Origin of the sequence: Paenibacillus qinlingensis (assembly GCF_013204845.1) — a bacterium.
GTDB classification, from domain to species: Bacteria; Bacillota; Bacilli; order Paenibacillales; family NBRC-103111; genus Paenibacillus_E; species Paenibacillus_E qinlingensis.
Map to the genome: position 1 here is coordinate 114,679 of NZ_JABMKY010000013.1, position 106,878 is coordinate 221,556.

Annotated in this window: 82 protein-coding genes (1 of these 82 only partly in view); 64 read left to right on the forward strand and 18 right to left on the reverse strand. The window is 45.5% G+C overall.

What is annotated here, in order from left to right; translation table 11 throughout:
- Positions 1-224, reverse strand: the 5' end (the start) of a protein-coding gene (locus tag HQN88_RS22105; RefSeq protein WP_173116562.1) for a MerR family transcriptional regulator. It extends 538 nt beyond the left edge of the window; 224 of the gene's 762 nt are visible here — the first part of the coding sequence; the start codon lies at positions 222-224; its stop codon lies off the left edge, out of view.
- A gap of 212 nt (positions 225-436) precedes the next feature.
- A complete protein-coding gene (locus tag HQN88_RS22110) occupies positions 437-736 on the reverse strand; it encodes a Rieske (2Fe-2S) protein (RefSeq protein WP_173116564.1) in 300 nt (99 codons plus the stop codon).
- Between the two features lie 109 nt (positions 737-845).
- Between HQN88_RS22110 and HQN88_RS22115 the strand changes: the two genes are divergently transcribed.
- Together HQN88_RS22115 and HQN88_RS22120 are read left to right on the forward strand one after the other, a co-directional pair.
- Positions 846-1,937, forward strand: a complete 1,092-nt coding sequence (locus tag HQN88_RS22115; RefSeq protein ID WP_173116566.1) for a threonine aldolase family protein — start codon at positions 846-848, stop codon at positions 1,935-1,937.
- A gap of 352 nt (positions 1,938-2,289) precedes the next feature.
- Entirely contained in the window at positions 2,290-3,930 is a 1,641-nt protein-coding gene (locus tag HQN88_RS22120; RefSeq protein WP_173116568.1) for a 3-keto-alpha-glucoside-1,2-lyase-like domain-containing protein, read from the forward strand.
- 380 nt (positions 3,931-4,310) lie between these two features.
- Here the strand turns inward: HQN88_RS22120 and HQN88_RS22125 are convergent, their stop codons facing one another.
- A complete protein-coding gene (locus HQN88_RS22125; RefSeq protein WP_173116570.1) occupies positions 4,311-5,294 on the reverse strand; it encodes a 2-hydroxyacid dehydrogenase in 984 nt (327 codons plus the stop codon).
- 492 nt (positions 5,295-5,786) lie between these two features.
- Positions 5,787-5,972, reverse strand: a complete 186-nt coding sequence (locus tag HQN88_RS22130) for a hypothetical protein (RefSeq protein ID WP_173116572.1) — start codon at positions 5,970-5,972, stop codon at positions 5,787-5,789.
- Positions 5,973-6,231: 259 nt separating this feature from the next.
- On the opposite strand from HQN88_RS22130, the gene HQN88_RS22135 reads away from it, so the two are divergent.
- From HQN88_RS22135 to HQN88_RS22165, 7 genes are all read left to right on the forward strand, one after another.
- Positions 6,232-7,551: an ABC transporter substrate-binding protein gene (locus HQN88_RS22135; RefSeq protein ID WP_216855779.1), complete on the forward strand. Its 1,320-nt coding sequence runs from the start codon at positions 6,232-6,234 to the stop codon at positions 7,549-7,551.
- Between the two features lie 86 nt (positions 7,552-7,637).
- Positions 7,638-8,558 (forward strand): carbohydrate ABC transporter permease, encoded by a 921-nt coding sequence (locus HQN88_RS22140; RefSeq protein ID WP_173116574.1) that lies wholly within the window; start codon positions 7,638-7,640, stop codon positions 8,556-8,558.
- A gap of 12 nt (positions 8,559-8,570) precedes the next feature.
- Complete coding sequence (locus tag HQN88_RS22145; protein WP_173116576.1) at positions 8,571-9,383, forward strand: carbohydrate ABC transporter permease; 813 nt, start codon at positions 8,571-8,573, stop codon at positions 9,381-9,383.
- 52 nt (positions 9,384-9,435) lie between these two features.
- On the forward strand, positions 9,436-11,277 hold the full coding sequence (locus tag HQN88_RS22150) for a sensor histidine kinase (protein WP_173116578.1): 1,842 nt from the start codon (positions 9,436-9,438) through the stop codon (positions 11,275-11,277).
- A 9-nt stretch (positions 11,278-11,286) separates the two neighbouring features.
- Entirely contained in the window at positions 11,287-12,876 is a 1,590-nt protein-coding gene (locus tag HQN88_RS22155) for a response regulator transcription factor (RefSeq protein WP_173116580.1), read from the forward strand.
- Between the two features lie 76 nt (positions 12,877-12,952).
- Positions 12,953-14,254, forward strand: coding sequence for an ABC transporter substrate-binding protein (locus HQN88_RS22160; protein ID WP_246320391.1), 1,302 nt, complete (start codon positions 12,953-12,955; stop codon positions 14,252-14,254).
- A 122-nt stretch (positions 14,255-14,376) separates the two neighbouring features.
- Entirely contained in the window at positions 14,377-15,066 is a 690-nt protein-coding gene (locus HQN88_RS22165) for a metal-dependent hydrolase (RefSeq protein WP_173116582.1), read from the forward strand.
- A 17-nt stretch (positions 15,067-15,083) separates the two neighbouring features.
- Here HQN88_RS22165 and HQN88_RS22170 read toward each other — a convergent pair whose 3' ends face one another.
- Positions 15,084-15,485, reverse strand: coding sequence for a helix-turn-helix domain-containing protein (locus tag HQN88_RS22170; protein ID WP_173116584.1), 402 nt, complete (start codon positions 15,483-15,485; stop codon positions 15,084-15,086).
- Positions 15,486-15,959: 474 nt separating this feature from the next.
- Here HQN88_RS22170 and HQN88_RS22175 point away from each other — a divergent pair, with 474 nt between their 5' ends.
- Genes HQN88_RS22175 through HQN88_RS22190 form a run of 4 tightly spaced genes read left to right on the forward strand, consistent with a single transcriptional unit; the run spans position 15,960 to position 22,595 of the window.
- Positions 15,960-16,916 carry an ABC transporter permease gene (locus HQN88_RS22175; protein WP_216855780.1) on the forward strand — a complete coding sequence of 319 codons (957 nt, stop codon included), beginning with the start codon at positions 15,960-15,962 and terminating at the stop codon, positions 16,914-16,916.
- A 21-nt stretch (positions 16,917-16,937) separates the two neighbouring features.
- The gene (locus HQN88_RS22180; RefSeq protein WP_173116586.1) at positions 16,938-17,825 is read left to right on the forward strand and encodes a carbohydrate ABC transporter permease; all 888 of its coding nucleotides are present in this window, start codon (positions 16,938-16,940) and stop codon (positions 17,823-17,825) included.
- A 55-nt stretch (positions 17,826-17,880) separates the two neighbouring features.
- On the forward strand, positions 17,881-19,476 hold the full coding sequence (locus HQN88_RS22185; protein WP_173116588.1) for a type 2 periplasmic-binding domain-containing protein: 1,596 nt from the start codon (positions 17,881-17,883) through the stop codon (positions 19,474-19,476).
- A gap of 17 nt (positions 19,477-19,493) precedes the next feature.
- The gene (locus HQN88_RS22190) at positions 19,494-22,595 is read left to right on the forward strand and encodes an alpha-mannosidase (protein WP_173116590.1); all 3,102 of its coding nucleotides are present in this window, start codon (positions 19,494-19,496) and stop codon (positions 22,593-22,595) included.
- A 75-nt stretch (positions 22,596-22,670) separates the two neighbouring features.
- On the opposite strand, the gene HQN88_RS22195 is transcribed toward HQN88_RS22190, so the two are convergent.
- The 3 genes from HQN88_RS22195 to HQN88_RS22205 all read right to left on the reverse strand — a co-directional run bounded on the left by HQN88_RS22195 (position 22,671) and on the right by HQN88_RS22205 (position 27,302).
- The gene (locus HQN88_RS22195) at positions 22,671-24,230 is read right to left on the reverse strand and encodes a response regulator transcription factor (RefSeq protein WP_173116592.1); all 1,560 of its coding nucleotides are present in this window, start codon (positions 24,228-24,230) and stop codon (positions 22,671-22,673) included.
- On the reverse strand, positions 24,227-25,858 hold the full coding sequence (locus tag HQN88_RS22200) for a sensor histidine kinase (RefSeq protein ID WP_173116594.1): 1,632 nt from the start codon (positions 25,856-25,858) through the stop codon (positions 24,227-24,229). The genes HQN88_RS22195 and HQN88_RS22200 overlap by 4 nt, the downstream gene beginning before the upstream one ends.
- A gap of 328 nt (positions 25,859-26,186) precedes the next feature.
- The gene (locus HQN88_RS22205; protein ID WP_173116596.1) at positions 26,187-27,302 is read right to left on the reverse strand and encodes a GntR family transcriptional regulator; all 1,116 of its coding nucleotides are present in this window, start codon (positions 27,300-27,302) and stop codon (positions 26,187-26,189) included.
- Positions 27,303-27,478: 176 nt separating this feature from the next.
- Here HQN88_RS22205 and HQN88_RS22210 point away from each other — a divergent pair, with 176 nt between their 5' ends.
- From HQN88_RS22210 to HQN88_RS22220, 3 genes are all read left to right on the forward strand, one after another.
- Positions 27,479-29,752 (forward strand): heparinase II/III domain-containing protein, encoded by a 2,274-nt coding sequence (locus HQN88_RS22210; RefSeq protein ID WP_173116598.1) that lies wholly within the window; start codon positions 27,479-27,481, stop codon positions 29,750-29,752.
- A gap of 322 nt (positions 29,753-30,074) precedes the next feature.
- Positions 30,075-30,293, forward strand: a complete 219-nt coding sequence (locus HQN88_RS22215; protein ID WP_216855781.1) for a helix-turn-helix domain-containing protein — start codon at positions 30,075-30,077, stop codon at positions 30,291-30,293.
- A gap of 199 nt (positions 30,294-30,492) precedes the next feature.
- Positions 30,493-31,845, forward strand: coding sequence for a hypothetical protein (locus tag HQN88_RS22220; protein ID WP_173116601.1), 1,353 nt, complete (start codon positions 30,493-30,495; stop codon positions 31,843-31,845).
- A gap of 113 nt (positions 31,846-31,958) precedes the next feature.
- Here the strand turns inward: HQN88_RS22220 and HQN88_RS22225 are convergent, their stop codons facing one another.
- From HQN88_RS22225 to HQN88_RS22235, 3 genes are all read right to left on the reverse strand, one after another.
- Positions 31,959-33,350 (reverse strand): ABC transporter substrate-binding protein, encoded by a 1,392-nt coding sequence (locus tag HQN88_RS22225; protein ID WP_173116603.1) that lies wholly within the window; start codon positions 33,348-33,350, stop codon positions 31,959-31,961.
- Between the two features lie 88 nt (positions 33,351-33,438).
- Complete coding sequence (locus HQN88_RS22230) at positions 33,439-34,260, reverse strand: carbohydrate ABC transporter permease (protein ID WP_173116605.1); 822 nt, start codon at positions 34,258-34,260, stop codon at positions 33,439-33,441.
- The gene (locus tag HQN88_RS22235; RefSeq protein ID WP_173116607.1) at positions 34,257-35,216 is read right to left on the reverse strand and encodes a carbohydrate ABC transporter permease; all 960 of its coding nucleotides are present in this window, start codon (positions 35,214-35,216) and stop codon (positions 34,257-34,259) included. Before HQN88_RS22235 ends, HQN88_RS22230 begins: the two co-directional genes overlap by 4 nt.
- A 210-nt stretch (positions 35,217-35,426) precedes the next feature.
- Here HQN88_RS22235 and HQN88_RS22240 point away from each other — a divergent pair, with 210 nt between their 5' ends.
- The 33 genes from HQN88_RS22240 to HQN88_RS22400 all read left to right on the forward strand — a co-directional run bounded on the left by HQN88_RS22240 (position 35,427) and on the right by HQN88_RS22400 (position 83,972).
- Positions 35,427-36,155, forward strand: coding sequence for a glycerophosphodiester phosphodiesterase (locus HQN88_RS22240; RefSeq protein ID WP_173116609.1), 729 nt, complete (start codon positions 35,427-35,429; stop codon positions 36,153-36,155).
- A gap of 188 nt (positions 36,156-36,343) precedes the next feature.
- Complete coding sequence (locus HQN88_RS22245; RefSeq protein WP_173116610.1) at positions 36,344-36,826, forward strand: DUF2975 domain-containing protein; 483 nt, start codon at positions 36,344-36,346, stop codon at positions 36,824-36,826.
- A gap of 10 nt (positions 36,827-36,836) precedes the next feature.
- The gene (locus tag HQN88_RS22250; protein ID WP_173116612.1) at positions 36,837-37,055 is read left to right on the forward strand and encodes a helix-turn-helix domain-containing protein; all 219 of its coding nucleotides are present in this window, start codon (positions 36,837-36,839) and stop codon (positions 37,053-37,055) included.
- Between the two features lie 13 nt (positions 37,056-37,068).
- On the forward strand, positions 37,069-38,316 hold the full coding sequence (locus tag HQN88_RS22255) for a DUF4153 domain-containing protein (protein ID WP_173116614.1): 1,248 nt from the start codon (positions 37,069-37,071) through the stop codon (positions 38,314-38,316).
- A gap of 206 nt (positions 38,317-38,522) precedes the next feature.
- On the forward strand, positions 38,523-39,989 hold the full coding sequence (locus tag HQN88_RS22260; protein ID WP_173116616.1) for an alpha/beta hydrolase: 1,467 nt from the start codon (positions 38,523-38,525) through the stop codon (positions 39,987-39,989).
- Positions 39,990-40,163: 174 nt separating this feature from the next.
- Positions 40,164-46,280: an S-layer homology domain-containing protein gene (locus tag HQN88_RS22265; protein WP_173116618.1), complete on the forward strand. Its 6,117-nt coding sequence runs from the start codon at positions 40,164-40,166 to the stop codon at positions 46,278-46,280.
- Positions 46,281-46,629: 349 nt separating this feature from the next.
- Positions 46,630-49,737, forward strand: coding sequence for an efflux RND transporter permease subunit (locus HQN88_RS22270; RefSeq protein ID WP_173116620.1), 3,108 nt, complete (start codon positions 46,630-46,632; stop codon positions 49,735-49,737).
- A gap of 32 nt (positions 49,738-49,769) precedes the next feature.
- The gene (locus HQN88_RS22275) at positions 49,770-51,023 is read left to right on the forward strand and encodes an efflux RND transporter periplasmic adaptor subunit (RefSeq protein ID WP_246320392.1); all 1,254 of its coding nucleotides are present in this window, start codon (positions 49,770-49,772) and stop codon (positions 51,021-51,023) included.
- Positions 51,024-51,050: 27 nt separating this feature from the next.
- A complete protein-coding gene (locus HQN88_RS22280; protein ID WP_173116624.1) occupies positions 51,051-52,802 on the forward strand; it encodes a hypothetical protein in 1,752 nt (583 codons plus the stop codon).
- A gap of 149 nt (positions 52,803-52,951) precedes the next feature.
- Positions 52,952-54,748, forward strand: coding sequence for a sensor histidine kinase (locus HQN88_RS22285; RefSeq protein WP_173116626.1), 1,797 nt, complete (start codon positions 52,952-52,954; stop codon positions 54,746-54,748).
- Positions 54,745-56,292 (forward strand): response regulator transcription factor, encoded by a 1,548-nt coding sequence (locus tag HQN88_RS22290; RefSeq protein WP_173116628.1) that lies wholly within the window; start codon positions 54,745-54,747, stop codon positions 56,290-56,292. Before HQN88_RS22285 ends, HQN88_RS22290 begins: the two co-directional genes overlap by 4 nt.
- Before the next feature lie 45 nt (positions 56,293-56,337).
- Positions 56,338-57,327 (forward strand): LacI family DNA-binding transcriptional regulator, encoded by a 990-nt coding sequence (locus HQN88_RS22295; RefSeq protein WP_173116630.1) that lies wholly within the window; start codon positions 56,338-56,340, stop codon positions 57,325-57,327.
- Positions 57,328-57,502: 175 nt separating this feature from the next.
- Positions 57,503-59,368 carry a 3D-(3,5/4)-trihydroxycyclohexane-1,2-dione acylhydrolase (decyclizing) gene (gene iolD / locus HQN88_RS22300; protein WP_173116632.1) on the forward strand — a complete coding sequence of 622 codons (1,866 nt, stop codon included), beginning with the start codon at positions 57,503-57,505 and terminating at the stop codon, positions 59,366-59,368.
- A gap of 21 nt (positions 59,369-59,389) precedes the next feature.
- Positions 59,390-60,298, forward strand: a complete 909-nt coding sequence (iolE, locus tag HQN88_RS22305) for a myo-inosose-2 dehydratase (RefSeq protein WP_173116634.1) — start codon at positions 59,390-59,392, stop codon at positions 60,296-60,298.
- Between the two features lie 7 nt (positions 60,299-60,305).
- Positions 60,306-61,316, forward strand: a complete 1,011-nt coding sequence (iolC, locus tag HQN88_RS22310; protein WP_173116636.1) for a 5-dehydro-2-deoxygluconokinase — start codon at positions 60,306-60,308, stop codon at positions 61,314-61,316.
- A 31-nt stretch (positions 61,317-61,347) separates the two neighbouring features.
- Positions 61,348-62,793 carry a CoA-acylating methylmalonate-semialdehyde dehydrogenase gene (locus tag HQN88_RS22315; protein WP_173116638.1) on the forward strand — a complete coding sequence of 482 codons (1,446 nt, stop codon included), beginning with the start codon at positions 61,348-61,350 and terminating at the stop codon, positions 62,791-62,793.
- Between the two features lie 32 nt (positions 62,794-62,825).
- Positions 62,826-63,698: a class II fructose-1,6-bisphosphate aldolase gene (gene fba, locus HQN88_RS22320; protein WP_173116640.1), complete on the forward strand. Its 873-nt coding sequence runs from the start codon at positions 62,826-62,828 to the stop codon at positions 63,696-63,698.
- Between the two features lies 1 nt (position 63,699).
- On the forward strand, positions 63,700-64,740 hold the full coding sequence (gene iolG, locus HQN88_RS22325; RefSeq protein ID WP_173116641.1) for an inositol 2-dehydrogenase: 1,041 nt from the start codon (positions 63,700-63,702) through the stop codon (positions 64,738-64,740).
- Positions 64,741-64,761: 21 nt separating this feature from the next.
- Complete coding sequence (gene iolB / locus HQN88_RS22330; protein WP_173116643.1) at positions 64,762-65,580, forward strand: 5-deoxy-glucuronate isomerase; 819 nt, start codon at positions 64,762-64,764, stop codon at positions 65,578-65,580.
- A 75-nt stretch (positions 65,581-65,655) separates the two neighbouring features.
- Positions 65,656-66,669 carry a LacI family DNA-binding transcriptional regulator gene (locus HQN88_RS22335; RefSeq protein WP_173116646.1) on the forward strand — a complete coding sequence of 338 codons (1,014 nt, stop codon included), beginning with the start codon at positions 65,656-65,658 and terminating at the stop codon, positions 66,667-66,669.
- Positions 66,670-66,792: 123 nt separating this feature from the next.
- On the forward strand, positions 66,793-69,189 hold the full coding sequence (locus HQN88_RS22340) for a glycoside hydrolase family 95 protein (RefSeq protein WP_173116648.1): 2,397 nt from the start codon (positions 66,793-66,795) through the stop codon (positions 69,187-69,189).
- A gap of 241 nt (positions 69,190-69,430) precedes the next feature.
- Complete coding sequence (locus tag HQN88_RS22345) at positions 69,431-70,396, forward strand: ABC transporter permease (protein ID WP_246320393.1); 966 nt, start codon at positions 69,431-69,433, stop codon at positions 70,394-70,396.
- A 45-nt stretch (positions 70,397-70,441) separates the two neighbouring features.
- Positions 70,442-71,314 (forward strand): carbohydrate ABC transporter permease, encoded by an 873-nt coding sequence (locus tag HQN88_RS22350; RefSeq protein ID WP_173116650.1) that lies wholly within the window; start codon positions 70,442-70,444, stop codon positions 71,312-71,314.
- 59 nt (positions 71,315-71,373) lie between these two features.
- Positions 71,374-73,053, forward strand: coding sequence for a type 2 periplasmic-binding domain-containing protein (locus HQN88_RS22355; RefSeq protein WP_173116652.1), 1,680 nt, complete (start codon positions 71,374-71,376; stop codon positions 73,051-73,053).
- 165 nt (positions 73,054-73,218) lie between these two features.
- Positions 73,219-74,253 carry a Gfo/Idh/MocA family protein gene (locus tag HQN88_RS22360; RefSeq protein ID WP_216855787.1) on the forward strand — a complete coding sequence of 345 codons (1,035 nt, stop codon included), beginning with the start codon at positions 73,219-73,221 and terminating at the stop codon, positions 74,251-74,253.
- Positions 74,254-74,279: 26 nt separating this feature from the next.
- Entirely contained in the window at positions 74,280-75,299 is a 1,020-nt protein-coding gene (locus HQN88_RS22365) for a Gfo/Idh/MocA family protein (protein WP_173116654.1), read from the forward strand.
- 104 nt (positions 75,300-75,403) lie between these two features.
- A complete protein-coding gene (locus HQN88_RS22370) occupies positions 75,404-76,351 on the forward strand; it encodes a sugar phosphate isomerase/epimerase family protein (RefSeq protein ID WP_173116656.1) in 948 nt (315 codons plus the stop codon).
- A 10-nt stretch (positions 76,352-76,361) separates the two neighbouring features.
- Positions 76,362-78,101, forward strand: coding sequence for a hypothetical protein (locus HQN88_RS22375; RefSeq protein WP_173116658.1), 1,740 nt, complete (start codon positions 76,362-76,364; stop codon positions 78,099-78,101).
- Positions 78,102-78,115: 14 nt separating this feature from the next.
- Complete coding sequence (locus HQN88_RS22380; protein ID WP_173116660.1) at positions 78,116-80,356, forward strand: glycoside hydrolase family 88/105 protein; 2,241 nt, start codon at positions 78,116-78,118, stop codon at positions 80,354-80,356.
- Positions 80,353-81,114, forward strand: a complete 762-nt coding sequence (locus HQN88_RS22385) for an MgtC/SapB family protein (protein ID WP_173116662.1) — start codon at positions 80,353-80,355, stop codon at positions 81,112-81,114. Before HQN88_RS22380 ends, HQN88_RS22385 begins: the two co-directional genes overlap by 4 nt.
- A 637-nt stretch (positions 81,115-81,751) precedes the next feature.
- Complete coding sequence (locus HQN88_RS22390) at positions 81,752-82,399, forward strand: chromate transporter (RefSeq protein ID WP_173116664.1); 648 nt, start codon at positions 81,752-81,754, stop codon at positions 82,397-82,399.
- A 17-nt stretch (positions 82,400-82,416) separates the two neighbouring features.
- Positions 82,417-82,956 carry a chromate transporter gene (locus HQN88_RS22395; RefSeq protein WP_216855782.1) on the forward strand — a complete coding sequence of 180 codons (540 nt, stop codon included), beginning with the start codon at positions 82,417-82,419 and terminating at the stop codon, positions 82,954-82,956.
- 41 nt (positions 82,957-82,997) lie between these two features.
- Positions 82,998-83,972 carry a formylglycine-generating enzyme family protein gene (locus HQN88_RS22400; RefSeq protein WP_173116666.1) on the forward strand — a complete coding sequence of 325 codons (975 nt, stop codon included), beginning with the start codon at positions 82,998-83,000 and terminating at the stop codon, positions 83,970-83,972.
- A 542-nt stretch (positions 83,973-84,514) separates the two neighbouring features.
- On the opposite strand, the gene modB is transcribed toward HQN88_RS22400, so the two are convergent.
- Both modB and modA read right to left on the reverse strand, forming a co-directional pair.
- Positions 84,515-85,192, reverse strand: coding sequence for a molybdate ABC transporter permease subunit (gene modB / locus HQN88_RS22405; RefSeq protein WP_173116668.1), 678 nt, complete (start codon positions 85,190-85,192; stop codon positions 84,515-84,517).
- A gap of 1 nt (position 85,193) precedes the next feature.
- Positions 85,194-85,982 carry a molybdate ABC transporter substrate-binding protein gene (gene modA, locus HQN88_RS22410; protein WP_173116670.1) on the reverse strand — a complete coding sequence of 263 codons (789 nt, stop codon included), beginning with the start codon at positions 85,980-85,982 and terminating at the stop codon, positions 85,194-85,196.
- A gap of 163 nt (positions 85,983-86,145) precedes the next feature.
- On the opposite strand from modA, the gene HQN88_RS22415 reads away from it, so the two are divergent.
- Positions 86,146-87,108, forward strand: a complete 963-nt coding sequence (locus HQN88_RS22415) for a helix-turn-helix transcriptional regulator (protein WP_173116672.1) — start codon at positions 86,146-86,148, stop codon at positions 87,106-87,108.
- A gap of 12 nt (positions 87,109-87,120) precedes the next feature.
- Positions 87,121-87,396, forward strand: coding sequence for a transporter suffix domain-containing protein (locus tag HQN88_RS22420; protein WP_173116674.1), 276 nt, complete (start codon positions 87,121-87,123; stop codon positions 87,394-87,396).
- Between the two features lie 379 nt (positions 87,397-87,775).
- Here the strand turns inward: HQN88_RS22420 and HQN88_RS22425 are convergent, their stop codons facing one another.
- Positions 87,776-88,675: a LysR family transcriptional regulator gene (locus HQN88_RS22425; protein ID WP_173116676.1), complete on the reverse strand. Its 900-nt coding sequence runs from the start codon at positions 88,673-88,675 to the stop codon at positions 87,776-87,778.
- Between the two features lie 251 nt (positions 88,676-88,926).
- Here HQN88_RS22425 and HQN88_RS22430 point away from each other — a divergent pair, with 251 nt between their 5' ends.
- The 12 genes from HQN88_RS22430 to HQN88_RS22485 all read left to right on the forward strand — a co-directional run bounded on the left by HQN88_RS22430 (position 88,927) and on the right by HQN88_RS22485 (position 101,575).
- The gene (locus HQN88_RS22430; protein ID WP_173116678.1) at positions 88,927-90,258 is read left to right on the forward strand and encodes an LLM class flavin-dependent oxidoreductase; all 1,332 of its coding nucleotides are present in this window, start codon (positions 88,927-88,929) and stop codon (positions 90,256-90,258) included.
- A gap of 13 nt (positions 90,259-90,271) precedes the next feature.
- Entirely contained in the window at positions 90,272-91,603 is a 1,332-nt protein-coding gene (locus tag HQN88_RS22435; RefSeq protein ID WP_173116680.1) for an LLM class flavin-dependent oxidoreductase, read from the forward strand.
- A gap of 20 nt (positions 91,604-91,623) precedes the next feature.
- On the forward strand, positions 91,624-93,261 hold the full coding sequence (locus tag HQN88_RS22440) for an ABC transporter substrate-binding protein (RefSeq protein ID WP_173116682.1): 1,638 nt from the start codon (positions 91,624-91,626) through the stop codon (positions 93,259-93,261).
- A gap of 21 nt (positions 93,262-93,282) precedes the next feature.
- Positions 93,283-94,206: an ABC transporter permease gene (locus HQN88_RS22445; RefSeq protein WP_173116684.1), complete on the forward strand. Its 924-nt coding sequence runs from the start codon at positions 93,283-93,285 to the stop codon at positions 94,204-94,206.
- Between the two features lie 21 nt (positions 94,207-94,227).
- Positions 94,228-95,124: an ABC transporter permease gene (locus HQN88_RS22450; RefSeq protein ID WP_173116686.1), complete on the forward strand. Its 897-nt coding sequence runs from the start codon at positions 94,228-94,230 to the stop codon at positions 95,122-95,124.
- 3 nt (positions 95,125-95,127) lie between these two features.
- Positions 95,128-97,158: an ABC transporter ATP-binding protein gene (locus tag HQN88_RS22455; RefSeq protein ID WP_173116688.1), complete on the forward strand. Its 2,031-nt coding sequence runs from the start codon at positions 95,128-95,130 to the stop codon at positions 97,156-97,158.
- Positions 97,159-97,205: 47 nt separating this feature from the next.
- Positions 97,206-98,021: a CoA transferase subunit A gene (locus HQN88_RS22460; RefSeq protein ID WP_173116690.1), complete on the forward strand. Its 816-nt coding sequence runs from the start codon at positions 97,206-97,208 to the stop codon at positions 98,019-98,021.
- Between the two features lie 15 nt (positions 98,022-98,036).
- Positions 98,037-98,822, forward strand: coding sequence for a CoA-transferase (locus HQN88_RS22465; RefSeq protein WP_173116692.1), 786 nt, complete (start codon positions 98,037-98,039; stop codon positions 98,820-98,822).
- 14 nt (positions 98,823-98,836) lie between these two features.
- Positions 98,837-99,424, forward strand: coding sequence for a cysteine dioxygenase family protein (locus tag HQN88_RS22470; protein ID WP_173116694.1), 588 nt, complete (start codon positions 98,837-98,839; stop codon positions 99,422-99,424).
- 48 nt (positions 99,425-99,472) lie between these two features.
- Positions 99,473-100,642 carry a CaiB/BaiF CoA transferase family protein gene (locus tag HQN88_RS22475; RefSeq protein WP_173116696.1) on the forward strand — a complete coding sequence of 390 codons (1,170 nt, stop codon included), beginning with the start codon at positions 99,473-99,475 and terminating at the stop codon, positions 100,640-100,642.
- 3 nt (positions 100,643-100,645) lie between these two features.
- On the forward strand, positions 100,646-101,119 hold the full coding sequence (locus HQN88_RS22480; RefSeq protein ID WP_173116697.1) for a DinB family protein: 474 nt from the start codon (positions 100,646-100,648) through the stop codon (positions 101,117-101,119).
- 159 nt (positions 101,120-101,278) lie between these two features.
- A complete protein-coding gene (locus tag HQN88_RS22485) occupies positions 101,279-101,575 on the forward strand; it encodes a DUF6509 family protein (RefSeq protein ID WP_173116699.1) in 297 nt (98 codons plus the stop codon).
- Positions 101,576-102,469: 894 nt separating this feature from the next.
- Here the strand turns inward: HQN88_RS22485 and HQN88_RS22490 are convergent.
- The 3 genes from HQN88_RS22490 to HQN88_RS22500 all read right to left on the reverse strand — a co-directional run bounded on the left by HQN88_RS22490 (position 102,470) and on the right by HQN88_RS22500 (position 105,643).
- Complete coding sequence (locus HQN88_RS22490; protein ID WP_173116701.1) at positions 102,470-103,411, reverse strand: aldo/keto reductase family protein; 942 nt, start codon at positions 103,409-103,411, stop codon at positions 102,470-102,472.
- 161 nt (positions 103,412-103,572) lie between these two features.
- On the reverse strand, positions 103,573-105,066 hold the full coding sequence (locus HQN88_RS22495; RefSeq protein ID WP_420874467.1) for a sensor histidine kinase: 1,494 nt from the start codon (positions 105,064-105,066) through the stop codon (positions 103,573-103,575).
- A complete protein-coding gene (locus HQN88_RS22500) occupies positions 104,966-105,643 on the reverse strand; it encodes a response regulator transcription factor (protein WP_173116705.1) in 678 nt (225 codons plus the stop codon). Before HQN88_RS22500 ends, HQN88_RS22495 begins: the two co-directional genes overlap by 101 nt.
- Before the next feature lie 173 nt (positions 105,644-105,816).
- Here HQN88_RS22500 and HQN88_RS22505 point away from each other — a divergent pair, with 173 nt between their 5' ends.
- The gene (locus HQN88_RS22505; RefSeq protein ID WP_173116391.1) at positions 105,817-106,737 is read left to right on the forward strand and encodes a hypothetical protein; all 921 of its coding nucleotides are present in this window, start codon (positions 105,817-105,819) and stop codon (positions 106,735-106,737) included.
- Positions 106,738-106,790: 53 nt separating this feature from the next.
- On the opposite strand, the gene HQN88_RS22510 is transcribed toward HQN88_RS22505, so the two are convergent.
- On the reverse strand, positions 106,791-106,878 hold an 88-nt coding region (locus tag HQN88_RS22510), incomplete at its 5' end, for an IS3 family transposase (RefSeq protein WP_173116737.1).

Genomic DNA, 106,878 nt, shown 5'->3' on the forward strand with positions numbered 1-106,878 from the left:
TCATAAGTTGGGGACGACATGATTTCTTTAATTTGCTCCAGAGAAATGCCCAGCTCCCGATAAAATAAAATCTGCTGCAGTCGATCCACCTCATTTTGCCCATAGATGCGATATCCAGATGAGTTGATTCTTGCCGGCATAAGAAGTTCAATCTCATCATAGTAGCGTAGTGTACGGGTGCTGATTCCAGCCAACTTCCCCAAGTGCTGTACCGTGTATTCCATCTGCTCACCTCCTGACAACTTAACTGTAAAGGTTTACGTAGCGTGAATGTCAATACCTTTTTTTATCTTGTGGGATGACCAAGAGCCCTTGAGCCCTGAGGGCAGAAGGGTGTCTTGTGAAAATGGGAATGAGAGCGTGCAGCGCAGTGATAGCCGCCACCAGGTGATAACAACAGCCCATAGTATAGCTTGTCCATTCGTAAAATATACAGTTAAGACAGGTCCATCACTGCGAATAGAAGACCTTCTTTTTCGATGACGTCAAAGGGTTGAAGCCTTGCGTTAGGAACATTGTGGCAACGGCCTGTGTGCACTTCAAAGGTCCAGCCATGCAGCGGACATTCCAATTCACCATTCTCAAGTTCGACCGCATAACCAGCGTGGGGGCATCGGCTAGAGAGCAACGTGTAGACACCATCCGCTTCCGTAAGGAAAAATCGCTTGCCATTCACTTTCACTTCGGACGGGTTTGCAGTAAACTGTTCCTTAGAACCAATTAGGATTTCAGTCATGGGGATGCTCCTTTTCACAAGGGGATATATATCTTCATTTATTTTATTATAATCCAAACGACAGCAAAGATCTCTAAGCAGATGGCAAAAACAAAGGAGCACGATCCACATGAGTACACTTTCTCCATTAGCAGCAGCCTTTCGCGAAACCTCGTATCCAGTAGGTGGGCACGGCCGCAGAAATATTCAAATTTTAAAAGAAGCCTTGGATGGGCTGGACGGCAAGCTTGAGAGTGATATATATGGAACCGGTGAAAGTATCGAGAGCTTCCAGGCGGAAATGGCCGCGTATCTTGGCAAAGAGAAGGCTGTGTTCTTCCCCAGCGGGACGATGGCACAGCAGATTGCTCTACGTATTTGGTGTGATGAGAAGGGAATCCGCAAGGTTGCGTATCATCCGCTAAGTCATTTGGAAATTCATGAAGAGGATGGCTTGAAGGAGCTGCACCAGATTGAATCGATTTTGCTGGGTGAGAAGGATCGCTTGATTCGATTGGATGAGATTCTTGAGCTAAAAGAGGAAATTGCATGTCTATTGATTGAGTTGCCTCAGCGAGAAATTGGTGGTGTATTGCCTCCGTATGAAGAGCTCGTAGCGATTTCGGCACATTGTCGTGCGAAGGGAATCAAGTTGCAGTTGGATGGTGCGAGGTTATACGAGGTGCTGCCATACTACCAGAAGTCTGCGGCAGAGCTGTGTGCGCTTTTCGATAGTGTGTACATCTCTTTCTACAAAGGAATCGGTGGGATAGCAGGTGCGATTCTGGCTGGCGATGAGGCGTTTACGGCGAAATCGAAGGTTTGGAAAAGGCGGCATGGCGGCGATTTGATCTCTCTATATCCTTATTACCTCAGTGCAAGCTACTATTTCAAACAACGTGAGCCAAAGATGGGGCAATATTATGAGGAAGCGCGGGAGCTTGCTGCACGTTATAATAACTGTCAGCACGTGACTACCTTGCCGCGGGTACCGGTTACGAATATGTTCCACGTTCATATCTCGATGCCAAAAGAGAAGCTGGAGCCGATCCTAATTGGGTTGTATGCGGAGACAAGCGTAGGGTTGATACATTATCTGCGTGAATCAAGTGAGGGGATTTGTTCGTTCGAAGTAAGCATTGGGGATGCATTCGGACAAATTCCAAAGGATCTGCTGAAGTTGACGTTTGATCGGTTGGACGCAGGGTTGCGGAAGGGATAGCAAGCCGATCTATCTATGAAGTGTAACTCATAGCGCACTGTTGTTCTGCTTGGTTTGATGAAGCGGAACAACAGTGCGCTATTTGCTGTTAAGGAACGCTGATTTGAGGCAATCGTAACTTTGTACTCCACGTGGGTAGAGCGGTGTTACTGAATAGGCGTAAATCGTAACATTTGTCACCTTAATCCGTCAGATTGTAGGTGTTGATGCTCGAGAAGAATCGGTATACTTCAAAAAGTAAGCCCTTACATTTTATTGCGGATCTATCTCATGGTCAGGAGGAGGGACACCTAGCAAAGACCGCCAGGTAATCAAATGGTCGTTATTACTTACACTATTGGAGGGAAATGATATGTTCAAAAAGAGCTTAGCTTTGATACTCAGTCTGGCCAGTATTATGATGATATTCGGCATACTTCCGGCATTTGCTGCAAATGGGCCGATAACTTGGGGGTCTTCAGTCACTATTGCGAATATCAACACATTTACAGATGCCGGAACGGATGCACGTGGCATTAGTCCAGGTACTTTCGGCTCGGAATACCCGCGAATGATCAAGCTTGCCAATGGGAACTGGTTAGCGGTTGCAGCTATATATGATAATAACGGTTATACCAAAGTATCCTGGGGTGGTACGCGATTGCAGGTATTCCTCAGCACAGATAATTGCCGTACGTGGACTTTAGCGGCGACGTTATGGGAAGATGGACGTGATCTGGATAACGGACAATTCGCGCAGCTGGCGAACGGTGATATTTTGTTGGCGATGAGATCAGTGCGTTGGCAGGAATCTTACCAGTTAAAAGTGTACAAAAGTACGAATGGTGGCACAAATTGGAGCTATCTAAGCACCATCGATGAGAAAACGGGTGCTCCTGGTACACTGGGCAATCCAGATAAAGGCGTATACGAGCCGCATATGCAAATTTTGAGCGACGGCACGCTGGCTGTCATGTATGCGAACGAAAAGCATGTGACGGAGAGTCCATCGTATAGTCAAATTATTTCGGAGAAGCTTTCTACGAACGGCGGCGCAAGCTGGGGAAGTGAGATTTATGTTGCTTGGGATCCAAGCAATGCAGCAGCACGGCCTGGTATGCCGGTATGGCAAAAAATGAACAATGGCCAGTATATGGTGACCTTTGAGGTTTGTGGTACGCAAAGCTGTAATGTGTTTATAAAGAAAAGCAGTGATGGCAAAACGTGGGCAAGCGGTATCGGCACGCAAGTACCAAGTCAACAAGGTGGTCCTTATCTGCTTTCACTGACAGATGGGAGGATCTTACTGACCTCCAATGCCAATGTGCTTTCCATTTCCAATGATTACGGCAATTCCTGGTATACCAATGATACGACAGCTTTTGGCAACTCGTTCTGGTCCGCTATGTATCAAACAACTTCGAACGAAATTGCATTTATCGACTCGGTTAACCGAACTGGCGGTGGTCATAATGTCCAGGTGAAGTTCGGCACGTTGTTGAGCACGTATTCGAATGATTTTGCCTCCAATGATTCGGGGTGGGCTCGTTATGGAGGAACTTGGACAATTAGCGGGGGAACCTACAATGTAACTTCAGCGAGCGGAGATAAATCGATACTTACTCCGTATCCGTCCAAGCGAAACTATACCCTTGAAGGAGATATTAAGCTTAACAACGCGGGACAAGGCAGTCTTATTTTTAATGTGACGAATCCAGCGACGGGAACAGACAGTTTGAATGGGTACGCAGCGGGTATTGATTCGGCGGGGCAAGTGTGGTTAGGTCGTTTTAACAATAACTGGACGCAACTGGGGCTTGTCAGCACAACGATCAGCACGAACACCTGGTATCACATGAAGATCGTAGTCAATGAAGGAAATATTAAGGTGTACGTAGGCGATATGGCTACGCCAAAAATTAATTTTACCGATACAACATTTGTAAGTGGGACGATCGGGGTCCGTGGTGGCTTCGGGAATAGTGTGAGTTTTGACAATATATCTCTGAACTAACTTGTTTACAACTAATCTATTGAAAAAAAAGAGCCCAAGGGCTCTTTTTTGATAGATATAAAGTATTAGTTATGAGGTAAGAGCAGCAGAGGGAACTCGTTGTGAGGCAAGGTTAGTTTTTATTTTTAATGCGTTATGGACAGGAGAGCCGTTATTTGATGAGAAAAGTAGGGAGTCCAAATGTAATGGCCGCCACGACCGTTATTCAGTCTCTTGCCACATATGTTGGCACGTAAATCAGTTAATAACGCCTCTGGTGACCATTATAAATCAAAACTGCCTCATTTTCAGAGAATAGCGGCTGTCACGTCCGTTAAAAATTTGGCTAAGTTTCTCGAAGGGTGGCGCAGCCGTTTACAACAGGGAATGGATCCTAAGCGTTAACTCGTAACCAAATCTTTTAGTTCCTGTACGACATAGGCTTGACCACCATTTAAAGCTTCGACAAGATTCTTGGCAGCAAGCTCAGCCATGTCATTACGAGTTCTTGCAGTGGCCGAACCGATATGAGGTAAAGTGACCACATTCGGCATGGCTAACAACGGATTATCCACAGGAGTTGGCTCGATATCGAAAACATCCAGACCGGCTCCGCGAATTTTTCCTTGCTGAAGCGCCTTAATCAGCGCTTGCTCGTCTACGGTTGCTCCCCGGGAGGCATTGATGAAGATGGCAGATGACTTCATCTGGTTAAACTGCTCCTCCCCAATCATATGTTTCGTCTCAGGAGTTAGAGGCGTCATCACAACGATGTAGTCGGATTCACGTAGCAACTCATCCAGCTCGCAGAAGCGGGCATTAAAGCGCTCGTCTACTTCTTTTTTGGGACCGCGACTATGATATAGCAGGTTCATATCGAAGCCGAACACAGCCCGCTGAGCAATCGCTTCGCCAATCCGTCCCATGCCGATGATTCCGAGTGTTGAATGATGAACATCCACACCGAATAATTCGGTACCGCTTGTTCCCTTTTGCCAATTCCCCTGTTTCACATAAGCGTCCAATTCTGCGATTCTTCGCCCTGCACTGAGCATCAACGCAAGTACGAGATCGGCTACGGTACTGTCCAGTACGTAAGGTGTATGTGTACCAATTACACCATGGGATCTCATTGCATCTATATCAAAATGATTGTACCCGACTGAAGAGGTACTCGCTACGCGAAGCTTTGGTGCACGACTTAACAGCTCCTCGTCAATCGTTCCTCCCAAGATTCCCTCCGCATCTGAGATTTTGTCCAAGATGACATTTCGAGGCATACTGCCTTCCTGATTCCAGAACGTACAATCACCATGGAGATTCAAATAATCTTGAACGGCTTCCGGTAATTTGTGGGTAACGAGTATTTTGGGCTTGGTCGACATGAGTATTCCTCCTTGAGTTTCTTAATTGAGTATAAGTGCTGGGATCACGTTTTATTTGAATGGCGGCTTACGCTTCCGACGAGGCACTTTACTTCTTTTTTGAACAAAGATGATCTGACAGTCAAAGCAGTCTTTATGTAGTCTGTTATATTATAGCTAAACTTATCGGAATATTATATTTAATTCTACTAGAGAGCTAGAGATGTAGAATTCTTTTTGCAAAAGAAGGTTCGATGTCTACTCCAATCGTAACATGTGGCTATAGATTTGAGTAGATAGAGTTAGTCAGAGGAAAGGCTGGAGGATGAAATGGTTAATGTCGAGTAACCCAGAAGAAATAACTGGAATTCCTCCATCTAAATGGGTCACTTCTGGCCTCAATTACGGAATAACTGGATTTCCTCCAGCTAATTTCTTCGAATTTCGAGGATGTGGGGAGTTCTGAGGGAATTAACTGTATATTTTCCATTTATATTTAAATAATTGCGATTTTCACACGAAATAGCTGTATGTTTTCCAGTTAACCTGGTTGCGCAAGCTCAGGAGACGAAAGGGAGCACCTTGAAGTAGTGTAAGCAACCAACCCAACCCAACCCAACCCAACCCAACCCAACCCAACCCAACCCAACCCAACCCAACCCAACCCAACCCAACCCAACCCAACCCAACCCAACCCAACCCAACCCCTCAATCTAGCCCAGTCCCCACCAATTCAATCACGCCTCCGTACGATTCACCCCTCCAATCGTAACATCGTCACCATCAATCCTTCACACATCCTGATGATATCTTACGTTTGTTCCCTAAAGTTGACGGTTTTATCGGTTTAGACGCGGAGCGATTCCCTGTAAAGTTAGAACCAAGGAAAGCCCTTACATCAGATTGAAAGGGCTTTCGAAACTAACATAAACCGAATGAGAGAGGGTTGTTCATCCCAATGAAAAAGAAATTAACAAGTGTACTTACCGCAAGTATTGCGCTTGCTATGGTAGCGACAGGCTGCTCGAGCACAAAAGAAAGCGATACCAAAACAGCTGCTGCGACAACGGCTCCAGCGACTACGAAAGCCGCAGAGACAACCAAATCAGCGAGTCCCGTAGAGATCACTTTCTGGAATATGTTCGGCGGTGGCGAAGGCGATTTCGTAGATCAAATCGTCAAAGGATATAACGATTCCCAGAAGGAAGTCATCGTGAAACAGCTTCGCTTAGAATCGAATGAGTACTATGCGAAGCTTAGCACGGCACTTTCCTCATCCAAAGGCCCAGATGTTGCAGTCGCCCACGTGGATCGGATATCTCCCTTCGTCAAAGCGAAGCAAATTCTACCTCTGGATGGGCTTGCCAGCAAGGTTGGTTTTGATCTGAAACAAGTCTCAGATTCCAACATCAAAAGCGTGAGCTATGACGGAAAGCCGTACGCCGTACCGTTAGATACACATTTCCATATGTTCTATTACAACAAGGATTTGCTCAAGAAAGCCGAGCTGCTGAATGATGATGGCACACCGAAACTGGGTGATTTAACGCCAGATGGCTTTAAGAAAACACTTGCGCAAATTCAAGCGAAGGTACCTGGTGTGCAGGCGCTTGCCGTGAATACACCCTATTTCCAAGAGCCCTTCCTGAATTTGTACTATGAAGCAGGCGGCGATATTTTGAATGGGGATATGACGAAATCCGCGATCAACAATGAGAAAGCATTGAATGTCCTTAAGTTTTACATGGATTTGTACAAAAACAAATACAGTGATCTCAATGATAAAACGCCTTGGGATTCCTTCCACAGCGGGAAAGCTGCCCTATGGTTCGGTGGTGTGTGGGAAGCGGGACTACTGCTTAACGATAAAGCTTTGAACATTGGTGCGATGACGCTGCCTGCGATCTTCGGCAGCCAAACACACTGGGGAAGCTCCCATTTGCTCGTCGTGCCGTCCTATGTAACAACAGAGAAGCAAGAAGCTTCAGCGAAATTCATGAAGTACTTCTCTGAGATTGGTGGCAAAACGTGGGGCCAAGCCGGACACGTACCCGCCAACAGCGCAGTAACGACAAGCGATGAGTACAAAAAGCTGCCTTATCGTAATTTCTTTATCGAAGCTCAGAAGACGGTGAAATTTGCACCGAAAACAGATAAATACACAACGATTATCACGACGGTTTCAGAGTCCTTACAGAACATCCTATTCGGTAAGCAATCTCCGGAGGACGGTTTGAAAACCATGGATAAGCAAATCAATGATATTTTGACCAATTAATCGTCCGCTTGAATCGGGTGAAGCTCTCGTGAAAGCTATCGAAGCTACACCCGATCTTATATAGAAAGAAACAAGGAGAAGAGCCAATGGAGACAAAAGTAAGTGAGCGAGATCGGACATGGGTCCTCCGCGAACGTAAACCGTTACGCATCGTTTTGGAAATGAAAGCATTGTTGTATCTGCTGCCGTTTCTGATCCCTTTTGCCATTTTCTATCTGTGGCCCGTTGGGCGAGGAGCTTGGATGAGCTTGCACGTATGGGGCATTCAGGGGATGCAGAAATATGTTGGCTTAGCGAATTATAAAAAGATTTTTAGTGATTCGAATTTCTATCTGTATGTATGGCACTCGATTTATTTTGTCCTTATCTGTACACCGACAATCATCGTTCTCGGCCTCATTTTGGCGCTGCTGATTAATCAGAACCTCCGCTTTCGAACGCTCATTCGTTCCATGTTTTTCCTGCCTTATGTACTATCCGTTTCGGTCATTAGTTTCATATGGCTGCGACTTTTCGACTCGAAGTATGGCCCGATTAACGCATTCTTGCACCTCATTGGTGTACCTGGTGACATTCACTGGCTGACGGATAAACATTTCGCTTGGTGGGCCATTACCCTAACAACCGATTGGTGGTCAGTAGGTTTCGTGATGGTACTGTTCCTAGCTGGTTTGCAAGAAATTCCTACGGATCATTATGAAGCTGCGAAAATAGATGGCGCTGGCGCTTGGAAGCAATTCATTCATATTACGCTACCAGGTTTGTCTAGAGTCATGCAAATACAAGTATTTTATCAAATTATCTCGTGTTTAAAATTGTTTGGGCAAGTACAGATCATGACAGGCGGAGGTCCAGGGGACTCCACGAATACCATGATTCGCTACATTTATGTCACGGGGTTCAAAAAGGACATGTTCGGGCTTGCTTCGGCTCAATCCATCGTATTCTGCGTCATCATGCTGCTCCTCGCCGTTGTACAGTTTAAATTAACAGACAGAAAAGATTGACGGAGGTTGAACATGAAAGGAATCGCAATTAACATCATCGCCGTGATCCTGGCTCTCTTATTTATGTTTCCATTAATTTGGATGCTGCTTGTGTCGTTGAAACCGGATGGCGTCAATGTCTCTGGACTAAGTGATTGGGTGAATCTCTCGGATTTACACTTTCATAATTATACGAAGGTGATCAAAGATTCGCAGATCCTGAGATGGACGTGGAACAGCGCTGTTATCGGTGTACTGACAACGATTATTTCACTCATCTTCAGCTCATTGGCGGCATTCTCCTTTTCGAAACTGCCTTTCAAGTCCAGAGGTTTGTTCTATTTGGTTATCGTTTCTGGTTTGTTAATTCCTACGGAAGCGATTCTGATCCCCTTATACGAAACGACGCTGCATCTGAAGCTGATTGATAACATGTGGGCGATTATTCTGCCCGGGCTCACGAATCCAATTGGCATTCTGCTCTTGAAGCAGTTCATGGACGGTGTCCCCAAGGATTATATCGAAGCAGCACAAATCGACGGATGTAGAAATTTTGGTTTATGGTATCGGATCTGTCTCCCGCTTACTAGATCTGCTATGTTCTCTGTCGGGATTTTCTACTTTATTTTATCGTGGAACAATTTCTTGTGGCCGTATCTTTCCATTACCTCGCAAGAGAACATGATCTTATCAGCAGGACTACCGACATTTTTGTCGAATAATACGATGTCCTTAAATCTGATTATGGCGGCAAGTGCCATTGCGGCAATTCCAACGATTTTGGTGTTTGCTGTCCTCCAGCGTCAAATTGTGCAAGGGGTGGCCATGTCTGGGATTAAAGGTTAAAAGGTCTATATCTACCAGTTCGATTCTCTTCCCAGAAAGGGTTGCTACAACAATGGCCCAAGCATCAGAGGTTGCGACGCGACAACGCCACAAACGAATTCCTTCATGGATGTATACATGGACGAGCAGCATTCGCTATAAGTGGATGCTGTTGCTGTTCCTTTTTTCGCTAACACCCCTGCTTGCCCTGGGGTTTATTTCATATTCGATATCAAAGTCTACGATTAACAATAAAGTAACGGAATACTCGGAGCAGTTATTGAAGCAAACAGCGGAGAATATCGACACAAGACTTGGCATTTACAAAGATATGATGATGCAGGTCGTTAATAACAATGACATTGTCACGATGCTGCGGACGTTGGATCGCACAGATCCAGGGCAATATGATCTAGATAGTCTATCTCTGACTACGAAACTATCGACCATTATTGCGATTAATCAGGATATACAGTCGATTTCGTTTCTTTCACCGGGTCATTTTATCAAAGGGATATATAGATGGAACGATCGGTCTATCGAGAAGGTATCTCCCTTCCTGCAGACCTTGGAGGATGGAAGCAACTTTCGGTGGTTTTCCACGCGGTTGGGAACTTATGTCGATAGCCTAAACACGCAAAACGTTCACGTCTTCTCACTGGCCAAGCAAATATACAAAATGTCGGACGATAGTCCCGTTGGGATCATTGCCGTACTGGACATCCGCGAGGATGTACTGAAAGAAATCGGTGCTCGGACGACGAAGAGTAATATGGATATAGAAAGCTTTGTTATTGATGGTTCAGGACACATCATCTCTTACCCAGACAGTCGTGTATTGGGGAAAAGTGTGAAAGAAGTGCTGGGTGAAGACGGCTACACAGAAATGTTTCGTGGGGCCGCAGACGAATCCGTGTTTCCACTGAAATATCAAGGCGAAAGATTGATTGTCAATTATAAAAAGCTGCACACCAACGACTGGATCGTCGTTAATGTCATTTCAGAGGCTTCCCTATATAAAGATTCGAATCGTTTGCTGCAAATTATTTTAGTGATCGCTTTCATATGTATCTTATTCTCCATCTTGACGGCAATCTTGCTAGCAAATTCAATCTCCAAGCCGATTCTCAAAATGATTCGGCTGATGCGCCAAGTCATGTCAGGTGACCTGACCGTCCGTTTCAAAGCAAAGCGTCGCAATGATGAATTTGATATTTTGGGCGAAAATTTTAACTATATGGTTACTCGGATTGATGGTCTCTTGGAGACCGTATATGAGGAACAGAATCATAAGCGCGTAGCGGAATTGAAGGCGTTACAAGCGCAAATTAATCCGCATTTCCTGTATAATACACTGGATATTATTAAGTGGACTGCACTCTTGCAGAAAGCTAACCACGCGGCTGAGATGGTCAGTCTCTTATCCCGCTTGTTGCGGATTAGCTTAGGTAAAGGCGAAGAGACAGTAACAATAGAAGAAGAAATCGAGCATGTGCAGTGTTATCTGGGCATTCAAAAATTCCGATTTAATTTTAATATTGAGACATTCGTTCATTTGGATGAGGAAGTTCGTACGTATCGTACGCCAAAGCTGATTCTACAACCCATTGTAGAGAATGCGATCCTTCATGCTTTTACAGATAGAGAAACAGGCGAAATTCATATTCGGTGCGGCATCCATCCAGAAGGTGGAGTACGCTTCGAGGTCGTGGATAATGGGCGTGGTATGGATGCAAGCCTTGTTCAAATTCTTAATCGGCATGAGGCTCCCTCGGTTGATAAAGTAAGTGGGATTGGCTTAGCGAACGTGGATGAGCGTATTAAACTCATTTGTGGGAAGCCCTATGGCTTAGATATTCAAAGTGAACCTGGAGCGGGTACACAAATTCGTATCAGACTGCCAGAAATGAAGTAGGTGAAGAGCATGTTTCGAGTTGTGATAGTGGAAGATGAATATATTGTGAGGTTCGGAATTCGCTCGATGATTGAATGGGATAAGCTTGGCTTGACGGTTAGCGGTGAAGCAGCGAATGGGCAAGAAGCGTTGGCGTTGATCCGCGAGAACCCACCTGATATTCTCATCACAGATATCAAAATGCCCGTTATGGATGGCATCACGTTAATTACGGAAGTACGTAAATCTTATCCTCATATGAAAATAGTCATTCTTAGCAATTTGGAGGATTTCCAGTATGCGAAAGAAGCGATTCGTAATGGGGTTTCCGAATATATGATTAAATCGGATATGATGCCACGTGATCTGGAGGAAACACTGCTGCGAGTCAGGGATTCAATCGTAGCGGCATCACCAGCAAGTGAGCAGACGCATTCAGTGAGTGAGGTAGAGCCTCTCGTCAAAGAAAAACGGATGCTGGAGCTCCTTGAAGAAATGAACCCTGTACGCACTAGGCAAATCGTAGAAAGCTTGAGGCTCTCCGACGATAAGCTACCGTTGTACGTGCTTCATCTTGTAAAGAATGAGTGGTCGCAAAGTGTGGAGGAGGGGCAAGCACTGATACGCAAGGCATTTGCGGAAGTGACGACGACTGCCTGGGCCGCTGCCTATGAGGCTTTCCCTGATCGGCAAGGGGAAATGAATATACTTCTTTTTGCGGTGAAAATGACGGCCATGGGCTTGGCTGAGTTGAAGACAGGGGTACAGTCTGTGCTTCTCTATCTCAATGAGCATTGTGACATGTCCTGCACAGTAGGGGTTAGTATGAGCACGTCGAATTGGTCTGGGCTGCATCAAGCCTACGAGCAAGCGAAAGCCGCCGCGAAATATAAAATGTTCATAGGATCTGAACGAGCCATTCTCTATGGCATTGATTATGTGCCCTTACAAAATCAGATGGCCGACAATATTAAAGTGAGCACAACGCATATTCATGCGATGGTGTATGCTTTTCAAACGAAAGAGCTGCAGGCGTATTTGGAGGATATTTTCGAACAGCTTACGGCTCGCAAAGATTACGATCTCGTGGAAATTATTTCGCTGGAGCTGCTAATTTTACTCACGACGCTATGGTCAGAGGTGGCAAGTGATCAGCAAAGCATCCTCCAATTAAAGAAACAGTACTATGAGCAATTATCCAAACTAGAAACGATTCAAATGAGTAAAGCTTGGTTCCTACAAGCATTTGAGGAACTCGTTCGCCATATGATCGGTGTGTATCATAGTGATCGCAACGGCATTATTAAGGCGGCGCAATATATCGGGCAGTACTATCAACAAGAGATTTCGCTGCAATCGATTAGCTCTCTGGTGCACTTAAGTAAAAATTATTTTGCTAACCTGTTCAAAAAAGAAATGGGCGAAAGCTTCCTGGAGTATTTGACGAGGATTCGTATTGAGAAAGCGATGACCTTATTAACAAGTGAGCTCAAGACAGCGGATATTGGCCATTTGGTAGGCATTCCAGACCCGAAATATTTCTCGAAAGTATTTAAGAAAATAACAGGTCAATCCCCATCGGAATATCGTGTTCGAGCCAAAGAAGACAAATCATCGTAGTCTTCTTATCCTTGATTGCAAACGCTTACCGAGGACTTGTTAGTTGTCAGTCATGAGGAGGAAGGGGGGGATCGGATTGTTAGATAAAAAAAAGATCAAACGGGGCATCAGAGTCGGATGTATATGGACGCTCACTATCGTGCTTACGGGATGCTCCATTCTGTCCAATCATCAGAAGCAAGGTGTTGAGAACAAAGTAGCGAGCATAGCAGCGCCCGTGGAAATTTCGTTCTGGAATCCATTCGGCGGTGGTGAAGGGGAGTTCGTGGAGCGTATTGTTCAAAATTTCAATACTTCACAGAAGGCTGTCTACGTGAAGCAGCTTCGCTTGGAATCGAACGAATATTATGTGAAATTAAGCACGGCGCTTTCTTCGGGGAAAGGCCCGGATGTAGCTGTTGCTCATGTTGATCGGATGTCACCGTTCGTAAAGGCGAAGCAAATCATGCCATTGGACGATTTGGCGAGTGAGGTTGGATTTGATTTTAAGGACTTAGAGGAGAGCAATGTTCGAAGTGTGAGCTTCATGAACAAGCCCTATGCGTTACCGCTAGACACACATTTTCACATGTTGTATTACAATAAAGCGATTTTGAAAAAAGCAGGTTTATTGAATGACGATGAAACACCTAACTTGGCGGTCTCATCGCCAGATGCATTTATTCAAATGCTGCATCAGATCGAAGCTAAAGTGCCGAATATAGAGCCACTGGCTATCAATACGCCTTATTTTCAAGAGCCATTCCTGAATATGTATTATCAAGCAGGCGGCGAATTATTGGATGATAGCAAGGTTAAGATTAGCATCCATAATGACAAATCCATTCGTGTATTGAAATTTTATCAACAGATCTATGCAAGCAAGCTTTCCGATGTGAACGATAAGACCCCGTGGGATACGTTTCACAACGGCAAGGCTGCACTATGGATGGGCGGTGTTTGGGAAGCAGGCTATCATTTAAGTGAAGCTTCCCTTCCGGCAGGGATCATGCCGCTTCCAGCTCTATTCGGCAGTTCGATGCAATGGGGGAGTTCACATACACTGGTGATTCCTAGTTATGTAACGAAGGATAAACAACGTGCGGCTATGGCATTCATGTCTTATTTCTCTAAGGTAGGTTCCATGTTATGGGGCCAAGCCGGGCATGTACCCGCCAATCGAGCAGTCCTTCAAAGCGATGCCTATAAGCAATTGCCTTATCGAAAGCTGTTTATCGAAGCGCAACATCATGTTAAATTTGCACCACAAACGGATAAATATGCGACGATGTTTACAACACTGTCCGAAGAGCTCCAAAGTATCGTAATGGGTGGCATGGAACCAGAAGAAGGACTCGTACAACTAGAAAAGAAAATGAATAGCGTGTTGGCCAATTAGGCTGTATAAATGTCCCTTTTCGGAACTTTTCGAGAGGGGATATTTGTTTGTTTTGGAACAATTTTCATTCACGGAAGCACCTATGATAAAATCAACTTATTAAGGCAAAGGAGCTGAAATAAGTGAACATTATTTTCCACGGACAAAGTTGTGTCGAAATTCGTTTGAAGCATCACACACTGATTATAGACCCTTTCATTACCGGTAATCCGCAAGCAACCGTCAAAGCGGAAGACATCAAGGCAGATTACATCCTTGTTACTCATGGACATGGGGATCATGTTGGGGATACGTTATCTATTGCAGAGCGCAATGATGCAACTGTAATTGCTCCTAATGATCTAGCCAGATATCTGGGCTTCGAAGGGGCAAAAACACACGGGATGGGAATCGGCGGGGCCTTTGAGTTTCCTTTTGGTAAAGTGAAATTGACGTTAGCGTTTCACGATTCTTCCTATAATCCGCCAGGCACGAAGGACAACATATATACGGGGATGGCGAGTGGATTCTTGCTAATGGTCGAAGGGAAAACCATCTATCATGCTGGGGATACGGGTCTATTTAAAGATATGAAGCTGATTGGCAAAATGAATGATATTGATCTGGCCTTTCTGCCGATTGGGGATAACTACACGATGGGGCCGGAAGATGCGGTGATCGCTGCGAAATATTTGAAAGCTGATACTGTTGTCCCAATGCACTATAACACGTTCCCTGTGATTGAGCAGGATCCGAATGCATTTGTTGCAAGCCTGGAAGAAGAAGGCATCATAGGCTTAGTGATGGCACCAGGACAAGAAATCAAGCTGTAAACCAAAGTGTGGATCCATCACGAGGAGGGTTCACTTTCGGTGTTTTTGTTTAATTGACGCTCTTTCCAGAATAGGACGGTAAGCATGCGCTCCACCCATTCCTTATCTTCAGGTGTTAAAATAATACCATCGAACATGAGCTCATTTTCACGAAGAAAACGCCGCAGATTAACCGGATTGCTTTCAAACTGTTGGTTTGCTTGAGAGGATTCAAGATAACCAGCAATATCCATCAGCTCCGAGTAAGAGGTGTTAAGCCCCTCAGATAGTTTCATCAAGACGTCGGGAGAAGGAATTCCGCGGTTGCCATTCTCGAGCTGTGAGATGTATGCCGCGGAAACACCAGAGCGATCAGCTAGCTCACGGATTGTGAAGCCTTTCATTTTGCGCATATCTCTTAATTTATCGTAAAAGTACATAGCTGTTCATCCTCACTCCGAAAGTAAACATTAGTAAACGTTATAATACTATCAGTTTACTATAGTAATTACAACGATGAGTTTATGCGCAACTTATGAATTAGGAAGATCAAGGGAAATAAAGATCGTTAGTGAATGTTTACTTCTGAAATGCAGTATAACAGCCAACCACCTCGCGACTAACCATCGTAGGGTGGTTTTCAGTTTGTCCGCCGCTGTATCGTTATCAAAACAAATACAACAAAGAGTGACAGCAATTCAACCCGAAGTTGTCTAGCGTGCATCGATCAGGCGGCAATAAAGGAAAAAGCATCCATGAGCCATAGTAAAAATACGTCAGGATTTGTAAAGATAAATCATTAATTTTCAATCCTATAGGCGATACAATAAGTGCATGCAAACACACTAGCAACAAAAAGAAAGCGCATTCGAAGATGCGTTTGTCAAACAAAGATGAGAAAGCAGGAGATGATTATGAGCGCTGTTCAAGAGCAGGCAGGATTGGGCATTCGTACCCCAAGTAAGAAATCCCGCCTCCTCCCCAAGTTAATGAAGCAAAAGTTTCTATTCTTATTGTTAATGCCTGGTATGGTATACTTTCTAGTTTTTAAGTACGGCCCCATGTATGGCATTCTGATTGCTTTCAAGGATTATAGTCCGCAAGATGGCGTATTTGCCAGTCCGTGGGTTGGATTTAAGTATTTTCGCGAGATGCTCGAAATGAAATACTTCTGGACGGTTACGGCAAATACGTTGAAAATCAGCATCCTGAAAATTGCCATAGGATTCCCGGCGCCGATTATCTTTGCTTTATTGCTAAACGAGCTAGTCTCCAATAAATTTAGGAGAATTGTGCAAACGATTTCATATCTTCCACATTTCCTTTCGTGGGTTATTGTCGCGGGTCTGATCTTCCAACTCGTTTCGCCTAGCTACGGACTGTATGGCTTAATTTGCGAAGCATTTGGCTGGCAGCCTCGGATTCTACTAGGAAACGGTCAATCGTTCCTCCAAATACTCCTGTTTTCTAACGTGTGGAAGGAAATCGGCTACGGCAGTATCATTTATTTAGCCGCGATTGCCGGCATTAATTCGGACATGTACGAATCGGCTGTCATTGATGGAGCAGGGCGATTCAAACAGTGCTGGTATATCACGATTCCAAGTATTTTGCCAACGATTTGTATGCTCTTTGTCCTAGGGCTTGGCGGTATTCTCGACGGTGGATTCGACCAAATTTTTAACTTATACAATTCCATGGTGATGCCAACTGCGGATATTATTGATACGTTTGTCTATCGGGTAGGCTTAGTTGATATGCAATATAGCTTCTCCACAGCTGTTGGCATTGCGAAAAGTATCATTGCGCTCATCCTTGTATTGTTCTCAAATTGGATTGTAGGCAAGCTTTCGAACTACACAGTTTTCTGACAGAAAGGAAAGAGCGTACACATGAAAAAAAGCGTAGGCGAAAGGGTATTCAATGTTGTTAATGTCGGGATCATGTTATTCATATGTGTAACGATTGTGTTCCCGTTTGTACAGCAGTTCGTTATTTCAATAAGCCCTCCGGATGAATCGAGCAAAATCGGGCTCCATATGTTTACGGGAAATCCAACGGTTGATGCCTACAAGCAGATCTTTGCAACTGGTTCTTTACTTGAATCCTACTACTGGACGATACTGCGCACGGTCTTGGGTACCGTTCTAACGGTTGTCGTATCGGCGATGCTTGCCTACCCGCTATCCAAACGGTATTTGCTTGGCAGAAAAATGTGGATGGGCCTCATTATATTTACGATGTTCTTCGGTGGCGGGTTAATTCCGACGTATTTGCTGATCAAGGAGCTGCATATGCTCAATACGGTCTGGTCTTTGGTCATTCCTGGGTTATGCAGTGCTTATACAATTGTCATTATTAGGAATTTCTTCACATCACTACCTGTTGAAGTTGAAGAGAGCGCATACATGGATGGTGCGAACGACTTTTCTATCTTTTTCACAATCGTATTGCCGCTTTCTACCCCCATCATTGCAACTGTGACGTTGTGGTCGATGGTTGGTCAATGGAATTCCTGGTTTGATGCCATGATCTATATCTCGAATGGTGAAATTAAAGTATTGCAAATTATTTTAAGAGATGTGCTTAATAATGCACAAGATGCTGCTTTGGCTAATGTCATGGGAATTGAAAATGTCGACATGTCCGGTCAGCGATATACCGCTGAATCTGTAAAAGCAGCTATCCTGCTCGTCACCACGATCCCGATTATTATGGTATATCCCTTCTTGCAGAAATATTTTGTGAAGGGAATTATGATTGGTGCTGTGAAAGGTTAATATTGGTTTCAAAGGCTAGTCCAAATAAATGATGTACGTAAAGGGGAAATTGTCGATGAAATTTGTCAAAAGTGTTTCTGCATCACTGGTTTTGACCACGGCTGCTGTTGCTGTTCTTGCGGGTTGTTCAACATCGAGCACAGGCACAGACACCAAGAAAGAGAAGACGGAAAGGCCAACTATTAATATCTTTACGACACGAATTCAGCCGAATCCTAATTCGGAAGTCATTCGACAGCTGAATGAAAAGCTTGGAGTTGACTTGAAAATTACGGCTGTGCCCGATGCAGACTATGACACCAAGCTGAACTTGTTCGTTGCTTCTGGTGAGATGCCGGATGTCTACGGCGGCTATATTACAAGCAGCAAAGCACTGTTTGACTCGGCAGCCAATTTGACGGAGGACGAAGTTAAGCAATACGCTCCCAACATTTATGCATCATTCGTCAGCAGAGCGGGCAATCAAAAAAGTCACATTCTCGATCTCTGGTCCAGAGATGGCAAGCTCAAAGGTTTTAACAACGGAGCTTTGGGCAACTCTCTACCATATGGCGTTGCTATCCGTTCTGACATTTTGAAAGAACTTGGGGTTAGTACGCCCAAAACAATTGCCGATTGGGAAATTGTTTTGAAAAAGTATAAGGAAAAATATCCGAACAATTACCCAATCACGGTTCAAAACGGCGGAGAAGCCCAAGCTATGTATTATTTCCTTTCCGCATATGGTGTGCGGCGCGATGCATGGATCTATAAGGATAACCAGATTCAATATGCACCATTTATGCCTGGGATGAGAGAAGCGCTGATTCAGCTTAACAAATGGTATAAGGCTGGCTACATCAATCCGGAGTACTACACGATGTACCAAAATACATCTGCACCAGCTGATGAGTTTGTCAATAACAACGCACTTTTTTATCAATATTACAATACGACGCTCCAAATCAATCCGCCTTTTGATGAAGGAAGTATTGGTGCGAAGCTAACAGCGAAATATCCGAATGCCAAGCTGGATTGGGCGCCATTCCCAACGCTGGGAGACGGCAGCAAGGGTATTGTCGCTAATGCGCCGATGTTTACTAACATTGTCTTCTTCAACAAAAAGTTAGAGAAAGATCGGGATAAGCTGCATAAAATCATGACAGCGTGGGATAAAATTTTCAGCGATCCGGAGCTGTTTACACTTGCCAAGTATGGCTTGAAAGATACGAACTATACCCTTGTTAATGGCGCTCCTGTAATCAAACAGGAATTCTCGACGAATGATGCGAAAGCCAAAGAAGGCTTCGGCTGGCCGTTTAATGGCGCTTTTGATGCGACGGACGACGTGAATGCGAAAGTGCTTCCTACTTTTGTTAAAGAAAACAGACAGAAGTTGTTGTTTGATGACAGCGGATTGTACAGCAAGAAAAATGTGGATTACCTTGTGACCACTGATAAGCCGACGGTTGAAGGGCCAATCACTTCTGAATCTGGTGAAACGCTGGATGGTAAAAATCAAACATACGCGACGCAATGGAACACCATGTTCACATCTGTCATCGTTGGCGAGAAATCGATTAAAGATTATGACACGTTCATAGCAGATTGGAAAAAACAACTTGGCGATGAGTTAGTGAAGAACGCTAACCGATTGTATAACAAGAAGTAAGGAGAACGTTGAACGCTATGCTGAATGACAAACAAACAGAACGAATGCTGGGCAAGCTCAAGCGTTTTGAAAAAACGATCGAGCCGTACATGTTCACGAAAGTAGATACACTTAACGTAGGCATTTACAGAACGCCGGAAAGGCTCCATCGCATACCGGAGAGCTCGTTGTTCGTTCAGGCAAGCCCAGGCGAGGTCTGGGGCGGCGAGGGCCAGTACTGCTGGCTGAAAGGAAGCTACACAGTCAAGTCAGAACTGGAACAACAAACCTTGTTTCTGAAACCGCATGTCGGAGGCCACGAGACACTGTTATGGGTTAACGGAGCACCTTATGGGACGTTTACATTAAGCCATGGCAATCATTACTGCGATTTACTTAAGTCGGCAGTTCGTGGCGGCGAAGTTATTGAGATTGCGCTGGAGTCGTACGCGGGGCATTTTTCAGCGGCGAGCCAGCCTTTGGCCGAATCTCCGCGCTCCGACTTTATGCACAAGTATGAGGCGGTGGACATTTGTGTGAAAAACCATAAAATAGCCGACTTTTACTTCGACCTGAAAACCTTTAACCAAATGGCAGGCGCATTGGATAAGAACAGTTTTGTCCGTGCGAATATCATCAGGACATTAACACACATTCATGAGGTTCTCTATTATTCTCCGGATAATATTGAGCCGGAACTGTTTGAAGAAGCTGTTGAGCGAGCTAGTCTGCTGATCAAACCGTTGTACGAGTATAAGAATACGTCTCTGGCTCCGATTGCCGCAGTCATTGGTCACTCTCATATGGATACGGCATGGCGTTGGACGATTGATGAGACTGTTAAAAAGTGCGCGCGCACTTATGCGAATCAGCTTAGCCTAATGGAGCAGTATCCGGAGTATAAGTTTGTTCAAAGTTCCGCTTATCACGGGAAAATGATGCTGGAACATTATCCAGCTTTGTTTGAGAGAATCAAAGCTGCGGTCAAAGCCGGTCGGTATGAACCGAATGGTGCGGTTTGGATCGAATGCGACGGCAATTTGGTTGGCGGGGAAATGATGCTGCGGCAGTTCGTCTGGGGGCAGCGATTCACGCAGGAGCATTTTGACTATACGTCGAACTGCTTCTGGCTGCCGGATACGTTCGGATACAGTCCATCCATCCCACAGATCATGAAGGGGTGCGGAGTTGACTACTTCTTGACGACCAAGATGTCGTGGAACGATACGAATAAATTTCCGTACGACACCTTTTATTGGCAAGGGCTGGATGGAACGAGAGTGTTGTCGCACTTGAACAAAACGCATCTGTGGCCGGATCCAGAAACTTGTATTGACTCCGTCATGGACGGACATCGCTCCAAGGATGCCATAACGGACAAAACGGTTTCCAATATGCGCCTGCTAGCCTACGGGTATGGTGATGGCGGCGGCGGCCCGCAATTTGAAATGATTGAAATGGCGCGGAGAAGCAGTGATTTGGAAGGCTGTCCTAGAGTGGAGACAATGTTCGTTGGCGATTTCATGCAGAGACTGGAGCAGTCGTTGACGAACCCACCCGTATATGCAGGTGAGCTGTATCTTGAGCTTCACAGGGGCACGTTAACCAATCAGCATACAATCAAACGCAACAATCGTTTGTCCGAGATTCGCGTGCATGATTTGGAATATTTTACGGTGAGAGATGCGGTCAACCGAGATGAGATATGCCGAGATACCGAGATTAAGCCTCTCGTAGAGACATTGCTAATTAATCAATTTCATGATGTTTTGCCAGGAACGTCGATTCCGGACGTGCATGACCGCAGTATCTTGGAAACGACACACCTTATTCAGCAAGCGGATAAGCTGATCCGAAACGTCGTGCCTGTCCAACCATCGGTCAATAAAGTCTCGATTATGAACACCTTATCCTTTGATCGCAGCGATACGATTTATGTAGAGGCTATCGATGGCTGCGTGATCCAAGGAGATTACGCACAGCAGCGAGTAACCGATCTGTGGGGGTGCAAGCAGCTTGCAGTCGCGGGTGTCACAATAAAGGCTTTATCGTCTGAGGTGCTGGAGCAGGTGGAAGGCGAACCAAGTCAAGCCTCTTGCTTCCATTACGAGAACAATACGCTGGATACGCCATTTTACAAAGTGGTTTTTAACGAGAAGAAGTATCTCGCATCGTTGATCGATAAGAGTTTAAACAGGGAGCTTAGAGGGCAAGGTTATGCGTTGAATACGCTGCTGATGGCAGAGGATGTCCCGACCGCTTGGGACAGTTGGGATATTGATGCAGATGTTGAACTGAAGTTCAAGGACAGCGCCGAGCTGCTCTCGAGCGAAATCGTATCCGAAGGACTCGTGGAATTTAGAATTCGCAATCACTATAAACTGACTGCCAAATCGAGCTTGCTGCAGGATGTCATTTTCTATGGTAATAGTAAGCAAGTGAAGTTCGAGACGCTGATGAATTGGCAAGATGATCACCGATTGTTAAAGACGGTCTTCGATACGAGTGTTTTTGCGGATTTTGCGAGGCAAGAGCTGCAATTCGGGTATATCAAGCGTCCAACGACACGCAATACGGATATTGAAAAAGCAAAATTCGAAGTATGCAATCATAAATATACCGATTTGTCGGAAAACAAGTACGGTGTCGCGATGTTAAACGATTGCAAATATGGTATATCCGTTCACCAATCTCAGTTAGGGCTGACGCTTCATAAAGGTGGTTGCCGACCGGATTACAGGGGAGACAAAGGCGAGCACAGCTGTTCATACGCCTTCCTGCCGCATCATAGCGGTTTCGATGCAGATTCCGTCATCAAGCCTGCCTATGCGTTCAATTATAAACCAATCATCTTGCCTGGCGTATGCAGCCTCGATTCATTCATTCGCGTAAGCGAGCCTAATGTAATCATTGAAGCAATCAAGCCATGTGAAGATAACGAGAAGGCTTATATCGTTAGGTTGTACGAAGCAGAGGGGACCTATACGAATTCGACGCTGGCGTTTGCGGATGATATGAGCCAAGCGACGCTCACCAATATGCTGGAGGAAGATATAGAGCCGTTAGAAGCGAAGAACGAGATCGTACTTAGCTTTAAGCCTTTTGAAATTAAAACAATGAAGATTAGCTACTCCGAGTAAAGCAGCAATTAAAAATAAATCTGCCGAAAATATATGGCAGATTTATTTTTTTAACCTATTTGCAAGTAGCTCTGTTTATCTTTGTTCCCGGCCGTCCATAAATTGTTTTGGACTTTTCCCAGTCATTTTTTTGAATGTTCGGCTGAAATGTTCAGGGGAGGTATAACCCACTTTTTCGCATATTTCATAAATTTTCAGGTTGGATGACTTTATAAATTCAATCGCTTTGGTGATACGAGTGTGCGCCAGGTAATTGGTAAATGTGGTATCCCCTTTTTCTGAGAACAGACGACTGAGATAACTGCTGTTGATATTTAACTTGTTGGCCACGGATTGCAGGTTAATATCGGACATATAATTTTCTTCCACGTAATGCTTAACCTGGTTGATCATTGAATTCTCACCATTATGGGCCTTCACGATGGAAATCGCGGAGGACAGCCATTTATTCAGCGAATCCAAATCACCATAGAATTTTAAGTGATCTTCATACGTTTTGCTTAGCTCGCGCAATTCGCCGTAAAGCCCGTTTTGCAACGCAAAATCCATGAGAATGAAATGATACTTCATGTAAAGCTCTTTGATCGCCCGAATATGACTGGCACTCACGAATTGTGGGGTAATGCTTATCTTCTGAATGTCCGGTTTGCGTTTGTCAAAAAGGATGGCACTCAACTGGTCCTTTAAAATGGAAATTTGTTGTCGGCTATCGATTGTCAGCGGTGGTGTCTCTTCGAATTGTGCCGAATATGGAATGATTGAACCGTTGCCTGCAACAAAGCAATAATCAACGGACAGCCTCGCCTCATGAAGGAGCTGCGGCAGCGAGGAAAAATCGCAAGAAACACGACTTACACCGAGGTTGATACGGAATCCATTTGGACGAAAAGTGCCAATGGCATGTCTTACATGTTGCATGATGCAACTCTCGGATTCCTGCCTGGCATAGAGCGTAAGAATTAAATATTCAAATGGTGATGTCTGAATAATTTCGACGTGCGCCTGACTGCTAAAGGCGAGAATCTCTTCGTCAGGAGAGAGGCACATCGCGATCGTCTCCTTCATGGTTGCCTCAGGTGTGGCGGCATGTGCATCAAGTTTATTCAATCGCAATAGAAGTAAGGTTACGCGCTTTTTTTCCTGATTGCACAGCAATTCCTGCAAGGTGTCGAGATCGCTTGCCTTAATATTCTCCGCTGCCAGCCGGCTTAATAACGTCTCTTTCATCAAATCTTTGCTGGAGATGGCGGCTAATTGTGGGCGATCGTTTAACCGCAGATTGGATAAGGTGTGGTTAATATGCTCTTCTGTCATTTCCGATTTCAATAAATAATCTTTAGCACCTAGCAAGAAGGCTTCTTTGACCAAATGAAACTCGTTAAAGGCGCTAATGACAAGAAAGGTGATGTTGGGTCTAATGACTAATGACTCTTTGATCAGCTGTAAACCGTCCATGATCGGCATTCTCAAGTCCGTAATGACCAAGTCGATGTGCGTATCATCCTTAATCCGCTCATAGGCATCTTGCCCATTGTAGAACTCGCCTACCAAATTTAAAGACAAGTGATCCCATTGAATCATGGTCTTAAGCATTTGTCTGACATAAGGCTCGTCGTCGACAATAATGGCATTCATCGATAGCTTGCACCTCCTTCGCCGATAAAGTGAGCGTCCGCATCTTCCATATTATTGAGTATCGGTAAAATGATATACACGTTGGTGAAAGAACTTGCCACACTCTCGATTTCGATGCCGTAAGGTTCTCCGTACTGGAGCCGGATTCTTTTGTGGATGTTCACAAAGCCGATTCGCAGGGAATCCGAGGTAGTTGTCGGTTGATGATCGAGCAAGTTGTCCTTGATGGAGCGTGATATTCCAATTCCGTTATCGTGAACAGAGAGAACGAGGGTCGTATTATTTTTAAGATAAGAGGATAAAATGATGCTTGCTTTGGCGCCCGTATTCAAATTGTGATTCAAGCCGTGCATGATGGAATTTTCCACGATAGGCTGCAAAATCATATGCGGCACCAGCAAATGCGAGGTATATTCCTCAATCTGATATTCAACATGCAACTGGTTATCATACCTCAACTGCTGCAAACGGATATAGTCTTGAATATTCTGCATCTCTTCTCTCAAAGCTATCACATTGCTGGGATGACTAAGTGTATTACGAAGCAATCGACTTAATGTGACTAGCATATGGGCTGTCGTTTCATCCTTATGTTTCATTGCTGAAAAACGAATGGAGTTAATCGTGTTGTATAAAAAATGGGGATTGATTTGATATTTAAGCATATCGATCTCGGATTTACGTTTCTGGTGTTCGATTTCAATCGTATGCCGAAATAAGTTGTCGATGCGCTCCACCATTTGATTGAATCCGCTTGCAATTTGGCTGATTTCGTTTTTGGAATTAGGCGCGACGGCCATTTTAATATTCATTTCTCCGACCTTTTTCATGGCATTGGCCAGTCGCTTAATCGGGAGCAGTATCTCTTTCGAAATAAAAAAAGAAAACAGAATCATAAGCATCAGTAAGGCTACGACAAGAATGATAGAAAAGAGAATAATTGCTGAAGAAGCTTCGGTGACATGTTTCGATGAGGACAGTTGGACGATACGCCAATTGGTCACATTCGACTTGTTCAGTAAAACAAAAAAGTTATCGAGATACGAGATATTATCCAAGCTCTGATTAGGTGGAAGCTGCTGTGTCATGGATGCAATACGATGATCGCTAATCGGGAGAAGATGGTCGTTTCCGGCAATCACCGTATTGTCGGTATCCAATACGCGAATGATGCTGTCGGAGAATCGGAGCTGGTTGCTTAGAAGATCATTCATCGTTTGCTGTTTGACCAGCAGAATAATTTGGCACAGGCTCTCAGATGGATTATTTCCCATAATATTATAAATGTTTTTGGTGATGATTGAATATTTCCCTTCGAATACGCCGAAAGGGGTGAGTTGATTGCTGAACCAGCGCATATTAGGGCTAGCTTCGGTGCTGGCAATGATCGGATTGTTCTTGAAGTCAGTGGTAACGGAAACGAAGGACTTGTAGCTGTACACGACGCGTCCGTCAATGACAACCATGGCGGCGGAAACGACATCGTCGGTTGCAAACAAGCTTTTGATTTGAGGGTCAAGGCTCATCGTTCCGGTATATTTGGCATGCTGGATATCCCCGTGCTTGATGTCGCTTAACCCTGAGAGAACGAAACTATAGAAAGTGGTTGAATTCGACAAGATGTCCATATACTTTTGAAACCTTGTATAGAGATCATCAAGGGAAGCCTGGCTTTGACGTATATCAAACGAAATCGTATTAACAAGCTCTTTTTGAGCGTTAGTTTTAATGTTGTAGTAAGAATAATAGGAAAGTGCGAGAAGCGGGATGACGGAAAGAAACAAATAGTAGATGAAAATTGATATTGAATTTTCGCTTTAATCGGAATCACCTCCATGGTAATCAATGATGTTATATATGAATATACAACATATAAATTAATAGAACATGAATGTTGTAATGCACGTAAGAAGGCATCGAAGGTATCGAAGGCGTCCTATCTCTGGTGATAACGCGCTAGGATCGAGCGGGATTCGGACTTGTCGTCGAGTCGCGGACAACGAGATCGCTTGTGAGCCCCATGTTGCGACGTTCTTGACTGGGGTTCTGGATCAAGGAGAGCACCAGTTTCGCGGCTTCGCTGCCTATCAGCTTCTCGTTCTGATTGACATAGGTTAGCGGAACTTCCGATAGTTCGGACTTTTCATAGTCGTCGAAGCAGACAACCGATAGATCCCTCGGAACGTTGAGACCTAAGTCTCGGGCAGCTTTCATGGCGAACAGGCCGATCGTTGAAGTCGTCGTTACGATGGCGGAAACGTCCGGATTGTCCAGGATATACTGCTTGATTTGGTCATAGACCGGCAAACCGCTGTTCGGAATTAGGCGCAGTCGATAGTCGATGAACAGTCCGGCATCGCTCAAAGCCTGCTCGTATCCGCGGAGCCGATCTTCAATGCTCGTTGTGCCGGTGATCGAGGTGCTGATGAAGCTGATCTTGGTATGACCGAGACTTGTCAAATGTTTGGTAGCATCGTACGCGCCGGCAAAATTATCGGAGCTTACACAGTTGGCGTCAAGTCCGCGCAAATACCGATCTACGATGACAAGCGGATAATTGCCCAGGGTTAACTTCAGGATTTCATTATTAAAAGTTTCGCCCTCCACAGGGTAAATAATAATACCTTTCATCCCGAGTTGGGTAAGTTCTTTCAGTTGTTTAATTTCCAAATCCTGCCTATCGTGGGTCAGTCGAAAGATGAGGTGATAACCATGCGCAGCCAGTTCCTGTTCAATGCCGGTCATTAAGTTGGCGGTAAACAGATTGTCAAGACGAGGCATAAGGAAGGCTACACATGAACCCATGGTTTCCTTAGGCTCGTATGCCAGAAATGGCGGAGATGCGTTGTCGGCGATATAGGAGCCTTTGCCTTGAATGCGGTAGATCAGGCCTTGTTCCACGATATCGGCCATCGCGTTTTTAACCGTAATGCGGCTGACGTCGAACTGTTCGGCAAGCTCATTCTCCGAGGGCAGCTTGTCACCGGGCTGCCAGATGCCTTGCTGAATTTGGTTCATAATGTAAGTTTTTAATTGAATGTACATGGGAATCCTTGCCGGTGTGCTAGACATACATTTCATTTCCCCTTGTATTAAGAATATAACAAATATACAACTTATTTATATATTCGTAAAGGAGTGCAAGTTATGCTACACAAACACGCACGTTGTGTCACATTCAGACTGGAATCAGAAATAGTATATGCCCTTTGCAGCAGAAATCGTAACAATAGGAGGAAGAGTGAACAATGGTAGAGATGAACAAGAAGCCCCATCCGTATTTATATTTTGATCGGGCGTGGGTAGAGCGGTTCCGACTACAGCTTCAGCAGAATGCAGATCTGGCACGGGAATGGCATACCTATGTGGCTAAGGCTGATCGGATGCTGGGAGAATCCTTTACCGATGAAGCACAGGCGGACGGAGAAGATTCTCAGCATGGTCGCTATGGACCGCCCAGCGAGCAAGTTGCGAAGATGGGGACGATCCTTGGCCTTGTGTATCAAGTAACGGGGGAGCGGCACTATGGTGAGAAGCTGCGAGAAGCGCTACTTCATTATAGTACCTATCAGAAATGGTACGGGAAAGGTCTGCTTCGAAACGATCCATCGTGGCATTCGGAGTTGAATACGTCTCGCTTTTGCCACGGGTATGCCGTCGGCTACGACTGCATTTACGATTTGCTTAGTGATGAAGAGCGCGGTACCGTTCGTCGGGGGTTTCTGGAGCTTGGTGTACTGCCTACGCTGAAGGATTGGGTTTTTGCTGACACACGTATCCATACGCTCGATTCCATGGGTCATAATTGGTGGGCAGTAATGATCGGACTTGCGGGTGTTGGCGTCCTCTCCGTTATGAACGAGGAAGGGGATGCGAACGCATGGCTTGGTGAGATTGTTCGCATTTTTCCGGAATATTTCCTATACAAAGGAAGTGTGTTGGGTAATAAAAGTTTGAATTACGACGAAGCCGGAGCCTTCTATGAAAGTCTGAATTATGCCGATTACGGGTTGTATGAATATCTAGTATTTCGGTTGGCCTATCAAACCTCGTTCGGGCATACGGATTTCTCCGACATTCCTGTGCTGTCCAAGGCAGGAGACTTCTTCTTGCATACGACATATCCAGCTTCCGAGCGGCCACTAACCGTTAATTTTGGTGACGGCGATTTCTACACAGGTGCCGTTCAGGCGGCGAAGATGCTGTTGGCGAATGGGCTTGAAGATCCAAGGTTACGTTGGTATCTGAAAGAATGGCAGGCGGAGTATGGGTTTTATGATTTTATTCAGCACGAACGTATTTGGCAGGGGAGCTCCAACCCTCCGTCTGAAGCCGAGACTTCGGTTATCTATGGAGATATCGGTTGGGTAGCAATGCGCGACAGTTGGGAGAAAGATCGTACGCTGCTGGCGGTGAAGTCCGGCTTTTCTTGGAATCATGCACATGCGGATGCGGGTTCATTTGTTCTGTATCATAAAGGGCGGGCGCTCTTGATCGACTCCGGTAATTGCTCGTACGAAAGACCGGAATATCTCAACTACTACGTGCAGAGCGAAGCGCATAATGTGGTGCTCTTTAACGGCGAGGGGCAGCTGAGGTCGGATGTGCCTCGGGGCGTGAAGGAGCCTGGACAAGTGTACCATCTGGTGGATCATGCCGGCATTCGTTATGTATACGCGGACGCAACGGGCCCGATGTCTCGGCATTTCTCGAGGAATTTCCGTCATTTCCTCTGGGTTGACGATGTCATCGTTATCATTGACGATGTGCGGGCGCATGAAAAAGGTAATCTGCAATGGCTGATGCATTTCGAAGGGGAAATCGATGTCGCGGAGAATCGCTCCGTGCGTGTAACGAACGGCGATGCCAGTGTCATCGTTAAGCATCTATTTCCGCAAGACCTGGTTATTCAGCAAAAAGAGGGCCTAGCGGATCATGCTCCGGATACAATAACGACGTATTTGTCATTTGAAACTAGCGAATCGGTTGCTGAGGCTAAATTTATTACCGCTGTGATACCGGTAGAGTCGGGGCAGCCGCTCCCAAACGTGACTGCTCTGGAGGGACACGAAATGATTGGTGTACGCATTCTGTCAGACGGTAAGCAGACGGATGTGTACTTGAACCTTCGGGCTGATGGCCGGATCATGCATCAAAATTGCATTCGTAAGTTGAATGGCTGGGAAACGGATGCCTACCTTGTTGCGGTAACCCGACCTGAAGGTACTGAAGAAGAGGACTGGACGAACGTCGAGCGCTGCTTCATCGGGTATGGAAGCGTTCTCCGCCATAGTGGACATACGTTATTCGCTTCGATGTCCAGAGCGACAGCTTGTTTGGAGCTAAGCCCAGCGGAGGTTTCTGTCGCGCTGCGTGGCCAGCCATACCTTCGCGCCGAGGTGCGGCCAGCGGTTATGCCGCAGCGAGTTACAACGGAAGGAGATGCAGTGTTGATCTCCGATGACAACGGAGTTATCGTCATTTCTCAAAAGACAATAATGCCATCAAGGCGTCCTGGTTGATTGTCTACTACTTTAACGGCCTACTCATAATAAATTGCGTCATGCGATGGAGGGCGACTGCTGCCTCTATTCGTAGGTTCCGCATATTATCAAGGAATGTTTGCAACGGGCAGTTTAGGAACAATGGCAGATGACACAACCTCACGTATCGTAGAAAAAAAGGCATTCGGAACCCCACCGAGCATTGCCTTTTTTTCGCATTGCTATTCCGTACAGTGGTAACTTTGATTACTAATGTAAACTTTTATTGTTGCATTAGTGAATAAATGCGGTATACTTCAAATAGGACGAAGTGAGGATGGGGGACTGACATTCAACGCCGATGCATATTCAAATTAAAGCCAAAACAGATGCATTCATCAAGGCAAGGGTCAAGAAAGGCTATTCGCAACGAGAGCTGGCACGGCATTCTGGCCTGAGCCATGCGTACATAAGTTTACTTGAACGATCGATTAAATCAGTGGGTCCATCAACGGCTAAGCGATTAAGCGAAGTACTGGAAATGGAGTTAGAGGAGCTTTTTCAAATCAACATTGCTTGAAATTCGAAGACCGATGCCTCGTAGTTAGGGAGCGTCGGTTTTATTTTTTTTGTTTAAATACGTCACTTAATATAGATTGCAACCGAATATATGTAATAAATACATTTTTTAGTATTTTTAGTTAAGAGGAGGAGGAGATGCTTTTCATTGTAGTTGTCAATGCAGTCGGATAACAAATCGAATAAGGAGATGTGCGAATATGAAAAAAGGCGCTTCATGGAGGAAGTTAATATTAGCAGGCACACTTTCATTCAACTTATTCATTGGTTGGAACACAGGGCATACTGCTGCCGATGGACTAGCTCCAGAGACATTGTGGGCAAAAAATTTCGACACAGGTTTTGTACTCTCAGAAGTACAGGAAAAGTCAGGGAATGGGTATGTCGTGATGGGAACTTCTGACGAGGACAACATCTATGTAGCTAATATTGATGAGCAAGGAAATCAGCAGTGGTCAAAAGTATTTCAAGTGCAGGCAAAAAATTCATCTGGTGTTGAAAAAAAGGTAACGGTTTCTTCTATTCGCCATCTAGATGATGGGGGATATATACTAGGAGGAACTGTCCCAGGATTTTACTTCCGCTATAATGACTATGTCATTGCCAAAACAGATGAGAACGGAGTCATTCAGTGGACACAGGTAGTTGACTCTGGTGCCTACGGTCACTTTAATATGATTCGAGAAGCAAAAGACGGCGGCTATATAAATGCTATTTTTACGGAGAGTCTAAACATAGGATCGTTCCATACGGCAGTTCAAAAAAGGGATCGTAGTGGTAAAGAAGAGTGGACGACTGTTTTAGGTGCAGGCGGACCGGATAGTCCGCATGTAGAAGCACGTACGATCGAGGAAATAGCACATGGTGGCTATATTGTCAGCGGGACCAAAGGTAATAATGTTTCCATTTGGAAGTTGAATGCTTCGGGTAAAATTGATTGGGAAAAGACATATGGGTGCAATACGGGCCATGTTATTCAAACAACTGACGGTGGTTATGTAATCGTTGGTTCTCGTTCAGAAGACGAAACTATTCTGATAAAAACCGATGCCATGGGTGAAGAAAGCTGGACGAAAACGCTTCATGGAGGACAACCGGTCTCCCTAACGGATACCAGTGATGGCGGCTATTTAATAGGGCAGTCTCAACTAGTTACCAAAACCAATGCTACTGCGTCTATTCAATGGTCAAAGCCCGTTAGTGGTCTGACAAAGGCAATTTCAATGAAGAGCGGAGGGACTTTGATCCTATCTTCCCCAGACACGCTCATGAAACTGGCAGTGTATTCGCCCCCCACACAAACAGGGCTGAAGCTTGATTCAGAAGATTATAGTCTGAGTGTAGGACAAACATTAGATACTGTTCTTACATCAGTCTATGGGGATCAACAGAGCAATGTCAGCCGCTATGGTAGCTACTCAACAGCTGATCCTTCTATATTATCCGTAGATAGTCAAGGGAATATTACGGGTCATAAATATGGGCAAACGGTATTAACAGCAACGTATAAGGGATTACAAACTACGGCAAATGTGTATGTCTACGGTAAATGAGATTGATTCTATTACTCGACTAGCACAAATGAACTAATTTCTCTGCATCAATTCGAAAACAGATGCCCCCGTAAAGGGGAGCATCTGTTTTGTTTTACTTTGGATAGAGACGATTATTTCACTGTCTTGTTATAAGCACCAATTTTTTCTGTGATACTCTTAGCAGCGTTATCCAGTGCTTCTTTTGGCGCCTTTTTGCCAGTCAGAGCCTCTTCGATGGCTGTTTCGACAATTTGACGGGCTTCTGGGAATACACCCATAACCGCACCTTGAGTTGCTGTGTTGGCTTTTGTTTTGTGCAATTGATCAATTGCGGTTTGGAATTGCGGGAATTTCGTTAGATTATCTTTGATAATTTGTTCATCATAGGCTTTTTTCGTAATTGGGAAGTAGCCTGTGTTTACGTTCCACCATGCTTGTGTTTGCGGATTCGTTAGAAATTTAATAAATTCCCATGCACCTTTTTGCTCAGCTTCCGACTTATTGTTCAAGATGTAAAGACTCGCTCCGCCTACAACGACGCCGCCTTCTTTGGCATCCGATGGTTTCGGAAGAGGGCCTGTACCTACTTGGAATTTGCCTTCAGCGCCGCTGACAATACCGCGAAGGGAAGCTGTAGAATCCAATGTCATGGCGATTTGGCCAGCTAAGAAAGCTTTTTTCGTATCATCTGTTTTACGGCCAAGGTTGGCGGATGTTTTGCTGTCGACCATCTCTTTCCACCATGTGAGCGTTTTGACACCAGCTTCATTATTAACCAAAGCTTCTGTTGCAGCAGCGGTACGTCCATTCCCGTTATTAAGGAATTCGACACCTTGGTTCGCGAAGAATTGCTCCATAAACCAGCCGTAGATGGCAAAGGAAGAACCGGATTTCCCATCTTTACTTAGTGCCTTCGCGGCTGTCGTAATTTCTTCGTATGTGGTTGGCGGTTTCTCTGGATCAAGTCCAGCAGCTTTGAACATATCTTTGTTGTAATACAAGATAGGGTTCGACGTATTGAATGGCATGGAATTTAGTTTGCCATCGACTTTATAATAATTCAGAATGTTCTCTTCAAGCTGGGAAAGATCAAATTTATCCCCATCAACAAACTTTTGAACAGGTGTAATGGCTTTAGAATCGATCATGAAGCGGGAGCCGATTTCGTAAACCTGAATGAGGGAGGGGCCGCTTTTGGTATCCATCGATGCTTTCATTTTGTTGATGCTCTCATCGTAAGTACCTTGGAATACAGCTTCAACCTGTACATTCTTCTGTGACCCATTGAAATCTGCGACTAATTTATCGACAGCTTTGCCAAGCTCTCCACTCATGGAATGCCACCAGATCACTTTAACGGGTTCAGTCGGTTTCTTAACATCTCCCGCTGCCGTACTAGTTGCAGGTTTACTTTCTGTCGTACTGCCTGTAGTCGTTGTTTCTGCTTTGCCGCATGCACTAGTTAACAGCACCATAATTGCCGTCATAGCAAGAATGGAACTTCTTGTTTTCAATGATTTCATGTTCTATTTCTCTCCCTTTTGTTTCATCTAAAATATATGGAAATCTGCTTCAGCATAGTAACTGAACAGCATGGCCATCAAGGATGGACTAACCTTTCACAGCGCCAGCGGTAAGTCCGCGAACGAGCTGTTTTAAACCGAGAATGAGTAATAAGAGGGATGGCAGCAAGACGATGGTTACACCTGCCAGGACCAGATTCCATACGGTTAATTCTTCGAATTGCAGCATTGCGATACCAATCTGCACGGTGCGCATGGCTTCGCTATTGGTGATGAGCAGAGGCCATAGGTACATGTTCCACGCGTTCAAAAAGGCATAAACAGCTAGCGTTGCCAAGGCTGGGCGTCCCAGTGGAAGCACGATTCGCAGGAACATGCGGAAGTGGCCGCATCCATCGATTCGTGCCGCTTCGAACAGCTCTTTGGGCAGTTGTAAGAAGAATTGCCGCAGGAGGAAGGTTCCGAAGGCAGTCGCTAGAAAAGGAACGGTCAGCCCTTGCATGCTATCGAGCCAGTCCCACTTTTTAATGGTCAAATAATTAGGAATAATAGTGACTTCCCACGGAATCATCATGGTCGCCATGAAGAGCGCAAAGATGAAGGCCTTACCCTTAAAGCGAATATTCGTGAAGGCATAGGCAGCCATGCTCGATGTTATGAGCTGCCCCAGCGTAATAACAATCGAGACAATAAGGCTATTGGATACAAATTTGGCAATAGGCACAAGCTTGAAGACGGCGATTATGCTGCCCATGTAGAAGCTGCTAGGCAAGAATCGAGGCGGATAGGCGGATGCTTCCTCGGGCGTCATCAAAGCGGATGAGAACGTATAGAAAATGGGATATAGGACAAGTGCGGCACAGATGATCAATAGGGTATAGACGAAGGTATTTTGCAAACGAGTCATCATTGATAGTGCACCTTCTTTTCAAATACTTTAAACTGAATGACCGTGAAAATAAGGATAATGGTGAAGAGGACAAGCGCTTGCGCGCTGCCTGTTCCGAATCGGAAGTTAATAAAGGCATCCTGATATAAGGTGTATACAAGGACATCTGTGGAGTTGACAGGACCACCTTTGGTCAAGATATGAATTTGTCCGAAGGACTGAAAAGCACCGATGATAGACACGATTGTAACGAAAAATACTGTTGGTGAAAGTAAAGGCAAGACGATTTGGATAAAGGTGCGAATGGGACCAGATCCATCGATTTTGGCACTATCATAGATTTCATCTGGAACGCCTTGAAGGCCGCTGAGTAGAACGATGTAAGTGAAACCGAGATTCATCCACACCGTCATCATGGAGACGGAAAGTAGTGCCCATCTAGGGTCCGTCAACCAAGCAACAGGTTCTAATCCGACTAGTTGCAGCAAGTAATTCAACATGCCGACACTCGGGTGAAAGAGCATCATCCAGATTACGGCGGAAGTCCCTACCGACAATACGACAGGCAGGGAGAAGATGAATTGAAAGATGCGCATGCCTTTGAGCTGATTATGTGTCAAAGCCGCAAGCATCAATGCAATCACGATTACCGTAGGAACAGTTAGCAGTGTAAAGAGGCCAGTAACTCCTAAACTTTGATAGAATCGTTCTGAGGTGAAAATAGCCGTGAAATTATCGAAGCCTACAAAGGAAGCCACCCTGCCTCGCGGATCGGTTTCGTGTAAACTGAGATAGAAGGTTTGTATCAAGGGGTAGAACAAAAAGACAGCGAATAGCAAAAGTGAGGGAGTTAAGAAAACATAACCAAGGATTGTCTCCGACCAATTAGGACTGAGTAATGCCTTGCGTGGATATGCTGCATGTGTCTTCGTGTTTATTTTACTTGTGTGAGGTAAATCTCTTTCTATAGCATTCATTGCAAGCTCCTCCATGACCCGTTATTCGACTAGCACTTATGTGTATTAGATTAACCGTCGTTTATTTGACCAATGTTAAATTCAAGTGAATGTTTTGTATATTTTTAGAAACCTTTACAAAATTCATAGAAATACTTACTGGGCAAAATCGACTTTATTCAACTATAATTTGAGCATATTTAATAGCTTATCTATGTAGGAGAGTGAATCATGAATAGACAGAAACCGATCGTAATTGGACATCGCGGAGCATCTGGTGAAGCCCCGGAAAATACAATAGCTTCTTTCGCATTAGCATTAGAACAAGGGGCAGAAGGGATTGAACTCGATGTTCAGATAACGAATGACGGAGAGATCGTCGTTTGTCATGATCTAACGTTGGATCGTACGACGAATGGCTCCGGACTTATTTGTGAGAAGAGCTGGGAAGAATTGAAATCGCTGGATGCTGGATTCTGGTTCTCGGAAGCTTTCACGGGCGAGCGAATTCCTCATCTGCGTCAAGTATATGATCTTATACCACGAGGACATCTTATCAATGTGGAAATCAAACACGCTTACGAGGGAAGAATGGAGAAGGCGCTGTTGGCATTTATAGAAGAAATGGGTAGATGGGAAGACACAGTGATTTCTTCCTTCGATCACAAAGTGATTCACAGGATCAAACAAGCGCAGCCTCAAGCGAAAGTAGGGCTGCTGTATGCAGCCAACTTAATAGATCACGCGGCATATGCGAGTCAATTGGGGGTAGATGTGTATTCCTTGCATCCGTATCATCACGGCATTGGACAAGAAGATATAATTGCTGCCGCGGCGGCGGGATTAGCCATTTATCCGTATACAGTCAATGAGGTTGCAGACTATAAAAGGTTGATTGCTGCTGGTGTTACGGGAATCATTACCGATTATCCGGCACGATTGCGGAATCTGCTTGACTAACTTAGCCAGAGGTTGAGATAAAAAAACCAGTAAACTTTGAGTTTACTGGTTTTTTCGTGTTCAATGCATTGTATTTTTCGTGGTTTTAACAACAATAATATGTTAAATTTCATTATTTATTTATTGCAAAACGATAAATTATGTGATAAATTCAAATCAAATTTAAATGATAAGTGAGGGGCTTTTTTATGGAACGTGGATCAACACTCTTTTTAAAGATAGCTGTTATTCTTATGGGAATCCCAGTGCTTGCTTTGTGCATATTTGCAGTGCCTGAGATTGCGAATTTTGCAGTAGAATTATATCCAGATCATACGTATTTGAAATATCTCTTTATTAGCGATTTGTATGCCTCGGCGATACCTTTTTATATTGCTCTGTACCAAACCTTTAAGCTTTTAGGTTATATTGACAAGAACAAAGCTTTCTCGGAATTATCTGTTCGTGTCTTAAAGACAATTAAACTCTGTGCAATCACAATCAGCGGCTTATATGTGTTAGGGCTGCCACTGTTTTATCTCCTTGCGGAAAGAGACGATGCCCCAGGTATAATAGTAATCGGAATGGTCATGGTTTTTGCTTCTATGGTGATTGCCGTTTTTGCTGCTGTTCTCCAGAAGCTTTTAAAAGAGGCTATTGATATAAAATCTGAAAATGATTTGACGGTCTGAGGTGAATAACATGGCGATAATTATTAATATTGATGTGATGTTGGCGAAGAGAAAAATGAGCGTAACTGAGCTTGCGGAGAGAGTTGGAATCACAATGGCTAATCTTTCTATACTGAAAAATGGGAAGGCCAAAGCAATTCGATTATCAACGTTAGAGGCGATTTGTAAGGCTTTGGATTGTCAACCCGGTGATGTTCTAGAATATCGTGAGGACGGTACGCCTGAGTAGAGGAGGAATAGCCATGAATAGTACCAATCTGATTATTGATAATATCGGGGACCCCCAAGAGCTGGAGAGAATGTTTAGAGAAGAACCGGAGGCATTTAAAAAGTCATTCACATACGCGTGGGAACAGAATCCGGATTCACAGGTACTTGGCGTGTGGTACCAAAGGTTGTATTTCAAGGAAAAGATACATACCGAGAAAGCTTCCTTATTTCAAAAAGATTTCATATCCATGGGGATATTAGCCATTCTGGCCGGGATCACGACAAGAATTCTTTTTCATTTTGCCGATGATAATACGATAGCCCCAATTAATATTGTACTCGCTATTCTTCTCTTCATTGCGACCTATTTTGTAACCAATAATGTTCCGAATAAAAAGATTCGTTACACCCTTGCATTATCTTTCCTCGTCTCCGGGGTATTTCTGAATCTGTTGCCAGTAGAGTGGACCGACAGTATCATTCTGGCTTATATACACCTTCCCATATTTTTATGGGTAGTCGTAGGGCTTGCATTTACAGGAAATGAATATGGCAGAGGCAGCTCACGATTAGCCTATCTTAAATTTAATGGAGAACTCGCTATACTTTACGCCTGTATGGCCATTAGCGGAATGCTGCTAACAGGTTTAACAATGCAGTTATTTAAATTTGTAGGCATGGATATATCTGAATTTTATTTCGAAAATGTCGTTATATTTGGTGCTGCCGCGCTCGCTATTGTGGCTGTATACCTCGTATCTAGAAACCTTAAGCTTGCTAAAAATATAGCCCCTTATATTGCCAAAATTTTTAGTCCGCTTGTTCTGGTAACCTTGTTGGCCTATCTCATAACGGTAATTGTGGTCGGAAAAAATCCATTCTTGGACCGAGATTTCCTCTTGTCTTTTAACGGAGTACTTCTTGCTGTATTGGCCGTCACCATATTCTCTATAACCGAAAGCGGCAAAGAAGAGAAGAAGAACATTTCGGATTATATTAATTTTGCTCTGATTGTCCTTGCTCTGGTCATCGACAGTGTGGCTTTATCCGCTATTGTGTTCAGGCTTTCTTCTTACGGGATATCCCCTAACAGACTAGCAGTTCTAGGCGTAAACATCCTGATTTGGGCCAATCTCATTTGGATTATGCTTTCCTATCTGCGATTTCTACAAAACAAAACGGGACCGTCGGCTATCCAGGATACCGTTACGAAGTATTTGCCAATCTACGGACTATGGGCAGCATTCGTTTCCTTTACGTTTCCTTTGTTTTTTAATTAATGCTAGGGAAGAATTGAATAGGATTGTTAGAGCAGGCTGCCGGTAGATCCGTGGCCTGTTTTTTAATTCAATGGAATTGGTTGGTATTTCCGATTATTCTACATTTTGCAACAAACTCGGAAAGGAGTATAAGTTGATTTTGTCGAATATTTTTATATCCAGCTAGGAAAGAAATTATTAAATTTACAGCTAAGAGGTGAACGTGAGTGCCATACGTACCGACTGATCAAGATACCTTGTATTATGAATTTCATCAAGTGAGCGGCAGCGATCAGCCGGTAGAAACGATAGTTATGATCCACAGCTTGGGAACCAATCTGAGTATTTGGAACTGGATGATACCTTATCTTCAATCCCGCTACAATATTCTCGTTTATGATGTTAGAGGTCACGGCAGCAGTCGACAGAACGACGCGGAAGTCATCACATGGCGATTGCTTTGCGACGACTTGGCCGGCCTTCTTGCGTATAAACAAATTGATCGATTTCATCTCGTCGGTCACGGGATGGGGGGTTACATCGGACTGGAATTTGTTCGGGAATATCCGGCAAGGGTGCTATCGCTTTGTTTGCTTTCCGTACCTCTTTATTATCCGGTTAAGGTAATGCCGATTTTGTCAGGCGATCGGCAACAAGTCATTCGAGAGACTAACTCGATCATGCCTGTTGCTGAACGCTTGCTGAGTGCGGCTTGCCATCTTGTTACACCGAGCAAACAAGCGTTATTATATGAAGCATATAGCCAAGTTTCCTACCAACACTATATTCAAATTAGAGATTTGATTACAGCCTACATCTCTGCACAAGAGATTAGAGGTGTTGAGCTTCCTGTGCTTTTTTTGGGTGGGGAATACGATAGGCTTTTCCCTCCGAGTGTGCTTGCGTTAGGGACAATTTTGCTTCAGAACTACCGTTTTTTAGTCGTATCCGACGCTGCTAATGCCCTTCAACTGGATCAACCGGTTGTTGTAGCGAACTGGATCGACGAGCATATTCGAAAAGCGGGCGATTCTCCCGACGTTCGTGTGGTAGAGAAGTTGTCCGCGCATATGCAAAATCAAATCAAAGATTTTGTGGAACAGGTTCGCCAGCAGCATGAAACTTCCACTGCATTGGAAGTCGAAGTCATGGGCACGTTTCGAGTAACGGTCAACCGACAAATTGTTTTAGGGGAATGGAATCAGCGATACGCCAAAAGATTGCTCGTCTATTTGGTGTTCCACCCTTCCGTCACCCGAGAGCAGCTATGCGATGCTTTGTGGCCGGAAGCGGAATTGTCCAGCGCGAAGAACAGGCTTCGCGTATCGCTTAGCTATTTGAAAAGCTTGCTGGATAAGCACGTGGACGTAGCTAACCCTCTCCTCGTTGCGGACCGAGAGTACGTTTATTTGCGCGGCAACATCAAGTGCGATTTGTTGGATCTGCTGGAAAAGCTGCAAACGACCATCGATGAGCCGGATAGGGAACGGAAAGTACTGCTCAGCCGGGAAATTCTAGAGAAAACTGCGTACCCTTTCGCCATGGGTATCTTCGACAATTGGTTGCTTGCATGTGTTGAGAAGGTGGAACATAAACTGGAAGAGCTTGCTCGCTGGACGGCGGACTACTTTCGACATAATAATGATTTGCGGCAGTCAGAAAGGTATATGAAATTCGTTGACCGATTTATATAAGTTGTATGCGAACACATATAAGTAAGTAGCCCTCGATTTCAAGTGAAATCGGGGGTTTTTCGTTGTGCGAGGCTCGCTCTCCCAGATTAATGATAGCGTAACGGTCGTTTTGATAGAATGTTTGGAGCTAATGAGAGATTAGGAGATTGTTACGGTATAGGGGAGATGGGTTAGATGATGCAAAGGATAAAGCACAATCGGAACAAAGGTGTATATGGTATGTGTTTGAAAAGTATTCTGGTAATTGCAATTGTCGTGCAGTTGTTTGGCTTTACGGGCATTCATTCGGCGCGAGCGGGTAATATGTGGTCGAACTTGGGAACGGGACTTAGCAGCTCGTACGTACGTTCGATTGCAATATCAGGTACAGACTTATATGCAAGTGGGAATTTCACAACAGCGGGCGGTAATCCGGCAAATCATATAGCGAAATGGAACGGAAGTCAGTGGTCCAACCTGGGTACAGGCCTTAATAGCTTTGTCTTTGCGGTAGCCACATCGGGATCTGATGTATATGCAGGTGGAATTTTTAGCACAGCAGGCGGCAACTCGGCTAATACGATAGCGAAGTGGAACGGGAGCAATTGGTCCAGCCTGGGCACGGGTACTAACGGTACTGTATATGCGATAGCTGTGTCGGGTACAGATGTATACGTAGCCGGGAGTTTCACTACAGCGGGCGGTATTACTGCCAATAATATAGCGAAATGGGACGGAACCAGATGGTCCAGCCTGAGCACGGGCTTTAGCAATGCTGTATATGCACTAGCGGTGTCAGGTTCGAATGTTTACGCAGCAGGGAGTTTTAGTACAGCCGGCGGCACATCGGCTGTTCGTATAGCGAAGTGGAACGGGACTAGTTGGTCTAATTTAGGCACGGGCTTGAACGGAGATGCATATGCGCTAACTGTATCGGGCAGCAACGTATACGTAGGTGGCAATTTCAGTACAGCGGGAGGCAGTACGGCAAATCGCATTGCGAAATGGGACGGAAGTAGTTGGTCTAGTCTTGGCGCGGGTCTGGATAACACAGTAAGTGCAATAGCGGTATCGGGAAACACCGTATATGCAGGTGGTGGATTCGCAACAGCAGGCGGCGGATCGGCAAATCGCATCGCGAAATGGGATGGCAGCACCTGGTCAAGCTTGGGTGGTGGTTTAAACAACCCTGTTAATGCAATTACCGTATCGGGAAGCACCTTATATGCAGGAGGATCTTTCACTACAGCAGGCGGTAACTCGGCTAACCTTATAGCAAAATGGGGTGATGCTGCTACGATTACTTATAACAGCAATGGAGGTTCGCCCGTGAGCAGCCAGAGTGTAGCTTACGGAGATATAGCAACCGAACCGACTCTTCCGCCAACGAAGGCAGGATATACGTTTGCAGGCTGGTTCAGCGATAGCGGATTGAACATAGCATACGATTTCGCAGCATCCGTTAAAGCAGATTTGACACTTCATGCGAAGTGGACCGTCATGACAGCAACACCTGTGATAACCGGCACCGTACGTGCAGGAGATACGAGCGTAACGGGTACGGCAGCAGCCGAAGCGAGTATCATACTTAGCGTAAATGGAATACCGGCGACACCGACAACCGCAACAGGCGGTAACTGGATTGTTCCCGGTCTGACACTAGCCTCAGGCGATCTGATTAGCGTAACTGCACAGTCAGCAGGTGAGACCGTAAGTGATGCTGCAACGACAACCGTAGCGCCTGCGGCTGCAAACATCACAGCATTTGATGCTATTGGAGAAGTAGCAGCAGGGACGGCGGGAACAGCAACTTATGCCAATGCAGGTGAAGTATCAGTAGCGTTGTTGGCAAGTCATGCGAATGTAACGGCAGATGGCGGCGTGATTACGGTGCCGGTAATGGGATGGGTGGATACGGATAGCTACAATTCAGCTGTTGCGGGTAGATATACATTTACGGCAACGTTAGGGAGTTTGCCGGCTAACACAACGAATACAAGTGGGTTAACAGCGACAGTTGAAGTAGTCGTGGCGCCAGTGATTACCAACATCACAGTATTTGATGCTATTGGGGATGTATCAGCAGGGATGGTAGGAACAGTTGATTATGCAAATGCAGGTGAAGTATCGGCAGCGTTGTTGGCAAGTCATTCGACAGTAACGGCTGAGGGCGGCGCGATTACGGTACCGGTAACGGGATGGTTGGATACGGATAGCTATAATCCGGCAGTAGCAGGCAACTATACATTCACGGCAACGTTAGGAAGTTTGCCGGCGAATACAACCAAAACAACTGGGTTAACAGCGACTGTTGAAGTGGTCGTGTCGCCAGTGATTTCCAACATCACAGCATTTGATGCTATTGGGGATGTAGCAGTAGGGACGGCGAGTGCAGCAACTTATGCAAACGCAGGAGAAGTATCGACAGCGTTGTTAGCAAGCCATGCTACTGTAACCGCAAACGGCGGAACGATCATGGTGCCGGTAACGGCATGGTTAGATACGGATGGATATAATTCAGCAGTAGCAGGCAGCTATACATTTACGGCAACGCTAGGAAGCCTGCCAGCCAACACAACCAATACGGACAACTTAACAGCGAAAGTTGAAGTTGTCATATCCCCAGTGATTACCAATATCACAGCATTTGATGCTATTGGGGATGTAGCAGCGGGGATGGCGGGTGCAGCAACTTATGCAAATGCAGGTGAAGTATCAGCAGCGTTGTTGGCAAGTCATTCGACAGCAACGGCTGAGGGCGGCGCGATTACGGTGCCGGTAACGGGATGGTTGGATACGGACAGTTATAATCCAACAGTAGCGGGTAGTTATACATTCACGGCAACGTTAGGAAGTTTGCCGTCAAACAAAACCAATACGGACAACTTAACAGCGAAAGTTGAAGTAGTTGTGTCGCCAGTGATTACGAACATTACTGTCTTTGATGTCATTGGAGATGTAGCAGCGGGGACGGCTGGTGCAGCAACCTACGCAAACGCAGCTGAAGTAACAGCCGCGTTGTTAGCAAGCCATGCGACAGTAACGGCAGATGGCAGTGCGATTACTGTACCGGTAACGGGATGGATGGATAGGGATAGCTACAATTCAGCAGTAGCGGGTAGTTATACATTTACGGCAACGTTAGGGAGTTTGCCGGCTAACACAACCAATTCAACGGGGTTAACGGCGACAGTTGAAGTAGTTGTGTCACCAGTGATTACCAACATCACAGCATTTGATGCTATTGGGGATGTAGCAGCGGGGAGGGCGGGTGCAGCAACCTACGCAAACGAAAGTGAAGTAACAGCCGCGTTGTTAGCAAGCCATGCTACAGTAACCGCAAACGGCGGTACAATTACGGTGCCGGTAACGGGATGGTTAGATACTGATGGATATAATCCATCAGTAGCAGGCAGCTATACATTCACGGCAACGTTAGGAAGTTTGCCAGCCAACACAACCAATACGGACAACTTAACAGCGAAAGTTGAAGTTGTCATGTCACCAGTGATTACCAACATCACAGCATTTGATGCTATTGGAGATGTAGCAGCGGGGACGGCTGGTGCAGCAACCTACGCAAACGCAGGTGAAGTAACAGCCGCGTTGTTAGCAAGCCAAGCTACTGTAACCGCAAACGGCGGTACGATCACGGTTCCGGTAACGGGATGGTTGGATACGGACAGTTATAGCCCAGCAGTTGCGGGTAGCTATACATTCACGGCAACGTTAGGAAGTTTGCCGTCAAACACAACCAATACAGGCGGCTTAACGGCGACAGTTGAAGTAGTTGTGTCACCAGTGATTACGAACATTAGTGTCTTTGATGCTGTTGGAGATGTAGCAGCAGGTACAGCGGGTTCAGCCATCTATGCTAATGCAAGTGAAGTAACAGCGGCGTTGTTAGCAAGCCATGCAACTGTAACCGCAGAAGGCGGCGCGATTACGGTACCGGTAACGGCATGGTTGGATACGGATAGCTACAATTCAGCAGTAGCGGGTAGCTATACATTTACGGCAACGTTAGGAAGTTTGCCGTCAAACATAACCAATACAGGCGGCTTAACGGCGACAGTTGAAGTAGTTGTGTCACCAGTGATTACCAATATCGCAGCATTTGACGCAATTGGGGATATTTCTGCAGGTGCGGCGGGCACAGCCACCTATGCAAACGCAGGAGAAGTATCGGTAGCGTTGTTAGCAAGCCATGCTACTGTAACGGCAAGCGGCGGTTCGATTATGGTGCCAGTAACGGGATGGATGGATACGGATAGCTACAATTCAGCAGTAGCGGGTAGCTATACATTTACGGCAACGTTAGGGAGTTTGCCGGCTAACACAACGAATACAAGTGGGTTAACAGCGACAGTTGAAGTTGTCATGTCACCAGTGATTACCAATATCACAGCATTTGATGCTATTGGGGATGTAGCAGCGGGGAGGGCGGGTGCAGCAACCTACGCAAACGCAGGTGAAGTGGAAACATCGTTGTTAGCAAGCCATGCTACAGTAACCGCAAACGGCGGTACGATTACAGTGCCAGTAACGGGATGGATGGATAAAGACAGCTATAATCCAGCAGTAGCAGGCAGTTATACATTCACGGCAACGTTAGGAAGTTTGCCGGCGAATACAACTAATACAGGCGGCTTAACGGTGACAGTTGAAGTAGTTGTGTCGCCAGTGATTACGAACATTACTGTCTTTGATGTTATTGGGGATGTAGCAGCCGGGGCTGCGGGAGCGGCCATATATGCCAACGCAGGTGAAGTGGCATCATCGTTGTTAGCAAGCCATGCGACTGTAACCGCAAACGGCAGCACCATCACGGTGCCGGTAACGGCATGGTTAGTTACGGACAGTTATAACCCAGCAGTTGCGGGTAGTTATACATTCACGGCAACGTTAGGAAGTTTGCCGGCTAACACAACAAATACAGGCGGCTTAACAGCGACGGTAGAGGTTGTCGTTGCACCAGTGATTACCAACATCACAGCATTTGATGGTATTGGGGAAATAGCAGCGGGGACGGCGGGTGTAGCAACCTACGCAAACGCAGGTGAAGTGGCAACAGCGTTGTTAGCGAACCGTACAACAGTAACCGCAAACGGCGGCACCATCACGGTGCTGGTAACGGCATGGTTAAATACAGACAACTACAACCCGTCAGTAGCAGGCAGCTATACATTCACAGCAGCGCTAGGAAGCCTGCCAGCTAACACAACTAATACGCATAACTTAACAGCGACAGTCGAAGTCGTTGTAGCAACACCTCCACTTTCGCAAACTGGCGGCGGTGAAGGGAGTGGAAATACAGCAACACCTATAATCGACAACACAGTAACCTCAACAGATGGTACATTAACGCTCCCTGTTGGTAAAAGAGGTATTGTTAGCTTGGAAGATGAGGTAATTGTCTCAATTCCGACCGAGGCTACAGACAAAGAGCTACGATTAACGATAGTTAAAGTGTTAGATACACAGCCGCTGCTGACGAATAAAAAAGTTCTAGCGAGTCCGATTTTTGAAATTTCGAAAAACTTCACTGAGAACTTTAGTAAACCGGTCACACTAACTTTTACATTCGATAAGGCAAAATTGAGTAGTGAACAAACGGTAGCTGTATGTTATTTTGATGAAGTGAAGAAAGAGTGGGTCGAAGTTCCTGGCGGTAAGATCAACGGAAATCACATTGTTGTAGAAGTCAATCACTTTACAAAATATGGGGTGTTTATTGTGGAGGAAGTGGCAATGGTGCCAACGAATCCAACTATAAACATAAGCGATATTGCTGGACACTGGGCAGAAGCAAACATCAAGCAAGCAATAAGTAGTGGAATCGTCGATGGTTATCCGGAAGGAAGGTTTGCGCCAGATCAGACAGTAACGCGTGAAGAATTTGCCGTGATGCTGATGAATACGTTGAAAATGCAAGGTGAAGGAGCAACACTGACTTTCAAAGATGCAGCGATGATTAGATCTTGGGCGCAGCAAGCAGTTGCGCATGCTGTACAATCAGGGATTATTCAAGGTTATGAGGATGGCACATTCCGTCCGGACGTAGAAATTATACGCACGGAGATGGCAATGATGATAGCAAAAGCGATGGGTGAGCAATCATTAGCGGAGAGTATGACAACAGGCTTCACCGATGATATGAATATTCCTGCATGGGCGAAAGCAAGTGTCGCTTACGTGAAACAAACAGGTGTAATGCAAGGAAAAGGCGATGACCAATTTGCCCCTCAAGACTATGCAACAAGAGCTGAGGCCGTAACGGTACTGTTGAAAATGTTAGCGAATAGCGAATAAGAGTAAGTAAGATGCCGAATTTGACATAGCTTGAAAATATGAAACCGATGCTCTTTGAGGAGCATCGGTTTTGTTATGCTTCGTCTTATTATATTTTATTTAATTTTATTTTATTGGACTTTTTTCACACGAAGTCATAATCGTTTTACCTGTTCGTATTACCAAAATATGACTAACATATGACTATGCTCACCTGTTTTTATCAAGTTGAAAAGCTATAATAAATCCTGATCGAGAAAACATAGAATTGTCAATTTTAGTATATTTATTGTCAATTAATCCCAAGTATGATGAAAGAGTGAGTAGTAAGAATGTAAGGACTAAAGCTGGTGATAGGGGAGAAGTGAGAATGTCCAAGTTAACTGAGTTTTCAATGAAAAATGTGGCAGCGATTTTCATCGTCATGCTGCTGTTGGTTGTAGGAGGAACCTATTCTACTACCACATTAAAGGTAGAAAGTATGCCTGACATTACATTTCCGGTTGTCATTATTAGCACGACTTACGTAGCACCTCCGAAGGATGTTCTTGATGAAATTACGAAGCCATTAGAGAAGGCCGTTGCCGGGTTGGATGGACTCAAAACCCTAAGCTCTGGATCACAAGACAATTACTCACAGATTATCTTGGAATTAGACCAAGATAAGAAACCAGAAGATGTTAAGAAAGATGTGGAGAGCTTGATTTCGAATGTTAAGCTGCCACAAGGCTCTGAGAAGCCTAAAGTGTTAACAGCTGGTTTTGCTTCAGATCCTGTCTATTATTTGGCGGTTTACGGTGAGGCAGGGATGAATCAAACTGAGCTGGATAAAGCCTACAAAGATACAATTCTTCCGGGTTTTAATGGGCTCAAGGGAATCGACCATGTAGACTCTGTAGGTAATCAGGATGCTGTTCTTACTATTAAGCTTGATGCGCCTGCGATAAACAATTATGGTTTAACACCATCTGATGTTTCAAGCTTGATTAAAGCCTCATTGGTATCTAGCCCGGCAGGTACGGTAGATTTCAATGGAAACACGCAAATGGTTCGAGTCAAAGGTGAAATGGATACGATTTATAACTTGGATAATTTGAAAATCACAACAAGTACAGGCGACACATTGCTTCTCAAACAAATTGCCAAAGTTGAAGCAATCAGCGAGTCCAAGTTCATTGCAAGATTAGATGATCTGCCAGCCATCGGCGTATTGCTGTACAAAACGAAGGCCGCGAACGCTGTTGAATTTGCAGATAGTGCTGATAAGTTGATGACAGACTGGGGCCAAACGCTGCCAGGCGTGAAATTCCACAAAATCTACAATTCGGCCAACGATATTAAAGATTCCATCCACGGAATGGTGCAAGAAGGTGGTTTAGGTGCCATACTTGCTTCCTTAATGATTTTGCTTTTCCTGCGTAATGCTCGTATGACAATCATTGTACTCGTGTCAATTCCTCTTTCGATTCTTGTAACCTTATTATTTATGGGCCCGCTAGGCATTTCTTTAAATATCATGACATTAGGTGGAATGGCCATTGCAGTCGGGCGTGTAGTGGACGATAGTATCGTCGTTATTGAGAATATTTATAGTCAGCTTCAGAAAGCGCAAGATCGCAATGAATCTGTTATTAAATTAGCAACAAAACAGGTTTCAAGTGCAATTACCTCTTCAACCATTACAACAGTTGGTGTATTTGGTCCTATTGGATTCGTAAGTGGGGTTGTTGGTGAAGTATTCCGTCCTTTTGCCATAACACTTGTTGTAGCTTTAATGTCATCATTACTCGTTGCTTTAACCGTAATTCCGATGCTAGCGAAGATTATGGTGCTTAAAAGCAAGAAACTTACAAGTCACGACGAGAATCACGTTGGGCCTATGGGAGTGAAATATAAGAAAGCACTTATCTGGTCGTTAAATAACCGTATCAAGACACTATTGCTAGCTGGCGTTGCCCTTGTTATCTCGATCATCATTACAGTACCTAATTTAGCTGTGGCTTTTATGCCGGATAGTGAAGCCGTCAAACAAGGTGTTATTGAGATTAAAATGCCGCGAGAAACATCCATTGAGATGATGAATGAGATGTCCAAGGAACTTGAAAAAGATTTGAAATTACACACTGACAAAGCAGGCCAACCTGCATTCAAGTACATCGAATCACTGGTTGGATATAACCAAAGCAGCGATCGCTATGCGTATCGAGCAATGATGTTCTTCGAGCTAACAGCTGAAACCGATGCGACTGAGGGTGTCAAAACGTATAAGGAAGACATGTTGAAACTGATGCCAGACGGATCAGATGTGAATATTACACTGTTTACAGGAGGACCTCCTACGGCAACAGGAGCTGACTTCTCATATTCCCTTAAAGGGGATGACCAGCTTTACCTGAAGCAAGCTTCCCAGTTGGTCAAAGATAAAATGAAGGAATTCCCTGAGTTGAATGACATTAAAGACAGCTTGAGTGATTCCAAAACGGAAGTCGAGATTGTCGTAAATCAAAACAAAGCACGATTGTATGGTCTCTCAAGTGCTCAAATTTTGCAAGCAGTCAACGCCTGGATATCAGAAGAGAAGTTAGGTGACTTGAAATTTAATAACATCACTTACGCCACGAAAGTGATGTTGAATCCAATGTACAAAAACTCCGTGGATAAATTGGGTACTTTCTTAATCAAGACGCCTACTGGCCAAACCATACAGTTAAATGAAGTAGCTCGTGTCGAACAGATTGAGGCACCAAACAGCATTAGTCGCGAAGATCAAGAACAAATCGTGAGTGTAAGAGCCAAAATTGATGCTACGGATAAAGGCGGCGTCAGCAAGAAAATTACGGAAGAACTGGCTAAGTTAGAACTGCCTTCTGGCGTCACCCGTGAAGTAAAGGGTGTATCCGACGATATTCAAAAAAGTTTTATGCAAATGTTTATGGCCATTATTGCCTCTATCTTCATTGTGTACATCGTCATGGTTATCGCCTTTGGTAACGCCAGGGCACCACTTGCTATTCTGTTTTCACTGCCGCTAGCAGCTATTGGAGGCCTCTTAGGACTACTAATAACGGGCGAATCGATCAATGTAACGTCACTCATCGGCTTTCTCATGCTGATCGGTATCGTTGTAACCAATGCGATTGTACTTGTAGACCGCGTGCAGCAGCTGAGAGAGCAAGATTATTCTATTCGTGACTCACTAATAGAAGCGGGAATTACGAGGTTAAGACCTATTATCATGACGGCAGGAGCAACAATACTTGCGCTGATGCCTTTAGGACTCGGATTATCCAAAGGAACGATCATTTCCAAAGGTTTGGCCGTTGTAGTTATTGGCGGTCTTACAACTTCTACGCTGCTTACGCTCGTAATCGTGCCTATTATGTATGAGATTCTATTTAAGAAAAGAGAAGGCGGCTTCTTCCGTAGAAAACGAAAGTTGACTACCAATCCATCAGAACAAGTAGCATCTGCACGTTAATCATCTATATCGGGGAAAAGGGGAAAATGAATATGAAACGTCAGCTGTTTATGATCAAACAGAGCACCAAGATATTCGGTGTCCTCGCGCTAAGCGCGGCGATTGCCGTAGGATGTTCCGCATCACCAGCAGTAAGCCCTGCAGCAACAACTGCTGCCCAGCAAGGGGATAAAGTTGTAAAAACGGCAAAAATCACGAAGCAAAAGATCGGTGAACCAGTAGAGCAAGTGGGTGATGTCGTATCATCCGTTCAATTAGATATCATCGCCAAGTCTGGTGGTGAAGTCATTGAAATCCTGAAAAAACGTGGAGATATGGTTGAAAAGGGTGATGTGCTTTTACGATTGGATCCGACAGATGTGCTGATACAAAAGGATTTGAATGCAGTGAGTATCAAAGGAGCACAGGCTGGACTAATGGAGGCAAAGCAGAAGACTTCGAACGGGATTGAAGATGCCAAAGATGGTGTTTCTAAATTGGAAACCGCCGTTAGTGATCTAGAGAAAGCCTACAACACGGCTCGTAATGAATATGATCTAGGAACAGCTACCAAATCTCAATTAGAGAAGGCGGAAACGGCGCTTAATAATACAAAGAAAGATTTAGCCAGCGCACGTAGATCACTAAAGACATTACAAGAGACGAATTCGTTGGCACAAGTGGAGTCCAGTTTGGAATCAGCGCAAGTAAACGCCAAGAATATCGAGAGGTCCCTCAGCAATCTTGAAGTAAAAGCACCTGCCTCTGGTAGGCTGACAGATCTTAATGTTACAGTCGGTCAGACCCTAGCGCCAGGTGGTCGCGTAGGGGAAGTTCAGCAGACAAACCCAGTTAAAATCAAATCTCAACTTAGCGAAGAGTCAGCTAATCTTGTAAGAGGTAAGAGTGAATTGACTTTCTACATTCCTGGCGTAACGACGAAAGCCGGAGCCAAAGTAACCTATTTATCGGATGTTATTAATGGACAATCCAAAGCTTATGATTTGGAATTGGAAGTTCCGAACCCGGATGGCAAGCTGAAACCAGGATCTAAGGCACAAGTGGAACTAACCAAAGATGATGAACAAAACGTGCCTGTCATTCCAAGCCTTAGCATTGTTCGCGAAGGTGGTAATAACTTTGTATATGTCGTAAGTGGCGATAAGGTACAGAAGCGTAAACTTGAACTTGGTCGATTGAATGAGACGAATCAGGAAGTTATTTCTGGGGTCAAAGAAGGAGAGCTTCTGGTCATTTCCGGACAACATCAACTGAAAGATCAAGACACGGTCAAAGTGAGCAACTAACCTAATTTTTTGAAGGAGGAGAAATAAGTGAATATGAAGATGAAAAGATCTCTGGCTACTCTCGTTCTATCAGCTGTACTTTTATCTGCGGCATCTTTGCCTGCTTGGGCTGCAGATGGTCAGAACTTGGAAGCACTAACTGCCACAAGTACCAATGTTAGCTACGCGCTTTCAAATAAAATTGAAATTGAAATCAAAAGTATGCTAAATGAGCACGAATCGGATCGGGCGAAGTTAGGCACAGTCATTCGAATGAGAAATACAAGTGATAAAATTACGCGTGTACCTGACTTTGAGCTGCGGGTTATGATGGCAGATGGTATCGAATATACCCTGCAGCCTAGTGCCAAAAATCCGAAATCTATTCAGCCCAAGAGTCAGTTGGAGCTCAGCTACTTGTCGATAGTTGATCGCAGTGACGATGTTGATCTAACGAGCCTCAACTTTATAGATGTGAATATGGACGTGTATCCGAAGGAAGAAACAACACTGCTTACTATCCCTGTTGCTGCTGGTATGGTATGGAACGGCAGTGACAGTACAATAATAAATTCATCCGCGATTCTAAAATGGGGAGAAGCATTTACTTTACCTTCTTTGCGCTCGCCACTTGGCTTCATTCCTGTAGACATTCATAAAGAAATTACAGTCAAAGGCGTTTCTACGGTTGTTCAAATTCAAGTTGTAAATCCAACGAAAGAGCGTCAGACAGTACCTAATTTTGGAATCGATGGAAAGTCAGAAAGCAAGGTTTATTCCGGTAGTCGTGCCGAATCTGCGGTTACGCTTGATCCAGGTGAGAAGAAATATATCCATATCGTCATTCCAACAGACTTGGATACGGAATTCACCAGCTTGAATGTGGCGACACCGGAGAGTTTTGCCGTTGCGACGGGTGATGGTAAGTTCCTTGAAGATACTTATCGGGTAGGTCGTGTCAATATTCTTCTCCCAACAGGAGCTGCGACGCAGGGAGTCATCCCTGCCCCGGAATATACGTTAGGTACGCCAGTTAGACTAGATTCAACGAATAAATTCGTTCCGTCCAATGTCGATGTTTCTTTGGTTGAATTACACGTAACAAGTAATGAAGACGATGGATTCAATACCGCAGTAGCCAAGTTTAAATTGACGAACAACAGTGATCGTCCGATCCCAATTCCGGCGATTCAAACGGAGCTTGTTAGTATAGACGGTTATGCTTACGGGGGAAGAAGGCAAGAAGCTACAGCACTAAGTGTTGTTCCTAATGCTTCCTATGTGGTTAGCTATTCCTATGCACTTCCTGCTTCTGAGACGGGGGAAGGTTTGAAAATGAATCTCTACAGCCAACAATTCAATGGAGGATTATCGTATAAATCACTTCTTGCCACGGCAAAGGTACCTGTTCAGAAGAATGATGCGACGAGTAAAATACTAAACGTGTTCCCCTATGAAATTACGATCAAAGATTGGACGATTTCAGCTATTTACCAAGCCAATATGAGCTATGATTATAAGCTAAAGCTTGATTTGAGCATAAAGCCAGATAAGAAGGTTACGGTTGATAAGTTTAACAGTAAGCTCTCATTCGAATTATTCGATAATGTCGGAAATCCAGTTGGAAAAGCCGTTGAATCCTTATCAGGTGAAGGCCGTTTGTACAATGGCACCAACACAATAGATTTAAATGCGAGATCCAATCAACTTGATTTCCCGATTCAGGTCAAAGTATTTGAGATTTTCACGAATGAATATGGTGAATCCGTAAAGCGGCTGTTGACCACTTTCAAACAATAGTTAGATGGATAAGACCGATGTCTCCTTAACTTGGGAACATCGGTTTTGTTTTGTTTTGGCTCTGTAACTAAAAAATTAGCGGGAATGCGATTAATGTTGTTATAATATCGTTTAAGGCTCGGTCACTTATGAATAAAGGGGTAAATGAGATGCTATCCTGGATTCGAAATGTAATTATGATTAATCGCAGTTTCAGGGTGAAGCTTATTCTCAGTTTATCCATTATTATTTTATTGGCATTCTGCTTGACCGGATATTTAACGTATCGCTACAACTTAACCCTGTTCGAGGAAGAGATCTCTAAGCAATTTACCAGTACGAATGAAGAAGCGTTAGCGAAGCTGGACCTTAAGGTGCAAGAAGTTGTTCGTATTTCACAAACTATTGTATTTAATCCATCAATTGAAAAGTTGATTTCACGCATTAACTTAAATGAAAGCTCCGATGCCTTTGATCGTTATTATGATAAGAAGCAAATCGAAGATCAGATCTACCAACTCAAATCAGATGCACCCTATATTACAGGAATGTACTTATATGACTTAAATGGGAATCCATCGTATTTCAGCTATACGACTTCTGCCATTAATGCTCCTGATGAGAATGTATTCAAAGTGATTCGTTCCAAAATTAGCGACACCTCGGGCGATCTCGTGTGGATTAGCGTGCCAATAGCATCGTCTATTGAGCCAAGCGGCTATAGAAATACGATCATTGTTGCAAGGTTTATGAAAAATAGTAGTTTGACGACGTATGGTGTACTCGTTATGGCTTTCGACGAATCCTTCTTCTCAGGCTCTCTCAAGGAGTTAACGAAGGCAGGCCAGGGGCAAGTGTATTTGTTTAATAAGAATAGAGAACTGTTATTTACGAATTCGCCCGTTTATTTTGATCAATTATCGGTGCTTCAAAATATGAACCAAACGCAATTAATGGAGCATCATTTGTATGTCCAAGGAGAATCTGAAGTTACCAATTTCAAGCTCGTTAGTGGAACTTCATTAACTGAGATTCAATCTAGAAGTCGCGATTTGTTCAAAATGATTGTGTATTCTGGTTTGGTTAGTATCCTGCTTGCTAGTGTTCTCATTGTACTTTCTACAGGGAATTTACTCCGACCGCTCAAGGATTTAATGCTAGGACTCCGTAAGGTTCGCTCGGGTGACTTCGATGCACGAATTGAAATACGAACGCATGACGAGTTAGCCTATATGGGCGAAAGCTTTAATGCAATGGCCGAACAAGTAGGACGGCTAATTAAAGAAGTATATCTAACGCAATTAAGTGAGAAAGAAGCTGAGCTTAAAGCTTTGCAAGCGCAATTAAATCCTCATTTTCTGCACAATATGTTCAATGAAATTTATTGGAAGCTCTACCTGCAAGATGAAACCGAGACTGCCGCGTTGATTGCCGCCATTTCGGAGATGCTCAAATATTCCTTGATGCCAGTTCGAACGTTGACGACGGTAAAAGAAGAATTCCAGCAGATTCGTAACTATTTGAAGATACAGAAGGAACTGTTCGAAACGGATTTGGAAACCATCATACAAGTAGACGAGGATGTCATGGACGTTCAGGTGATGCGTTCACTGCTTCAACCGTTAGTTGAAAATGTATTCATGCATGCTTTTCGCAACATGGTTTCACATAAAGTATTGATCATCAAGGCAAGCAGCCGCGACGACTTCCTGGAGATTGATGTTACCGATAATGGGTGTGGCATGGATGAGAAGGCTATTTCGCAAATATTGGGAGTTCAGGGGACTTCCTTGCCTCATCGTACAGATGGACGAGAAAGTTTAGGCGTACGAAGTGTTGTGAGAAGGATTGAGTTGGTGTATGGGTCGCCATTCCGTATGGAAATTGCTAGCGTCGTAGGAAGTGGAACCAACATGCGGCTTATTTTGCCTCTTCTAACGAATGATGAAAGGAGAACACTGGAATGAGAAGCGGAAGAGTGTTGATCGTCGAAGATCAGTTGAATTTTAGAAAAGGGCTAGTCAAGATGCTGCAAGGTGGAGAACTGGGCTGGCAAGTGGTCGGCGAAGCGGGCAATGGGCAGGATGCCTTGGTACTGCTTGATGAGCTTAAGCCTGATTTGGTCTTAACGGATATTCGAATGCCCATCATGGATGGTATAGAATTCGTAGGACATCTGCGGAAGAATTATCCAGAGATGATCGTAATTATTTTGACAGGATACAAAAATTTCGAATACGCACAAGCTGCTGTAAGGCTGGGAGCGTTAGATATTCTGATCAAGCCGTGCACGGAAGACGACGTTCGTCAGATCATGAACAAAGCGTCAGAACGGTTCTATGAGAAATATGCGCATCAGCAGAAACAACTCTTGCAAAGACAATTGCAACAAGATCAAGAGCTTCGAGCGGTAGTTCTGGACCTCCCTTATGAAATCGGCACATTACCTGGCTTGAATCAAGCACTGTCCGGTAAAGAATTGTGGTTATTACATATGAATAATGAGGACATGGCGAATAAATCGAATGGTAAGAGAGACATGAGCTTGCTGCAATTTGCCTTCTCGAACATTGTGGAAGAGCTTGTGAAAGGAGCGGGTCTGGAAGCCCGCCTCTTATTGGTGGAGCATGACACATTCCTCTTAGTGGCTGGCTTGCATCAGGTAGAGGAAACTTTGCAAAGCAGTATTCCAACGGCCTCCTTTGAATATTTGAAAATACGCACAAGTATGGTTTCAATGGGGATAGCGCCTCCCGTAACTGACTTGGCACAATTGTATCTGGTCACGAAAGAGGCTGTCTCAGACCCCATTAAACTTCCTTCAATAAGCGGAAGTGAAGCGGGATCAGGCATCATGCTCTCCCTTAATCAGGCGAGAGTCAGGGAGATGGAAGTTCAGCTTATGTCAGCCATTCTAGTTGGACAAGAGGACAGTCTTCACGTGCTGCTCAATCGTGTGATACAGGAGTTGAGCCTCACATCACCTGAGGAGATGCGACTTGGTGCGTTGTCTTTGTCTATTGCAATGCACGGGACAATCCAGAAACAGTTTGATCCAGACGATCAGAATGCGCTGGCTAGGCTGCCGAACGAAATGCCGCAGATCCAGTGGACCTCGAAGGAGGTGTTGGATTGGGCAGCGCAGCAAGTGAAGCAATTCTTGCTCCAATTCAATCAATGGCAAGCGTCCAAAAGCGATAATGTGGTTGAACGTGCCATTAAATATATTGAAGAACACTACAATGAGGAATGCCGATTGACGGACGTGGCTTCTCATATTCATTTAAATCCAAGTTACTTCAGCGTTGTTTTCAAAAAAACAACGGGAGAGAGTTTTACACGATTCGTTACCAGGGTCCGTATGGATAAAGCGGCTTTGCTTCTGAGGAATACGGATATGAAAATATTTGAAATTGCTTGCGCCATCGGGTTTGATGAACCGAATTATTTTACGAATGTATTTAAGCAGCAGTTTCTTATGTCGCCTAAGGAGTACAGAAGTAGTAAGTAAGCATCAAGTGCATGACTTGCGTAGAAATCTCGGGGGGATTGTTGGATGGCTAGTCGGCAAGAAGTAGCAGAACGTGCAGGTGTCTCCGTTGCCGTAGTTTCTTACGTGCTGAACGGCAAGAACAACGTCAAGATGGAAACTCGGGAGAGAGTTCTGGCAGCTATGAAAGAGTTGGGATATGAACCTAACCTTCTGGCGCGAAGTTTAAAAACGAAGAAGACGGGTCAATTGGCTGTACTCGTGAACTATCTGGGGAATCCGTTCGAAGCAGGTTTATTATTACATATTGAATCCGCTGCGAGAGAAGAAGCATTTCTAGTATTTTTCCAGAGCTATACGCCGGATACCGAAGAGCAATTGATATCATCGTTGCGCGGGCGAGTGGATGGGATTATCCTGCTTGGTCAGGAGCTGATGGCAGCGACATACGACCGGATTTTGGAATGGGAAGTCCCTATCTTGTCTGTGACCCAAAGCCCGAATGCCCAAGATCGGGGAATACCCTATATGGATGTAGATTGGTCAGTTCTTTACAAGCAGGCTATTCAACATCTGAAGGACAATGGGCATACAAGCATCGGGTACATGACCGATACAGAGTCCTCCTCCTATCATGTGAAGAGGCTGCAATATTTTCAACAAGCCATGTTGGCAGAGGGATTGGAGCTGCAAGAAAAAGCTTTGCTAAGCGGTGGGGGCCGATTAGAGAATGCATCTGAAGACTTTCAAAAGTTTGTGGATAAACATCCCTCAGGACTGCCTTTTAGCGCGATCATCTGCACTAATGATTTGATGGCTGCAGGTATTCTGGATGTTTGTAAGAAGAATGGCATTCAGATTCCGGAGCAGCTTGCGATTCTTGGTTCGGAGAATATTTTGATGACGACGCTTACCGAGCCCCAATTGAGTGTTATTCATTATCCAAGGGACGAGGTTGGGAGACTTGCCATGGAAATGATGAAGGAATTAATGGAGAAGCGACCAGTGGCTGCGCGAACACTTACTGGACACCTTGTGATTCGCGGCTCGAGTTAGAATTAAACAGCTCCCATTATGTATCCGAAAGGTCCTATCACATCAGCACTAAAAAAAGCATTGCGAGTCTAATAAAAATGCTGTATGATCGGATTAAGCGCTTAACCCATCCTGGGGCGAGCGCTTAAAGATTAGAAGATTAAGCGCTTAACCTCTGAATGGAAGGGAGATTTACATGCGTACAATTCGACTTACAATGGCACAAGCATTACTTCGCTTTCTAGATCAGCAATACATATCCATCGATGGACAGGAGACTAAATTTGTTCAAGGTGTCATGGGGATATTCGGACATGGCAATGTAACTGGGATTGGAGAAGCATTGGAGTACAGTGCAGGTGACCTTACGTATATACAAGGCAAGAATGAGCAAGGAATGGTCCACGCTGCAACCGCTTACGCGAAGCAAAAGAACCGCAAACAAATTTACGCCTGCACTACCTCCATTGGGCCAGGTGCACTCAATATGGTAACGGCTGCGGCAACTGCTACCGTCAACCGCATTCCGGTACTACTGCTGCCGGGAGATAATTTTGCTTCGAGACAGCCGGATCCCGTATTGCAGCAGCTTGAGGTCACGAACGATTATACGGTATCTGCGACCGACGCATTCAAGTCAGTGAGCAAATACTGGGATCGAATCGTTCGTCCTGAGCAGTTGATGAGCGCTGCTACCCAAGCGATGCGGGTGTTAACGGATCCTGCGGAAACAGGAGCGGTGACCTTAGCGCTTCCCCAAGATGTGCAGGCGGAAGCCTATGATTATCCGGAAGCTTTTTTCGATAAGAAAGTTCATTATATCGATCGTCGTCCAGCGGCTCAGGAAGCTGTTGGGCGAGCGGCAGCAGTGATCTTAGGTAAGAAGCGTCCGCTAATTATTGCTGGCGGCGGTGTGCTCTATGCGGAAGCAACGAAGGAGCTGGCAGAGTTTGCCGAAGCGTTCGGCATTCCCGTTGCGGAAACGCAAGCTGGGAAAAGCTCGCTGCCTTGGAATCATGCGCTGCATGTCGGCGCGATTGGCGTGACTGGAGCACTCGCTGCGAACAAGCTAGCGAAACAAGCAGATGTCATTATCGGTGTGGGGACGCGGTATTCCGACTTTACTACAGCATCCAAATCCGCTTTTGAGCAGGACGATGTGCAATTTATTAATATCAATATCAGCGGCTTCGATTCTTCGAAGTTAGGCGGGCTTTCGATTACGGCTGATGCGAAGGAAGCACTTCACTTGCTGCGCGGAGCCCTGACATTCCTTGATTATTCAAGCAACTACGAGACGGATTACATAGCAACTTTGAAAGACGAATGGGATCGTGAAGTGGATCGTTTGTACCAAGCAGAGTGTGCAGAAGGCTTTGCTCAGACACACGCGCTTGGTGTGATCAATGAAACAATTGACACTTCCTCGGTTGTTGTTTGCGCAGCGGGAAGTTTACCTGGCGATTTACACCGTTTATGGCGTTCAAATGAGCCCAAAACGTACCATATGGAATACGGCTTCTCTTGTATGGGATATGAAGTAAGCGGCGCCTTCGGCGCAGCTTTGGCGGAACCGGGGCGTGAGGTGTATGCGATCGTCGGAGATGGCAGTTACTTAATGCTTCATTCGGAATTAGTGACGAGCTTGCAAGAAGGTCAGAAATTCACGATCCTACTGTTCGATAACCATGGCTTCCAATGCATTCATAATCTGCAGCGCAGTCAAGGCAGCGAAGGCTTCGGGAATGAATTCCGATATCGGGAAACGGGGACGCGTAAGCTCACAGGAAACTATATGCCGATTGACTTCGCAGCACATGCGCGCAGTTTGGGAGCAAAGTCATACAAGGCGACTAATCCCGAAGAGCTTAAAGCAGCGCTGCTGCAAGCGAAAGCAGAAACAGTGACAACCTTGATTGAAATCCCTGTCGTACCTGGTACAAACACAGGCGGCTATGAGTCATGGTGGAACGTTGGCGTACCTGAAGTTTCGGAGAGTGCTAAAGTATTGGCAGCCCATGAAGAGATGAAGAAAAACATACAAGCGGCTAAAACCATTTAACTAAAAAGAGGTGACCTAACGATGGAGGAACTACCGTTTAAGCTAGGCATACATCCGATTAATTGGGTGGGGGAGGACGTCAAGGAACATGGCGCTGATACCACATTTGAACAGATCGTAGATGAGATCCAGAAGCTGGGATTGACGGGAACGGAGATGGGGCGCAAATATCCGACCGATATCAACGTGTTGAAGAAAGAACTATCAGACCGAGGTATCGGGCTTGTATCCCAGTGGAAATCAGTCTTGTTCTCGGATCCCGCTTATAGAGAAGAAGAATTGGAAGCTTACCGCAAGCATGTGCTATTTCTGAAAGAAATGGGCAGCACGGTAATCTCTACAGCAGAAGTCGGGGGTTCTCTCCATTTTGATCCGCGTCGTACGCCGAATGAGAAAGAAGTTCTTCGCCTCGATGAAGCAGGCTGGCAGAGTTTAGCGGAAGGGTTAAACCGTGCGGGAGCTATTGCAGCTGAACATGGGCTGAAGCTAACTTATCACCATCACGGTGGGACGGTCGTTGAATCACCGGAAGAGATCGATCGCTTAATGGAGCTAACCGATCCTTCGTTAGTCTACCTACTGTTTGATACAGGGCACACCTACTACGGTGGTGGAGATCCATTGACTGTATTGCGCAAACATTACAACCGAATTGCCTATATCCATTTGAAAGATATTCGACAAGCAGTACTTGATGAAGCGCGTGCGGAGCAGGTCGATTTCGTAACTTGTATTCGCAAAGGTGTGTTTACCGTACCAGGGGATGGCTGCCTTGATTTTGCACCGATTTTCAAAGAGTTATTGGGTCGTGAATACACCGGATGGGCGATGCTCGAAGGCGAGCAAGACCCTGCAACCCATAATGCTTACGAATATGCAAAAAACGCACTGAACTATATAAATTCCTTATTAATTAAAGAAAGTAGGTAATCCGATTATGGCCTATGTGACGTTTCCAGAAGCAAAAGAGCTTGATTTCGTAGCTATCGGCAGATTATGTATCGACTTAAACGCGAACGAAATTCACCGTCCAATGGAAGAGACGATGACATTCACGAAATATGTTGGCGGATCACCGGCCAATATTACGATCGGCATGTCCCGATTAGGAATGAAGACGGCTTTTATCGGCAAAATCGCGAATGACCAAATGGGCCGCTTCATTGCTACCTATTTAGAGAACAACGCGATTGATACTAGCAATGTTGTAACAGATCGTACGGGAGCTGTGACGGGGTTAGCTTTTACAGAAATCAAAAGCCCGACGGATTGCAGTATCCTGATGTATCGCGATAATGTAGCTGATTTGAAACTAACACCTGATGAAGTTCAGGAATCCCTGATCGCAAGGGCGAAAGTATTGCTGATATCCGGTACTGCTCTAGCTCAAAGTCCATCACGCGAAGCGGTGTTTCAAGCACTGAATTATGCGAAGAAGCATGGGGCGATCATCGTGTTTGATCTGGATTATCGTCCCTACACATGGACATCTCCTGAAGAGACGGCTGTGTACTATAATCTAGCTGCTGAGAAATGCGACATCATTCTCGGTACGCGCGAAGAGTTCGATATGATGGAGAAATTTGAGCATAATCCGGAAAAGGATGACCACATCACGGCTGCCAAATGGTTCGATTATTCGGCGAAGATTGTCATTATCAAGCATGGCAAAGACGGTTCTATCGCTTACACACGGGATGGTGTCGGTCATCGCGCGAAGAGCTTCCCAGCTAAAGTAGTTAAGACTTTCGGTGCTGGTGATTCATATGCAGCAGGCTTTATCTATGGGGTTATGCAAGGTTGGACGCTGGAGAAAAGTATGGAATACGGAAGCGCAGCTGCGTGTATCGTTATTTCTAGCCATAGCTGTTCAGATGCAATGCCAACTGCTGCGGCAGTGGATGATTATATTGAACGTTGCAATCGCGGAGAAATCACAGCCTCATAACGACTTATCAATCTAAAGGAGCGAAATCGCAATGACACATACATTAAAAAACTGGATTGGCGGCGAATGGGTCGCATCATCCGCAACACAAACAGAAGCTGTATATAATCCCGCAACAGAAGAGATTCTTGCCTATATTCCCATTTCCACTAAAGAAGAAGTAGACCAAGCGGTTCGTAATTCGCAAGAAGCTTTCCAATCATGGAGCCGTACACCTGTGCCGAAGAGAGCTAGAGTCTTATTCAAATACCAACAGCTTCTCGTTGATCACTGGGAAGAGCTCGCACGCATCGTGACGAAAGAAAACGGTAAAAGCTATTCCGAGGCGTATGGTGAAGTACTTCGCGGCATTGAATGTGTGGAGTTCGCTGCTGGCGCACCTACCCTGATGATGGGCAAACAGTTGCCAGACATTGCTTCCAACCTGGAGTCAGGAATGTACCGTTATCCAATCGGAGTAATTGGCGGCATCACGCCATTCAACTTCCCGATGATGGTACCATGCTGGATGTTCCCACTTGCGATCGCATGCGGCAATACGTTCGTCTTGAAGCCGTCGGAGCGTACGCCGCATTTGGCTAATCGCCTTGCCGAATTGTTCCACGAAGCTGGATTGCCAGCAGGTGTGCTGAACATCGTTCATGGCGCGCATGATGTCGTGAATGGACTTCTAGAGCACAAAGATATTAAAGCCATTTCGTTCGTTGGCTCTCAACCGGTAGCTGAGTATGTATACAAAACGGCTGCCGCCAACGGGAAACGTGTTCAAGCACTTGCTGGCGCGAAAAATCACTCTATCGTCATGCCGGATGCGAACTTATCCATTGCGGTGAAGGAAATTACGAATGCGGCTTTCGGTTCAGCAGGCGAGCGTTGTATGGCTTGTTCCGTAGTGGTCGCAGTTGGCGACGTAGCGGATACGCTAGTAAGCAAGCTGCTTGAAGCGGCAGATGCGATTACGATTGGCAACGGAAATGATGAAGGTGTGTTCTTAGGTCCTGTTATTCGCGGCTCGCACAAGGAACGTACATTGAAATATATTGAAATCGGTGGAAATGAAGGCGCGATTATGGTTCGTGATGGTCGTAAAGACGCCGCTGTTTCCGAAGCGGGCTACTTCGTAGGACCGACAATCTTCGATCAAGTGCAATGCGAGATGAAAATTTGGGAAGACGAAATTTTTGCTCCTGTGCTTTCCATCGTTCGTGTAGCAACACTTGAAGAAGCGATTGAGCTTTCCAACCGCTCAGAGTTCGCAAATGGCGCATGCTTATTTACGCAAGATGGCAGCAATGTACGCCAATTCCGTGAAAACATTGAAGCGGGGATGCTTGGTATTAATCTTGGCGTACCTGCCCCAATGGCATTCTTCCCATTCTCTGGCTGGAAAAAATCCTTCTACGGCGATTTGCATGCCAACGGTACGGATGGCGTGGAATTCTATACGCGTAAAAAGATGGTAACCGCTCGCTGGTAACAGCGAGTTTCCGACAGAAAGGAGCGATTGGTATGGCACTCGTCTCGATGAAAGAGATGCTGCAGACGGCGTTAGAAGGTAAATATGCCGTTGGGCAATTTAATTTAAATAATCTTGAATTCACACAAGCGATTTTACAAGCGGCGCAACTCGAACAGGCGCCCGTGATTCTTGGAGTAAGTGAGGCTTACATTCCCTATATGGGTGGACTGCCGTGTATCGCAGGCATGGTGAAAGCCTTGATCGAGCACTATGGCATTACAGTGCCGGTAGCTCTTCATTTGGATCATGGCAGCTCGTATGAAGTGTGTATTAAAGCGATTCACGCTGGTTTTACCTCGGTGATGATCGATGCTTCTCATCATTCGCTCGAGCATAACATCGAAGTTACGCGTCAAGTGACGCAAGCTGCGCACGTGCTTGGTGTTTCTGTAGAGTCTGAGTTAGGTCGGATTACAGGACGCGAAGATGACTTAGTAGTAGATGATGCTGACGGGATGTATGCGGTGGCTGCAGATTGCGTAACAATGGTTCAGGAAACAGGCATCGATTGCTTGGCACCTGCACTGGGATCGGTACATGGTCCTTATCGCGGACAACCAAAGCTTGGATTTGAACGAATGGCTGAAATTAAGGAGCTGACAGGTGTACCCCTTGTGCTTCATGGGGGAAGCGGTCTGCCAGATGACGAAATTCGCCAAGCCATTGCTTGTGGTACAGCCAAAATTAACGTCAATACAGATAATCAGATCGCTTGTACAGCAACAATTCGTACGTTTTTGAATGATCATCCGGATGCTTATGATCCTAGGAATTATCTAATTCCAGCTCGCGAAGCCATCCTTGCATCCGTGAGGTCCAAGATTCAACTATTCGGCAGTTCAGGTAAAGCGGGAGGCATATAGGATGAAAAAGATTAGAATCGGTATTATCGGCGCTGGCCGTATTGGTAAAATCCACGCAGACAATTTATTGCGGAACTCGCAAGTTGAGATTGTAGCAGTAAGCGATCTGTTTGCAGGTCCTGAGCTCGAAGCATGGGCAGCAGACCGCAACATTTCCATCGTAACCAAGGATAGCAACGAACTTATTTCTCATCCAGATATCGATGCCATATTCATTTGCTCATCCACGGATACGCATGTTCCGTTGATTGCACAGGCCGCGCGTGCGGGTAAACATATTTTCTGTGAAAAACCGATCTCGATGGATATCACGAAAACAGTATCAGCCATTGATGAAGTGAAAAAAGCTGGCGTGAAACTGCAAATTGGATTTAATCGCCGTTTTGATCATAATTTCAAGCGTGTGCAAGAAGTCGTACAAGGCGGGGGGATCGGCGATCCTCATATCATTAAAATTACTTCCCGTGATCCGAATCCGCCTCATATTGATTACGTCAAAGTTTCTGGCGGTATCTTCATGGATATGATGATTCATGATTTTGATATGGCTCGATTCGTTTCAGGCAGCGAGGTTGAAGAAGTGTATGCGGTTGGGAATGTCCTGATCAACCCGGATTTTGCCCAACATGGCGATGTGGATACAGCGGTTGTGACCCTTCGTTTTGCGAATGGCGCTCTCGGTGTCATTGATAACAGTCGTCAAGCGGTATATGGCTATGACCAACGTGTTGAAGTGTTTGGCTCTAAGGGCAGTGTCGTCGTTGCGAATGATCATCCGAATACAGCTGTGATCTCCACAGCAGATTCGATTGTGAGTGATAAGCCGCTGCATTTTTTCCTTGAGCGTTATCAAGCAGCTTATATAGAAGAAACGCAAATGTTTATTGATGCGATTTTGAATGATAAGAGTGTGCCTGTCAGTGGCGATGACGGTGTTCAAGCCGAACGGATTGCGCTTGCTGCGAAGCTATCTTCCCGTTTGGGCAGACCCGTGAAAGTGAGTGAAGCCTTGGAGTTGCTCCAAGAATCCGCGGTATCATAAGAAGGTGAGGGAGACGTTACGATGTCCAAATTAATTGTAACACCTGCATCTGCTCCGAATGAAGAAGGCAGTCTTTTACAAGTGACGCCGGAATCGGCAGGATGGCAGTATGTTGGCTTCGAAGTTGTCCAGCTGGCCGAAGGGGAAACTTTGCGACGTGAAACCGCTGATCAAGAGGTATGCCTTGTATTGTTGAGCGGCAAAGCGGATGTAAGCACAAAGGAAGAACAATGGCTTGGGATCGGTCAGCGTATGAGCGTATTTGAGCAAATTCCTCCTTATTCCGTTTATGTGACTAGCAACGATAGTTATGAAGTGACGGCGTTAACCTCCTTGCAGATCGCTGTTTGCTCAGCGCCTGGCGCGGGAAATCATCGTTCACGATTAATTGCTCCTGCGCAAGTAGGCGTTGAAACCCGCGGGTATGGGAATATCGAGCGTTACATTCATAATATTTTACCTGAGAGCGAGCCTGCGGATAGTTTGCTTGTAGTGGAAGTTTTCACTCCGAATGGCCATTGGTCCAGTTATCCGCCGCATAAGCATGATCGAGATGCGCTTCCGGATGAGTCCTTCTTGGAAGAAACGTATTATTTCCGAGTTCAGCCGGAGCAAGGCTTTGCGATTCAACGGGTATACACGGATGATCGTTCACTAGATGAGACGTTAATTGTTAAAAACGGAGAAGCCGTGCTAGTTCCGCGTGGTTATCATCCTGTATCTGCGCCCCCGGGCTATGATGTGTATTACTTGAATGTCATGGCTGGACCTACGCGGATATGGAAATTTCATAATGACCCCGACCATGCCTGGATCATGACGAAGCCGAGCGAATCGTAAGGCGGTTGCAAGTTCTGGAAAGCCCCGTCATAATGGGGGAATAACTGTATTCTTCAAGAAAAATGGGGTAGTACGATGAAGGCAACCATTTACGATGTGGCTAGGGAAGCCGGTGTTTCCATTGCAGCGGTTTCGCAAGTCATGAACGGTAAAGGGAAAATAAGCGAAGAACGGCGCACTGAAATTCTGAAAGTGATGGAAAAGCTCAATTACCAGCCTAGTGTCATTGCCTCTGCACTTACGGGGAAGAAGACCTATACGTTAGGCCTGCTTGTCCCTGATATCTCTAATCCCTTCTTTGCTGAAATCGCAAGGGCTGTTGAAGACCAAGGTCATAATCTGGGATATAGTCTCGTTATCTGCTCCACGGATAATAAAGACGAACGCGTAGAACGTTATCTGAACTTGCTTCAGCAAAAAAGTGTCGATGGGATGATTATTGGGACCGGGATGGACAATAAGGAAATGCTTACACCACTCATGGAGCGTTCGATTCCCGTTGTCATGATTGCACGGGAGATGCCCGATTTGGCTGTACATACCGTTGTTGTTGACGATTTCGTTGGTGGCACGTTATCTGCTAAGCACCTCTTGGAGCTTGGTCATACTCGGATGGCGATCCTTGCCGAACACACCAAGGTTACGAGTAGTCGTGAACGGGTAAAAGGTTTCGTGACCACGCTTGCGGAAGCAGGTATCGCGCTCCCCGAAGCGAGGGTTCGTAATTGTAGGTATACCGTAGAAGACGGCAAACGCGAGGCGATTGAACTTCTAGAGAAACCTGCCGCCGAGAGGCCGACTGCGCTTTTCTGCTGTAATGATATGCTTGCGATTGGTGCCTTGCAGGCTGCGAAACAATTAAAATTACGTGTCCCTGAAGATATTTCCGTGATCGGGTTCGATAATACGATTCTGGCTTCAGTAACGGATCCACCGCTTACAACAATTGCACAGCCGATTGAGCCTATGGGCAAGCAAGTTGTCGATCTGCTTATTCTAGAATTGAAGAAGAAATCACAAGTCAAGCAGCGCATCGTTATGCCTCCAGAACTCATCATCAGGCAATCTACAGCAGCTCCGGCAAAATGATCGTAGAAGGAAGCGATGACTGCTTTCCCTTAGGGGAAGGCAGTTTTTCATATCTTAGTACAATGAATATTTATAATAAAAGTAAATTTAGTTAATAAAAGTAAATTGAAAGGTGGAGGAGAAATGAAAATTTTATTTCAAAGTCCCGCTAAGGAATGGACTGAAGCGCTGCCAATTGGCAACGGTCGAATAGGTGCCATGATTTTCGGCGGAATCGAAGTAGAAAAAATGCAATTAAACGAAGATACACTCTGGTCTGGTGGGCCTAAAAATGGTAATAATCCTCGTGCCAAGGAAGTGCTGCCGGAGGTTCGTCGTCTCTTGGCGGAAGGTAGATATGCGGATGCTGACCGAATGTGTAAGGAGATGTTAGGGCCGTATACGCAATCCTATTTGCCGTTTGGCGATCTCACACTTGCATTTGAGCATGGAAACATCGCGCATTCGTATCGTCGAGAGCTGGATTTACAGGAAGGCGTATCTCGCGTCGAGTACCAGATCGGCAACGTTTTGTATACGCGAGAGATGCTTGCTTCAAATCCCAGTCAGGTTATTGCTATTCGTTTGCAGTCTAGCCAAGCCGGATCGCTACATTTTACCGCGCGTCTAGATAGCCTATTGCGTGCTAGTATGATCCATGAGAATGGTCAATGGATCATTCGTGGGAAGGCGCCGGTGCAGGTGGCGCCAAGCTATTATAGTGTTGACCATCCGATTGTATACGAAGATCAAGAGGACGGAGAGGCGATGACTTTCGTAGGCCGACTCGCGATTGTTTTGGATGAAGGTTACGTGCATGGAGACCAAGCAGGTTTGCATGTTCGTGGAGCTACGAATGTGACGCTTTACTTCAGTGCGGCAACAAGTTTTAATGGTTTTAATCGCTCCCCGGGGAGAGAAGGTAAGGATCCACTAGCGATCACAGAAGCATATCTCGCAGAGGCGATGCAGCATTCTTATGCGGAGCTTCGAGATGCTCATGTCAACGACTATCGCAGCTTGTTTGATAGAGTCAACATTCAACTTGGGAAGACGATCAGTCCTGCAGATATGCCGACAGACCAACGGATTTCTGAGTTTGGGGCTCAGGATCCGGGCTTAATAGAACTATTATTTCAGTATGGCCGATATTTGATGATCGCCAGTTCACGCGAGGGGACGCAGCCCGCTAACCTGCAAGGCATTTGGAATAAGGAGACAAGACCGCCGTGGAGCAGTAATTATACATTGAACATCAATACGGAGATGAACTATTGGCTCGCAGAAACTTGCAACCTACCTGAATGCCATCAACCGCTGCTCGATTTTATTGGGAATTTATCGGTTAACGGGAAGAGTACAGCAGAGATCAATTACGGTGTCCGTGGATGGACAGCGCATCACAACTCAGACATTTGGGCTCAGAGTGCACCTGTAGGCGATTATGGACATGGCGACCCGGTTTGGGCTTACTGGCCAATGGGCGGTGTTTGGCTTTGTCAGCATCTCTGGGAGCATTACGCCTTTGGCAGAGATAGCACGTATCTAAGTGAGAAAGCATATCCAATCATGAAGGAGGCTGCTCTGTTTTGTTTGGATTGGCTCATTGAGGATCAGGAAGGATATCTTATCACAGCCCCTTCCACATCCCCGGAACATAAATTTGTTAGTAGTGACGGTGAGAAAGCAGCTGTAAGCGTAGCTTCGACGATGGACTTATCATTGATCTGGGATTTGTTTACGAATTGCCTCGAGGCTGCTGAAGTACTGCATGTCGATGAGGATTTCAGATCCGAACTCATGTTGGCGAGAAGTAAGCTATTCCCGTTGAGAATTGGACAGTACGGCCAACTTCAGGAATGGTATAGCGATTTCGAGGAGGAGGACATGAATCACCGTCACGTCTCACACTTGTTCGGAGTATATCCTGGACGTCAAATTAATGAGGAAGCTACGCCTGATTTATTTGCTGCGGCACGAACATCATTAAATAGACGCGGAGACGAGGGGACGGGCTGGAGTCTCGGTTGGAAAGTAGGCTTATGGGCCCGTTTCCAAGATGGTAATCGCGCGGAACGGCTTATCAATAACATGTTGCAGCTCGTGAAGCCGGACAAGTGGAAATCACAGAAGGGCGGTGTTTATGCCAATATGTTTGGTGCGCATCCGCCATTCCAAATCGATGGCAATTTTGCTGCAACTGCTGGCATATCGGAATTGTTGCTGCAGTCTCATAAAGGGGTTCTCCATTTGCTGCCAGCGCTTCCTGAAACGTGGATTTCCGGTTCTATTAACGGGTTGCGGGCGCGTGGAGGGTTCACGGTCAATTTGCGCTGGGAGAGCGGCAGTCTGAGCGAAGCGATGATCGAATCATTGAACGGCGAACCGTGTACGATGTATTCTCGCATACCGGTCCTGGTGTTGGATGAGGAGGGGCGACCAGTTACTTCTAATTCATTGGAATATTCAGGATGCATGACGTTTGCTACATTTGCTGGATCTAGGTACAGGATCGTACCTCAATCGGTTTCCAACGATTGAGATAATTGCAAGAATTGAAGCAGTTTGTCTGAGGTTTACATACTTGAGGCAAAGGCGAACTCCCCCTGCGAGGTATGGGGAAGTTCGCCTTTTGTGTGCTTGTCAGTCCTCGTAAAAAAAGAAGAAAAAAGCGAGTAATGACCCAATGAATTTATAGTTTCTTCTATAATATTTTAAGGGTTTTTCCTATAAAAACTTATATCATAGGGTTATAAGATTAAAGTAAAGGAGTGAAGCAAACATGAATGGGAATATTATTAAAACTCCTGACATCCAGATGACTCAAAGTGAGTTAAGTGCCATGCGACTAAAACGACGAAGAAGACTGAAGCAGAACATTCCTTTGTTTATCATGCTGGTTCCTGTTATTGCTTACTATATTTTATTCAAATACTGGCCTATGGGTGGACTTGTTATCGCTTTCAAGAATTATAATTTTGCAGATGGAATTTTGGGAAGTCCTTGGGTGGGACTGAAAAATTTTCATTTATTATTCTCTAGTTCTAATACACTCCAAATTATTTGGAATACGTTTTGGTTAAGTTTCCTGAGCTTGGTATTTGGATTTCCGATGCCAATCTTTCTAGCTATTTTATTAAATGAAGTGAGACGCTCGTGGTTTAAAAGATGGGTGCAAACGATCATCTACTTACCGCATTTCTTCTCGTGGGTTATTGTTTCCGGCATCGTGTTGTCTCTATTCGCAACGGATTATGGTTCAATCAATAAGGTGCTCGGCCTCTTTGGAATTGAACCGATAACTTTCCTGTATGAGTCCAAGTCTTGGCTAACCATATTTGTTGGTTCTGGAATTTGGAAAGAAATGGGTTTTAACACCATCATTTATCTAGCAGCGCTTACGACCATTGATCCATCTTTATATGAATCTGCAGCTATGGATGGAGCTGCGAAATGGCGGCAAATGTGGCATGTAACAATCCCAGGCATTCGTCACACAATTATCTTATTGCTCATTTTAGCCATGGGTAAGGTTATGGAAGTAGGCTTCGATCAAGTCTACAACTTACAGAACGCTGGAGTTTCCGAAGTGTCTGAAGTCATAAGTACGTATATTTATAAAATTGGCTTAGGCAATGCACAGTTTAGTTTAACAACAGCCATGGGATTTTTTGAATCCATCATTAGTTGCAGTCTTGTACTTATAGCTAATCGGATCGCTAAGAAATATGATCAAGCACTCTTCTAGCATCCTGTATACATCAAGTTCAACATCCGTGGAAGGAGGATTAGTATGAAAGCGACAAACGGCGAAAAAATTTTTTATGCCATCAATTATTTAGTACTCGGATTAATCGCCTTAACTTGTATTCTGCCATTTATTCATATCATAGCTCTATCTCTAAGTGAGCGATCCGCTGTTGAATCAGGTCATGTCTTCTTCTGGCCAGTGGGTTTAGAGTTAACAGCTTATAAAATTTTCTTCATCGCCAGCCCTGCTTGGAGTGCTTTTAAAAATAGTGTGGTTATTACAGTGGTCGGTGTGGTGTTAAGTTTATTGGGTACTATACTAGCTGCTTATCCTTTGTCTAGATCCTATCTGATTGGAAGACGCTATCTAGTTCTGGGTATGGTGTTCACCATGCTCTTCTCGGGTGGATTAATTCCCACATATCTCGTGATCAAGAACATGCACCTTATTGACTCCTATTGGGCTTTATGGCTGTCTGGATTCATCAGCACCTATAACATGCTTCTTATGAAAAGCTATTTCGAGAATATTCCCTATGAAGTACAGGAAGCTGCACGGATTGATGGCTGTAATGATACTTCACTGCTCATTCGGATCATATTACCGCTCTCACTTCCCATGTTGGCTACACTTGCGTTATTCTATGGGATTGGCTTCTGGAATTCGTTTATGAACGTGCTCATGTATATCAATAAAAGTGAGATGTTGAACTTAACTGTAGTGGTCCAAGGGATGTTGCAGAAAAATGATTTATTGAACTCCCCTTCCCTCAATTTGGAGGAACAGCAAACGGTTGCGACAGAGATGGTGAAATCTGTAGGGGTTGTTGTCATGGTTGTACCTATGCTGTTAGTATATCCATTCTTGCAAAAGTATTTTGTCAAGGGAGTTATGTTAGGATCAGTTAAAGGTTAGCAACGAAGGTATTCCCGTTTAACAAAACGATAATATAATCTTGTAGGGGGAACGTGCATATGGAAAACAAGAAACTATGGCTTGGAATGACAGTAGGGGTTGTAGCTTTAGGGGCAACATTAGCGGGCTGCAGCAGTGACAAGAAAGAAGAAGCAACACCAACGTCAGCAGAAGCGACTAAGTCTGCAGCAGTGACGCCAGCAAAACGTGGAGATGTTACAGTTTCCATGTACGATCGCGGTGGCGTTCCGGCATCGGAAGGCACCTATGAAGAAAATCGCTGGACCAAGTTTATTAACCAAAAGGGACCAGCCAATGTAAAATTCGTTCCAATTCTTCGAAGCGACTCTACGAAAAAATTAAACGTCCTGTTTGCTTCCGGTTCGGCTCCAGATATTGTCAACGAGTATAATACACCGTTTAGAGGCAGTTTGTATGACCAAAAACAATTGATGCCGATCGACAACATTTTGCAATATATGCCAGAATATCAAAAGCTACTAGAGAAGTATCCTCAGCTGAAGAAAGCAGGAACAAAACAAGATGGCAAGATTTACGAAATTGGTAAGGTTAAGGAAGCGACTCCAGCGCATATTCTTTATATTCGTACCGATTGGTTGAAAAAGTTGAATTTGCAAATGCCGACAACGACAGATGAACTATATAACGTAGCGAAAGCATTTGTTGATCAAGACCCAGATGGTAATGGTAAGAAAGATACGTACGGCATGAACATGAGTACGTATTCAGAGCAAGCAATTAATGAAATTTTCGGTGAGAGTTCTTCAAAGACGTTGCTGGCATGGGATATAAAGGACGGCAAAGTTGTTCGTGCATGGGACAAAGAATTAGCTTCCCTGACATTCAAGAAGAAACTTTATGATGGCGGAATTATCGACAAAGATTACATTAACGATAAAGATGGCAATAAAGCGAAGCAAGACTTCCTTAACGGAAAGATCGGGATTTTTGTACAGTTCTCTGGCAGCGTAGGTGGTCTTGACTTACCTACATTGAAGAAAAATGTACCTGGCGTTGAAATTACACCATTAGGTTATCCGAAATCACCTATGGGCACATTTACTGGTGCGATCGATAATCCAGTTCAAATGACAACGGTTGTGAACGCGAAAGCGAAGGATCCTGAAGCAGTTGGCCGCTATCTTGACTTTATGATGCAGACCGACAATGCTCGGAAGACGATCTACGGGGATGAAGGAGTCCACTGGAAGAAGGCTGCAAATGGCTGTCCTCAAGTTATTGATGCAGATAAGTCCAAAAATGAAGTTGCTTACGCATTAGACTATTCCATGTTCTACTCAGCTGGCATAGACAAATGTAACTATACGTTGAGTGGGCTTAGCAACCCAGATGTGCTGCCTGATCAAAAAATCAACATGGAAATGTATAAAGTGATCCAAGGTATTTACTTCGATCCATCAAGAGAATATCCAGGAATCACACTAGGCGATCATATGCCGGTATATCCAGCAGATCTTCAAGTTATCAATACAACAATTTTGAAAGAAAAAGATGATCTTTTCGTTAAAGCTATCCTTAGTGGTACTAAGTACACGCCAGAACAAGCGATTAAAGATTCACAAGCAGCTTGGGATAAAGCAGACGGCAAGAAACTCGAAGAGTTCATGAATAAATGGTATGCAGAAAATAAAAACACAGCGTTCTTGGCTAAGGATGCTATGGCCATCATCAAACAACAGATGGAATTTGTGAAGTAAACGTTTCTTAGAAGAGCTGGATATCGATAGAAGGCGCCTGTATGTGCAGGTCTCTCATCGATGTCCAGCATCTTCTTTAAATAGGCAGATATTAGCTTTACATCATGGGGGTAGCCAATAGTGAACAAAGTGAAAGTAGCCATCATCGGTTGTGGCGGTATTGCAATGGGGAAGCATTTACCCAGTTTGAGCAAAATTGAGCAAGCTGAAGTTATCGGATTCTTTGATATTTTTCCCGCAAGTGCTCATAAGGCTGCTGAGAAATTCGGCGCACCTGGAGCCAGAGTCTATGAGGATTACCGCGAATTACTCGCAGATCCAACGATTGATGTCGTTCATATTTGTACGCCGAATGATTCACATGCGGAAATCTCGATTGCTGCATTGGAAGCAGGCAAGCATGTGATGTGTGAGAAACCGATGGCCAAAACATCAGCTGATGCACGCCGTATGGTGGAAGCAGCGAAACGAACAGGTAAGAAATTAACAATTGGTTATAACAATCGTTTCCGTGCTGACAGTCAATATTTGAAACGAGTTATTGAAGATGGGGATTTAGGCGAAATTTATTATGCCAAAGCTCATGCTGTTCGCAGACGTGGTGTTCCCACTTGGGGTGTATTCTTGGATGAAGAGAAGCAAGGCGGCGGGCCGCTGATTGATATTGGTACACATGCGCTCGATTTAACGCTTTGGTTAATGAATAACTATGAACCTAAGGTGGTGCTGGGCACCGCTTATCATAAACTTTCACGTAAGGAAAATGCGGCAAATTCTTGGGGGCCTTGGGATCCAGAGAAGTTCAAGGTTGAGGATTCAGCTTTTGCTATGATCGTTATGAAAAATGGTGCAACGATTATGGTGGAAGCGAGCTGGGCGCTCAACACACTGGATACGAAGGAAGCGAAATGTACACTTTGCGGTACAGATGGCGGTGCCGATATGCAGGATGGCTTACGTATTAATGGTGAAAATCATAGTCGTCTCTACGTGAACCAAATGCAATTCGAAGCAAAAGGCGCAGATTTCTATGAAGGTAAGAAAGAAACGATGCAAGATAAAGAAATCCGGTTATGGATTAATGCCATCATCAACGATACAGAGCCTGTCGTTACACCGGAACAATCCTACGTTGTTTCTGAGATTCTTGAAGCGATTTATGAATCAAATCGAACGGGGAAAGCTGTCTATTTTGACTAATACATCGAAAGAGAGGCAGTCGAACTATGATTAAAGTAGCGATGTTGAGCTTCTGGCACGTCCATGCCAAAGATTATGCACGTCTAGCAGCCGAACATGCGGATACCGAAATTGTTGCTGTATGGGATGAAATCCAGGAGCGAGGCAGAGGGAAAGCCGAGGAACTCGGTGTTGCTTTTTACGGAAACTTGGATGAGCTGCTGAGAAATCCTGACATTGATGCAGTCATTGTGGGTACGCCAACGAATCGACATCATGAGATTATTATCGCAGCTGCCAGAGCAGGTAAGCACATATTCACGGAAAAAGTTGTAGCTACGACCACCAAAGAATGCAAAGAAATACTTGCCGTGGTTGAGGAAACCGGAATCAAACTAACCGTATCCTTACCGCGTCTCTACATGGGTTTTGCACAAGCTGCGTTAACGTGTATCCGCGAAGGCCTCCTAGGTACGATTACTACTGTGCGCATTCGACTTGCACATAATGGTGCACTGCGAACAGAGAATCATCCAGACGGTGCACTTCCATCTCATTTCTTCAACTTGGAGCAGTGCGGTGGGGGAGCCCTGATGGACCTGGGGTGTCATCCGATGTACTTAGCTCGACTGTTTCTGGGATTACCGGAAAGCGTTAGTGCAAGCTTCGGTTATATCACGAATCGTGAAGTCGAAGATAGTGCCGTAGTCACCTTACGTTATCCAAGCGGTGCGCTGGGCATTGTAGAAGCGGGATTTGTTAACAGCTATTCGCAATTCGATATGGAGATTCAAGGAACAGAAGGTAATCTTATGTATGCCCGAACTGATGATAAATTACGCATCCGAAGCACCAAAATGTCAGGTCAAGCCTCCACAGGATGGCAAGAGGTGACGAATTTACCTAAACTGCCTACAGCCTTTGAGCAATGGGTTTCCCATATGCAGCAAGGAACGACGGCAACAGAGAATATTGCGTTTGCCTTTGATTTGACTCGATTAATGGAAGCCTCGACTTTGTCTGCGCGCTATGGTGCTGTCATGGAGCTGAATGACCTTTCAGAATAAAACCGTATCTCTAAGGAAAGGCCAGAGCATACCCTTCGTAGCAGTAAGGGAATTCTGACCTTTCTTTCATACTCATACACGAAGAACAATTAGGAGGAAGAGACATGATCGATAAAGGGGAATATTCGTTTTCAACCTGTTGGAACATCAAGAAGCACAAGGTAGGACGTGGCATGATTGAGGAAATTAAAGAGCTGGGCTTTCGTAATGTCGAGCTAAACTATAACGTTACGGAAGAAATGATGACAACGATTGAGCCGATGATTGAAAAGGGTGAGATCGGTATATCTAGTGTGCACAATGTATTTCCGTTCATCAATGATAAGGATTATGATACGGATTCCGTCATGCTGGGCTTTGATGATGAAGCGAAGCGTAAACGTTCAGTAGAGTTGCTAATCCGTTCTATGGAATATGCCCATCGATATGGGGCCAAAGCTGTGGTCGTGCATCCAGGTGAAGTGCCTTTTGACTATAACATTGATGTGGATTTGAAAAAGCTTTATCGAGATCACGGCAAGAATTCACTGGAGTATCAGAACTTGTGGAGCGTCATGATTGAAAGACGTGATCGGTTGAGTCCTCTGTATACGCAAAGAATTCAAGAAAGTTTGGAAATTGTAAGCGAGCATGCGGCTCGAAAAGGCTGGAATGTCGCGATCGGCATTGAAACTCGCTCCAGATCGTATCAGATGCCTTCCTTGATGGAAGCCAAAACGATTTGCGACAACCTGACAGGCAGTCCTGTGTACTTATGGTACGATATCGGCCATGCGATGATGATGGACCGTATGGGCTTATACGATAATCTCAAAGAGCTGCAAGAAGTTAAGAAATACATTTATGGTGTACACATCCATGAAACGTTGGAACTTGCTGATCACTGGTGTCCTTATGTCCACAGCAAGGACCTGCACTATTTTGACCATTTCCTTGAAGCTATTGATTATGCCAAAGTGAAAGTATATGAACTCAAAGCGCTGTGCGAGCCGAATGAAATTCATGAGAGTCACAACCTCATCACCAGTAAAATTGCAGCGAAGAAAGGGTAAGGTGACCAACGTGGATGCTATTTATAATCGCTTAGTTAGCTTAAATGATGAACTAACAGAAGCTACGCTTCTGGGTCAGATTCTTGATCTGCAATCCAAATATTACGGAGGCATTGTGGATGAAACGGGCATTGCCCGAGCTAATCACATGAGTACACCGCGTATGATTGCTGGCTGGGCGTCTGCTTTGGTAAATCCGGATTCTCGTTATTATCAGGATGAATTTCTTTTGAATGCCTTGGACAAAGCGGCCACGTTCATGCTGAACAGACAACATGCGGATGGTACAGTTTCACTTGGCTCAACGAATTATAATTCTCCCCCCGATACGGCGTTCGTAGTCGGAGGCGTAACACAGATCTACCAATTGCTTAACAAGCACGACTGGGCTGAACTTGAGCCTGTGACAGATAAGCTGAAGCTCTTCTTGGAGCGCACGATACCAGCCATGCTGACTGGTGGTTGTCATACACCGAATCATCGTTGGGTGCTTACCGCAGCTCTTTCGTTGTTGCATGAGATTTTCCCGCAACCCGAGCTTCTGGCACGAGCCGAAGATTGGTTAGCTGAAGGATTAGATATAACCGAAGATGGGGAATGGACAGAACGCAGTAACGGGATCTATAACGCAGTTAGTAACATTGCCCTTTATCATACGGGGCGTTTGATGAACCGCCCTGAGCTCATCGCATGTGTGCGAAGTAATCTTCGGATGATGATGTACTTAATTCATCCGTCGGGCGAAGTGGTAACAGATTACTCTGGTCGTCAGGATTTCGGCCAGACCGCTACGATGGCGAACTACTTTCCGATTTATCGCTTAATGGCGGCGTATGATCAGGATCCGACCTTTGCGGCAATGGCTGATTATGCAGGATCCTTCATCACAGGCTTCCACGAAGGCGTGAATAACCATCCTCTGATGAATATACTCGTATACCCAGAGGCAGATATTTCTCAGTTGGAACGAGCACCGCTCCTTGATCGATATGTGAAAATGATAAATGCCGAGCATCCGATGAAGGAACATTTGCAGCAAATCGATGGTGTTGGCCATCATATGCACATTCAGCATAGCAGCATGCATCTCTCTTTCGGAGCTCCGTTGGTTCGGATCCGTGATCTGGATCAAAGTGTCACGATTATGACGCAGACTCCGTCGTTTTTCTCACTGCGCAAAGGGAAAGCAAGGCTCCTCGGTGTTAAACTTGCTACTTCGTTCTCGCCAGGCATTGTGAAGTTCACGAATCTGACGACGAGCGAAGCTGGGTACAAGCTGGATACAGTGTTGGAAAAAGGTTATAACGGGCCAATTCCGCGTCCTTTGCTGCCTGCAGGAACTGAGGGCTCAACACTCAGCCCTTGGTATTTGCTGCCGCATCAGCATCGGCCGATGACCCATGTGCAGAAGCTTGAATTGCAAGCAGAAATCACTTCTGGAGATTCGGAATGGACGATCCATGTATCGTCTGATGAACGTGAGGATGTCTTCACGCAGTTGACCTTTATTTTTGGAAATGAAGGTACGGTGAGTGGTGATGATCTGCTAGCAGGGGAAGAAGGGAAGTACTTCTTGCGAAGCGGTTCTATGAAGTACGAAGCAGACGGAGATGTGATTGAAATTTCTTCGGGTGCCTATGAGCATATCCTGCCTAGTGTTCGTGAAGATCAACATCCATCTGGATGCCAGTATGTCCATGTCAACTTGGTTACGCCTTATGATCGGACATTCAAGATCCGTTTACTTTAGAAAGGAAGTTCGTTATGACGACCTATTTCAATGAACAAGAGAGTATACAAACTCGTGTAGGAAATGACCATAAACAAACATTGAAAGTGCTGGCTGATCGCTACATTGGTGCGAATCCACCTGTACCCTTCGCATTTCGTGCCTTCAGTCGAGAGGGCGTTTTGCAAAATGAAAAAGGGATGTTTGATCTCGATCTGGGCCGTAGATTTCCTGAGGCAAAACCGGGTCAATTCTCCTATGCCTATGCCTTAGTGTGGAGTGATGGCGAACGCAATTTGGATGTATTGTTCAATTGCTTGGGTCCGATTCAGTTTTATTTCAATGATGAGCTGACGTATCGTTCAACGGTCATTGACGAGATTAAACCGGATGCCACTGTGAAGTTAAATCTGGACTTCGTCAAAGGCTGGAATCGTCTTTTTATCAAAGCGAAGCATACGGCTGCGGGTTTCGGCTGTTTATTCGGTTCCGATGAGGCAAAGGTACGCATTCTGAACGTACTAGCTCCGTTTGCAGAACGTAAAGGACAAGCGGGTTGGGTGTTTTCTGCGCCAGTGGACAACGATATTTTCGAGGGTCGCTCCTTACCGGATGCGATGTCCTCAGAGAAGAATAATGGGTTACGTTGGCTTCCCGTTCGTGAATGGGATGAGAATGAGCTCTCAATACCTGTCTGCGAGCGATTATTTGGGAGGCAGCTTGGTAAACAGGCTTATGCTTGGACGCAGCTGAACAATGTAAAACGGGGGAGAGAAACCTGCGTAATCAAGGGTATTTCTACTGGAGCGCTTACTGTTTGGCTGGAAGGCAAGGTAGTGGTAGATCTTACGGAGGCAGGCAACTTTGATGTCGAGGTGCCGCTTTCTTATGGTCAACATCAGCTTCTCATTCGGAGTGTTTGTGGTAATAAGGGTTGGGATTTCGCGCTTGATGCTTCCATCGGTGATGAGGCTGTTCCTTTCGGTTTACCGAAGCAAGTTCATGGTGCTGCTGGCCCTTGGTTGTATCTAGGTCCTCTGTCTGCGAATGTCCCTTTATCTTATGAGGATTTGGTACAGACAGATCGTGTGTATTCGCTCGATGTGAATGCCGAAGAGAAAACCTATTGGCGCGTAGATCGTCCTGACACATGGATTCGCCCCTATTATGAGAATGCGATGTTGAGCAATAAATGGACAGTTGGCAATGTGACCAATTATGGACGATGGGATTACCCGCTCGGCGTTACGATATATGGGCTGTTGCAAACAGGACGCTTATTAGAGCGATCAGACATTACCCAGTATGCCCTGGATCATGTTCAAAGCTGTACAGACATGTTCGCTTATTCGCTATGGGATCGTGAACAGTACGGGTTCCCAGCGATCAATCAACAATTGGTTATGATGAAAATGTTGGACAACTGCGGTTCCTTTGGCTCCGCCATGTTGGAGGCGTATCAGGAAGATAAGGATCAGGGCTTCATGACCATTGCCAATCGAGTCGCAGATTTCATTCTATATAGCTTAGAACGTAAGGAAGACGGGGCTTTTTATCGGATTTGTGCAGATGAGTATTCGGAAAATACGATGTGGGCAGATGATCTTTACATGAGCACACCGTTTCTGTGCCGTTACGCTCGGATCACAGGCGTATCGGATGCGCTTGATGAAGCCGCGAAGCAATTCTTGCTCTTCCGCAAGTACTTGTATATGCCGGAGGAACGCATAATGTCGCATGTGTTTGATTTTAAATATGGTATGGCGACGGGAATCCCATGGGGCCGTGGCAATGGTTGGACACTCTTTTCGTTAACAGAGGTGTTGGAAGCATTGCCAGCTTCACATGAAGCACGACTTGCGCTTGTGGAATTCTTTAATGAGCTATGCGGTGGATATGCGGATCTCCAAGCGGATAGCGGCCTATGGCACCAGGTATTGAACGATACAGATGCGTATGAAGAAGCTTCGTGTACAGCGATGTTCGCTTATTCTTTTGCTCGTGGTGTTCGCTTTGGTTGGCTCAAGGAGCCTCAGCGGTTCATTGAAGCGGCATTAAAGGCGTGGGATGGTCTGACCTGTTTTGCGATTGATGCGCAAGGCAATGTGCACGGTGTATGCAGTGGATCGAGATATGCGTTTACAGCTGACTATTATAAAAAGGATCTCCTTACTGTCAAAAATGACAATCACGGCGTAGGCATTATGATGCTTGCTGGATCGGAAGTTGTGAAGTTGAACCAATGGCTGGCAGATCCGCTTGAGGCTGCGCAATGATAGATCCTACCGATAGTGTTTGGCAAATTAGTCATTTGGATTTAGTTATTCGCATGGTGTTAGCGGTCCTTCTAGGCGGTTTGATCGGTCTGGAAAGGGAATGGAACAATCATGCGGCAGGCTTTCGAACGCATATTCTAGTTTGCTTGGGTTCGGCGACTATTATGCTGCTATCGATCTATGGATTCTCTGAATTTGTGAATGAACCGAATGTTCGGATTGATCCATCTAGGTTGGCTGCACAGGTTGTCAGCGGTATCGGGTTTCTAGGTGCTGGCGCTATTTTGCGAAACGGCAATGTCATTAAAGGCTTGACGACCGCTGCATCTGTGTGGCTGGTTGCGGCCATTGGTTTAAGCGTCGGGGCAGGCTTTATTACGGGGGCACTGGTTTGTACCTTTTTGGTCCTCATCAGTCTATATGTCTTGAATAAGTTGGAGAAGCATATCATCAGGCACCGACGTACGCATGAAGTCGAAATTACGATTAATGAGCATCCCGGCTTCCTCAGCTCGTTAACCGCTCGTTTCGGGGAACAGGGCATACAAGTGATTCATCTCAAGATGATGCCTGAGAGTGCCCCTTCACCTCTAGTAGGGAAAGGATCTGATGGAGAAAACCCAGTCATGCATTTGGTTTTTAGCTTGCGTTGTCCGAAGCATGAGAAATTGATTGCGGCCTATGAGCAAATATGTGCACTGGATATCGTTGTCAGCATGGAAGCCTCCAACTTCGTCTTTCATAAACAAGTGGCTTAGGGAAATGATGAGCTTGCGAAAATAAGGAGTATGAGACTACGTGTACGAGTGGGCAGGTAATAAGTGATTGGTAATAAGTACAGGAGAAGCCAAGAGATGGACAGCCATCTCTTGGCTATTTATGATTTCGCAGGGCATTAGTCCGATATTTCCGAACTAAAACGATGACTACGAGTAAAAAAGTACCATTAGTCCGATTCTGTCGAACTAATTAGCTGTTTTGCTCGTGTGAAGGTTGTTTGAGGCGTTTTAGTTGGGCTTTTTCGGACTAATTTAAGTTTAGTTATGGGGAAAGTGTGATTAATTCGATAATATCGGACTAATAGGTGTGCCGGAGGAGAGAGTGTCCGAATTAAGTCGATTTAATCGACTTACGCGAGCCTGAAAGCGCCGCCCGAAGGCTGTTAGTCGAAACAATTGACGCACGCGAGCCCATCCAGCTATCTCTCCCATCATATTTACTTAAAATCAGATTGGATTAAACTGAGTGAAACGATCGGATTAAAGGAATTAAATTCGCGTGAATACCGTTGGTTAATTTTCGGATCTCCCTGTAAACTCAAATTGTTTATTCCATTTTGGAGTTAAGTGGGGTATAATTGAGTTACCATACAAATGGGCTAAAGGAGGAATCCATATGCGAAAGCATCACTTACATCTTTGTTTGGATATATTCTGGACATTTCTCAAGATCGGACCTTCCACGTTTGGCGGGGGTTATGCAATGATTCCCGTTATTGAAAGGGAAGTGGTAGAAAAGCGAGAATGGATCAAACAAGACGAGATATCCAATATCATATCCATAGCAGGTTCTGCGCCTGGCGGGATCGGTATTAATGCATCGGCATTTATTGGCTATCGAATGGCGGGTATACCTGGTGCAGCGGCAGCCGTCATCGGCATCGCTTTACCAACATTTCTAATTGCGTTAACACTTAGCATTTTCTTGGTTTTCATGCAGGCCGATCCGAAAGTCGTGGCCGCGTTCAAAGGCATTCATGGAGCAATCATTGGACTCATCGTGTTAGCGGCATACAATATGGCTCGTTCGGCCATTTTTGATAAAACTACGTTAGTTACAGCGATCGGCACGGTAGCTATTCTGTTGCTGCTTCCTATCAATCCGCTCTTCATGATTCTCATCGGCTTGTTTATTGGTTTCATTTTTGTCAAAGTGAAAGAAACGTTCGGTTTCCAAATTAGCTTAGAAAAAGGTAAAGAACCTGTACACACCTCCTACAATGGCTACACCTACTACGATTATTATATCGCGGATGGGATATGAGAAAGGTGGCGATGTAGATGGTGTTATGGGAGCTTTTTATTACCTTTTTGAAAATAGGATTCATGTCATTCGGCGGCGGCTATGCGATGATCCCGATCATTCAGCATGAGGTAGAGCAGCATAATTGGATGACAACAGAGCATTTTGCTCAGAGTGTGGCTGCGGCAGGGATGGCGCCTGGGCCGATTGCAACGAATACAGCAACAATCATTGGTTACAAAGCAGATGGCATACTTGGTGCTATTATTGCAACGATTGGTATAGTATTACCCTCTCTGATTATTGTCATTATTATTTCTTCATTCTTTTATAAAATAGTTCAAAGTCGAGCAGTGCATACGACCTTTTATGGGTTGAGACCGATTGTAACAGGATTAATCGTCTATGCAGCCATTCATTTTGGTTTCCCGGACCGAACACAACAACTATTTTCGTGGGAAGTACTCATCACTATTGGCATCGCGGCGGGCGTGTTTATCGTTGTCCATAAGTACAAATGGCATCCACTTGCAACCATTGTATTGTCGGCACTCGTCGGAATTGCTATATTTAGTTAATAGCAGGCAACTGATAGAAAGAAAGTGAGAGGACGACAGTTATGGAAACGAATAAACCAACTTGCTGTTCAGCCAGCCGTGCGTCATCCGATCAACCATCGGCACATTCGGAAGCGTTCATTTCAGTTGAGATACCAGATGCAGCTGGCCCAATTGGCAAAGAAGGTATGGCGCTCATTCCTAGTGGGAAATTTTTAATGGGAACGGATGACCGTGAAGGTTTCCCTGCGGATGGCGAAGGGCCGGTACGCGAGATTAACGTAAAGTCCTTCTACATAGACACTTGTGCGGTAACGAATGCTGATTTTAAGCAATTTGTTGATGCGACGAATTACAAAACAGAGGCTGAATCCTTTGGCTGGTCATTTGTTTTTCATTTATTTGTGTCCGAAGCAACGGCAGCACATGTGCAGAATAAAGTACAGCAAACCCCATGGTGGTGGGTGGTTGAGGGTGCAGATTGGCTGCATCCCGAAGGTCCTGACTCCCATGTAGAAGATCGCTGGGATCACCCGGTTATCCATGTTTCATGGAGCGATGCGATGGCTTATTGCAAATGGGCAGGCAAACGACTGCCATCAGAAGCCGAATGGGAATTTGCCGCTCGTGGTGGACTAGTCCAGAAGCGATATCCTTGGGGAGACGAGCTTAAGCCAGGCGGAAAACATATGTGTAACATTTGGCAAGGGAAGTTTCCTGACAAAAACAATCAAAGTGACGGCTACGCTGGCACGGCACCTGTCAAAGCATTCGAGCCAAATGCATATGGCTTGTATAACGTGGCAGGCAACGTGTGGGAGTGGTGCTCCGACTGGTTCAGCCCGAACTATCACGTGAAGGGCAAAAGGGACAACCCTGTCGGCCCTCCCTCCGGAGACACGCGAGTACTTCGTGGCGGCTCATACCTGTGCCACCGTTCATACTGCAATCGCTATCGTGTTGCAGCACGCAGTAAAAATACGCCTGACAGCTCAACAGGCAACATCGGTTTTCGATGCGCGGCGGATGCCAAGTAGTAGAACTGAAAAGCCACCTTCTCCATTGCGGAATAGGTGGCTTTTTGCCGTGTGTGTGCGGTGGTGAGGATGGGGAAAGATTAACTGTAAAAAGTACATCTAATATCCTGAGAAATCGATTGGAATTTGAATTTGATAGAAAAAGTACATCTATTTTATACAAAAATACTGATTTTACAGAATTACCTTGAAATCAGATGCATATTTTCCATTTATTTCAATGAAATCAGCTAATTTGGCGGAAATAGATGGAGTTTTTCCATCTATTTGAGCGGTAGGCGGTGAAGTGATTGGTTGAGTGTTAAGCGAGCTGATGGCCGAAATAGATGGAGTATTTCCATCTATTCGAGCGGTAGGCGGTGAAGTGATTGGTTGAGTGTTAAGCGAGCTGATGGCCGAAATAGATGGAGTATTTCCATCTATTCGAGCGGTTGGCGCTGAAGTGATCGGTTGAGTGTTAAGCGAGCTGACGTCCGAAATAGATGGAGTATTTCCATCTATTCGAGCGGTTGGCGCTGAAGTGAACGGTCGAGTACTATGCGTCACGCCTCCCCCCGACTTCTTCGATTCGCCAGCAGCAAGAAGCCGAATGAAATGGCAATGATCGCACCGGCCCAGCACCAAGCGAGCGTGTGATTGCCCGCCTCGACCGCGATGTAGATGGCGGTGGGCAAGGTCTGGGTGCGATGCGGAATATTGCCCGCGATCATCAAAGTGGCGCCGAATTCGCCGAGTCCACGTGCGAAGCCGAGAATGTACGCCGAGCGGACCGAGCGCCACGCAAGTGGCAGGGTGATGTACCATAGCACCTGCCACTCGTTAGCTCCCGCGGATCGCGCGGCGTTCTCCAGGTCGGCCTTGACCGAGGCGAAGCCGGTCTTCATCGTTTGATAAACAAGGGGGAAAGCGACGACGATCGAAGCGATCACGGCCGCCCCCCAAGTAAAAATAATCGATTGGTGGAACAGAGTGTCCATCACTGTGCCGATCCAACTCTTCTTGCCGAGCATCACAAGCAGGATAAATCCAACTACCGTTGGCGGCAGCACCAACGGTAGCATAAAGGCAGTCTCGATCAAGGACTTCCCGCGGAAGTTCCGCCGAGTCATTTGCCATGCCGCATATCCGCCAAGCAACAGCACGAAGATGCTGGCAACCAAAGCGACTTTCAAGGATAGCAAGATGGGTGAAGCAAACTCACTCCATGTAATATTGTCCATCCTATTGAGGAATTGTGAAGCCGAATTTTACGAATACATCCTGCGCTTCTTTACTCTTCAAATAAGTGTAAAATTCAGTTGCTTCTTTGCTATGTTTGCTTGCTTTGACAATCCCAGCAGGATATTCGATCGGTTTGTATGATTTGGGATCAACCGTGAGGGCAACTTTTACCTTCGTAGACGTTAACGCATCAGTTTTATATACGAAGCCTGCTTCCGCATTACCTGATTCCACATACGTGAGGACCTGACGGACATCTTTGCCTTGCACGATTTTGGCTTGCAGCGGGTCCCAGAGCTTCACGTTCGTTAAGGCTTCTTTGGCATAGCTTCCAGCAGGAACCGTCTGAGGTTCGCCGACAGCGATATGTGTGACACCAGCAGCAGAGAGATCATCAAGCTTTTGCACATTCAATTTGCTATCTGCAGGAACGACGACCACCAAGCCATTCAGCAGCAAATTGCTTTGCTGTGATGCATCGATCAACGATTTATCGACGAGTTCTTTCATGTTTTTGCTTGCTGCAGATAGGAAGACATCAGCTGGAGCGCCTTGTTCGATTTGCTGCTGAAGAGCGCCGGAAGCACCGAAATTATACTGAAGCTTAATGTGCGTATGTTTCTTCTCGTAGTTGGTTTGAATTTCTTTCATGGCATCCGTTAAGCTTGCTGCCGCTGAAATGGTGAGTTCGACATTGGACTGTTCCACTTGCTTGGAGCATCCTGTTGCTACGGTACAAACGATAATCAAAAGAAATAACATAGAACGGAACATAAGATTTTTTAGCATAGTAACCCCTCCATAAATAATTATCTATCTATTTAAATATAAATAGTATGATTTAGATATAAATGATTATAGTTGAACATTGGAAATACGTAAACAACTAAAGTTTGAATTACCAAGGTCTTGCGCTTATGATAGAGGGAGACATTGCATACGGAGGAAAATGATGACAAGCGACATATCCTATACAACGGAAGACATCTCTAAACTTTTGAAAATCTCCAAGCTAACGGTCTACGATTTGATCAAAAAAGGGGATCTTCCCGCATATCGAGTTGGCAAGCAAATGCGTGTAGATGCAGCGGATCTTGAAGCTTATAAAGTGCGGGCCAAAAGCGGCCGAGGACATGCGATTGCTTTCAAGACCGAGCCCATAGAAATTGTTCCAAGTTCGCAGGATGTCACAATAAAGACTGTGTCCCAGCCTACAGTAGTCATTACCGGGCAGGATGTTAGTTTAGATATTTTGGCGAAACATTTGGAGAAAAAAGCTCCGCAGATCAGACCACTCCGCTCCTACGTTGGCAGCTTGGATAGTCTAATTGCGATGTATAAAGGTGAATCAGACATTGTCAGTACGCATTTATTAGACGGTGACACCGGTGAATATAACATTCCCTATATACGGAAATTACTGATCGGATCTTCCTATGTCGTTATCAATCTTGTCTCTCGGTCAGCAGGCTTATATGTTCAAAAGGGGAACCCCAAACAACTTCGCGGTTGGGCGGATCTCCAGCAACCCCACCTGCTGCTTGCCAATCGGGAGAAGGGCTCCGGAGCTCGCGTTCTTTTGGATGAACAGCTTAGGCTTCACGGCATCCCGTGGCAACAGATACAGGGGTACGAACAAGAAGAATCTAACCATATGGGTGTCGCGGGCAAAGTAGCACTTGGTGAAGCCGATTTCGGCGTAGGGATAGAGAAAGCGGCGTATATGGTCGGGGGTGTTGATTTTATCCCACTGATTCAGGAGCGTGTTGATCTTGTCATGCTCAAGAAACCGGGAAATCTAGCCTGGATTGAAGCTGCTAAACAGGTACTGCAATCCGAGGCATTTCATCATGAGCTTCGTCCGATTCAAGGCTATGATATCTCGCTAACGGGTCAAGTTTTATTCGAAACATAAGGGGGACATGACGTGGCCAAAAAACTAGGCATCACCTTGTTAATTCTATCGACACTCGCTTTTTTAAGTGCTTTTACCATTCCATTTTTCGTACATACGGGAGGCGGTATGGCCAAGTGGATTGCGGGGCTGCTTATTTTCAGTGAGGTTACCTTCTGGACGGGCGGCATTTTATTAGGCAAAGAGGTTGCCAAGAAATACAGGAGCTATCTCAATCCGAAAAATTGGAAACGGAAGAACGTGCCAGATCATTCAGATCAGGCGTCCGTCAAACAAGACGACATATGAAAACGAGGCTGTCCCCAAAGTCATTCTAGACTTTGGGAAACAGCCTCGTTTTTTTCGTTAATGACCGATGGGGAATCAACCTGCTTCCCACAATCTAACTGGATTTTCTCCATCTATTTGAAGCAGATTTCTCGATTTTGAAAGATTAACTGTATTTCCTGTAGTTAAATTCCATCGATTTGTTGAAAACTTCAAATTTCATATAAATTATATGTAATTTTTCCATCTAATCAGAAAAAAAGGTTAAATTCGAAGAAATTAACTGTAGTTTATACATCTAAAAAAGAAGTAGCAGTCACCTTGGGTTTGCAAAGCACAAACTAAACCAACTTCAAACCAGCCATGGGGTCAGCCCCTTTTATTCTTTCGCTAACGAACTTCATGAAGCAGACGATACGGCACTTTTCAGCTCCTTGCGGAAAATCTCGACAAGACTCTCTGTAGCTAAGCTGAAGGTACTGGCATTCATTTTGCGCAGCAGGCCTGTGACTAAACCGGAATCGAGATCATCAATCGCTTTAAGTACAGTACCCTGCGGTGTTGGCGTTGCAGAAATGACAGGAACAACCGCGATGCCGAAATCGGCTTGGACATAGTATTTGAGCGCGGCCATATTGCCGATCTCCATACCGGAGTAGGGACTGCCGCCATTTTCGAGCAAAGCATTCTCTAGCTTTTGACGATAAGGGCATTGCGAGTTGGTGATAAGTAAGTGCTCGTGCTGTAAATCACGTAGACGAATAGATGGTTTCGATGCTAACCAATGGGTTTCCGGGACGAGCAGTGCGAGTCTTTCCATGAAAAAAGGCTCGAAGGAATGGTCCAATCCCGTATTGGGCGTGGAGCAAATAGCCATATCGATGCTCCCCTCATGAAGCATCTGACCAAGGACTGTCGTGTTGCCAATGTGAATGCTAATCTTCACTTTGGGATGCTGACGCAGGAAGGGGCCAAGCAGCTGCGGCAGCCGATAACTAGCTGTGGGTTCCATGACGCCAAGCCGAATGATTCCTGCATCCCCTTTGACGAGTTCATCCATCGAAGCTTGTAGATAATCATAATCTTTCAGCAACAGATCGGCATTCTGATGAAACAATCTGCCTGCCTCCGTAAGAGTCAGTTTTTTCCCGCGTTCTAACAGCTTAACCCCCAGATCGCTTTCGAGCTTTTGTATATGCATGGTTACGGTCGATTGGCCGTATTGCAGTTCCTCGGCTGCACGCTGAAAGCTACCGAGCCTGATGATGGTCTGAAAGGTTTTGATATTTCGAATATCCATAGGAACCCTCGTCCTCTCCTAAGATTTGGTTCATGATTTGTGAAGTATACGATCGGAATTTCCAATTTTACAAACTCTTACAACTATCATAACATGAATTCTTATTAATCCAAGTGTTTTACTTGTATATTCATAAAAAATGAATCAAGCGTTCATCTTTTTGAATTGTACAAGAGAAAGATCCTGTTTTATGATAAATACCATTAAGTGCATCGGAATAATCAAATATAATCAAACGGAGGCTGATTCGAATGGCAAAGGGTAAGAAAATCAAACTAGGTGCAATGATTCATGGTGTAGGCGGAGGTTGGGAAGATTGGAAACATCCTGAAGCCATCACGGATGCAAGTACGAATTTTCAATTTTATAAACATCAAGCGCAAACAGCGGAAGCTGGGAAATTTGATTTTGCTTTCATTGCGGATAGTGTTCATATCACGGAAAAATCAAGTCCTCATTACCTAAATCGTTTCGAACCGCTTACGATTCTCTCCGCACTTGCAGCCGTCACGAAACGGATTGGCCTTGTTGCTACTGTAACCGTCAGCTATAGCGAGCCTTTCACTGTGGCTAGGCAATTCGCATCACTGGATTTGATTAGCAAAGGGCGCGCTGGTTGGAACGTAGTCACTTCTTGGTTATCGGGCAGCGCCAACAATTACAGCAAGGATGAGCATCCACCACATGAAAAGCGTTACCGCATTGCGCAAGAGCATGTGGATGTGGTGAAGGGCTTATGGGATTCTTGGGAGGACGATGCGTTCACGCGGAATAAGGAGACAGGTCAGTTTTTTGACCCGGAGAAGCTCCATACTTTGAATCATAAAGGTGAGTTTTTCTCCGTACAGGGTCCACTGAACATTGCCCGTTCGAAGCAAGGGCAGCCTGTTATTTTCCAAGCAGGAACGTCTGAGGATGGTCGCAACTTTGCTTCTAAGAATGCAGACGCGATCTTCGTTGGGCATGAGAATATTGACGAAGCCAAGGCGTATTATGCGGATATTAAACGCAGAGCAGTATCCTTCGGTCGTAACGCTGACGATGTCTCGATCCTCCCTGGGATTCGACCAATCATTGGCCGCACGGAAGAAGAAGCAGAGCGTAAGTACCTCGAAACGGTCAATCTTGTTTCTATCGACAAAGCGATTATCGCATTAGGTCGTCCTTTCAATGATTTTGACTTTAGCGTATACCCGTTAGATGAACCATTCCCGGACCTTGGGGATTTGGGAGCTAACAGCCAACAAGGCGGTTCGGCGAAGATCAAACGTTTGGCGAAAGAACACAACCTGACATTGCGCCAAGTGGCTCTTCGTTTTGCAACACCAAAAGGGAATTTCGTGGGTACACCGGAGAAGATCGCGGATACGATTCAGCAATGGGTGGAAGAAGGAGCGTCTGACGGGTTCATTATTGGCGTGGGGATACCGGGAGCGCTGCAGGATTTCGTTGAGTTGGTCGTGCCTATTTTACAAGAACGCGGCTTATATCGAACGGAATATGAACATGACACACTACGTGGTCATTTAGGATTGGAAGTACCGGTTAACCGGAATAGCAAAGCCAAAGTGCTGAACTCATAAGGGGGAGAAAGATATGTCCAAACAAAGAAAACTTAAACTCGGAGCCACCATCACAGGCGTTGGTACTTCCAAATATACATGGCGAAATCCAGAAATTCCGGGGGATGCCAGTGTTGATTTTGATTATTATGCCGGGCAAGCGTTGCAAGCAGAGGAAGGCAAGTTTGATTTTGTTTTTATCGTGGATAGCACCTATATTACGGAAAAATCAGCACCGCATTATTTAAACAGGCTAGAGCCATTAACGGTTTTATCGGCGCTCGGAGCTGTTACCTCGAAGATTGGTCTGGTGGGGACGCTAACTGCGTCCTTCACGCAACCATTCACTGTGGCAAGACAGTTTGCTTCGCTGGATCATATCAGTAGCGGGCGTGCAGGATGGAATGTCGTGACGACGGGGCTTGAAGGTGCTGCTCGCAATTACAGCAGGGATGAGCACTATGCCCATGATGAGCGCTATCGGATCGCGGAGGAGCATTTGGAAGTTGTACGCGGTCTATGGGATTCGTGGGAAGATGATGCATTCACGAGAGATCAAACAACGGGCGAGTTCTTCGATCCGAGCAAGCTGCATGCGTTGAATCATAAAGGCAAGCATTTCTCCGTGCAGGGGCCATTAAATATTGCCCGTTCCCAGCAAGGTCAGCCTGTGATTTTCCAAGCAGGCGGGTCGGATGATGGCCGTAATTTGGCAGCGAAGAGTGCAAATGCCATTTTTACAGGACACGAATCGATCAAAGAAGCGAAAGCTTTTTATCAAGATATTAAAGCACGTGCAGCTGCTTATGGCAGGGCGAGCGAAGAAATCCTTGTGTTCCCAGGCATTAGTCCAATCATTGGACGGACGGTAGAAGAAGCAGAGAGCAAATATCAGGCAATTGCAGGGTTAGTGACGTTGGAGGATGCGCTTGATCAGCTCGGTCGTCCATTTACCTACCACGATTTCAAACAATATCCGTTGGATGAACCTTTCCCGGATCTTGGCGATCTTGGCAGCAATAGCTACCGCAGTTCGACAGATCGGATTAAACGAATTGCGAAGGAAGAGAATTTGACGCTTCGTCAAACGGCACTGCGATTTGCAACGCCAAGAAGCTCCTTCGTCGGTACGCCTGAACAAATCGCAGATACCGTTCAACAATGGTTTGAAGAAGGCGCAGCGGATGGTTTTATTATTCATACGGGCATACCTAGTGTGCTGAAAGATTTCGTGGAACTCGTTGTTCCGATTCTTCAGGAGCGCGGTATTTATCGGAAAGAGTACGAAAGTGATACGTTAAGAGGCAACTTAGGGCTTGAAATCCCAGTAAACCGCTATACAAAAGAGAGAATAGCTCAAGCTTAAGCTTAGAGGGAGAGAAAGATATGAAAAAGAGAATTGGATCTATCGTCAGCGGTTTACTCATTACGGCTTTCATCGTTACAGGCTGTGGGGAAGCTTCGAAAGCCGGCAAGGAAAGTGCATCGCCAGAAACAGGAACGGTGACGCCAGGCGGTGAGCTTGTGTGGGCACTTGCAGGTACGGTGACATCGGATAGCTTGGATGCGCACAAAGCGGGCTTCGCGCCAACGACTAGAGTTATGCGCTCTATTTATGACAGCTTAGTTGTGGAGCTTCCTGATCACACAATTAAGCCGTGGTTAGCGACATCTTGGGAGCTTTCCTCGGATAAAAAGAGTTACACGTTCCACCTGCGCAAAGATGTGAAATTTCATGATGGCACGCCGTTTAATGCGGAAGCTGTGAAATTTAATTTTGATCGGATTATCGATCCAGCGACCAAAGCGTCCATTGCATTGAACGAGCTTGGCTCGTATCAATCAACGGAAGTCATCGATGAATTCACCGTGAAGGTGAATTTCAAGACGACCTTTGCGCCGTTTCTGAGCAACGCAGCCAAAGTCGATTTAGGCTTCGTTTCTCCGACAGCCGTGAAGAAGTATGGCGATGCTTTCCCGCAAAACCCAGTGGGAACCGGACCTTTTAAACTGAAGAAAATCACACCTAGCTCACAAGTTGAGCTTGAGAAAAATCCGGACTACAACTGGGGACCTTCCAATGCCAAGCATCAAGGTCCTGCGTACTTAGATAAATTAACGGTAAAATACGTGGAAGAAGAAGCCACTCGCGTCAGTGTTCTCCAAAGCAAACAGGTCCAGGTGGCGGACATTATTCCTCCGCAGAATCTTGTGGCGTTGAAGGCGGATCGTAATTTTAATGTACAGGAAACAGAGCTCCTGCAGGCCAACTATACACTCTATTTAAATATTCAGAAAGCACCTTGGAATGATCTGAAAATACGTCAAGCATTTCGCTCGGCCTTGGATATCGATTCGGCTGTGAAGACGATATACTTAGGCACCTCAAAACAAGGCTGGTCGCCGCTTTCACCAGAGCAGTTTGCCTATTCACCGAGTAGGGAGAACGCTTATAAGGTAGATGCAGCCAAGTCTAATCAAACGCTGGAAGAAGCGGGGTGGATTAAGGGAGCAGATGGCTACCGTTCTAAGGACGGCAAACGACTCACGGTTGAAGTGATTGATACACAAGGAAATCGTGAGAAGCGGCTTGATTTAATCGCCATATTCACCCAGCAGTTGAAGCAAGTAGGAATCGAGCTGAAAGTCATTTCCTTGCCTACAGGTACATACACGGATCGCCGTAATAAAGGGGAATATGACCTGATCGCAGGCAGTCAATTCTCAGGTGATCCCGATGTGCTCAGACAACTTTACTCGACCAAAGGCCCATCTAAGGCCAATAATATTGCCAAAACGAATGATCCTAAATTAGATGAGTTTTTGGAACAGGGCTACTTGGAGACGGATCCTGAGAAGCGGAAGACGATTTATAAGAACGCACAAGAATACATTATTGATAATGTCTACGGGATTCCGGCTTATGTCTTCAACTACTCTGTTGCTTCCACGAAAGAAGTGAAGGGAATTACGTTCGATTCGCCTGCTTGGCCCGTATTCTACGATGCTTGGATTCAAAAATAAGATCACGAGGGGGAGTCACGGATGGTGAAGTATATCTTGAACAGGCTCATCGTCTCCATTCCAGTCATTCTAGGTTCGTTGACGCTTGTATTCTTAATCATTCACTGGCTTCCTGGTGATCCGGCCGAGATGATTGCAGGTGAGGATGCCTCGCCTGAGCGTATCGACTATTTAAGAAAGCAATTTGGCTTAGATCAGCCGCTTTGGCAGCAATATGCGGAGTATTTGTGGAGGAGTATTCGGGGAGATTTCGGGCATTCTTTCGCTAATAGTCAACCTGTCATAGATCGATTGTTAGCTCAGCTGCCCGCAACACTTTCTCTAGCTTTATTGAGCACTATTTTTGCCATCATCGTCGGCTTCATTCTAGGTGTGTTATCCGCTGTTTATAAAAATCGGGTACTGGACTATATCGTGCGTGTCATTAGTTTGTTAGGCGTCTCCATGCCCAAGTTTTGGCTCGGCATTCTGCTTATTCTTGTCTTTTCGGTGCATTTCCAGCTCTTGCCCGCGATTGGGAATGGCAGCTTCAAACAGTTGATTCTACCGTCGTTCGCTTTAGGAGTGACAGGTGCGGGGATGTTAACACGAATGGTGCGTAATAGCGTGTTGGAGGTCATTCATGAACCTTTTGTCGTGACACTGCGGGCGAAGGGGCTATCCGAAAAAATCGTGCTATATAAGCACGTTCTGCGGAATGCGTTGTTGCCTGCGGTTACGATTCTTGGTTTGTTAGTTGGAGAGATGCTCTCGGGAGCTGTTGTGACGGAGACTGTTTTTTCCAGGCAAGGCTTAGGGAAGTTAGTGGTAGACGCAATCAATCAGAAAGATATTCCGGTGATTCAGGCGGCAATTCTGATTACAGGACTTTTTAATATTTTGGTCAACTTGATGGTGGATGTGTCCTATTCCTATGTGGATCCGCGTGTCCGTAAGTCAGGATAATGATGAAAGGAGTTGGCGCTTATGCTGTTTAACACGGTAACAACAGAAAGGCTGCTAAGGAAGAGGCAAGAGCTTTTAAGTTTCCGTTTTCGGTTCAAAAAGCTTAATTTATCAAAGGCACTGCTAAGCCTTTCGCTATTTATTTTAGCTTTTCTGATCTTGTGTGCCATCGTTCCCTCCTGGATTGCTCCTTACTCGCCAACGGAAATGCTGACGGATCAACTCTTGAAATCACCAAGTTGGTCGCATCCGCTTGGAACGGACCAATTCGGTCGTGATGTATGGACACTCGTCATCTATGGCAGCAGACAATCGCTCATTATGGGGGTCGTGTCCGTCGTGATTGGCGGTTGTATTGGGACACTCTTCGGACTTATTGCAGGGTATTGGGGCGGAGTTGTCGATTCGTTATTCATGCGTTTCAATGATATTTTGATGACGATACCGGGGATTCTGTTGGCGATCGCGATCTCGGTTGCCCTCGGACCAAGCTTTTTTAACGTGATATTGGCCATTAGTGTGGCTACGATACCTGGAAAAGCAAGAGTCGTGCGCAGCCAAGTAATCTCGATTCGTAATCGGCCTTTCATTGATGCTGCGCGTGCTGTGGGGACTTCGCATCTCGAAATCATGCTCCGTCATATTTTGCCGAATTGCTTCTCTCCATTGCTCGTCATGATGACGATCGGTGTCGGGAGCTCCATTCTAGTAGGTACAGGTCTAAGCTTCCTTGGGCTTGGTGTGGTGAAGGAAATCCCAGATTGGGGTTATATGCTCTCCCAAGGACGCAGCTATATGACGGTAGCTTGGTGGGTAGCTACATTCCCAGGGCTGGCCATTACTTTGCTGGTCATTGTGGTTAATCTCATTGGTGATGAAATTCGTGATCGCATGGATCCAAAGAAATCGAGGGCATAGCGTATGAAACCATTACTCGAAATAGATGCATTGTCCGTTGATTTTCAAACAGCCAGCGGTTCACTCAATGCGATCAACAATATTAATTTGCAGATCGGAACAGGAGAAATTGTGTGTTTGGTCGGGGAGTCAGGGAGTGGAAAGACGATTACCTCTTTGTCGATTATGCGTCTGATTAACTATGATGGCGGCTATATTTCACATGGGGATATCAAGCTCGATGGGCAAAGTTTAGTGGGACTGTCACAGAAGGAAATCAGCGATATGCGTGGGAAGAAAATCGCAATGATCTTCCAAGAGCCGATGACCGCACTGGATCCTATCTTCACAATTGGAAGTCAGATCATCGAAGTCATTGTTCGTCATGAGCGAATTTCGAAGCTGGGAGCAAAGGAAAAGGCAATATCCTTACTGCGCAGAGTGGGCATTCCCGAACCGGAAATAAGGATGGGGCAATATCCCTATGAGCTTTCAGGAGGCATGCGCCAAAGGGCGATGATCGCCATGGCACTAGCTTGCGGACCTGAACTGCTTATTGCTGATGAACCTACAACAGCGCTGGATGTAACGATCCAAGCGCAAATCTTGAGCTTGCTTCGTGAGCTGAAAGATGAATTCCAGATGTCGATTCTATTAATTACGCACGATCTCGGAATTGCAGCTGAAATGGCTGACCGCGTCGTGGTTATGTATGCGGGCAAAGTTGTTGAGCAATCTCCTGTACATCAGTTGTTTGAAAATCCAGCCCATCCTTATACCCAAGGGCTTCTCCATTCCATTGTCACACTGGATAATGTACGTGGTTTGAAGCTGTATACGATCAAAGGTACGATTCCCAGCTTGTCTAATTTACCGACTGGCTGCCGTTTCCATCCCCGTTGCCCCTACGCAACGGATCGTTGTTTGAGTGAAGATCCGCCACTGCAAGAACTTCACGGCCGTGAGGTTGCGTGTTGGAATGCAGAGCGGATTGATCATTTGGCAGCCGAGTTTTTCGGGGATGCGGTCACGACCGCGCCTGTCGAAATCAACGATGGGCTTCGTGATGATGCATGGTCCCTAGCGTCGGAGACTCCATTACTCCAAGTGAAGAATGTAAAGAAATATTTCCCAATTCGTCAAGGGTGGTTTGGGCGAGGCCGTGCCTCGATTAAAGCAGTTGATGATGTGTCTTTTGACATTCGCAAAGGGGAAACTTTCGGCCTTGTCGGAGAATCCGGATGCGGGAAATCCACGTTAGGCCGGGTACTTCTTCAGCTGGAGAAAGCGACGGCGGGCAGTATTCATTTTGAAGGTAGAGATCTCATTCAATCAGGCTCTCAGGGGTGGAAGAAAACAAGGCGGGACATGCAAATTGTGTTTCAGGATCCGTATGGCTCGATTAATCCCCGCTGGAGTGTGGGAGATATCATTGGAGAACCTTTCTGGGTGCACGAGTCTTTACGTGGGTCTGCCAAAAGAGCAAAAGTAGAATCCGTTATGGAGCTTGTGGGATTGAATCCGTCCTGGTACGATCGGTTGCCGCATGAATTCTCAGGCGGGCAGCGCCAACGTATTGGAATTGCTCGCGCGATTGCACTGAATCCGAAATTTATTCTAGCTGATGAAGCCGTTTCTGCCTTAGATGTTTCTGTCCAGTCGCAGATCGTTAATCTGATGCAAGATATTCAGCAACGTATGAATTTAACATATTTGTTCATTGCACATGGCCTTAATATTGTTCGCTACATTTCGGATCGAATTGGTGTCATGTACTTAGGGAAGCTAGTTGAAATTGCACCGACCGATGAGCTGTTTAGACATCCTGCACATCACTATACGAAGGCGCTTTTGTCGGCCATTCCAGTGCCCGATCCCAAACGGAAGCGCAGCTTCGTGCCCTTGGAGGGTGAAATGCCATCACCTGCGAGGCCGCCATCCGGCTGCCGTTTTCATACGCGCTGCCCAGCTGCGACAGCACTGTGCCGTGAAGTTGTGCCTGAATTAGCGACGATTGGGCCCGGTCATTATGCGGCTTGTCATTATCCCTTGTAAGAATGGGAGTTTACTAGAACAACCTCTTGAAAGAAGGAGTGGGGTATGTGCCATCCAAATCCAAATTAATATCCATCCAAGAAGCGGTTGCACAGATTCCGGATGGTACGAAGCTTGCCGTTAGCGGCAATATGGAGATGTCTCCGATGGCCCTTATTCGTGAAATCATTCGCGCCAAGAGGCGCGAGTTATATCTAGTTTGTGCGGGGGCTGCGGCAGTGAATGCTGATCTACTGATCGGAGCTGGCGTGGTCTCGACCGTTGAATTCTCACAGATTTCGATGGGGGAGTATGGATTTGGCTTGAACTTCCGGCGCAAATTCGAACAAGGAGCAATTGTCGGATTAGAGCATGCTTGTCCGACGCTAACAGCAGCAATTGGGGCAGGTGCTTCAGGTATCCCCTTCACACCAGTGCGAGGGCTGCTCGGTACGGATTATATGCAAATTAGACCGGATTTTCATGAGATCTACAATCCATACAATTCGGAGGAGAGTATTGCCATTGTGCCCGCGATACGACCAGACGTAGCGATATTTCATGGCTATAAGGCAGATACGCTTGGCAATGTGATTGCTCATTCATCACAGAACAATCGACTGCTTGCGCAAGCTTCCGTGAAGGCATTTGCTTCGGTGGAAGAGATCGTGTCCCCCGATGAGCTTCTTCGTGAAGCTAACCATGGCGTAGCGTTCATCCCATCGCTGTTTCTAAGCGGTGTCATTCATGCACGTGGAGGTGCTATACCAACAGCTTGTCCAGGTTACTATGAGGTTGATGATGAGGAAATTTCCATTTATATGGAAGCTTCTAAATCGGATGCTACTGTTGAGGTGTATGTGAAGAGCTTAATTAACACGTAGTGGGGGAGGTATCGTATGAGTCGTATGGAGCAGGCTAGGTTGTCTTCGTATTCCATGGAGGAAGCGATGATTTGTTACTTGGCAAGAGAGCTGCGCAATCACGAGGTTATCGGAGTTGGGAATAACTCACCTATCCCTGCTGCGGCTGCATTGCTTGCCAAAGCGAGGCATGCGAAGCAAGCCTCTGTTTACATTCTCGGGCAGTGTGATTGGCCTTTTCAAGGAACGAAAGAGTTCTTTGATCTCATGCAGCGAGGCGAAATGGATGTATTCTTTCTAAGTGGTGCTCAAATCGACAGCTACGGACGTATCAATCTGCATGCAATCGGCGACTATGGAAAGCCGAAGGTGAGACTACCTGGAGGCGCTGGCTCAGGGGTTGTTTATTTTACATGCAAACGCATCTTTCTATTTAAAACGGATCATGGACTTAAAGGATTCCCTGAAACGCTCGATTTCGTTACATCAATACCTTCTTCGGAGAAAGGCATCTATCATCAAAATGGATTAGTTGGTGTGTATACACCCCTAGGCGTCATGAAACCGACTGGACCCGAGCGCAGATTAAGGCTAGCTGCCACCGTTCCAGGTGTGAAGCCAGCTGAGGTACAGGGGAGGACAGGTTTTGATCTAGGTTTGAACAAAGATGATGACTCATCGATTCCAATCCTCAAAGCCCCTTCAACTATCGAGTTAGCAATACTTCGTTATGAGGTAAGTCATGAATTACGGCGCATATATCCGTTGTTTGCGAAGCAGCATTTCGGTGCTTATATGAAAAGTGCAGCAGTTCAATTATAGAAAGAGGGATGGATATGAGCGAAAATAAACCCTTTCATCAGTTGGAAGTGGATATTTCAGACATACTGGCTAGTCATCAGGATTATCGTACCATTATTGATCACGTGCGGCCCCATTTACAGCATTTGCTGACGAATGATGACTTGCTTCCCGCGGAGTTGCAAGTGCCACTGCCGAATAAATACGCACAATATTTGCTGTATAGACCGCAAAACGAGTCCTTTGCTGTCATCGCTTTCGTCTGGGGCGCGGGACAAGTTGCACCTGTTCACGATCATCTGGTATGGGGACTTGTTGGTGTATACCGCGGCTCTGTTGTGGAGAAACGCTATCGTCGTGAGGATCACGGCGAATCTGCGGAACCACGTTACACGATTCGTGAGGTATCAGAGGTGACAGCTTCGCAAGGTGACATCTCCTTTGTGTATCCACCAGATTATGATATTCATGGCGTTGCGAATCCATTTGATGAGGCAGCCATTACGATCCATATTTATGGGACGGATATCGGAAAACAACCTAGGCATATCCATGATATAGCCACTGGGAATGCTCGAGATGTTATTACGAAGCATGATAATATAAGTCCCATTTTTAGCTAAATACCTGGAATTATCTCTTACTACCAAACAAAGAGGAGCGGAGAACATATGAGCAAGAACAACCACGGCCCTCTTGCAGGCATCAAAGTTATTGAATTTGGTCAAATAGCGGCAGGCCCCTTCGCGGGTATGTTGTTCGCAGATCTAGGCGCAGATGTGGTCAAGGTAGAGCGGCCTGATGTGGGCGATAGTATGCGAGAATGGCCGCCATTTATTACGAACGAAGAAGGTGAGCACTATAGCTCCAATTTCAGCTCACTAAATCGTAATAAGCGGAGCATAGCGATTGATTTTAAAGCTCCTGCGGATCTTGAACGATTGCGTGAGTTATGTGCACAAGCCGATGTCATTGTCGAAAATTATCGGCCAGGTGTATTGGCAAAATTCGGGCTTAGCTATGAGCGATTAGTGGAAACGAATCCGAAGCTCGTGTATTGTTCCATTTCTGGCTATGGGCAAAAGGGTGCTTACGCACAAAAAGGCGCTTTCGATGTGACCATTCAAGCGATTAGCGGATTGATGAGTGTGACGGGGGAAGAGGATGGCGCGCCGGTCAAATGCGGGGTTCCCGTGGCTGATTTTGTAGCAGGGCTCTATGGTGCTTATACCGTCGTTGCGGCGATTCATCAAGCATCTCGAACCGGAAAAGGGAGTTACATTGACTGCTCCATGTTAGCGAGTGTGCTTGGGATATCCGCATTGCAGACAAGCGAGTATTACGGCAACGGGGTAGCACCGAAGCGTCTAGGCAGCGCGCATCCACGCAATGCACCGTATCAAGGTTATCACGGCAGTGATAAGCCATTCGTGATTGCGGCTGGCAACGAGAAGCTGTGGCGCGAGGTGGTGGATGCCGTGGAGCTGCCGGGGCTAGCGGACGATCCGCGGTTTCAGAATCAGACGCTGCGCGCGAAGCATCAGAAGGAGCTGGCTCTACTTCTCCAAGAAGCATTCAGCCTGAAAACGGCTGCCCAATGGCTGGATATTTTTGATGGACGAGGTGTACCCTGTGCGCCAATCAACACGTTTGAGGATATTTTGCATGATCCTGCGGTGAAGGAAAGTGGCTTGATTCACGAGTTAACACTTCCGAATCATACGCAAACTACAACGGTAGGCTATCCCGTTAAGCTAACGGACTACGAGTTTCAAATTTATCGCAAGCCGCCGCTCAAAGGTGAGCACACAGAAGAAATTTTTCAAGAATGGGGTGTTTAGATCGTGAGTGAGACAACCAGGCTTCATATTGATATTTACCTTGCGACTTCGGAATTAATCAAACAACGCATAAACCAGCTTTCTCCTGAACAGTTGGAATGGAAGCCTGCACCGGAGAAATGGAGCATTAAAGAAGTCGTAGCTCATCTCGTGGATGCCAGCTTCGTGCACGCTATCCGTATTCGTAAAATTGTTGCAGAAAACGGCAAAGAGTTTCTCCTGTATGATCAAGATGCATGGGTTGCAAGCTCGCGAGCAAACCAGACGGAGCTGAGTGACATTTTGCTTGCGTTTGATGCCATACTTGCCTATAATGCGCTATTCTACGGGCGTTTGACAGAAGAACAGTGGGAACGCAAGGGGAATAATAACGGCAAAGAAATCTCCATCGCTGATCTGTTCCAAGGTTTCATTCGTCACGTGCAAACGCATTTGCTGCAAATTGGGCGTAATTTGGATGCTTTAGGTGTGAAGTAAAGGTTGGTTAATAACGTGTAAAATACCGATAGGAATACCGATACGAAGACCAATAAGAATACCGATAGAGGCATTTTCTGGGACAACAGAGAGGTGCCTTTTTTCTTTTGCACGCATTTCGGTTATACTAACAGGTGCAGAAGAGAAAGGGGCGGTACAATGTTTACAATTACAACCTACACCGTAGAATTGGTTAGAGATCCTTTTGGGATTTTGACGGGGCAACGCTATGAATTTATCATCGATATCGAAGTTGAGGAAGATGATGAGCTATATTCCGAGAGCGGCCTATATATCCGAGCTATCTACAATGTGACCGAAGAAACATCAGCACTTATGAAATACGAGTTGTACGAGAAAACGACCGAACTTTATCTGGATTTCGACCTTGAGGACGATGAAGTGTCAGTCGTGGAAGCGTTCTGTAAGGAACATTACTCGGAAGGTAATGAATAAGAGGAGCGATAGATGCTCTTCTTTTTTTTGTTTTCTTACTACTCGCCATCTTCAATACCACTAGCACCACCAGCAATCATAACTGAGCCAGTACCATACAATTACAAATCAGAGACTTGAGACTACAGATTACACACTACAGACTACAGATTACACACTACAGACTACAGATTACAGATTACACACTACACACTACATACTACAGACTACAGATTACACACTACACACTACATACTACAGACTACAGATTACACACTACACACTACATACTACAGACTACAGACTACAGACTACAGACTACAGACTACAGACTACAGACTACAGACTACACACTACAGACTAGAGACTACACACTACAGATTGCATAACCATAACCATAACCATAACCATAACGACCATCAACGGCAAAGTGTAGAGCACAAACCACAACCCACAATCACACAACCCACTGACCGCTGAGCGTAGACCAACTCGAACCCTGAACCCTGAACCCTGAACCCTGAACCCTTCAGATTACCGACCGTCCACTAACTGCTACGAGAGCATTGAAAGGGTCAAATTTTAACTAGTTAAGTGCTCCAAATGTATAGCTGTATTTTCTACAGTTAATTCTGTTGGATTTCGCATCATTTCCCGATTAGATGGATTTTCTGTTGTTAATTTAAGGTTTTTTTATCGATATGAGCTTATTTGGTGAAATTAACTACATATTTTCCATTTAAATTAAATTAATTGCGTTATTCGCCTAAATTAGATGTAGATTTTCCAGTTATTTTTTATTTCGTGTGATAACTAATTCCACCAACCCAACCCCATCTAGCCCAACACGCAAAAAAACCTGCACAACGGCAGGTTTTTCAATTACGCATACGTCTATAGCAGCTGGAGTTTCACTTACCCTTGTAGAATAGTCTCAATGCTGCTAAGCACATCATCTGTCAAACGAATGCCGCTTGCGTTGCAGTTCTCAACGACCTGCTCTGGACGGCTTGCACCGACGAGTGCGCTGGATACGTTGTTTTGACGCAAGATCCAAGCGATCGCCAGTTGGGATACCTTAATGCCTAGTTCATCGGCAATACTGGATAGTTGGGCAACTTTATGTAAAGAAGCTTCGTTCAGCTGCTTTTCATCCCAGTTTTTGCTGCTAGCCCGGCTATCGGCGGCGATTGGCTGGCCAGCACGGTATTTGCCAGTCAGGAGACCCTGTGCAAGAGGGGAGAATACCACTTGACCGAACCCCTTCGTTTCACCAAGCGGAATGATATCTTTTTCAATGTAGCGATTGAACATATTGTACACGGGTTGATTCACGATTAGCTTATCGAGCAATAACTTATCAGCAAGCGCATAAGCCTCGACTATTTGAGCTGGAGTCCACTCACTAACGCCGATATAAAGCACTTTTCCTTGGGTAACTAAATCGTCAAGCGCTCGCAAAGTTTCTTCCAACGGTGTTTCGGTGTCAAAACGGTGACAGTAATAAATGTCAATATAGTCCGCATTCAAGCGTCGTAGGCTAGCTTCTGCTTGCTCTTTAATGTGCTTACGGGAGAGTCCACGGTCATTAGGACCTTCGCCCATTTTACCAAAAACTTTCGTTGCTAAAACGTAGGATTCCCGAGGATATGCGGATAGGACTTTACCCATGACCTGCTCGGCTTCACCGCGTTCATACACATTGGCTGTATCGAAAAAGTTAACACCCAGATCGTATGCTTGCTCAATGGAACGCACTGCAGGGTCTTCCCCTACATAGCCGCCATAAGTAAGCCAACTACCTAGACTGATTTCACTTACTTTGAGTCCACTATTGCCAAGTTTCCGATATTGCATGCTGAAATGCCTCCTGCTCTAATATGGAATGTGTACGCATCGCGCATTGCGTATGTACATTCCTATTATAAAGAATTCAGGAGAGATACGTAAGGACTGAAGAGAAGGTAAGTAACTCACCTCCAGGTGGTGATGCTGGAGAATTACGGCAAAGCGAACAATTACTTCTTCGCGGTAGATACAGTAGGAAGCTCCACTATGAACGAACTGCCTTTTCCCAATTGGCTTTTTACAGCTATCGTGCCACCGCATGCTTTCACAATTTGCTTGGCGATGGCAAGCCCGAGACCGTGCCCGCCCAACTGCCGTGAGCGTGATTTGTCCGGCCGATAAAAACGCTCAAAGATGCGCGGCAGCTCGTCTTCCGCTATCCCAATTCCTGTATCGCATATCTCGATGAGGAGCGTGTTTTGTAAATGTTCTGCCGGATTGGCAACCGTTAAGGTCACTTTGCCTCCGGGCATCGTGTATTTGATCGCATTTTCCATCATTATCACGATGATTTGAACGATTTTATCCTCATCTTGAAAAACGATTAACTCGGATGAGACATTCAGGATCAGATCCACCTGTTGGTTCTCTGCGATTTGACGAAGACGGCGAACTGTTTGTGCAGCCGTTTCTGCGATGTCAAACCATGTTCTGTTCATCAGCATCTCCCCGGTATCGCTACGAGCGAGCAGCAGCAAGTCACTAGCTAATCGGTTCATGCGATGAATCTCCTCTTTAATCCCCTCGAAAACCCATTCTTCATCGGGGCTCTTCACAGTGCTTTCCTCCATCTCAAGCGTCTCGACTGAAGCCAGTAGTACACTGAGTGGCGTACGTAGCTCATGGGAAGCATCAGCCACGAATTGTTGCTGGCGCTCGTAAGCTTCGCGCACGGGAACCATAGCTTGTCGTGACATCCAATTGCTGAATAAGATAACCAGCGCAAGGAACAAGAACGTAATTCCGAGTAGCGCAGCCAGTAGCCAGGTGAATAATTGCGATTGAAAGGCTACATCTTTGCCTGCGAAAAGGGTAGCTACGAGCTGACCATCGCGATAAAGTGATCGTTGCCCAATCAAATAAGTGATATGCTGCTGTGCAATTTGAGATTGCCTAGGAACCACCAAGGGTCCTTCATAGATTTGGAGCTGAACCTTTTGAAGGGATTGCTCGCCTAACGACCCATTTCGTATCTGTGCTAGTACCTGATCGCTAAGCTCTTTTTGTATCTCCGCGCCGATTAAAGGGGAGCCTGTCCGGTCTATGAGATAGTAAAATGCCTGGTCGGTACTCAATTCAAATGGACGCTGACCAGGCTTATTGAATTTTCCTTCGCTTATTTCCGTGAACAAAGGCCCCTGAAGCGCAGTTATCTCAGCGTCCAGCAGTTTATTCAGTTTATCTTCCTGATTATGCCAGATGAGAACAAATAACAGGGAGTAAATGATGATGCTAAAGAAGAGCAACAACAGGCTCATTAGTGCGCTGTACTGCAGCGTAAGCTTGGATTGTGTACGGCTGAACACATCGTGCCCCAGCAGGCGCTTTCGAAGATTCGGTAGCCTAAGCTTCAATTTTATAGCCAACCCCCCATACATTCTGAATCCAGTTCGAATTCGGGTCGATTTGCTCAAGCTTTCTACGGAGCAGCTTAATCGTAGCATCAATCGTTTTAATGGTGACTTCCGTCTCTTGGCTCCAGATTCGGTCCAAAATAACCTCACGGGACAACACATGCCCTCGGTTCTGTAGGAGCAAATCTAATAACTGAAACTCCCGGTGCGATAGTTGCAGCCGATCATCTCCTTTAGCTACGATCTGGCTCGTCCGATGCAGTTCCAACCCTCCAAAGTGGTAGATCTCTTCCAGCATAGGCGTAAAGCTTCGCCGTCCCAATGCTCTTATTCTTGCCAACAACTCTTCAATTTCAAAAGGTTTAATCAAATAATCATCCGCTCCCGCGTCTAGTCCCTTAATTCGGTCCTGCACCGAGTCTCTGGCGGTGAGTATTAAGATAGCTCCGGAATAGCCTTCCAGACGCAGTTGCTGACAAACGGATTTACCATCTAGATTCGGCAACATCCAATCGAGGATCAGGACATCATAGCTGGAAACGCTGGCATAATCATAGGCCGTTTCACCGTCCGTAACCCAATCCACGGTATGTCCGCCTTTTTTCCTAAGCATATTGGAGGTCAATTTTCCCAGACGTTGTTCATCTTCCGCTAACAATATTTTCACGAGTTCTGTTCGCTCCCGTTCAATTGAATTTCATTGAAGTAAGTATATCAATGTAGCAATAAATAGTGAAAAAAGAGTGAAATGAAGGTGCTCGTATTTTACCTCTTTTTTCATTCATTCCGCTTATAGTTGGAATCAGCAACACACCACATTCCCGAAAGGATGATTGAAACATGATGAACAAACCGAATTTCTCCTACACGAAAAAGGCCAAATGGTTGGCCAGCACATTGAGCATGACTTGCTTATTGAGCGGAAGTACGCTAGTCTCGTCCATTGCCATGGCTGCTTCCTCCGACGCTGCCGTACAACCGCAGACGGTTGTAACAACGACATATGGTACACCTGACTCGTTGCCGACACCGCCAGCTCCTGGATTGTTGCCAACACCGCCAGCTCCTGGATTGTTGCCAACACCACCTGCTCCTGGCTTACTAGCTCCACCTCCAGGACTGCCCCCGATTGCTATAGGGCTGGACCGTGATGCGATCCTAGCTATATTGAATTTGAGTGAATCCCAACTACGAGAGGCATTAGAGTCGGGACAATCTCTATATGAGATTGCAACATCTCAGGGCGTCATTACGCAGAAACTCGTTGATCTTGCTGCAACTGCTTTGTCAGAGCAACTAGATCGAGAGCTGAAAGATGGCCGTATTTCCTCTGAGCAATATCAATCTCGCTTACAAGAAGTAAATGAGCACGCAGAAGCTATCTTGAAGCGTACACATCCCAAGCCACCAGTTCCGGGGGCTGATCCTAAGCTTCCAGTAGGTTTGGTGCCGGCGCTGGGTCCTGGTCTGGATCAACTGAATGCGGATACGCTGCTGTCCTTTCTAGGCATTTCCTCCGACAAGCTTTCGGATGAATTGAGAAATGGCCAATCGTTAGCTGAAATAGCGGCTGTGCAAGGCGTCGATGCCCAGAAGCTGATTGATTTGGTGGCTCAAGCTTTGACTAACCAACTTGATCAGGAATTAAGTGAGAAAATGCTGTGGAAAGACGAATATGAAAATCGCAAGCAGGACATCTCCAAACGTGCGGCAGACGCTATCCAGCATAAGCATCCGCAACCGCCAGTCCCTGCTCAATAATCGCAAATTAGACCGTCAGGAATGAACTGACCCCCAAAAGTTAGACATTTATGTTATGCAGCCTGTGAGGCATGAGTTCGGTACTGTACCGGGCTCATGCCTTTTAGTTTTTTCTTGATGCGCTCGTGATTGTAATAGTTC

Coding starts and splice junctions, on each gene's coding strand:
- HQN88_RS22110 (WP_173116564.1), bottom strand. CDS start 736: ATGACTGAAATCCTAATTGGTTCTAAGGAACAGTTTACTGCAAACCCG.
- HQN88_RS22115 (WP_173116566.1), top strand. CDS start 846: ATGAGTACACTTTCTCCATTAGCAGCAGCCTTTCGCGAAACCTCGTAT.
- HQN88_RS22120 (WP_173116568.1), top strand. CDS start 2,290: ATGTTCAAAAAGAGCTTAGCTTTGATACTCAGTCTGGCCAGTATTATG.
- HQN88_RS22125 (WP_173116570.1), bottom strand. CDS start 5,294: ATGTCGACCAAGCCCAAAATACTCGTTACCCACAAATTACCGGAAGCC.
- HQN88_RS22135 (WP_216855779.1), top strand. CDS start 6,232: ATGAAAAAGAAATTAACAAGTGTACTTACCGCAAGTATTGCGCTTGCT.
- HQN88_RS22140 (WP_173116574.1), top strand. CDS start 7,638: ATGGAGACAAAAGTAAGTGAGCGAGATCGGACATGGGTCCTCCGCGAA.
- HQN88_RS22145 (WP_173116576.1), top strand. CDS start 8,571: ATGAAAGGAATCGCAATTAACATCATCGCCGTGATCCTGGCTCTCTTA.
- HQN88_RS22150 (WP_173116578.1), top strand. CDS start 9,436: ATGGCCCAAGCATCAGAGGTTGCGACGCGACAACGCCACAAACGAATT.
- HQN88_RS22155 (WP_173116580.1), top strand. CDS start 11,287: ATGTTTCGAGTTGTGATAGTGGAAGATGAATATATTGTGAGGTTCGGA.
- HQN88_RS22170 (WP_173116584.1), bottom strand. CDS start 15,485: ATGTACTTTTACGATAAATTAAGAGATATGCGCAAAATGAAAGGCTTC.
- HQN88_RS22175 (WP_216855780.1), top strand. CDS start 15,960: ATGAGCGCTGTTCAAGAGCAGGCAGGATTGGGCATTCGTACCCCAAGT.
- HQN88_RS22180 (WP_173116586.1), top strand. CDS start 16,938: ATGAAAAAAAGCGTAGGCGAAAGGGTATTCAATGTTGTTAATGTCGGG.
- HQN88_RS22185 (WP_173116588.1), top strand. CDS start 17,881: ATGAAATTTGTCAAAAGTGTTTCTGCATCACTGGTTTTGACCACGGCT.
- HQN88_RS22190 (WP_173116590.1), top strand. CDS start 19,494: ATGCTGAATGACAAACAAACAGAACGAATGCTGGGCAAGCTCAAGCGT.
- HQN88_RS22195 (WP_173116592.1), bottom strand. CDS start 24,230: ATGAATGCCATTATTGTCGACGACGAGCCTTATGTCAGACAAATGCTT.
- HQN88_RS22200 (WP_173116594.1), bottom strand. CDS start 25,858: ATGGACATCTTGTCGAATTCAACCACTTTCTATAGTTTCGTTCTCTCA.
- HQN88_RS22205 (WP_173116596.1), bottom strand. CDS start 27,302: ATGTCTAGCACACCGGCAAGGATTCCCATGTACATTCAATTAAAAACT.
- HQN88_RS22210 (WP_173116598.1), top strand. CDS start 27,479: ATGGTAGAGATGAACAAGAAGCCCCATCCGTATTTATATTTTGATCGG.
- HQN88_RS22215 (WP_216855781.1), top strand. CDS start 30,075: ATGCATATTCAAATTAAAGCCAAAACAGATGCATTCATCAAGGCAAGG.
- HQN88_RS22220 (WP_173116601.1), top strand. CDS start 30,493: ATGAAAAAAGGCGCTTCATGGAGGAAGTTAATATTAGCAGGCACACTT.
- HQN88_RS22225 (WP_173116603.1), bottom strand. CDS start 33,350: ATGAAATCATTGAAAACAAGAAGTTCCATTCTTGCTATGACGGCAATT.
- HQN88_RS22230 (WP_173116605.1), bottom strand. CDS start 34,260: ATGATGACTCGTTTGCAAAATACCTTCGTCTATACCCTATTGATCATC.
- HQN88_RS22235 (WP_173116607.1), bottom strand. CDS start 35,216: ATGAATGCTATAGAAAGAGATTTACCTCACACAAGTAAAATAAACACG.
- HQN88_RS22240 (WP_173116609.1), top strand. CDS start 35,427: ATGAATAGACAGAAACCGATCGTAATTGGACATCGCGGAGCATCTGGT.
- HQN88_RS22245 (WP_173116610.1), top strand. CDS start 36,344: ATGGAACGTGGATCAACACTCTTTTTAAAGATAGCTGTTATTCTTATG.
- HQN88_RS22250 (WP_173116612.1), top strand. CDS start 36,837: ATGGCGATAATTATTAATATTGATGTGATGTTGGCGAAGAGAAAAATG.
- HQN88_RS22255 (WP_173116614.1), top strand. CDS start 37,069: ATGAATAGTACCAATCTGATTATTGATAATATCGGGGACCCCCAAGAG.
- HQN88_RS22265 (WP_173116618.1), top strand. CDS start 40,164: ATGATGCAAAGGATAAAGCACAATCGGAACAAAGGTGTATATGGTATG.
- HQN88_RS22270 (WP_173116620.1), top strand. CDS start 46,630: ATGTCCAAGTTAACTGAGTTTTCAATGAAAAATGTGGCAGCGATTTTC.
- HQN88_RS22275 (WP_246320392.1), top strand. CDS start 49,770: ATGAAACGTCAGCTGTTTATGATCAAACAGAGCACCAAGATATTCGGT.
- HQN88_RS22285 (WP_173116626.1), top strand. CDS start 52,952: ATGCTATCCTGGATTCGAAATGTAATTATGATTAATCGCAGTTTCAGG.
- HQN88_RS22290 (WP_173116628.1), top strand. CDS start 54,745: ATGAGAAGCGGAAGAGTGTTGATCGTCGAAGATCAGTTGAATTTTAGA.
- HQN88_RS22295 (WP_173116630.1), top strand. CDS start 56,338: ATGGCTAGTCGGCAAGAAGTAGCAGAACGTGCAGGTGTCTCCGTTGCC.
- iolD (WP_173116632.1), top strand. CDS start 57,503: ATGCGTACAATTCGACTTACAATGGCACAAGCATTACTTCGCTTTCTA.
- iolE (WP_173116634.1), top strand. CDS start 59,390: ATGGAGGAACTACCGTTTAAGCTAGGCATACATCCGATTAATTGGGTG.
- iolC (WP_173116636.1), top strand. CDS start 60,306: ATGGCCTATGTGACGTTTCCAGAAGCAAAAGAGCTTGATTTCGTAGCT.
- HQN88_RS22315 (WP_173116638.1), top strand. CDS start 61,348: ATGACACATACATTAAAAAACTGGATTGGCGGCGAATGGGTCGCATCA.
- fba (WP_173116640.1), top strand. CDS start 62,826: ATGGCACTCGTCTCGATGAAAGAGATGCTGCAGACGGCGTTAGAAGGT.
- iolG (WP_173116641.1), top strand. CDS start 63,700: ATGAAAAAGATTAGAATCGGTATTATCGGCGCTGGCCGTATTGGTAAA.
- iolB (WP_173116643.1), top strand. CDS start 64,762: ATGTCCAAATTAATTGTAACACCTGCATCTGCTCCGAATGAAGAAGGC.
- HQN88_RS22335 (WP_173116646.1), top strand. CDS start 65,656: ATGAAGGCAACCATTTACGATGTGGCTAGGGAAGCCGGTGTTTCCATT.
- HQN88_RS22340 (WP_173116648.1), top strand. CDS start 66,793: ATGAAAATTTTATTTCAAAGTCCCGCTAAGGAATGGACTGAAGCGCTG.
- HQN88_RS22345 (WP_246320393.1), top strand. CDS start 69,431: ATGAATGGGAATATTATTAAAACTCCTGACATCCAGATGACTCAAAGT.
- HQN88_RS22350 (WP_173116650.1), top strand. CDS start 70,442: ATGAAAGCGACAAACGGCGAAAAAATTTTTTATGCCATCAATTATTTA.
- HQN88_RS22355 (WP_173116652.1), top strand. CDS start 71,374: ATGGAAAACAAGAAACTATGGCTTGGAATGACAGTAGGGGTTGTAGCT.
- HQN88_RS22360 (WP_216855787.1), top strand. CDS start 73,219: ATGGGGAAGCATTTACCCAGTTTGAGCAAAATTGAGCAAGCTGAAGTT.
- HQN88_RS22365 (WP_173116654.1), top strand. CDS start 74,280: ATGATTAAAGTAGCGATGTTGAGCTTCTGGCACGTCCATGCCAAAGAT.
- HQN88_RS22370 (WP_173116656.1), top strand. CDS start 75,404: ATGATCGATAAAGGGGAATATTCGTTTTCAACCTGTTGGAACATCAAG.
- HQN88_RS22380 (WP_173116660.1), top strand. CDS start 78,116: ATGACGACCTATTTCAATGAACAAGAGAGTATACAAACTCGTGTAGGA.
- HQN88_RS22385 (WP_173116662.1), top strand. CDS start 80,353: ATGATAGATCCTACCGATAGTGTTTGGCAAATTAGTCATTTGGATTTA.
- HQN88_RS22390 (WP_173116664.1), top strand. CDS start 81,752: ATGCGAAAGCATCACTTACATCTTTGTTTGGATATATTCTGGACATTT.
- HQN88_RS22395 (WP_216855782.1), top strand. CDS start 82,417: ATGGTGTTATGGGAGCTTTTTATTACCTTTTTGAAAATAGGATTCATG.
- HQN88_RS22400 (WP_173116666.1), top strand. CDS start 82,998: ATGGAAACGAATAAACCAACTTGCTGTTCAGCCAGCCGTGCGTCATCC.
- modB (WP_173116668.1), bottom strand. CDS start 85,192: ATGGACAATATTACATGGAGTGAGTTTGCTTCACCCATCTTGCTATCC.
- modA (WP_173116670.1), bottom strand. CDS start 85,982: ATGCTAAAAAATCTTATGTTCCGTTCTATGTTATTTCTTTTGATTATC.
- HQN88_RS22415 (WP_173116672.1), top strand. CDS start 86,146: ATGACAAGCGACATATCCTATACAACGGAAGACATCTCTAAACTTTTG.
- HQN88_RS22425 (WP_173116676.1), bottom strand. CDS start 88,675: ATGGATATTCGAAATATCAAAACCTTTCAGACCATCATCAGGCTCGGT.
- HQN88_RS22430 (WP_173116678.1), top strand. CDS start 88,927: ATGGCAAAGGGTAAGAAAATCAAACTAGGTGCAATGATTCATGGTGTA.
- HQN88_RS22435 (WP_173116680.1), top strand. CDS start 90,272: ATGTCCAAACAAAGAAAACTTAAACTCGGAGCCACCATCACAGGCGTT.
- HQN88_RS22440 (WP_173116682.1), top strand. CDS start 91,624: ATGAAAAAGAGAATTGGATCTATCGTCAGCGGTTTACTCATTACGGCT.
- HQN88_RS22445 (WP_173116684.1), top strand. CDS start 93,283: ATGGTGAAGTATATCTTGAACAGGCTCATCGTCTCCATTCCAGTCATT.
- HQN88_RS22450 (WP_173116686.1), top strand. CDS start 94,228: ATGCTGTTTAACACGGTAACAACAGAAAGGCTGCTAAGGAAGAGGCAA.
- HQN88_RS22455 (WP_173116688.1), top strand. CDS start 95,128: ATGAAACCATTACTCGAAATAGATGCATTGTCCGTTGATTTTCAAACA.
- HQN88_RS22465 (WP_173116692.1), top strand. CDS start 98,037: ATGAGTCGTATGGAGCAGGCTAGGTTGTCTTCGTATTCCATGGAGGAA.
- HQN88_RS22470 (WP_173116694.1), top strand. CDS start 98,837: ATGAGCGAAAATAAACCCTTTCATCAGTTGGAAGTGGATATTTCAGAC.
- HQN88_RS22475 (WP_173116696.1), top strand. CDS start 99,473: ATGAGCAAGAACAACCACGGCCCTCTTGCAGGCATCAAAGTTATTGAA.
- HQN88_RS22485 (WP_173116699.1), top strand. CDS start 101,279: ATGTTTACAATTACAACCTACACCGTAGAATTGGTTAGAGATCCTTTT.
- HQN88_RS22490 (WP_173116701.1), bottom strand. CDS start 103,411: ATGCAATATCGGAAACTTGGCAATAGTGGACTCAAAGTAAGTGAAATC.
- HQN88_RS22495 (WP_420874467.1), bottom strand. CDS start 105,066: ATGCTACGATTAAGCTGCTCCGTAGAAAGCTTGAGCAAATCGACCCGA.
- HQN88_RS22505 (WP_173116391.1), top strand. CDS start 105,817: ATGATGAACAAACCGAATTTCTCCTACACGAAAAAGGCCAAATGGTTG.